General features: G+C 41.6%; 62 protein-coding genes. 28 read left to right on the top strand and 34 right to left on the bottom strand.

What is annotated here, in order from left to right; translation table 11 throughout:
* Window positions 1-204 precede the first annotated feature (204 nt).
* Window positions 205-1,092, top strand: coding sequence for a hypothetical protein (locus ACT3QP_RS03285; protein ID WP_444524460.1), 888 nt, complete (start codon window positions 205-207; stop codon window positions 1,090-1,092).
* Between the two features lie 355 nt (window positions 1,093-1,447).
* Here the strand turns inward: ACT3QP_RS03285 and ACT3QP_RS03280 are convergent, their stop codons facing one another.
* Window positions 1,448-4,351, bottom strand: a complete 2,904-nt coding sequence (locus ACT3QP_RS03280; protein WP_444524459.1) for a heavy metal translocating P-type ATPase — start codon at window positions 4,349-4,351, stop codon at window positions 1,448-1,450.
* A 431-nt stretch (window positions 4,352-4,782) separates the two neighbouring features.
* Between ACT3QP_RS03280 and mrcB the strand changes: the two genes are divergently transcribed.
* The 6 genes from mrcB (at window position 4,783) to purH (ending at window position 13,059) form a co-directional block, all read left to right on the top strand.
* Window positions 4,783-7,257, top strand: a complete 2,475-nt coding sequence (mrcB, locus tag ACT3QP_RS03275) for a penicillin-binding protein 1B (RefSeq protein ID WP_444524458.1) — start codon at window positions 4,783-4,785, stop codon at window positions 7,255-7,257.
* A gap of 32 nt (window positions 7,258-7,289) precedes the next feature.
* A complete protein-coding gene (locus tag ACT3QP_RS03270) occupies window positions 7,290-8,096 on the top strand; it encodes a tetratricopeptide repeat protein (protein WP_444524457.1) in 807 nt (268 codons plus the stop codon).
* Window positions 8,097-8,229: 133 nt separating this feature from the next.
* Complete coding sequence (gene prmA / locus ACT3QP_RS03265) at window positions 8,230-9,156, top strand: 50S ribosomal protein L11 methyltransferase (protein WP_444524456.1); 927 nt, start codon at window positions 8,230-8,232, stop codon at window positions 9,154-9,156.
* Window positions 9,157-9,337: 181 nt separating this feature from the next.
* Window positions 9,338-10,465 (top strand): DUF3426 domain-containing protein, encoded by a 1,128-nt coding sequence (locus tag ACT3QP_RS03260; RefSeq protein WP_444524455.1) that lies wholly within the window; start codon window positions 9,338-9,340, stop codon window positions 10,463-10,465.
* A gap of 494 nt (window positions 10,466-10,959) precedes the next feature.
* A complete protein-coding gene (locus tag ACT3QP_RS03255) occupies window positions 10,960-11,325 on the top strand; it encodes a helix-turn-helix domain-containing protein (RefSeq protein WP_444524454.1) in 366 nt (121 codons plus the stop codon).
* Between the two features lie 153 nt (window positions 11,326-11,478).
* The gene (gene purH / locus ACT3QP_RS03250; RefSeq protein WP_444524453.1) at window positions 11,479-13,059 is read left to right on the top strand and encodes a bifunctional phosphoribosylaminoimidazolecarboxamide formyltransferase/IMP cyclohydrolase; all 1,581 of its coding nucleotides are present in this window, start codon (window positions 11,479-11,481) and stop codon (window positions 13,057-13,059) included.
* 111 nt (window positions 13,060-13,170) lie between these two features.
* On the opposite strand, the gene ACT3QP_RS03245 is transcribed toward purH, so the two are convergent.
* Window positions 13,171-15,045: a SurA N-terminal domain-containing protein gene (locus ACT3QP_RS03245; RefSeq protein ID WP_444524452.1), complete on the bottom strand. Its 1,875-nt coding sequence runs from the start codon at window positions 15,043-15,045 to the stop codon at window positions 13,171-13,173.
* A gap of 377 nt (window positions 15,046-15,422) precedes the next feature.
* Complete coding sequence (locus ACT3QP_RS03240; protein WP_045445077.1) at window positions 15,423-15,695, bottom strand: HU family DNA-binding protein; 273 nt, start codon at window positions 15,693-15,695, stop codon at window positions 15,423-15,425.
* 539 nt (window positions 15,696-16,234) lie between these two features.
* On the opposite strand from ACT3QP_RS03240, the gene ACT3QP_RS03235 reads away from it, so the two are divergent.
* From ACT3QP_RS03235 to fdx, 8 genes are all read left to right on the top strand, one after another.
* Window positions 16,235-16,879 (top strand): hypothetical protein, encoded by a 645-nt coding sequence (locus ACT3QP_RS03235; RefSeq protein WP_444524451.1) that lies wholly within the window; start codon window positions 16,235-16,237, stop codon window positions 16,877-16,879.
* 576 nt (window positions 16,880-17,455) lie between these two features.
* Complete coding sequence (locus tag ACT3QP_RS03230; RefSeq protein ID WP_192518433.1) at window positions 17,456-17,965, top strand: Rrf2 family transcriptional regulator; 510 nt, start codon at window positions 17,456-17,458, stop codon at window positions 17,963-17,965.
* Entirely contained in the window at window positions 17,962-19,188 is a 1,227-nt protein-coding gene (locus ACT3QP_RS03225; protein ID WP_192518432.1) for an IscS subfamily cysteine desulfurase, read from the top strand. Before ACT3QP_RS03230 ends, ACT3QP_RS03225 begins: the two co-directional genes overlap by 4 nt.
* A 149-nt stretch (window positions 19,189-19,337) precedes the next feature.
* Window positions 19,338-19,748 (top strand): Fe-S cluster assembly scaffold IscU, encoded by a 411-nt coding sequence (gene iscU / locus ACT3QP_RS03220; RefSeq protein WP_192518431.1) that lies wholly within the window; start codon window positions 19,338-19,340, stop codon window positions 19,746-19,748.
* Window positions 19,749-19,983: 235 nt separating this feature from the next.
* Window positions 19,984-20,304, top strand: coding sequence for an iron-sulfur cluster assembly protein IscA (gene iscA / locus ACT3QP_RS03215; RefSeq protein WP_192518430.1), 321 nt, complete (start codon window positions 19,984-19,986; stop codon window positions 20,302-20,304).
* 120 nt (window positions 20,305-20,424) lie between these two features.
* Entirely contained in the window at window positions 20,425-21,006 is a 582-nt protein-coding gene (gene hscB / locus ACT3QP_RS03210) for a Fe-S protein assembly co-chaperone HscB (RefSeq protein ID WP_192518429.1), read from the top strand.
* A gap of 321 nt (window positions 21,007-21,327) precedes the next feature.
* Window positions 21,328-23,208, top strand: coding sequence for a Fe-S protein assembly chaperone HscA (gene hscA, locus ACT3QP_RS03205; RefSeq protein ID WP_444524450.1), 1,881 nt, complete (start codon window positions 21,328-21,330; stop codon window positions 23,206-23,208).
* A 111-nt stretch (window positions 23,209-23,319) separates the two neighbouring features.
* A complete protein-coding gene (gene fdx / locus ACT3QP_RS03200; RefSeq protein WP_192518427.1) occupies window positions 23,320-23,658 on the top strand; it encodes an ISC system 2Fe-2S type ferredoxin in 339 nt (112 codons plus the stop codon).
* Window positions 23,659-23,807: 149 nt separating this feature from the next.
* Here the strand turns inward: fdx and ACT3QP_RS03195 are convergent, their stop codons facing one another.
* From ACT3QP_RS03195 to ACT3QP_RS03175, 5 genes are all read right to left on the bottom strand, one after another.
* On the bottom strand, window positions 23,808-25,229 hold the full coding sequence (locus tag ACT3QP_RS03195; protein ID WP_444524449.1) for an adenylate/guanylate cyclase domain-containing protein: 1,422 nt from the start codon (window positions 25,227-25,229) through the stop codon (window positions 23,808-23,810).
* 368 nt (window positions 25,230-25,597) lie between these two features.
* On the bottom strand, window positions 25,598-26,029 hold the full coding sequence (locus ACT3QP_RS03190) for an HIT domain-containing protein (protein ID WP_192518425.1): 432 nt from the start codon (window positions 26,027-26,029) through the stop codon (window positions 25,598-25,600).
* Between the two features lie 123 nt (window positions 26,030-26,152).
* Window positions 26,153-29,800 (bottom strand): transcription-repair coupling factor, encoded by a 3,648-nt coding sequence (mfd, locus tag ACT3QP_RS03185; protein WP_192518424.1) that lies wholly within the window; start codon window positions 29,798-29,800, stop codon window positions 26,153-26,155.
* Window positions 29,801-29,933: 133 nt separating this feature from the next.
* Window positions 29,934-30,467 carry a ribonuclease E activity regulator RraA gene (rraA, locus tag ACT3QP_RS03180; RefSeq protein WP_192518446.1) on the bottom strand — a complete coding sequence of 178 codons (534 nt, stop codon included), beginning with the start codon at window positions 30,465-30,467 and terminating at the stop codon, window positions 29,934-29,936.
* 78 nt (window positions 30,468-30,545) lie between these two features.
* The gene (locus ACT3QP_RS03175) at window positions 30,546-31,247 is read right to left on the bottom strand and encodes an NAD-dependent epimerase/dehydratase family protein (RefSeq protein WP_192518423.1); all 702 of its coding nucleotides are present in this window, start codon (window positions 31,245-31,247) and stop codon (window positions 30,546-30,548) included.
* Window positions 31,248-31,786: 539 nt separating this feature from the next.
* Between ACT3QP_RS03175 and rpsT the strand changes: the two genes are divergently transcribed.
* Window positions 31,787-32,053 carry a 30S ribosomal protein S20 gene (gene rpsT / locus ACT3QP_RS03170; protein ID WP_192518422.1) on the top strand — a complete coding sequence of 89 codons (267 nt, stop codon included), beginning with the start codon at window positions 31,787-31,789 and terminating at the stop codon, window positions 32,051-32,053.
* A 194-nt stretch (window positions 32,054-32,247) separates the two neighbouring features.
* Here rpsT and ACT3QP_RS03165 read toward each other — a convergent pair whose 3' ends face one another.
* From ACT3QP_RS03165 to ACT3QP_RS03070, 20 genes are all read right to left on the bottom strand, one after another.
* A complete protein-coding gene (locus tag ACT3QP_RS03165; RefSeq protein WP_192518421.1) occupies window positions 32,248-33,084 on the bottom strand; it encodes a histidine phosphatase family protein in 837 nt (278 codons plus the stop codon).
* 132 nt (window positions 33,085-33,216) lie between these two features.
* Window positions 33,217-34,014: a metallophosphoesterase gene (locus tag ACT3QP_RS03160; protein WP_225739073.1), complete on the bottom strand. Its 798-nt coding sequence runs from the start codon at window positions 34,012-34,014 to the stop codon at window positions 33,217-33,219.
* A gap of 125 nt (window positions 34,015-34,139) precedes the next feature.
* On the bottom strand, window positions 34,140-34,838 hold the full coding sequence (gene pyrF, locus ACT3QP_RS03155; protein WP_192518419.1) for an orotidine-5'-phosphate decarboxylase: 699 nt from the start codon (window positions 34,836-34,838) through the stop codon (window positions 34,140-34,142).
* Window positions 34,839-34,903: 65 nt separating this feature from the next.
* Window positions 34,904-35,311, bottom strand: a complete 408-nt coding sequence (locus tag ACT3QP_RS03150; protein WP_192518418.1) for a lipopolysaccharide assembly protein LapA domain-containing protein — start codon at window positions 35,309-35,311, stop codon at window positions 34,904-34,906.
* Between the two features lie 107 nt (window positions 35,312-35,418).
* Window positions 35,419-35,724 carry an integration host factor subunit beta gene (locus tag ACT3QP_RS03145; RefSeq protein ID WP_192518417.1) on the bottom strand — a complete coding sequence of 102 codons (306 nt, stop codon included), beginning with the start codon at window positions 35,722-35,724 and terminating at the stop codon, window positions 35,419-35,421.
* 352 nt (window positions 35,725-36,076) lie between these two features.
* A complete protein-coding gene (gene rpsA / locus ACT3QP_RS03140) occupies window positions 36,077-37,768 on the bottom strand; it encodes a 30S ribosomal protein S1 (protein WP_442069650.1) in 1,692 nt (563 codons plus the stop codon).
* A gap of 303 nt (window positions 37,769-38,071) precedes the next feature.
* Window positions 38,072-38,854 carry a (d)CMP kinase gene (gene cmk / locus ACT3QP_RS03135; RefSeq protein WP_444524448.1) on the bottom strand — a complete coding sequence of 261 codons (783 nt, stop codon included), beginning with the start codon at window positions 38,852-38,854 and terminating at the stop codon, window positions 38,072-38,074.
* A gap of 168 nt (window positions 38,855-39,022) precedes the next feature.
* Entirely contained in the window at window positions 39,023-39,595 is a 573-nt protein-coding gene (gene tadA / locus ACT3QP_RS03130; protein WP_444524447.1) for a tRNA adenosine(34) deaminase TadA, read from the bottom strand.
* An 18-nt stretch (window positions 39,596-39,613) separates the two neighbouring features.
* Complete coding sequence (locus ACT3QP_RS03125; protein WP_444524446.1) at window positions 39,614-40,351, bottom strand: uracil-DNA glycosylase; 738 nt, start codon at window positions 40,349-40,351, stop codon at window positions 39,614-39,616.
* A gap of 196 nt (window positions 40,352-40,547) precedes the next feature.
* The gene (locus ACT3QP_RS03120) at window positions 40,548-43,085 is read right to left on the bottom strand and encodes an AAA family ATPase (RefSeq protein ID WP_444524445.1); all 2,538 of its coding nucleotides are present in this window, start codon (window positions 43,083-43,085) and stop codon (window positions 40,548-40,550) included.
* Between the two features lie 732 nt (window positions 43,086-43,817).
* Window positions 43,818-44,225 (bottom strand): ATP-dependent Clp protease adaptor ClpS, encoded by a 408-nt coding sequence (locus tag ACT3QP_RS03115; protein WP_226945084.1) that lies wholly within the window; start codon window positions 44,223-44,225, stop codon window positions 43,818-43,820.
* 75 nt (window positions 44,226-44,300) lie between these two features.
* Entirely contained in the window at window positions 44,301-44,747 is a 447-nt protein-coding gene (locus ACT3QP_RS03110; RefSeq protein WP_444524444.1) for a hypothetical protein, read from the bottom strand.
* Window positions 44,748-45,041, bottom strand: a complete 294-nt coding sequence (locus ACT3QP_RS03105; protein WP_444524443.1) for a hypothetical protein — start codon at window positions 45,039-45,041, stop codon at window positions 44,748-44,750.
* A gap of 227 nt (window positions 45,042-45,268) precedes the next feature.
* Window positions 45,269-46,336 (bottom strand): N-acetyl-gamma-glutamyl-phosphate reductase, encoded by a 1,068-nt coding sequence (argC, locus tag ACT3QP_RS03100; protein ID WP_444524442.1) that lies wholly within the window; start codon window positions 46,334-46,336, stop codon window positions 45,269-45,271.
* Between the two features lie 92 nt (window positions 46,337-46,428).
* Window positions 46,429-47,565, bottom strand: a complete 1,137-nt coding sequence (gene hemE / locus ACT3QP_RS03095) for a uroporphyrinogen decarboxylase (protein ID WP_192518409.1) — start codon at window positions 47,563-47,565, stop codon at window positions 46,429-46,431.
* Between the two features lie 362 nt (window positions 47,566-47,927).
* Window positions 47,928-49,100 (bottom strand): glutamate 5-kinase, encoded by a 1,173-nt coding sequence (proB, locus tag ACT3QP_RS03090; protein WP_192518408.1) that lies wholly within the window; start codon window positions 49,098-49,100, stop codon window positions 47,928-47,930.
* Between the two features lie 153 nt (window positions 49,101-49,253).
* On the bottom strand, window positions 49,254-50,462 hold the full coding sequence (cgtA, locus tag ACT3QP_RS03085) for an Obg family GTPase CgtA (protein WP_192519319.1): 1,209 nt from the start codon (window positions 50,460-50,462) through the stop codon (window positions 49,254-49,256).
* Window positions 50,463-50,738: 276 nt separating this feature from the next.
* Entirely contained in the window at window positions 50,739-52,181 is a 1,443-nt protein-coding gene (locus ACT3QP_RS03080) for a glyceraldehyde-3-phosphate dehydrogenase (protein WP_444524441.1), read from the bottom strand.
* Between the two features lie 311 nt (window positions 52,182-52,492).
* Entirely contained in the window at window positions 52,493-53,701 is a 1,209-nt protein-coding gene (locus ACT3QP_RS03075) for a lipocalin family protein (RefSeq protein WP_444524440.1), read from the bottom strand.
* A 333-nt stretch (window positions 53,702-54,034) separates the two neighbouring features.
* Window positions 54,035-55,147, bottom strand: coding sequence for an NUDIX domain-containing protein (locus tag ACT3QP_RS03070; RefSeq protein ID WP_444524439.1), 1,113 nt, complete (start codon window positions 55,145-55,147; stop codon window positions 54,035-54,037).
* Window positions 55,148-55,438: 291 nt separating this feature from the next.
* Between ACT3QP_RS03070 and hemP the strand changes: the two genes are divergently transcribed.
* A complete protein-coding gene (gene hemP / locus ACT3QP_RS03065) occupies window positions 55,439-55,597 on the top strand; it encodes a hemin uptake protein HemP (RefSeq protein ID WP_227672156.1) in 159 nt (52 codons plus the stop codon).
* 107 nt (window positions 55,598-55,704) lie between these two features.
* Here the strand turns inward: hemP and ACT3QP_RS03060 are convergent, their stop codons facing one another.
* Window positions 55,705-60,699 carry a translocation/assembly module TamB domain-containing protein gene (locus ACT3QP_RS03060; protein WP_444524438.1) on the bottom strand — a complete coding sequence of 1,665 codons (4,995 nt, stop codon included), beginning with the start codon at window positions 60,697-60,699 and terminating at the stop codon, window positions 55,705-55,707.
* A 79-nt stretch (window positions 60,700-60,778) separates the two neighbouring features.
* Window positions 60,779-64,045, bottom strand: coding sequence for an autotransporter assembly complex protein TamA (locus tag ACT3QP_RS03055; RefSeq protein WP_444524437.1), 3,267 nt, complete (start codon window positions 64,043-64,045; stop codon window positions 60,779-60,781).
* A 457-nt stretch (window positions 64,046-64,502) separates the two neighbouring features.
* Between ACT3QP_RS03055 and ACT3QP_RS03050 the strand changes: the two genes are divergently transcribed.
* The 7 genes from ACT3QP_RS03050 (at window position 64,503) to ACT3QP_RS03020 (ending at window position 73,962) form a co-directional block, all read left to right on the top strand.
* Complete coding sequence (locus tag ACT3QP_RS03050) at window positions 64,503-65,834, top strand: MFS transporter (RefSeq protein WP_444524436.1); 1,332 nt, start codon at window positions 64,503-64,505, stop codon at window positions 65,832-65,834.
* A 259-nt stretch (window positions 65,835-66,093) separates the two neighbouring features.
* Window positions 66,094-66,732 carry a 2-polyprenyl-3-methyl-6-methoxy-1,4-benzoquinone monooxygenase gene (gene coq7, locus ACT3QP_RS03045; protein WP_225739166.1) on the top strand — a complete coding sequence of 213 codons (639 nt, stop codon included), beginning with the start codon at window positions 66,094-66,096 and terminating at the stop codon, window positions 66,730-66,732.
* Window positions 66,733-66,976: 244 nt separating this feature from the next.
* Window positions 66,977-68,023 carry a tetratricopeptide repeat protein gene (locus tag ACT3QP_RS03040; protein WP_444524435.1) on the top strand — a complete coding sequence of 349 codons (1,047 nt, stop codon included), beginning with the start codon at window positions 66,977-66,979 and terminating at the stop codon, window positions 68,021-68,023.
* 358 nt (window positions 68,024-68,381) lie between these two features.
* The gene (locus ACT3QP_RS03035; protein ID WP_444524434.1) at window positions 68,382-70,850 is read left to right on the top strand and encodes an esterase/lipase family protein; all 2,469 of its coding nucleotides are present in this window, start codon (window positions 68,382-68,384) and stop codon (window positions 70,848-70,850) included.
* A gap of 382 nt (window positions 70,851-71,232) precedes the next feature.
* Window positions 71,233-72,729 (top strand): cytochrome ubiquinol oxidase subunit I, encoded by a 1,497-nt coding sequence (locus tag ACT3QP_RS03030; protein WP_192519310.1) that lies wholly within the window; start codon window positions 71,233-71,235, stop codon window positions 72,727-72,729.
* Window positions 72,729-73,745 carry a cytochrome d ubiquinol oxidase subunit II gene (gene cydB, locus ACT3QP_RS03025; protein ID WP_192991898.1) on the top strand — a complete coding sequence of 339 codons (1,017 nt, stop codon included), beginning with the start codon at window positions 72,729-72,731 and terminating at the stop codon, window positions 73,743-73,745. Before ACT3QP_RS03030 ends, cydB begins: the two co-directional genes overlap by 1 nt.
* Before the next feature lie 100 nt (window positions 73,746-73,845).
* Window positions 73,846-73,962, top strand: a complete 117-nt coding sequence (locus ACT3QP_RS03020) for a DUF2474 domain-containing protein (protein ID WP_413038451.1) — start codon at window positions 73,846-73,848, stop codon at window positions 73,960-73,962.
* A gap of 131 nt (window positions 73,963-74,093) precedes the next feature.
* Here ACT3QP_RS03020 and murU read toward each other — a convergent pair whose 3' ends face one another.
* Window positions 74,094-74,828, bottom strand: a complete 735-nt coding sequence (gene murU / locus ACT3QP_RS03015) for an N-acetylmuramate alpha-1-phosphate uridylyltransferase MurU (RefSeq protein WP_192520143.1) — start codon at window positions 74,826-74,828, stop codon at window positions 74,094-74,096.
* 59 nt (window positions 74,829-74,887) lie between these two features.
* Window positions 74,888-76,000 carry an aminoglycoside phosphotransferase family protein gene (locus tag ACT3QP_RS03010; RefSeq protein WP_226945066.1) on the bottom strand — a complete coding sequence of 371 codons (1,113 nt, stop codon included), beginning with the start codon at window positions 75,998-76,000 and terminating at the stop codon, window positions 74,888-74,890.
* A gap of 333 nt (window positions 76,001-76,333) precedes the next feature.
* Here ACT3QP_RS03010 and lptD point away from each other — a divergent pair, with 333 nt between their 5' ends.
* Window positions 76,334-79,351 (top strand): LPS-assembly protein LptD, encoded by a 3,018-nt coding sequence (gene lptD / locus ACT3QP_RS03005; protein WP_192520141.1) that lies wholly within the window; start codon window positions 76,334-76,336, stop codon window positions 79,349-79,351.
* A gap of 298 nt (window positions 79,352-79,649) precedes the next feature.
* Window positions 79,650-81,050, top strand: a complete 1,401-nt coding sequence (locus tag ACT3QP_RS03000) for a peptidylprolyl isomerase (RefSeq protein ID WP_192991900.1) — start codon at window positions 79,650-79,652, stop codon at window positions 81,048-81,050.
* Window positions 81,051-81,468: 418 nt separating this feature from the next.
* On the opposite strand, the gene ACT3QP_RS02995 is transcribed toward ACT3QP_RS03000, so the two are convergent.
* Window positions 81,469-82,599, bottom strand: coding sequence for an endonuclease/exonuclease/phosphatase family protein (locus tag ACT3QP_RS02995; protein ID WP_444524433.1), 1,131 nt, complete (start codon window positions 82,597-82,599; stop codon window positions 81,469-81,471).
* Between the two features lie 737 nt (window positions 82,600-83,336).
* Here ACT3QP_RS02995 and asd point away from each other — a divergent pair.
* Window positions 83,337-84,470, top strand: coding sequence for an aspartate-semialdehyde dehydrogenase (gene asd, locus ACT3QP_RS02990; protein WP_444524432.1), 1,134 nt, complete (start codon window positions 83,337-83,339; stop codon window positions 84,468-84,470).
* Window positions 84,471-84,619: 149 nt separating this feature from the next.
* Here the strand turns inward: asd and ACT3QP_RS02985 are convergent, their stop codons facing one another.
* Window positions 84,620-85,270 carry an SOUL family heme-binding protein gene (locus tag ACT3QP_RS02985; RefSeq protein ID WP_444524431.1) on the bottom strand — a complete coding sequence of 217 codons (651 nt, stop codon included), beginning with the start codon at window positions 85,268-85,270 and terminating at the stop codon, window positions 84,620-84,622.
* 255 nt (window positions 85,271-85,525) lie between these two features.
* Between ACT3QP_RS02985 and tgt the strand changes: the two genes are divergently transcribed.
* Complete coding sequence (tgt, locus tag ACT3QP_RS02980; RefSeq protein ID WP_192519359.1) at window positions 85,526-86,677, top strand: tRNA guanosine(34) transglycosylase Tgt; 1,152 nt, start codon at window positions 85,526-85,528, stop codon at window positions 86,675-86,677.
* Window positions 86,678-86,736: the final 59 nt, after the last annotated feature.

Here is an 86,736-nt window from a genome sequence, read left to right as displayed (position 1 = left end):
ACTGGCTTATGGAAAGAGAATGACTGGGTCTTTATTTATAGCGATGCTGATGTTGGTTTTATTCATTCAAGCAATTTAAGGTAATATTCTTCGCCAAGATGCAAACCTATTTTTACGTTTATCGACCACAAAGCGTTTTACTTTTTAAGACAATAAGCAAGCTAACGCCAATATATATTTTGATATCAATAAAGGTAAAACACCATGCGATTACTATCCTTTAAAGCAGTCACATTAGTGGTTATCGTGGCGATTGTTTTTATCTTGTTTCAATACATATCGCAAGAAAACAAATCTATATCCACACCACAAAACGTCACTCTTCACTTTGGTCAGCAAGGCGTTGAAGACTTTAACACTTATACTGGTGGCGATGTAGACATCCAACCTGCTGGAATGAGCTTTTTTGATTTGTTTTGGACGCCTCCTGATCTAGGGTCCGTCAATATTGCTCATGAGAATCATACCTTAAGGATAGACAACGCATTTTCTGTATTAGGAAGCTCTAAAAACAATAACGTCAGTAAAGGTATTGTAGGTATAGATATTGATTCTAGCTTAAACAAAGCAGAATTTGTGGAACCAAAAGAAGCTTACTCAGCCTATAAGGAGCTACTAACACAGATTAATCAACAAGGTTGGCGACAATACTATACGAACGCAGAACCTCGTATCTCAGAACTAGATAACTTAAAGTTCATTAATGAGCACCGCGAAGTTATTGACCCAAGTTATATCTTAACTTACGAGGAATGGGTGGACATATTTAAAAATGATGCTCATAAAGATCTAAATTTCAACTTATATCTTGATGGTATCATTTTATGGATATGGCTTAGAAAAGCAGATGAAAACGAAAAAAAAGAAGAGCAGTATATGTTGAGTTTTTCTTTCGAAACGGCTGGATATGTTGATCGCAACGTTTTAGAAAATGGCTTTGAGTTGAATGGATCTGCGCTAAAAACAGCTCACGAAAAAAATGTAGAGGAAGATTTAGGTATTAGATATACAATAGAGTCTGAATTAATTGAAGAAGGCTATCGTATTAACGAAAACTATCAAACCCCTAATTTTTGGGAGTATATGCAATAGCTTCAATCTATCTATTCACTTTAGATCAATAAATAAAGGCCCATGAGAGCCGATGACCGATCACAGAACCGAACAAATATACTCACAACTCAACGTTGGTGATGCTCAAGTTAGTTCAGCGATCACCCACTTAACTTGAGTTGCTACTGCAAGTAAACTATGAAAAACTTAATACTAATACTATCAGTGCTCTTGCTCGGTTGCGATACCACCGAATCTATAGATAAAAAACTGAATACCTATCATTGATTTAAATGTTGCCAAATTCCTAGTACTTAACCTCCTAACACCTAATCGCCTAGCACTCAATCTATTGGTACTTATCAATCACAGAGCACCTTGCTTCAAGTCATCCCTAAGCGCGCTTCAAACGCAATGCATTTAAGACCACAAACAATGAGCTGAGTGACATACCAATAGCAGCGAGCCATGGTGGCACGTAGCCCAAAGCGGCTGGTATGAGAACGATACTGTTATAAGCAATGGCCCAGCGGAAGTTTTGCTTGATGATACGCTCTGTTTTATCAGCGATACGTTTGGCCGCAGTAATCGCCTCAATGTGACCATTTAAAATAATACTATCACTAGATACTTGTGCTAAATCTGCCGCGCCAGCAATTGAGGTGGAGACATCTGCCGCTGCCAATACTGGTGCATCATTGATACCGTCACCGACCATCAGTACGACCGCGTCTTTAGATTGCAAGCTTTGAATATGATTGACTTTATCAGCTGGCGATAGACCATTATAAGCAGATTGCATACCCAAACCTTCAGCCATGACTAATGCTTGTGGACTTGGGTCACCGGTCAGCATCACAGACTCAATGCCTAGCGCTTTCAGTGCATCAATCATCGACTTAGCACTATCACGCACTTTATCATTAAAATAAAAGCATGCCAGCGCCTGCCAGTTTTCTGAATCATAATTTTGACAAGACAAAACTACCGCTGAACTAGCACGCTGTGCTACTAAATCAATAGTTATACTATTATTTACACTAGCATCATTGGTATTGTCTAAGGCAAAATCCACATGACCAATTCGATATGACATACCATCAATTGTCGCTTCTACCCCACCCGCTGGATAATGCTGTAATGCTTGCGTGGCTGGCAGGTGCAATTGATAAGCCGCCGTGAGCAATGCGTGGGCAATGGGATGGCGACTACCCACTTCTAGAGCAGCAGCGATGGCTAATATCTTATCTTTTTGATCAGATAATGCTAAACCTTCTGTCTCTTTTTGATTTAAAAAATCCGTTAACTCGATATTGAGTAAATTCGGCTTACCGTAAGTCAGCGTTCCTGTCTTGTCAAAAGCCACATGGGTTATTTCAGCAAGCGTTTGTAGTGTATGTCCACGTGTGGTCAAAAAACCATAGCTAGCGAGTCGATTGGTCGCTACCGTTAGCGCGATAGGCGTCGCTAAAGATAGCGCACAAGGACAAGTCGCGACCAATACGGCGACTGTCGCCCAAATGGCTTGGCTTGGATCAACGATATACCAACCGACAAACACTAAGACAGACAATACTAAAATCCGCGCCACGAACCAGCGTGCCAGCTTATCCGCTTGCTGCGCCAGTTTTGGTTTTTCACTCATGGCACGGTTCATAAGTCTGTCAATCAAGCCGATCTGACTGTCTTCTGGCAATGCGGTGACCAGCATCTCAAATGGCTGGCTGTCGTTTTGCGCACCGCCAACGATATAGTCGCCTTGAGATTTGATAATCAAGTCGCCCTCGCCTGTCAGCAAGCTTTGTGAAACTGTGGCAGTTGGACTGAGCAAAATACCATCACTGATAATCTCAGATCCAGCCTCTACCATGATAATGTCACCCACTTGCAAGCTGTGAGCGGTCACCATTTTTTTATCTTGTATACTATTTTTTTCTTCGACGCTGACGTCTGTTGTTGACTCTGGTTTTGATTCTAGCTTTGACTCTTTTTTTGATAAGGAGAAGCGTTGACTACGCGATTGCTGCCAATCTTCGGCGATACGTGCGGTTAGCTCATGAACATTATTATCTATGCGCTTCATAAAATTGGGCATAGCACTTGATAAATTCTGGTTACTTGCTACGTTACTTGTCATATTGATATTTAAATTATTGCCATTCAAATCAGTGCTATTAATAACAACACTTTCACTTTCGTTGCTAGCCGCTGTTTCATTGGGCAGGTTCTGCGAAATCTGTTGCAAGATACGCTCAGCCGCTTGCTTATCTTCCGCAATTTTTTGCACCAACACTGGTTCAACCACCACCAAATCATTGGCCATGGTCGCGGCTTTGAGGCGGGCATTATGCTCGATGTAACGCCCTGCCAATAAAAAGAAAATAAACATACTGACCGAATCATAATATGTCTCGCCTTGCCCAGTAATAGTGGCATAAAGACTGGCGCCAAAAGTCACAACCAGTGCGATACTGACGGGCACATCCATATTGACTTGACGGGCGCGAATCGCTGACCAAGCTGACGTAAAAAACGGTAATCCAGCATAAAAAAACACTGGCGTACTGACAAACAATGAGACCCAGCGCAAAAAATCACGCTGCAATATCAACATGTCGCTATATTCACCAAAATAAAGCGCCACCGCATACATCATCGCTTGCATCGAACCCAATGCAGCAATACCAAGGCGCAGCAGCATTTGATTGGTGTGCCGTGCCAGCATAGCCTCATGCGTGTCTTGACGATAAGGCTTAGCTTCATAGCCGATTTCATTGATAACCGCTAAAATACGACTAATTGGTAGCTTATCTTCGTTCCAAATCACCCGCATACGCTGATTGGTCAAATTGACCTGACATTTACTGATACCGTCCAACTCATCGAGACGTGACTCAATCAACCACGTACACGCTGCACAGCGCAGGTTGTTCACAGACAGCTCTGCCACCGACATGCCATCCTGCGCATACACAAACTGCTGCTTTATTTCATCATGATCATAAGCCTCAAGGCGTGTCATCTCTACTGGTAAGCTGGCCGTACGGCTGATCTCTGAGCGATCCAGATAATATTGCTCAAGCCCAGCCTCTACGATGCTCTGCGCTGCCAACTGACAGCCCATACAACACATCTCACGTGATTGACCCAATATATCGGCATAAAACGGCGGCTGCGGTACAGGATCACCGCAATGAAAACAATGGTCCTCGAGTGGTAGCACCAAACCTTCGGTAATCGAGCTATTTTCATGATGATGATTTTGGGTAGAGGCTGTTGATGCAGGGACACTAGACATAATCGCGCTTACTTCCTTTAGACAGGTTTGCTCGAACCATATTCACTTGCAGTAAATTCGCTTTTATATACATACTCATCATTAAAGATGCTCAAATCCTATGAAAGTATATAACAACAATAACAACTGATAATTCATAAAAAACACATCGTTGCAGCAATATTAAACTGCTATCGTAGATAACGATCTTATATGGCGCTCGTCATCTAAATTAAAAGCACTAAAAGCTTTAATACTAATATAAAGGTATCGATACGAAGATATTGATACAAGTGTTTTTATAGAGATTATACTACAAGCAAGTGCTGTGAGTGGCGTCACTACTCACAGTCTAATACTCATGAATGCCTGCTTCAGCGATGATAGATTGAAAAATTTGTCAATTTACGTCATTATGAAGCAGTTTTTTATACCAAAATGGTGCGACATCAGTGCAAAAATCAAATCCAAAGCTACCAAATACTAAATTATCACAGTCTTCTAAGGCTATGACAAATACGCTACCTTCAAAACAGCGTGGTTTAGTACTTAGTAGTCTCATATTAATTATTATTATCGTTGGTATGGTGCTGTTGGCACTATACTTGATTAAACTTGATCGCACCATTACCCAAAAATTTGAGGGTAAGCGCTGGGATATCCCTGCAAAAGTATACTCGCAGCCACTTGAATTATATCAAGGTGCAAATGTCGATACAGATACGATGAAGACGTGGCTAGAGCTGCTCAACTACCAGAGCAACAAAGCCTATGACCGTACTGGTACTTATCATAAAACTGGTAATACCTACTTTATCCATACGCGGGGCTTTACTTATAGCGCTAATGATGTGGATAAAGAGCAAGTCATCAAAATGACTATTAATGGTAATAAAATTGCATCTATCCAAAGCACGTTACCTGCCAAAAGTGGCATTATCCGCTTAGAGCCCGTTAATATCGGTGGTATTTACCCAGACAGCAATGAAGATCGTATGGTCGTCTCGTTAGAGGATGTGCCACAACCGCTTATCGATGCACTGATAGCCACTGAAGACCGTGCATTTTATGAGCACAAAGGTGTTTCTATACGTGGGATCGCACGTGCTGTCATAAACAACTTCTCTGGCGGCTCTCGTCAGGGCGGCTCAACGATTACTCAGCAGCTTATTAAAAACTTCTATCTCAATTCAGACCGTACGCTCAAACGCAAAGCCAACGAAGCGTTAATGGCTGTATTGCTTGAATTACATTATAGCAAAGACGAAATTCTACAAACCTATCTCAACGAGATTTACTTAGGTCAAAACGGTAAACGCTCTATTAATGGTTTTGGCTTGGCGTCACAGTTTTACTTTAACAAACCCCTTAAAGAGCTCAGCCTAGACCAACAAGCGCTGTTGGTAGGTATGGCAAAAGGCCCAAGTCTTTATAATCCACGCCGCAATCCAAACGACTCAAAAGAACGTCGTAATATTGTGCTTAACAACATGTTAACAGTGGGGTCACTGGCTCAAGAAGATTACGATGAAGCCATAGAGCAGCCGCTAGGTATCGCTGAAAAGGCAGTCGAAGGCAAGAGTCAATTCCCTGACTTTTTGGACATCGTTAAACGTGAGTTGAATGAAGTATACTATTCTGACGACCTCAAAAACGAAGGTCTGACGATCATCAGTACCTTGGATCCTATTGCCCAATTAGCAGCAGACAAAGCGGTGGATAAAAAACTGGGTGAGCTACGTGGTAAAAACAGTAAAACTAAAGACTTACAAGGTGCGCTCGTCAGTGCCAACCCTGAAACTGGTGAACTGGTATCTGTGGTAGGTAGTGGTAGTGAGTTTACTGGCTTTAACCGTGCTGTCGATGCCAAACGCCAAGTAGGCTCGATACTAAAACCTGTTATCTATATGACAGCACTCGAAAGTGGTCGCTATAACCTAGCAAGTCCAGTCGATGACTCCCCTATCACAGTCAACCTCGGTGATGGCTCTAAGTGGAATCCTAAAAACTACGACAACCGTGACCATGGCTATGTACCTCTGACAACAGCACTTTCACAATCATATAACCAAGCGGCGGTACATTTGGGTATGGAGTTCGGTGTCGATACCTTTGTCAAACAACTGCAGCGTATGGGCGTCAAAGAAGAAATCCCGCCTTACCCTTCGGCACTGCTAGGTTCTGTCAACCTTAGCCCAATGGATATGTTGGGTGTATACCAAGTCTTTGCCACAGGTGGCTTTCGTACACCTATTCATAGTATTCGTACTGTTATTGATGATCGCGGCAGTATCTTACAACGTACTGGTCTTAACACTCAGCGTAGCATTCCACCTGAAGCCAACTTCTTGACTAACTATGCATTACAGCAAGTGGTAGAAAGTGGTACGGCTAAACGCGCAAAATCGCTGGGTAGCAATTTACACTTAGCAGGCAAAACAGGTACCACAAACGACTTTCGTGATGCATGGTTTGCAGGCTACAGTGGTAACTATGTCAGCGTGGTCTGGGTGGGTCGTGATGATAACCAACCTATTGGTCTAAGCGGTGGTAGTGGCGCATTACCAGTTTGGATCGACTATATGGACCGTCTTAAGCTGACGCCTGTATCGCTACCAGAGCCTGAAGGGATTGAATGGTTATGGCTAGAGAACAACTCAGGAAAGCTGTCCAATGAACGCTGTGCTGATGCACGCTATTTACCAGTACTATCATCTCACTTGCCACAAGAAGCCAGTAGTTGTGCGATAGGCTTGTATCAACAAGATCGTGCGCGTGAACTGTCACAATGGCAAAACCAGCAAGGCGATAATGGCGGTTTTGGCAGCACCGAGGGTGAAGCTATTGATTCGGAAAACCAAGAAGGCAACGAGCAAGATGAAAACGATGCGGATACTTGGTTTGACCGTGCGGTTGAATGGTTCTAAAGTTGCTTTTACACATTACAGAAGGTCTCAACATGTTGTCAATTTCCAAACAAACTATGTCAGTTAAGCAAGCTGTTATTGGTTTTCCCAAAAAAACCACCCCAACCAATACAGTATTGATAACTGGTACGCTTATCAGCATGTTGAGCCTCAGCGCTTGTCAGACCGCACCCACGACGATGAATACCACACCGATTCAGACAGCGCCATCATCACAGATACCCGAGACACCTGCGGCAACTGTGACACCAACAACTGTCACTGAAGCGGATGACGATGGCCAATATGCCATTGAACCGGACATCTCATCTGAACAAACGAATCAGACAAACCCGTTGACGCAAGAAACTCCAATCTTCGTCCCATCCGATCCTATACCAACTCAACAACCTGACACCGTTATTATTATTCCTTCTCGTGAGGAATACGTCGTCCCTGAACCGTCTCTACCGTCACACAGCGAAATGTTGGAACGTGCTAGAAGTAACTCGCAGCAACGAGCGCAACAAGCTGCCTCTAATAATAGTAACCTACCAGCATTTCGGAGTTTAATGCAGACGGGGATCAGTCAGCTTAAAGCAAACCAGTTGACCAACGCTGAAAACAGCTTTACCCGTGCACAGCGCCTAGCACCCAAATCATCGGCTGTGTATTTCTATTTGGCACAAGTCGCATTGAAAAAAAACCAACCCCGTAAGGCAGAGGCTATGGCACGTCGTGGCCTTAGTGTGTCGCAAGACACCAGCCGTAGACGCGCACTATGGCAAATCATCTTGCAATCAGGACAAGCACAAGGCAATTCACGTGTGATTAGTGAGGCGAAACAAGCCTTGCGCTAATAACATAGTAGATCTAGCAGCATGTCTGAGTGAATAGGTTTCAAGTTTACAACCTATTCACTTTTTGTATTCTCTACATTCATAATTCATCCAAAATATATATTTATTTTTAATTTAGCTTAAGGTTATCGTTATGGCATGGCAACAACTACATTTACAATGTGAAAAAGCAAACGTCGATTTGGCTGAGGCATTGCTACTAGAAGCAGGTGCACTATCCATCGCCTTAGATGACGCTGGTGACCAACCTTTATTTGAACCATTACCAGGTGAGTCTCCATTATGGGATGAGGTCATACTTACAGGACTGTTTGATGCCACGACCGATGCTGGCAGTCGCCAAGCTGTCGAGAAATTAAGCCATGAAATCGCAGCACAAGTACAAGCCACTCGTATTTGGTTAAGTGCTGTCGATGACAAAGACTGGGAACGTGAATGGATGAACAACTATCATCCAATAGAATGTGCCAATAATCTATGGATTGTACCCAACTGGATAACACCACCCAATCCTGAAGCCACTAATATCATTATGGATCCAGGTTTGGCTTTTGGTACCGGCTATCATGCCACTACTCGCTTATGTCTAGATTGGTTAACGGAGCAAGAGATAAAAGATAAAGTGGTTATTGATTATGGCTGCGGCTCAGGGATTTTAGGTATCGCTGCTTTACTGTTAGGTGCACGTAAAGTTTATGCGGTTGATATCGACCCACAAGCGGTACTAGCTACCAATCAAAATGCAGCACGCAATCATGTCGATGATCGTTTGCAAGCTTTTTTACCAGAAGAGTTTACCGATTATTGCTCGCAAAATGATGTTATTCCAGTCGATATCATTGTAGCCAATATCTTAGCAAAACCCCTCATTGGCTTAGCACCTTACTTTGCTACTTTAATTGCACAAAAAGGTCGTATTGTTTTAGCAGGACTGATCGAGTCACAAACAGATGAAGTGACTGCTGCTTACCAACCTTACTTTGCGCTTGATGCAAAGCATGCTTTTACATCACAAGAAGACCAACATTGGCAACGTTTATCTGGTACATTTACAGGCTAGCAACATTTAATTACATCTGTTACGATAGAGGGCAGTCAGATATTATGTGTTTGATGCCACTCTATTCTTGCCCATGACTCGCAGCCTTTAAGAGCTTTTCAACAACTCTCTTAGCGTCATAGGCGACCTTTATTGAGTGGCGAATCGGTATTGATAACCATACTTTTTTGGATTCGACCCTATGACCACGCCCATAAAAACTCAGTGTCCTCATTGCAAAGCTTGCTTTAAAATACAACCAACCCAGTTAAATAAAGCAAACGCCACTGTAAGCTGCAATCAATGCCAACAGAGTTTTTTGGTAAACAAAAATCTTGTTGTGACGTCTGATACCACCACAGCACCTAATCAAGCAGACACCGTGAAAACTGATATTAATAATAAAAATGGCTCAAACGACTCTAAATCTTCACTCAATAAACAACGTCCAAAGAAACCTTCTTCTGATATATTAATCTATGACGACATGGATGCCTATGAGCCAGAAGAAACCCCTTTAGAGTATGATTCTTTAGAGAGTATGGATGCATGGCTAGATCAAATAAATAATGCATCTACCCCTTCGGCTAATGAACCCTCAAAGAGCGCATCTGACACTATCAATCAAAGCACCAGTTCAGTAGTATCAAATGATATTCATGCCAATGTTGATGAAAAGAACAACGACTTATGGCTCGAAAAACTGCTCAAAGACCAAAACAAACATGAAGACATGCCACAGGATGATACAGACCTGTCTCGACTATTGCTCGATATGGGTGTGCCTCTCAAAGATGAAGATAAAGCCCTTAACGAACGTAGAAGAAAAACACAGGAAAGCTTCATACCAACGCCGAAAAAACGTTCAGCAGCATCGCTATTGTGGATACTTGGATGCTTGGTATTGGCGCTACTACTTTTTGCACAGTATGTCATTTTCAACTTAGAAACCTTAGTAAAAAACCCTGCTTATGCTGAAAGGCTACAAGCAATATGTTCAGCAGCTGCTTGCAGTTTGCCGAATGCTGACATAAATGCTTGGACAATTACTAATACCACTCATAAATCCAGTCAAATAAAAAGGTCTGGAAAATTCAGCGATATTAGCGCTACATTAAGTAATCAAAGCGCAAATACACAGCTATATCCGAGTGTTAAAGTCAGTGTATATGGTGAAAATGAACTAATTGGTGAGTTTATCGCTGATCCAGGTGACTATTTATTAAGCAAACAAAGCCAACTGGCTGCAGAGAGTAGCCGCAATATACTTTTTACTGTGCCTGTTTCTAATGCAAAAATTCGTGACATTAGCGTAAGCCATGTATATTAGGGCCTATTTTTGGTTCAAACGATAGTCATCATCTAACTGGACTGAATGTGGCCAAAAATCGTCAAATAGTTGGTCGATATCTCGATATTACCTACGCTATCTTTCTCGTTTGATGACAGTTTTTTCCATTTTTGCAATGAGGACAAGCTCTATAGTCAGGGCAATTCAAAAGTAATACAGACAGCCAACTGTAGATTGTACGTTTAAGTATAGTCGATCCACTATAAAACAAACACAGCGATACTGGATGCATTTTGCGTCGCCTCTGTCTGCGCAGGCACAGCAAGCAAGGAAAATGTATGCCTATATCGCATGGTTACATTTGTATCTTTTTTATTTAGGACTGACTATAGGGTAACGCCATAATATTTTTATAGTGGCATGACTATACTGCAAAACTAACTGTCAATCTATCAGTGCCAAATGATATTAATTTGATATAATACCTCAATATCTTATGGTTTGATTCTCACCAATCCCAAGGACATTATCTTATGGCACCTCATGCACAGCATTATGCGCCTCATTTTGCTACAAGCTCTGAGCATCCTGCCGACTATAATAAAGAAAACCACCCTCATTATTCTCAGCACCGTCTTAGCAGCTCAGAAGATGGCTATGCGAACCATGCGCACGAGCCACTACGGGTGCATGTTGAACGCGTGGTACGGCAGTATTTTACGATGCTAGGCGATGAGATACCCACCGACTTATACGATCTAATCTTAAAACAAGTAGAAGAGCCACTGTTATCCGTTGTCCTTGAAAAAACTCGTGGCAATCAAACCAAATGTGCGCAAATCCTAGGTCTCAACCGCGGTACTTTACGCAAAAAACTCAAAACTTATGACTTAATGTAGCCCAAGCTCCATGAGTACACTTATCTTCACTGACCCTCATTATGCACGGCAATTTAATATTCGTGACATTATCTATCCTGATACTGTCTACAATAATTGTCTTGATCACCTTGCCAGACGTTTACGTCAGGCTTTTTTTATGGAAGTTTTTTTATGAGTACTACCCCACTTGCTCTATTATCGGTCTCCGATAAAACTAATATTGTTGAATTTGCTCAAGGCCTTATCAAAGCAGGTTTTGGCCTACTGTCTACTGGCGGGACTTATCGACTGCTCACAGAAAACAACGTCGCTGTCACCGAAGTCTCAGACTATACTGGTTTCCCTGAAATGATGGATGGTCGTGTAAAAACGCTACACCCTAAAATCCATGGTGGTATCTTAGGGCGCCGCGGTACAGACGATGCTGTCATGAGCGAACACGCCATTGAGCGCATTGATTTGGTGGTAGTAAATTTATATCCATTTGCTGAAACCATTGCTCGTGCTGATGTGACTATGAATGACGCTATCGAAAATATCGATATTGGCGGCCCTACTATGGTACGTTCGGCTGCAAAAAACCACGCCCATGTGGGTATCGTCACTGATCCAACAGATTACGATCGCATCCTGACTGCTTTAGGCGATAGCACCAAACTGACCTCTGCTCTACGCTATGACTTAGCAGTTAAAGCTTTCGAACATACAGCCCAATACGATGGCATGATTGCCAACTTCTTAGGTAGCCGTGTGAACGAAAACCAAGAACCAGAAAATTTCTCGCGTACATTCAATGTGCAGCTTGAGAAAGCACAAGACTTACGCTACGGCGAAAACCCACATCAAAACGCTGCTTTCTACATCGAAAACCAACCTCTAAAGAGCCAACAGGCTTCTATAGCGACTGCTAAGCAGCTACAAGGTAAAGCACTCTCTTATAACAATATCGCTGACACTGATGCAGCTCTTGAATGCGTTAAAGCTTTCAGCACTCCAGCTTGTGTCATCGTAAAACACGCCAACCCTTGTGGTGTCGCGGTTGACAATGACCAAGTAGTTGCCTATAACACTGCATTTAGCACCGATCCTGAGTCTTCATTTGGTGGTATTATCGCCTTCAACCGCCCATTAACACTTGCAGCGGCAAAAGCCATTATCGACAATCAATTTGTAGAAGTGATTATTGCGCCTAGTATCGAAGATGGTGTGCTCGAAGCAACTGCTGCTAAGAAAAACGTACGTGTATTGGTATGCGGTGAGCTACCAGCACCAAATCAACGTGACTCTCAACTTGACTATAAGCGCGTCAACGGCGGCTTACTAGTTCAAGAACAAGATCTTGGTTTAATTACGGCTAACGATTTAAAAATCGTCACAGACGTACAACCAACTGAAGCACAAATTGCTGATCTATTGTTCAGCTGGAATGTGGCCAAATACGTTAAATCTAACGCCATTGTCTATGCTAAAGGACAGCGCACGATCGGTGTGGGCGCAGGTCAGATGAGCCGCGTTAACTCAGCTCGTATCGCTGCTATAAAAGCAGAGCATGCTGGATTAGCGACTGAAGGCGCTGTGATGGCATCAGACGCTTTCTTCCCATTCCGTGATGGTATCGATAACGCTGCTGCAGTAGGCATCTCTGCTATCATCCAGCCAGGTGGCTCTATGCGTGACGACGAAACCATTGCTGCAGCAAATGAGCATGGTATCGCGATGGTCTTCACTGGTATGCGCCATTTCCGCCATTAAGAAACCAGAGTCCACGTCATACGCAATAAGACTGACGTGGATAGTACGAGCATAAAAAAGCCACTGTAGATATATCTACAGTGGCTTTTTTTGTACTTATCAATACTTAGCTTAACGCCCTTGCGCATTCGCTACATTGGCGTCATTGATCTCAACTTTATATACCAAACGTAGATAATCCAGATAATCTTGCAGTTGATCTTGACCCAAATTATCCCGAATAATAGTCGCCGTTTGCGCACGTTGGTCATCAGTCAATTGAGACTGCGGTTCTGTTTTAATACGATCACCAACCAGTAGAGTAGCACCTATTTCAGTCTCACTCGCGATAGCAACGACACCATTGTTAGCAGCTTGCTGACTAAACGCCAATCCGCGCTCTTTTTCTGTCAATAATGGTGTTTGACGATTTACTGTACCTAATGCCTGAAGTGCAACTGGTTGCTGACTAATATCAGCTGGAATCTTAATACCAGTGGCCAGTGCTTTGGCTTCTTTTAGTGCCAATGCTGTGGCTTTTTGCTGACGTAGTATCTGTGTCACTCTTGGCGTGGCAGCTTCTAAAGTCAGCGTCTTAGTAGGACGGTAGTTACTTGGTTGCACCCATACTGTTCCAGCACCTACTTCAATACCGGCAGTCACAGCCTGATCCTGAAGGGTAAATTCATCAAATGCTTGCTTAATCACTGCTGGTTGAGGCAATACTGAGCTATTATTCTCTTTACGATAATCTTTGATGCTTTTCAATGTCACGTTCTCTTGCTCAGCGATATCTTCGATACTAAATCCATCTGCTGCCATATCATTAATCGCTGTCACTTTATCCGCATACATCTCTTGACGCTTATACTCTGTCGCTTGAGCCGTTAACTCATCACGCATGCTTTCTAGCGTTGGTATGGCGCTACCATTATCTTCAGTAACCGTAAATATCTGATAACCAAAACTGGTCTTAACAGGAGTTGTCACATCGCCAACACTCAGTCCTTTTAAGGCATCTTCAACGGCTACTGCGTCATTACCAAATACCGAAGGGTTAAAGCGACCGATAGCACCACCTGTTTCTCCTGATGGGTCATCTGACTCTGATTTTGCTAAGGCGACAAAAGACTCTCCATTATCTAGACGAGTTTTAATCTGATCTGCTCTTGCTTTAGCATCATCACCGGTTAATAGAATTTGACTGATTTGACGCTCATCAACGATTGCTTGCTCTTGCTTGTAAGCCTCATATTGCTGCTGCAAATCTTCTGTCGTAATGTCAGTTACCTGAATAGTTTGAGGGCTGAGTTGCAGATAAGCCAAATCTACCATTGCCGCACTTTTGAGTGTCTCTTTATTGGCATCATAATAAGTTTGGATATCACCCTCACTTACGTTAACCTGATCCGTATAATCTTGCCAATTAAAACGGTACAACCAGATATTGCGCGACTCAAGCTGCAGGTCAATTAATTGACTGACCGCTTGCATGGGATATACTGCAGTACTAACGATACTGGCATTGAGCTGGTCCAGACTGAGCTGATTACGAAACTCAGCAAACAGTTGGTTCTTCGTCATATTGCGCTGACGCAAAAAGCTGGCAAATTGATCGTTAGAAAAGTTACCGTCAGCATCCTGAAAAACCTCTTCTTGACGCAATAAACGATTAATTGTGTCATCAGAGACGGTCATACCCAACTTGCCAGCTTGCTGCTCTAGTAGCGTACGATCAATCAGACCTTTTAATACCTGCTCATGCAACACATCTTCATTTAATAAGCTGGCATCATCAACTTGTTCTAATACCTCAGTACGACGGCTATTGACAGCAGACTGATATTGAGTCAGTCCTACGCTTGCATCACCTACCTGAGCAACTTGGTTAGGATCTACTCCGGCGCCCAAATAGCTTTCGATACCCAATAGAGCGAGCGGCGATAGGCATAAAATCAATAAAATGCGACCTGGCCAGGTTTTTAAAAAATCGCGCAACTTATCCATAGTTATCTCTGCTTTATTAACCTATATTGATGAAAAACCATTGTAATATTAATATGAAAATCAATGCTATTTAAACTGGCAATGGTAGGAACGCGTGCATTTGATATAAAAAACAAGGCGAATCAAAGTTACCTCATCTAAACAACGCATCTATCGCGCGCGCCCTATGATACGTGATTTTTGATGCAGACTCAAAATATTCACGCTGCATGCTACAAACTATCGCAATAAAAAAAGCACCTAGATATTAGGTGCTTTTTGACAATGTATATTATAGCTTAAAGCGATACGATACATCATCTATTATTTCACTATTTACAGACCTTACTTTGTCGTATATCACGTCATCATACAATGTCTGCTTATAATAAAACGGCTTAGTTCAAGCGCTCTTTTAAGTTTTTGCCAGCTTTGAAGCTTGGTACTTTGCTTGCTGGAATGCTAAGCTCTTCACCAGTCTTAGGGTTACGGCCAGTACGGGCTTTACGGTCTTTTACACTAAAAGTACCAAAACCAACTAATGAGATGCTATCGCCAGCTTCTAGCGCTTCACCAACACTTTCCATAACAGCATTCAATGCATCACCAGCTTGGGTTTTATTTAGACCACTTTTGTCTGCGATGCTATCGATTAATTCTGACTTATTCATAAAATTTCCTTCAAGTTTAAGGGGGATAATAAACGCTCACGCCAAGCATTTTAACGCTCTCATAGCATTTAAGCAATAAAAACCGCCTGATTAACGTACTAACAGGTCTCGCTTTGTTATCGTCTTTATATCAAGGCAGCATAAGGAGCGCAAGCGATTTTACATATTTTTGTCTACTGTACTACGTATTTGACACTCAATGTTACGCAAAGTATCTGCAATTGCTCTATCAATGCTTAATATTAGAGAGACTTGGTTGTCTTTGAAATAGCTGACTATATGCCGTCCTCTCGAGTCAAAGACTTAGCAGCTAATACTAATACATTATCAGTCATAAATACCAGTGTCTTTGTTGACTTGTAAATTGTAAAGTAATAACTTAAGCACTGACAGAAACTAGCGTTACTTTTTATTATAAAGACGTTACTATAGGCAAAATATCACTGCACATTGACAGTCGAACGATATATTTCAGATGTGTTGTGACGCTTGTTTATCTCTAATTTTTAATGCAATACATACAAAAACGGACTATCTACATGAAGCGTTCTACGTTGTCTCACTCTTTTTCTAATATCGTTCTGATGTTCACCGAGTCGGCGTTGACATTATTGTTACGTTTAGATCCTGAACTACGTAAAGCCGCTTATCCCCTTGCTAAGCAGGGTACTGTCGTCGCACTACGCTTATATTTACCTCATGCTGAAATTTTTGCTACTTTTAGTACCAAAGGCGTGTTATTAGATGCGCAGTTACCAGTGGGACGCAGTGAGCCTGATGTCGTCATCAATGCCTATAGTATCCAGGTCATCAATGCCATTACCACACACGACAGTGAAACCACTGAAAAATTACAAATGCGCGGGGAATCCGTGCAAGTACAGCTGGTTAAACAGTTCATTATGCAGCTCGGAGTTGCCAGCTTGATTCAAGGTTTGGTTAAGAAATTTAAAGGCGGCAAAGGTAAGTCTAAACCTACCGAAGCTGAAACCGAAGAAAAAAAGGAAAACTACAAATTACGTATTAAAGAACAACAAACCCAAATCAATACCCTAACCATGAAAAATCGTGAGCTTGAAACCACGACCAAAGAATTACAAAGCAAGCAAAAAACACTTATTATCGTAACCATCGCTGCACTTATTATCATGATTATCGCAATCACTGCATTATTGATTAGCTGATTTAGCTCACTTAACCCGACGCTATGGCTTTTTTATGAGTGAAACATGGTGCATATTCAGTCATCATATATTTGACTCACTATAAAAAAAATACAGCAACACTGGGTGCATTTTGCGTAGGCTTTGTTTCCGCAGTCATAGCAAGGAAGATGTATGCCAGTATCACATGGTTGTATGGGTGCCTCCTTTATTTAACATTGATAACAATGTTCAACCTACCTTTGATTCAGCCAATGGTCATTTAAATGGGTTGACCTTTACTACGCACAACCTGATTTCCACCCTCCTCTCCGACCATTGTTTTTATCAATCACCATTGTTTTTATCAATCATAGTAATAAGATTGATTAACCATTCAACCACATTTTAATCTTGACTAATTTACTCAGGATTAAGTATAATTACCTTAATCGTTGCACACATCGGGTTAACCATCTGTTGTTTAATAGCGATAAGACACAACTTAGCTATTCAGAATTTATATCAGCAACTTATACATTGATATAAGTTATGACAAATATCATTCCGCTAAGATCGTTGTTAAATAAAAATAATGTAAAAGTTTGGAGATAACACATGCGTTTGACTACTCGAGGCAGATATGCCGTTACTGCGTTACTAGATTTGGCATTACAAACTAGCCAACAAGAAAACGCAGTATCTTTATCTGATATCGCTCAACGGCAATCGATTTCTATCTCTTACCTTGAACAACTATTCTCCAAACTTCGCAAACGTGGACTTGTTACCAGTATTCGTGGTGCCGCAGGTGGTTACTATTTAGCCAAGCCATTACATGAAATAGATGTCATGAGCATCATATCAGCCGTCGATGAGTCAGTTAATGCGATGCAGTGTGAAGGACGCGGTGATTGTCAAGGTGGTACAATGTGCCTAACCCATGATTTGTGGTGTGCACTGTCCAATCATATCGAACAGTACTTGAATAATATAACATTAGCACAATTATTAGACATGGAAAATGTGCAGTCGGTCTCAGAACGCCAGCATAGCTCTACTAAAGAGATTTCCATAAAAGATATAAATACTATTACTCTATCGAACAGCGAGGCAAACCCAGCATGAGCCAACATAACAACCTTATATACTTAGATTATGCCGCCACTACACCAGTTGCTAAGTCAGTTGCTGCCAAAATGAGCGAGTATTTGACTGTAGATGGTGTCTTTGGCAACCCGGCCTCACGCTCGCATGGCTATGGCTGGCAAGCAGAAGAAGCAGTAGAAACGGCGCGTCAGCAAGTGGCTGAAGTTATCCATGCCGATCCACGCGAAATCGTTTTTACTTCAGGTGCAACTGAATCTGACAACCTAGCTATTAAAGGCGCTGCACACTTTTATCAGTCTCGTGGTAAGCACATCATCACCAGCAAAATTGAACATAAAGCAGTACTAGATACTTGCCGTGAGCTTGAGCAAGAAGGTTTTGAGATTACTTATCTTGAGCCACAGCCAAGCACTGGTCTTATTTTGCCAGAGCAAGTGAAAGCAGCATTACGCGATGATACCATTCTAGTGTCGTTGATGATGGTAAACAACGAGCTTGGTACAATTACTGATGTTGCCGCAATTGGTGAAATCACTCGTGAAGCTGGTGTCGTATTCCATGTCGATGGCGCACAATCTGTAGGCAAAATATCTGTTAATCTTGAAGAGATGAAAGTGGATTTAATGAGCTTTTCAGGCCATAAAGCATACGGCCCTAAAGGTATTGGCGCATTATTTGTTCGTCGCAAGCCACGTATTCGTTTGAAAGCAGAGCAACATGGTGGTGGTCATGAGCGTGGTATGCGTTCAGGTACTTTGCCAACGCATCAGATCGTTGGTTTAGGAGCAGCATTTGCTTTAGCCAATGAGCGCTATGAAGAAGACCATGCACACGCAGCTGAATTACGTCAACGACTTTGGGATGGCCTACAAGACATCGAAGAGATTTACTTGAATGGTGATCTTGAAAATAGCGTACCTAATATTGTAAATATCAGCTTCAACTTTGTTGAAGGTGAGTCGCTCATGATGTCACTTAAAGACCTCGCTGTATCTTCAGGATCAGCCTGTACATCAGCGACGCTTGAGCCATCATATGTACTACGTGCTATTGGTCGTCCAGACGAATTGGCACATAGCTCTATTCGCTTTAGCTTTGGCCGTTATACGACTGATGAAGACATCGATACTGTTATCAAACAGATGCACGAAGCCGTTGATAAATTACGTGCCTTATCACCACTTTGGGATATGTACCAAGAAGGTGTTGATTTAAATTCAGTGGAATGGGCTGAACACTAAAGCCACCGCAAACAACGATATGGTTATCTAATAATAACCATTAAACGATTGATCAGACAATTAAAATTAAGTGTTTGACCCCAATTACCAATGAGTGGAGCACCTTAAAGCAATTAGCACTGCTCATTATCTAACTAGGAGAAAACCCCATGGCCTATAGCGACCAAGTTATTGATCATTACGAAAATCCACGCAACGTTGGCAACCTTGACAAAAACGCTAAAAACGTTGGTACTGGTATGGTTGGTGCCCCAGCCTGTGGTGATGTAATGCGCTTACAAATTCAAGTCGATGATAACGGTATCATTGAAGATGCTCGCTTCAAAACTTACGGCTGCGGTTCAGCCATTGCTTCAAGCTCACTTGTTACCGAGTGGCTCAAAGGCAAAAGCCTGGATCAAGCTGGTGAAATCAAGAATAGTCACATTGCTGAAGAATTGGCACTACCACCAGTAAAAGTACATTGTTCTGTACTTGCAGAAGATGCTATTAAAGCCGCTATTAGCGACTATCAAGGTAAGCATGGCGCAGCAGTAGTAACCGAAGAAGCTACTATCTAAGCTGAACCTACTAGTCTGTATGTGGTGCTAGATTGGCCACGTACGGTAGCAGTAATACGTTAAAAACAGCTACTGACGCTAAAGAGGTGACAATGACACTTATGTAATTGTCACCTTTTATTTTCTACTTGAATTTCTTGATAGTCGCTAGCATATTACTTTGGCAAACTCATGATTTTGATTGCCAGTGTACACATATTTTGATATTTATGATTAATAGTCAATGGGAGTTGGCATGATAGAAATGACAGAACGCGCCGCTCAGCATGTTCGAGACTTTTTGGACAATCGCGGTAAAGGCGAAGGCATTCGAGTGGGTATTCGTACAGCAGGATGCTCTGGGTTGGCTTATGTCTTAGAATTTGTAGACACACCTGACGAAAATGACACACGCTATGAAAGCCGTGGTGTTAGCATCTTTATTGATCCTAAAAGCTTAGTATATTTAGATGGTTTGCTGATGGACTACGAAAAAGAAGGTCTTAACGAAGGCTTTAAATTCAGTAACCCTAACCAAAAAGGCGAATGTGGTTGTGGTGAATCGTTCACGGTCTAATGGTTTATATCTTCCAATATTGATGCCCAAATAACGGCAAACAGTTTACATCGTAAACTCAGTTATAAAACATCAGCCAAACAGACCTTTTTAAACAAATAAAAAAGCAAGGCGTATGATATGACAGACATTACACCAGAAACACAGTTTGATAACTTCTTTGCCTTATTTGAGCAGCCAGTACAGTTTGAAGTTAATCAAGACAGTCTCGATCAACATTTACGCCTGCTACAAAAACGTTATCACCCTGATAATGTCGCCAAAAATCAGACAAATATTATCCAAGCACAGCTAAAGTCTGAAAAATATTCAGCACTGATCAATCAAGCTTATCAAACACTAAGCTCACCTGATAGTCGTGCGAGTTATCTATTAGACATAGCAAATCAAGCTCAAAATCTAGAACATTCAATCGCAGACTTAGACTTCTTAGAAGACGCTATGGAAATGCGTATGGACTTAGATGAAGCCACCGAAGATAAAAATCGTCTAACTTTACAGCAGTTACATCCGCAAATTACAGAGCGCTTAGCTAACCAGTCGCAACGATTTAATGACGCTTACCAGACACAAAGCTGGAATACGGCGATTGATGCAACACAAAAACTAAAGTTCTTAGTAAAGCTAGATGCTGATGTCACTACTGCTCTTGATGAAGTAGCAACAGCAGAGCATCAAGACGATGATGACTTATATGTTTAGCTATCTGCAAGTTGCGCCTCTTATCCATAAACTAGAGTCGAATACCGATTTCTAAATATTTGGCTAAAATAGCAGTAGCAATCTCTTATCTCAGAACTGTGAGCCGTTACTCTTTTCTATTTGCAGAGTAGACTAACTATAGTCGAAGCAATGTAAGGTTGATACAAAACAACCAAACACAGAGGATATGGCTGTACAATAAATGAGATTGAAACCGTACCAAGTTACACATGCGTTGATTATAGTCATTGGACTACCCTAGTGCATACATACGCTGCACTGACTCCATTTCACTTATTCATTTTATCTCTGAGTTATTTTATGTCTTTATTGCAAATTGCTGAACCCAATCAAAGCGCCCAACCTCACCAGCATCGTTTTGGTATAGGTATCGATCTTGGTACCACACGATCATTGGTCGCTGTGGTACGTTCAGGTAAGGCACAAGTTTTAGAGGCAGGCGTAGCGACAGATACATTATTACCATCTGTTGTCTACTATCCAAGCACAGGTAAGCCATTAGTTGGCTATGATGCCCTAGCCCATTTAGCAGATGATCCAAAAAATACAATCGTCTCGGCTAAACGCTTTATGGGTCGTAGCCAAGCTGACATCAAATTTTCTCATCCTTATGAGTTAAGTGGCAGCACGGATGATATGCCTACATTTGTGACTGCTCAAGGCGAAGTATCTCCTGTGGAAGTATCAGCCCATATATTAGCCACTCTTGAACAACGTGCAGCGAGTGCATTGCCTGCAGATAGTATCGAAGGTGCTGTTATTACCGTACCTGCTTACTTTGATGAAGCCCAACGTCAAGCGACTAAAGATGCAGCTCAAGCAGCTGGCATCAAAGTTTTACGTTTATTAAACGAACCCACCGCTGCTGCCGTTGCTTATGGTCTTGATCAATCTGCAGAAGCAAGCGAAAAAGAAAGCTATTATTTAATTTACGATTTGGGTGGCGGTACGTTTGATGTTTCTATCTTAAAATTGACAGATGGTGTCTTTGAAGTATTGGCCACTGGTGGTAACAGTGCATTAGGCGGTGATGATATCGATCGTCTCATAACCAACTGGCTTATTAAGCAATTGAATATCGACCCTAAAAAGGTAAGTCTTCATGATAAGTCAATATTGGCGCAACAAGCCAAAGCTTATAAACAGGCACTGACGGATAGTGAACAAGTCGATATCGACATCACAGTCAATAATCAGTCTTATCAAGGTGTATTGAGCCGTGTAGATTTACTGACTATTATAGAGCCTGTTAGCCGCCGTACGTTAAGCGTTTGCGAGCAAGTACTGCGTGATGCCAAACTCTCTAATACTGATTTGGATGAAGTTATCTTAGTTGGCGGCTCTACTCGTATGCCCGCTATTCAGCAAGTCGTGACTGATTTTTTTGCCAAACAGCCCTTATGCCGTCTTAATCCAGATGAAGTAGTCGCCCTAGGCGCCGCACAAACTGCACACCAATTGGTTAATGGCGATGGTGACAACAACCTACTGTTGTTAGACGTGACACCTCTCTCGCTTGGTCTTGAAACCATGGGTGGCCTAGTGGAAGTACTGATACCCCGCAATACCCCTATTCCTGTTAAAAAACGTCAAGTATTTACCACGTATCAAGATGGTCAGACAGGTATGGTGATTCATATAGTACAGGGCGAGCGCGAAACCGTAGATAATTGCCGCTCACTTGGCCGATTTGAGCTGTATGGTATTCCAACAATGAAAGCTGGATTTGCTCGTATTGAAGTCACTTTTAGTATTGATGCAAATGGTCAGCTAACTGTCAGTGCACAAGAAACGACAACCAAAACAGAAAGTAAAATTGAGATTGTACCTTCTTATGGTTTATCAGACGAACAGAAAGAGCAGTTATTGATTGCTGGCTTTAAGTATGCCGAAGAAGATAAAAATGCACGCTCTTTAATTGAGACCAAAGTAGAAGCTGAACGCGAAGTACTTGCGCTAGAGTCTGCACTTCACGAGTTTGCAGCATTACTATCTCCTGAAGAACAAAATGCATTGTCTGAGAAAATACAAGTGTTAAAAACAGCGCTAGGCACTGATGATCTAGCTGTTATTGAAACACAACAGGCACAGCTTAAGCCTCATAGTGATAATTTTGCATCCCGTATCATGAATCAAAGCGTTAAAACCAGTATGGCTGGCACTAGTGCCCAAGATTGGTAGACAGATACACCCAGTAATACATATATTTAAAAATATAGCTGTTCAATGATACTAAACACAACTATTACACTTTTTATTTCTTTAAATTGATTAGCCTCGGAAAGACGATTTATGCCAAAAATTACTGTACTACCCCATCACGAAATTTGCCCTGACGGCGCCGAAGTCGAACTAGAGGCAGGAAGCAACCTGTGCAAAGCATTAGTAGAAAAAGGCATTAAAATTGAACATGCCTGTGAGATGTCAAAAGCCTGCACAACCTGTCATGTGGTCGTACGTAAAGGCTTTAATAGTCTAGAAGAGATGGATGATATCGAAGCGGATTTGTTAGACCGTGCTTGGGGATTAGAACCTGATTCACGCTTATCTTGTCAGGTAATACTCGATGATGAAGACTTAACCATCGAAGTACCTAAATATACGCTAAACCACGCTAAAGAAAACCATTAGGCACGCATTAATAATGCACTTCTTTACTATCAGATTAAAAAGCCAACTATCATCATGGTAGTTGGCTTTTTTGCACTTCGTTTGAAAGACTACTTACGTATCAGCCACTTAAATAATACTTTTGGCTTTGGCTACTATTTCCTAAAAGTCTAATGACGATTAATGTCATTGTGTTTGTCCTCTGCAACATTATCAGTGACCGCTTTTTCTTTCTCTTGTTCAATACGCTCTAATGCAAAGTTTAGTCGTGTTCTAATATCTTGATAATCGTTATAATCCATGTCTTTAAAATTTAAATGTAAATTAAATCCAGGTAGTGTGTAATCAACCCACTTTGACAGATGGACTTTATCAATATCAGGATCAAACACTCGCCATGCATGTACTTTACTATCAAATCCTTTTAGCTGAAATGCCCCTGCATGCTGACACTCATAATTATGACAAATATAGTCGTACGTACTTTCGCTGATCAATATCTCATCCTTCCCAGCACTCGACTCTAACCTTGCGGCCAGATTGGCTTCCTTACCGATTAAGGTATAGCTGAGCCGGTTCTTACTGCCAAAATTACCCACATGACAATACCCTGTGGTAATACCCATACGTATATACAAACCCTCAAAACCCATCAGACGCCACTTCTGTCTTAACGTTCGCATTTCACGACGCATGTCTATCGCCATGGCAATACAGTCCAAGGCATCTTGCCGCGCACCTTGGCTATTAGGCTCACCAAAAAAGCATACCATACCATCACCAATGAACTTATCAAGCACTGCTCCATGCTTATTGGCAATCATAGTCATACAATGCATATAAGTATTTAAAATATCAGCCAAATTATCAGAACTCAGACTGTCAGACAATTCCGTAAAACCAACGATATCTGAGAACATAATAGTCAGCTTAGCACGTTTATTAGAGACAGCCACGGGAACATCAGACTGTACAATCGGCTCCCAAATCTGCGGTGGAATAAAACGTGTTAGCTTATTAATGACTGAAACCATCGTAGTCGATCGTCCAGTTGCCTGATTAGCACGTACTTCATAATCAATATATCCTTGATAAATATGCCTGAACTGCCATAGAATAACAACCATACTCGCCAATAAGACCAAAGGCGACAGCCAGCCTTCTTTACAGTCTACACCTGTACCATTCAATGTCACGCTGACATAATAAAAAATGATGATGGCAGCTATCGCTATAATTATCAGCTTAAATCGGTTTTCACGGCCACTGAGAATAATACGTAAGATTATTAGTGCAATTAAGCTAATAGATATTACTGCACAAAACTGTATCGACCCAATAACTGAAGACAATAAAATAATAACAATATTAGACGTCCAAAAGCTGGCTTGGCGACGGTAGTTGTAAATCAAAATCAGTAAACTAGGCAGGACAACAACAACAACCAATGCCATTGCCGTGGCTCTGAAATCAAAATGCCAAGCAAGAAACACAACAGTCATTATCAAAACGAAGACTTCTGGATAGTCAAATCGATAGGCCACTTTATTTTTTAATGGACGATTCGGTGTTGGCGTATCTAGAAAAGGCATATTAAATATTCGCTTAAGAAGAACAGACGATCAGAAAGCCGAGAAGGCATGAGGATAATCGAGAGATAATGGAAATGCAGGACTCACCTTTATAGTTATTTGGATGTAAAAACACTTAGTCAACGTATTATTATACTTTTCAAATATGATAAAAACTATGTCATTGATGGCTAAAAGCCTACCACTTGTCACTCATCTTGCCTTAAAAGTCATATTAATAAAATTATAATATTCATTATCTATACTGACAATAGAAAAGCCAGATAATAAATATCTAGCTTTTTTATACTTAAATGATAATAAATATTCAGTGACGGACTAAAAGGGTCTGTGTAATTAGAAAGACCCTCATTTAAGAAATAACTGAACTACATTTGCCAATCAAACGGCATTTGGTGGTGGCCACGTAGTGCCATCATTAGAGTCTGCTGCATCTGCGCCAATACTTCTTTAGTATAAGGAACAGCGGGAACACCCCATACAGGATTGGGCCATTGCATATCATTTTGATAGCGAACGATATGATGAAAATGTAGCTGCGGCACTTGATTACCCAATGCTGCCACATTCATCTTATCTGCTTGAAAGGTCTTGGCAAGTTGGCTTGACAACCAGCTCGACTCACGTAAAAATTGCGCTTGGTCTGCTTCAGTTAGTTCATACAATTCTTTGATACCTGATACACGGGGGACCAATATCAACCAAGGAAACTGACAATCATTGATCAGACGACAAGTTGATAATGGAAAATCACCTACTAAAAAACTGTCAGCAGCAAGTTTATGATGAAGTTGGAACATAATAACGGTTCTCTTGTTATGAAGCTTAAATAAAAGCGTAGAAAGATTTAATCTTTCTATTTTATCAGTTATCTATCCGATAAAATAGCGCCATCACTCGCATACTGTTACGCATATACATAACTAGACAGGCTCTGCCACCATATGCTCGCTAAAATAGCGTAATAATTCTTGAATCACTGTCACACGCTGTTGTGGTGTTTCGAGTTTATCGGCATGTTGATAACGAATGCCAGACGCACCGTTCATTCGATAACGCTGACCATCTGTCTGAATTAATTTAATGATAGCTAAGGCATCAACGGGCGTATCAGGCGCAAACTCTAGTGTCATGCTATTGCTATTCGCATCAATTTTATTAATTTTCAGTGGTTCTGCTTGTAAACGCAGGCCATGAATGGCGAACAGTTGCTTGGTTTGATCTGGTAGCATACCAAAACGGTCAATCATTTCAGTCCGAATATCCGTCAGCGCCTCTTTATCATCGGCATTACTGATGCGTTTATAAAATAACAAACGTTGATGCACATCATGTAAGTATTCTTCTGGTATCAGTGCAGAGCTGTGTAGATTAATCTCACTGGTGAGTGATAATGGCGTACTCAAATCAGGCTCTTTGCCTGCTTTTATCGCCTTTGTCGCACGCTCTAGCATATCCATATATAAGCTAAAGCCAATCACTTGCATATTTCCACTTTGCTGCTTACCGAGTATCTCACCTGCCCCGCGAATCTCTAAATCCTCACTTGCCAGCATAAACCCTGCGCCCAATGTGTTGGCACGTTCAATCGCATGTAATCGGCGTTTAGCATCGCCTTTTAGACCTTTAATAGAAGGCACAAGTAAATAACAATAAGCCTGGTGATGACTACGACCAACACGGCCACGTAGCTGATGCAACTGAGCCAGACCAAATTTATCAGCACGCTCAATAATAATAGTATTAGAGTTGGGCACATCAATACCCGTTTCGATAATGGTCGAGCATACCAGCACATTAAATTTTTTGTGATAGAACTGCTGCATCACTTGTTCAAGTTGACGCTCTTGCATCTGTCCATGTGCAACACCTACTCGTGCTTCAGGAACCAACTCACGAATGGTCTCTGCCATGCGCTCAATGCTCGCTACATCATTATGTAATAGATAAACCTGTCCACCGCGCAACAACTCACGCAAGATAGCTTCTTTCATCAAGGCTTCTGTCTTTTGCATGACAAAGGTTTTAATCGCCAGACGGCGTGCTGGTGGTGTTGCGATAATCGACATATCACGCATGCCTGACAACGCCATATTAAGCGTTCTAGGGATAGGAGTTGCCGTCATAGACAAGCTATCGACATCGGTCTGAATGGCCTTAATACGCTCTTTATGACGCACACCAAAGCGATGTTCTTCATCGACAATCATGAGACCTAAATTAGAAAATTTTACATCAGGTTGCAATAACTTATGGGTACCAATAACGATATCAACTTTACCCTCTGCTAAATCCGCTAAAACCGTATCTTGATGCTTTTTGCCACCAAATCGTGATAGTGTTTCGATACGTATTGGCCAGTCCGCAAAGCGATCACGGAAATTGTCTTCATGTTGACCTGCCAGCAATGTAGTCGGCACCAATACAGCCACTTGATAGCCTGCACTCACCGCAATAAAAGCGGCGCGCATAGCAACTTCTGTTTTACCGAAACCAACATCGCCGCAGATAAGACGATCCATCGGCTGATTTTGTCTCATGTCTTCGATCACTGCATGGATAGCATTTGCTTGGTCAGGTGTTTCTTCAAACGCAAACTGACTGGCAAATAGATCATATTGTGAAGCATCTATTTTAAAATGAATACCCACTTTGGCTTCGCGCCTTGCTTGCATATTAAGCAATTCAGCTGCGACATCATGAATTTGCTCCAATGCTTTTTGCTTAGCTTTGTCCCATTTACCACTACCAATCTTATGCAGCGGTGCAAGTGCTGGATCGCCGCCGCTATAACGGCTAATCATTTGCAAGTTAGCCACTGGCACATAAATGCTGGCATCATCGTCATATTTAAGATGGATAAACTCTTGATCGCCATCACCCACATCTAACGTAATCAAGCCATTATAACGCCCAACGCCGTGTTCAATATGAACAACAGGACTGCCTGCTGTTATTTCGGTAACACTCTTTACTAAAAATTCTTCTGACACGCCGCTTTGACGACGGCGCCGGGTTTGCAGTACCTGACGACCAAATAGTTGCGTTTCACTAATCAGTACTAGGCGCTCAGGGACATAAACCCCACGTTCAATAGGCGCAACGGTTAGACCAACCTGTGGTAACTTTTTATGACCAGCACCACTCGTTTTGTCTGCTACTAGAAAAGCTTCAAAGCTATCATAGGCTTTAATATCGATTTTACCTTTGAACAGCTCAGTTAGAATCTCACGACGACCAGCTGTTTCGGCAACAATCAATACTGGCGTTGCCGTTTGTGCTTGTCTCTCTAAGAAACCTAACAGCTCAGTAAGCGGCTCAGCTTTTTGATGATTCACTGCTAGCTGCGGCGGTTCTTGGGCGGTTAGGGTGACCACACCTTGTTGTTTATTCGTCGCAACCTCGTCACGAGCACTTAAAATGACACGGGGGTAGTGATTAAGCTGCTCATTAAGGGTATTGGATAACAAGTATAGTAACTCAGGAGCAACGATTGGCTTATCAATATCATGGCGACGCTCTTCATAGCGGCGCTGGATTTGTGACCAATAATCTGCTTGTTTTTCAGTTATCAACTCATCGGTGATAAACAAGGCATCGTTTGGTAAATAAGAGAATAAGCTGCTTTCAGCTTCCCACTCTTTTATGTCAAAAAACAATGGTTGATAGTATTCAAGTCCACTACTAGCAATACCTGCCATCACATCTTTGTGTAGTTCAAACTTACGACTACTGCTATTAGGGAACATCGCGGCAAAATTGGTACGAAAAGTCTCACGCCCTTCATCGAGCGGGAACTCTTTTGCGGGTAATATTTGGAATTGCTGAAGGGGTTTTGAGATGTCTGGCAATTTATGTAGTAGTGATAGTGACTCTTTACCAATATTACTATCATTACCACTCATCATTGACTTGAGGTCATCGACGGTTAATGTACGCTGAGTCTGCGGGTTAAAAAATCGAATCGTCTCAATCTCATCATCGAATAAATCAAGACGCAACGGAAACGGCTGACCCATGGCAAAGATATCAATGATACTACCGCGCACAGCAAACTCACCTGGTTCAAAGACATTATCAACAGCTCGGTAGCCTGCCTTTGCCAATAATCCGCGCTGGGTACTGATATCAAACTGATCTCCCACACTCAAATCAAAATGTTGACCAATCAACCAGCTAGGTGGCGCCACTCGATGCATCAACGCTTGTACTGATATCAGCAATACACCTGATGTTGGCATATCGGTTAATAGGTTGATGCGCTCACTAACAATGTCTTGATGTGGTGACAACTCATCATAAGTCAGTGTCTCCCAATCAGGAAACACATAAGCATCTACCCCGCAAAATGCCAACTCAGTCTCTATCTGATTGAGCTGATTTTGGTCTCGCGTCACCACGACTTTTAGTCGGTCAGCAACATCCCCTATCGATGCCTGCATCAAACTTGCCAGCCATAAACTACTGACGGCTCCATGCACAGGCGCTAACCAACGGCGCTGGGCATTTTGGATAGGAAATAGCTGCTGGTTAATCGGGTCAAACGCGTCAGTCAAAGCAGTGATAGGCATAAAGGATAGGATCAAATTTAAGAGTCAGATAGCTATTATACGAATATTTGCGCAATTACCAAAACTTATGCCGTAACGGTTTGTCACTTCACATTTTACGCATCATTAAGACTCATGATAAAAGATATTTTTTCTAAATTAACGGCCTATCGCTAGCGATGATGCCGTTATTGTCTGCATAAACAAACATGCCTGAAGTTAAGGTTAAATCGCCAAAGCTAATTTCAATATCAGTCTGCCCTTCGTCACGACGGTTCGATTTACGCGGGATACAACCGAGTGCTTTTATCCCAATAGCCATATCCGCCATATCATCCACATCGCGCACACAGCCATATACAATGACACCTGCCCAGCCGTTATCGATTGCCGCCTGCGCAATCATGTCACCTAACAGTGCACAGCGCATCGAACCTCCACCATCGACGACCAATATTTTGCCATTGCCATCTTTATCTCTGCCATCACTATTTAACAATGATTTCACGCGACTGTTATCTTCAAAGCATTTAACAGTCACAATTTCACCGCAAAATTTGTCCTTGCCACCAAAACTATAAAATGACTTGCCTTCAATATTTGGCAAGCAGACCTGCGACTTAGGGTTGGCGTCTAATAAATCACATGTCACAAAATTACTTTTATTCACTGTTTGTGATTCTGGCATCATGTTTGGCATGGTTACACTCCTTGTTATTTGTAATTCAGTGCTACTTTTAAATATTTACTTCATTTTTTACTTAGGCTATTTATTAACGCTAGTCATCGCAAGCATCTGTTTATTTTCGATAATATCAGTCGTTTTGATCGTAGGGCCAGTACGATACTTACTACGTTCGTAGATATCATGCGCGCTCATTACTATTGCACTAGCAACACGTTTAGCGGAAATAGGATGTAGTGACAATGATTCTGAAACAAAAGGTGATATTAGCCTGAAAGCCTTTTGACCAATACTTTCAAGTGGCCGACCTTTATGCTTACCGAGCAGCAATGAAGGACGGAAAATTACGAGCTGTGTAAAACCCAATGATATAATAGACTGTTCAGTCTCAGCTTTGACTCGATTGTATAAAAAACGACTGCGAATATCAGCATTCATGGAGGACAATAAAAAGAAGTTTTCAACCCCTTTATCTTGGCACAATTGAGCAAATCTCACATTATAATCATGGTCAACTTTTCTAAAAGCTTCATCACTACCAGCCTCTTTTTTGGTAGTACCAAGACAACTAAACGCATCAGTCTTACGATCGGCACCAACGCTTGCAAATATTTCAGTTAAGTTGTCAAAATCGTTTACCTGATAAAAACGCATACGGGCATTGATATAGCGTGGTGGACGCCTTGCAATCACAATTAACGTGTCATAAAGCTCACTAAGTTGCTTAACCAGATACTGCCCTACCAGCCCTGTTGCACCAATTACAATTGCTTTTCGCTGCATACCCTATCCATTTATATAGTGTTAAAAATTTTATAGTGATGATAAATCTTGTATTTTATAAGTCCATCACTTTAAGCGGTGCCCCCATTTTAAAAGTAATACTCAGAGTGAGGACTTGCCTTAGTATCATACCTAAATTAATACATAACTGACGGTATTCTATAAAATATATTGTAAAAGTTGTTATCAACCGCCGGGAATTACGAGTCCACCTTAATATTTTTAGGCCTAAATGTGCTACAGAACCCTAATAGCCACTAGAGAAACCGATAATCCATATGCTAGCATAACTTCTTTTACTATTAATCATCAAACTTATTGTTCTAAGCGCAATAATTTGATAAGATAACCGGCTTTACACGTCAACGCTGTTTAATTATTCCAAACAGTTATGGCGATTGCGATGCACTATTAATATTAGATACTTTAATATTAGACATCGATATCATGTTTGACGAGAGGCTGCTCGTCACCGGTGATTGTTAAACTTTTTTACACCCAACATTCATATTTTATCTGTCTTTATCAAGGAGATACGCGTGGCTAATACTGCACAAGCTCGTAAACGCGCCCGTCAAAACACCAAACGTCGTCAGAACTCTGCGTCACAACGCTCTATGGTTCGTACTTACTTAAAACGTGTTGATGCGGCTATCACAGCTAAAGATTATGATGCGGCTACCGAAGCTTACAAAAAAGCGGTACCAGTTCTTGATCGTATGGCTGACAAAGGTATTATTCATAAGAATAAAGCTGCTCGTCGTAAGAGCCGCCTAAACAAAACAATCAAAAGCTTACAAGCTTAAGATTTGTCACGTTTAGACCCTATTACGCTGTAATAGCGTAATAAAAAAGACCTTATCCTAGTGATGAGGTTTTTTTATGCGTGTCTAAAAACTGATACCATTCACAACATTAGAGTTGTAGGGAAAACGGTTGTAAGGAAAACAAGTGCGAAGCCGCTAATCGTACTGTTTGGAATTGGTGTTATAAAGAGAAATTACTCCCATTTTGCTTCTGGTGGTAATAGCAATTTGCTTGGGTGATGTCCTGCTGCACAGTAGCCTTCTAATAGAGTGTGAATTGGACGAGTATAGAGCACACCGCGCCAAACAAAATGGGCACTTGCTTGCTCAAAAGGTTTGTCATCAAACCATAAGAACACCCCTTCCATCATCTTTGGCCAATCATTCCAATCAATTTCAATGACATCGAACATCACCGCTAAAAATGCAGACAGTAAGGTATCATGACTGACCGCAAGCATTAAATGCCCGTGCTGTGGTTGATTCTGATAAAACAGTGACAAAATATCAAGACCACCTTGATAAGCATTTTTAGTACCTTCTAGATTGCCTTTTAAGAATCGATTAATAAAGTTCAGCACACCCACTTCTTTAAATATGGGGTTGGCAATGTCAGGCTCTGTAACTAAACTACCAGGCTCTACCAATAATGACTGGTGCGAAATGTCACGTTTTAAACCAGCCCCTTCTTGCATCAACGCAGCAGTATCAACGCAGCGACCAATCGGGCTTGAGATACTATCGACATCGAGTGAGTATGGTAGATTCCCTCCTAACCAACGTCCCCAAGATTTTGCTAATACACGACCTTTCGGCGTCAGTGGTAACTGATAACTGGCAAAACCATTACCATCCGAACGCTCACGTAGAGAGTGTCTAGTAAAGAGAATCAAACGCTTGTTATCAGGCAATAAGCTGACTGAGGGAATCATACTGTCAGGCAGGTGCGAAGGCGCTGGCGCATTACGAGTGTGACTCATAAGCTTTTCAGCGGGGAGTTGCGAGAGTGTGCTATTCGTATTTTGGCTCATGGTAGCAAGCGTAGCAGATTTTTTGGTAGTAATGAACAAAATATCCGTACAATTGTAATATCCATAGCTTAGATGATATCTAAGGTCTTCACCTAATTACTTAATTACAAACTAGCACCTTATAAACATACGCTAATGGATATCAATGACTCTATCCCATGCAAACTCTAATGCCGTACTACTCACCTCGTTTGGATAAGCACGAGGATTAACAACGACCCGTGTTTTATCAATCTGGTAGTCAAAAGCCTCGTGTGTGTGGCCATGCACCCATAATTCAGGCGCCCATGGCTCTTGCATCCATGCCGAGAAATCACTAACAAAAGCCGCATTACTGGGTAAGGACGCATATTTTTCAGACACAGACAAAGGACTGATACTATGGTGACTCATTACCACTGCTCTTTTGCCCAATTGCTGTGCAGTTATGAGCGACTGTTTCAACCACTGACGTTGTTTTGCATGTAATTGCATGGAGATTTCAGGAGAAAATAATGCATCACCTGCATAAATTTGGGTGTAATCACGCATAAATTTCTTAACTGCTACCATGGTATCTTCATTGGCTTGATACTGGTAATCGGTCCAGAGAGTACAGCCTAAGATCCTGACATCCCCAATATCAACATACTGACACTGCAGTACGCGCAGGCCTTGAGCTAAAACTTCGTCATAGTTATCCCATGTTGCTATTTTTTTATCAAAACCCAGAACATCTTCACCAAAGTATTCATGATTGCCCGTAATAGTAATGAGTGGCACTTGTAAGCGTGCAGCTTGTTCTTGCAGCCATGGCATACCGCTATCGCTGTTTGCTGTATCTCCCGCCACTAATACTACATCTGCGTTCGTTTTAGGAATATGTCCTATCGGATGTGACTGACGAGCATAACTGTCAATATGTAAGTCACTCAAAATTTGTAATTTCATATATGCCAATATCATCAAGTAAACACAAATAGTTTAGCACCTTTTTACTTACCAACAAAAAGTAAAAAGACAGCGAGTTAGGCTGTCTTTTTTTATATCTTGGAGTTACTTTGTGCTATTCACCGTCAGATGCCTTTAAGTATCAACTGCAACTTAGCAGCAGGATTTTCTGCTTGAGTGATGGAGCGTCCAATAACAAGATAGTCTGAACCATCCGTTAATGCTTGTTTCGGTGTACAAATGCGTTTTTGATCATCCGCATTGTCTTCTAGCAAACGAATACCAGGAGTTATTAGTTTGAAGTCTGCTCCACATAAGGCTTTAAGGGCCTTGGCTTCTTGTGCTGAGCAAACCACACCATCAAGCCCAGCTTGCTTAGTCAGTTGTGCCAATCGACTCACTTGTGCATCTAAGCCATCAGTAATGCCTGTTTGCATCAATGCTTCGTTGTCCATAGAGGTCAAAACAGTCACTGCTATCAGTAATGTCTCGTAGCCACCATCTAGCAACCGCTGTTTTGCGAGTGACATGGCTTCAAGGCCTGCACTGGCATGGACGTTTACCATCCATACGCCAAGCTCAGCCGCTGCCAAAACGGCTTGTGCAGTAGTATTGGGAATATCATGAAATTTCAAGTCTAAAAACACATCAAAATTTCGCTGATGTAGTGATTTAACAATCTCAGGACCACAACGAGTAAATAGCTCTTTGCCGACTTTCAGGCGACACAATGCTGGATCCAATTGATCAGCCAGTGCTAAAGACGCCTCCATCGTCATATTATCTAGAGCAACGATGACTGGAGACTTAGTTATATCATTCATAGTTTTGCCATATCAGAGTTCTGAAAGAAGTGTAAATAGTTTAGCCGCAAACTTCTTGTTTATCGTTAATCACGCTTAGATTTAGCAAGCGTAGACCCTTCATCTGAATCATTGACCATGATATCGTCTGTATTCGTTGTCGCAAAGTCATAACCAGACTCATCTAGCGTGGCCGCGTTTGCTTGACGATCAATCACGATATTAGCTTGTTCGACTTGCTCTTTCAGATTCTTATTGAGTTTATGCAAACGAGAAATCTCCCATTTGTTCTGTAAGACACGGAAGATAAGCAATGCCAATAGAATACCAATCACAATACCAAGCATCAAACAAAGTATCAGTAGTAACCCTAAATTCATCGTAGGTGCTTGCGAAAATAATAGATTTACACCGACTTCAGTATTGTTTGTTAACACCAAACCAAGTGAATAAGCAAAGCTCAAAAACAGTAATACAAATAATATAAAACGCATGAGACAGTTACCTCAATTTGGTGTGTTATTTATACTTTTAGGATACAATTTCAAAAAAAGCACAGAGCAAAGCATTTCTTAGAAAATGCTTTGCTCAATGATTAGTATTAACCGTTTGCAACAGTATCATTAACTGCTTCACGTAGTGCTTTACCAGGCTTAAAGTGTGGAATAGCTTTAGCAGGTACTGGCACGCTCTCTCCTGTCTTAGGGTTACGTCCTAGACGGGCACGACGATGATGTAGACAAAAACTGCCAAACCCTCGAACCTCTACTCGACCATCATTGGCTAGAGTATGGGTCATCAAATTTAATATTTCACGCACTGCATCATCGACCACGGTATCAGCCATATTGTCACAGTTCGCACTCAAATTACTAATAAATTCAGACTTGTTAATTGCTTGCTGCATTATTACGCTTGCCTTGTTGATTAATGGATAAAATGATTGTGAGTCAAAAAATGATTCATTTGTCAGCTCGATAGTGACGTTCTGAGATATCGAGTCTTACCTTATACATTTATGAAGTATGAACAGAATAAAAACTGGACTATCCATACACTACTATCGATTTAAATAAGTGGCCACTCACATCTTGTTACTCAATGCTGCAAATGATAACGGATATCACGATAAATGAAAATAAGAGTTTGTCCATATTAGGCAAAAATCTTACTAACCAATCATAATATTAAACGTTATTCATAAAAAAAAGCGACCGGAGTCGCTTTTTTTATTACTTCTGTATCAATAGCTTAGCAGCTTACTGCATTTGCTCTTTGATCAAGTCACCAATAGTTTTTGGTTGTGCGTCAGTTCCTGGAGCAGCAGCAGTAGTGCTTGTGCTGCTTAGTTCTTTAATCGCTTGACGCTCTTCAGCTTCGTCTTTCGCTTTGATAGACAAGTTGATGTTGCGTGTTTTACGATCAACACTAATGATTTTAGCTTCAACGTCATCACCAACAGTTAGATGCTTAGTTGCATCTTCAACGCGGTCACGTTGGATCTCAGAGGCACGTAGATAAGCTTCTACTTCGTCAGCAAGTTCGATAGTAGCACCTTTAGCATCTACTTCTTTTACTTTACCATTAACGATAGCACCACGGTCATTGTTGACTAGGTATTCGTTGAATGGATCAGAGCTTAACTGCTTCACGCCTAGGCTGATACGGTTAGCTTCTGCATCTACTGACAATACCATTGCTTCAACGGTGTCGCCTTTATTGTAGTTACGGATAGCGTCTTCGCCAGTTTCGTTCCAAGAGATATCAGATAGATGAACAAGACCATCAATACCACCGTCTAGACCGATAAAGATACCGAAGTCAGTGATTGATTTGATCGTACCAGTGATTTTATCACCGCGCTCATGTTTCTTATCAAACTCATCCCATGGGTTAGCAAGAGTTTGTTTGATACCTAAGCTGATACGACGACGTTCTTCATCGATATCAAGAATCATTACTTCAACTTCATCGCCCACTTGAACAACTTTTGATGGGTGGATGTTTTTGTTGGTATGATCCATTTCTGATACGTGTACTAGACCTTCAATACCTTCAGAAATCTCAGCAAAACAACCATAATCAGTTAGGTTTGTTACGCGTGCTTTAACAACACTACCTACTGGATAAGTTCCGCCAACGTTATCCCAAGGATCAGTACCAAGTTGTTTTAGACCTAGGCTAACGCGATTGCGCTCACGGTCAAACTTCAATACTTTAACTTTTAGGTCTTGACCAACTTCAACAACTTCTGATGGGTGCTTAATACGGCGCCATGCCATATCAGTGATGTGCAATAGACCATCAATACCGCCAAGATCAACGAATGCGCCGTAATCAGTAAGGTTCTTAACGATACCTTCGATTTCGATGCCTTCTTCAAGCTTGTTCAATAGCTCTTCGCGCTCAGCTGAATTTTCAGCTTCCATAACTGCACGACGGCTAACTACAACGTTGTTACGTTTTTGATCAAGTTTGATAACTTTGAATTCTAGCTCTTTGCCTTCAAGATGCGTCGTATCACGGATAGGACGTACATCTACCAATGAACCTGGTAAGAATGCGCGTACTGAACCGATATCTACAGTGAAACCGCCTTTAACTTTGCTTGAAATGATACCTTTTACGATTTCATCATTATCAGCAATTTTTTCAAGGAAGTTCCAAGTTTCAACACGTTTGGCTTTTTCACGTGATAGCAAGGTTTGACCCATGCCATTATCAACTGCTTCAACCACGACATCAACGCTATCGCCAACTTCAACTTCAAGTTCGCCTTCTTCGCTTAAAAACTCTTCACGAGCGACAATACCTTCAGATTTCAGACCAGTATCAACAGTGATCCAGTCGCTATCGATGGCTACAACAGTACCGGTGATAACCGAGCCACGCTCAATATCCAGACCTGTTTCTTCGATGCTCGCTTCAAATAGTTCAGCAAATGATTCCATTATGTCTACCTTTGTATAGCCGTATCCTGTCCAGCACAGTACGGATCAAATTTATGATTGCATAAAACGAGAATACTGGTTTTATATCTCATGCAGTCATATATAAAAACGTTTGTTGTTAATAAGCGCATTATAGGACAAACTCATTAACAACAACAGTCTTACATTAAAAGACTTATATTTACAGTGCCAAACTCTATCTTTTTCAAGCTACCTAAAAACCCTATCAATTTTCGCAGGTACGATTTTATACCAAAACCCAACCTGATAGCAAAGCTTTTAATGCTTAATATATTGTTTTTATTAACTATTAAAAAATATACCTTTAATCTGACAGTGTTGCTTAACTTGCTCATAAACCGTATCAGCATCTAATGTTGAGCTGTCTAGTAGTAAGGCATCTGCTGCAGGCTTTGATGGTGCCGTTGTACGATTTTCATCACGATCATCACGGGCTTTAATCGTGGTTAAGATTGCGTCAAAATCTGCCGCTTGCCCCGCATTTTTTAGCTGTGCCACACGGCGTTCCGCACGCGCTTTAGCACTGGCCGTTAAAAACACTTTGACATCAGCATCTGGAAACACAACGGTCCCCATATCACGACCATCCGCTACCAATCCTGAGCGAGTTGCCATATCCTGTTGTAATTTTAGCAATGCCTCGCGAACTTTTGGAAATATAGCTATTTGTGATGCATAACCGCCAACGGTTTCATTACGCACTTGCTCACCAACAGCCTCACCATTGACAAGAATATCGATACGCCCTGACTGGTTATTAGGTAAAAATGCAATTTCTAAGCTCTGCGTCAGTTTTAATACAGCTGCCTCATCGATGGCTTGACTGGCATCTGCTGCAATTAATCCCGCTTCGAATGCTTTAAGTCCTACAATACGGTATAAAGCACCTGAGTCGAGCAGCTGATAATTCAATGCTTGGGCTAAACGCCATGTGACTGTACCTTTACCTGCACCACTCGGTCCATCAATACAGATGACTGGGTAACGTAGTGATTGCGCTTGGTCAGTATTATTGTCAGGGCTGACCTCATTAAGTGTAGAATTATCAGATGTAGAAACGGTCATAATGCTCACTTAAATAATAGACAATACTTATACAGCTTACTGTTAGTGATGGATCAATATTTACTTGTTTATCAAATACTTGATAGTAAATATATAATCACATTAACAAATAGGGCAATATTATAGCAAAGAAACCATAGCATCACTAGCAGCAAGACACTTATCTTGTTAATTACTTGTTTTCTCTTTGCTTTTTGCTAATTTTCGACGTTCGCGAAAAAAGGCTTTAAGCATCTGACTACTATGCTTACTACACAGTCCACTATGTACTCGAATATTATGATTATAAAAAGGCTGTATGGATAAATCCATCTGACTACCTACCATACCTGCCCGTGGTTCACTCGCTGCGTATATCAACCTATCAACACGCGCGTGAATCAGTGCCCCAATACACATTGTGCAAGGTTCTAAGGTAACATAGAGTGTTGTCTGTAATGGCAAGCGGTAATTCTGTAAACTCGTACAAGCATCTCGTAAAGCGATGATTTCAGCGTGTGCCGTCGAATCATGACGACCGATCGGCTCATTGAATCCTTGTCCAATAATCTCATCATCATGCACCAAAATCGCACCTACTGGCACCTCTCCGCATTCAGCACCTTGCTTAGCAAGCTGAAGGGCTTTGTGCATCCACTTAGCATCTTCAATAGACCAAAATATACTGGTTTTTATCTGATGTTCGGTTGGCAGAGTATTATTAGTAAGGTTATCAACTAACGAATAGGTATCTAAATTCATATGCTTAATACTTATCATTTACTGTGGCAGTTGCCAATCTATTGGCGTTTGACCATACTGCACTAAGTAATCATTGGTCTTAGAAAACGGTTTAGAACCAAAAAAACCACCACGGTTAGCAGCAAGTGGTGACGGATGCACAGCTGTTAAAACGAGATGTTTGTCAGTATTAATATACTTACCTTTTTTCTGTGCTTTACTACCCCATAATATAAATACAGTGTGTTCTGTTTGTTCATTGACCACATCAATCACTGCATCAGTGAACTGCTCCCAGCCCTGATTTTGATGGCTATTTGGCTCACCTTCTTTTACCGTCAGCGAACTGTTAAGTAGCAATACGCCTTGCTGTGCCCAGTAAGTTAAATCACCATGTACAGACGCACCAATACCAATGTCACTGGCCATCTCTTTCAGCACATTATTTAGTGATGGTGGCTTAGGAATCGCTTTAGGTACTGAAAATGACAGTCCCATGGCTTGTCCTGGGCGATGATAAGGATCTTGTCCTAGTATCACGACCTTAACACTAGATAAAGGTGTCAAATTAAAAGCATTAAACATTAGTGGTGCAGGCGGGTAAACACTATCCTCTGACTGATAAGCTTTTTTTAGAAATGCTCGCAGCTTATCCATATTTTCAGACGTTAATTCCTCTGCTAACGCAGTCTTCCAATCTATTGGCAATCGAACATTATCTAAAATTGCTTGTTTTTGCTCTGGGGTTTTGGTTACTTGCTCATCAAACAGTTCCATCATATATCCTTTTTTATTTGTTATAACCTTTTATGTATGTACCTTATGGCTCATGTGAAAATCAATACATATGACAATCAATATTAGATTGGCTCTATTGTGAATTATAGCAATAAAAAAAACGGCTACCGCAACAACATGGTAACCGTTCTTATCGTACTTGTTTAATATTTATAATGTATTGCTAAGACAATAATCAGCTTGCTACTGACTCAGAATATGGCTCGTGAGTCTCAACCACCGTCAAAGTGATGCGACTGTCTTCGGTGCCTTTATCTATAGACTTACCAAGCTTAACCGTATCGCTCTGTGTTTCGTTAATATCATTAGGTTCTAAGGTTAAGTGCACCACGCCGCCATTGACCAAATCACCAAACAAAATCATACTTGCTAGAGGTTTTTTGATCTCATCCTGTATCAGACGCTGCATTGGACGAGCACCCATCAGACGATCATAGCCTTTATCTGCCAGATAAGTGCGCACGTCATCATCAATCTCTAATGTCACTTGCTTATCATCAAGTTGTACTTGTAGCTCAACCAAGAACTTATCAACCACTGAAACCACTACTGAAGTATCCAATGGATTGAACTGGATAATAGCGTCCAGACGATTGCGGAATTCAGGGGTAAAGACACGCTTTAGAGATTCTGTATTGTCACGACTGTGGTCTTGTTCAGTAAAGCCCATAGACGAGCGACTAATACTGTCAGCACCAACGTTAGTGGTCATGATAACGATAACCTGTTTAAAGACGGCAACACGACCATTATTATCTGTCAATGTTCCATGATCCATAACCTGTAGTAACAAGTTAAAGACATCAGGATGCGCCTTTTCAATTTCGTCAAGCAACAACACACAATGTGGATGCTGGTTGATTTTTTCGGTAAGCAGACCACCTTGGTCGTAACCAACATAACCTGGAGGTGCACCAATCAGACGTGAAGCGGTATGCGCTTCCATATACTCTGACATATCAAAACGCACCAACTCGACACCAAGTAAATTGGCTAACTGACGAGAGACTTCCGTTTTACCAACCCCAGTTGGACCGGCAAACATAAATGATCCAATCGGCTTATCTGGTGCTTTTAGACCCGCACGAGACAGTTTTATGGCATCTGCTAAGGTTTCAATTGCTTCATCCTGACCGAATACAAGATGCTTAAGGTCACGGTCCAAGTGCTTGAGAACACTCTTATCATCACTAGATACAGACTTTGGTGGAATACGTGCCAGCTTGGCCACGATAGCCTCAATATCCGCCACATCGATTTTCATTGGTGGTTTCTTTTTGGTCTTAGCCGCTTTTGCTTCACTAGTTGATTGGAGATGATCATCAACTTTTGCAGTATTTGGTTGGTCCTGTATTTCACTATCGATCTCTTCATTCAGACCTTCTTCATCAGCGTCAATTTGCGCATCAAAGTCTTGCTCTATATCCGCAATAAAGCTTTCTTCTACATCGATATCATTGGCATCAGGAATCACACCTAAACGCTTATATGCACCCGCTTCATCGATCACATCAATGGCTTTATCTGGTAAAAAACGCTCGTGAATATGTTTGTCAGATAGCTGCACGGCTGTAATCAAGGCTTCATCAGTATATTCAACATTATGAAACTCTTCATAACGTGGTTTTAGGCCACGTAAAATATCGATACTGTCATCAACGCTAGGCTCTTTTACATCAATTTTTTGGAAACGACGAGAAAGCGCATGGTCTTTTTCAAATACTTGACGATACTCAGTAAATGTAGTCGAACCAATACAGCGCAACTCACCGTTAGCCAGTGCTGGCTTGATTAAGTTAGACACGTCCATATTGCTGCTCATTGACGACCCTGCGCCAATAATCATGTGAATCTCATCGATAAACAAAATAGCATTGGGCTTTTTCTTTAGTGCATCTAACAGTGATTTCATGCGTTTTTCAAAATCACCACGATATTTAGTGCCTGCAATTAATGAACCAATATCCAGACTGTAAATCACACAACCATTAAGTGGCTTCGGTGCTTTATCGTTGATAATCAACCATGCCAAGCCTTCTGCGATAGAAGTTTTACCAACACCAGGCTCACCGACTAACAACGGATTATTTTTGCGGCGACGACACAATACTTGCGCAGCGCGCTCAATCTCAGAGGTGCGTCCAATCAATGGATCTGTTTTACCTTCCGCAGCACGTTGATTTAAATTGGTCGCGAATTCAACCAATGGGTCTTTGCTAGTCTTCTCTGAGGCATTACGGCGCTCACCAGTCATCGAAGCACGCGGCTCAGATGGCTCTTCTTTATCTTGACCATGTGACAAGTATTGAGTCAGCTCAAGGCGACTGATGCCTTGCTTTTTGAGCAAATAAACAGCATACGTATCATGCTCTGAGAACATAGACACCAAAATATCCGAACCTTCTACCAAACGTCCACCACCGATAGATTGCACATGAAAAATAGCACGCTGCAGGATACGATCAAAGCTTTGGGTTGGCTGTGGTGACTGCTCTGTATCTGCATCTATCGTTGGCGTGTGCTTATTAATATAAGCTTCTAGCTCAGTACGCAGCGTTGAGACATTTGCATTGCAAGCAGTCAATGTATTAGCAGCATGTGTATTTTCTAACAATGCCAGTAGTAAGTGTTCAACAGTAAGATACTCATGCGATTTTTGACGCGCAAGTGTCATTGCTAAACGCAAAGAAACTTCAAGATGACGACTTAACATAACAACTTCCTACGGTTATACCTATCTTTATAATTGATAGCTTTATAAATGAGTTAGTAAGTAAATCAGGGCGATAGATGGATTGTTCAAGGGTAATGTTTGTATTATTAAGACATCTTACCAAATGGCATTGGTAAAACACTATATAAATAACGGTATTGCCTACCTATCATCAATTAAGGTTTTTGATAACGCATATTCGCTGTTCTTTATCTCAACACGATACTCAGCGAGAGTCAATCTATTAACATCGATTAAAATGTATCAAAGCATAGTCTATAGTCAGAGAACCACGCAATGGCTACAGCGTTACCCTCTCTAAATATACTATCTGGCACACTCTGAACTTAGCTGACTTGTAACTATTTTAGACTTTTTTGACTATACATCAATAGCGATAAAAATGTAGAGAATGACATAGATAAAAAAATGAGAAGATAATAAAAGAGGGTGATAGGATGTAAAAACATTACTTAGAGTTTATTAAAGCAGTCAGCTGATAACATCCAAAAAAAACATAGTGGAAAAAAGAGCATACGTACGATGTACAAGCTAAACGTGTTTGATATAGGTGCGTGTACTTTTTGAATTGATCATGAAGGATACGATATGTGGGGATGTAGGACATATACCAAACTCACTATAAAAGCGAGTTATTCATAATAGTTATGACAATTGAGAGCTTTGAGAAAGTTGCAAATACTAGCATTTTTTGAACATTGAAAAATATTTCTATTCGCCTTGATGTGGCTCTATCTGAGTCAATAATGGATATCCTTCACGATGTGCCAAACTATTTACTTTTTTGGCTTTAGTCTCAGCAATATCTTTTGGATAAATACCTGCAATACCTTTGCTGCTATTGTGGATTGTCAACATAATCTCAACGGCTGAATCCATGCTATGACGAAATTCTGACTGCAAAATATAAACAACGAATTCCATCGGTGTATAATTATCATTATACATCACAACTGCATACATGGGCGGTTTAGCCACTTCAGGCTCTGCTACTAGTACATCCGCTTGTGGTGAGGTATCATCGTCTGTATTACCATCTTGCGCACGAACATCTGGCATATGGGGAAAGTGCCAGTCAGCAACAAGTGGCATGGTCTGTAATATCATTTGTTTTATCATAATTAGAATGCAAATTAATAAGTATGTTTATAATAGAAATAAGAAAGATTAGCAGACATGATAATAAGCATACAGCTACGGCTCGATTGGACTATCATCGACTTCTGGTAACTCTAAAAGTGATAGCGGCATATTATTAACTCGAGCACCATTCTTCCAATCATAAAGCTGCTCTACCTCTTGTCCATCAGCTTCTAAACTGAGTTTAACTTGTAATGGTTTAAAGTTTGATGGCATGATAAAACGGCCACGAATACGGACAATACCTTCTATCATATCAACTGGATGATCCAGCGGCACCTCTACAAAGTTATCATCATTAAGCAATATCAGCGTTGGCGTCAAAAGTTTTGATCTGCCATCATTTGCCAGCATGCCAATATCGAACTTGTATTCAAAAGCATTTTCAGGCAATGGATTAATATTGGCGCCTAATACCTGTAATGGCATACCACCCTTACCACTTAAGGTCTCAGCATACACATCGTTGAGCTGTGAGAGCTTTTTATTTTCAGTCGTCAATTATTGCTTACTCTCACGCAACTTTTTTACATTAGCCAAGCTTATCGCGAGCTCTTGCTTGGCAGTCGCTGCTTGATTGAGTGCGATTTTATTGCTTAAACGCAAATCTTCAAGTTCTTGAATCGCCTCTTTACTGCTGGTTAATGCTTGTTGAGTTTCCTTATTCATAGAATGATAGCCTCGCTGATACCCTAAATTATGACCAAGTATCAGTCCAGCCATAGCAGTTACTAATACAACCACCACAAATAGCGCCAATATCAGCGTGGATGCACCTTGTTGAGTGCTACCCATACTTTTAATCAAGCTGTTTTTATTTTTAAGAAAAAGGAGTTCACACTCATCATTATGACAAATAGAATTTTTGCACAATAGACGTGCTAACTGTGAGTAAAAACGTAATACGAACTTGGCACGCATTTAAACAGTATCTCTTAATAATAAAGGCTTTTTATTATAACGGAATTTATAGGCAATACCTAGTAACATGAATGTGCGCCGTTTGGCGAGGACAAACTACATTAAGGAACAATAGGAGCAAAATTCAGCCCCATTGTCTCATCAAAGCCAAACATCACGTTCATGTTTTGTACCGCCTGACCTGCGGCTCCTTTGACCAAATTATCTTGCACCACGATAACCGTCAACTCAGCACGATCATTGTCTTGATGCACGGCAATGCGTAAGCGGTTACTAGCACGCACGCTACGTGTATCTGGATAAATACCTTTTGGCATCACATCAATAAATGTCTCTGATGCGTATACCGTCTCAAAAGCTTGCTGCCAATCAATAGCTGCACCAGCATCAGTAAGCTCTAGATGAATAGAACTCAGCATACCGCGTATCATTGGCACCAGATGTGGTAAAAAACGAATACGATGGGTAAATTGACTGTCTAATAACTGTGCAACACCCTGCTCAATCTCAGGCAGGTGACGATGCCCCTCGACACTATAAGCCTTAAAATTATCAGTCGACTCAGCATAGTTAAGCGCAAGCTTTGCTTGACGACCTGCGCCTGAAACGCCTGACTTTGCATCAATGACAATACGAGACTCAACCAGTCTTTCTGCTTGCTTATTTTGCGCTTCAATTATTGGTTTCAAACCTAAAATAGCCGTGGTTGGATAACAACCAGGATTACCTACTACCAAAGCATCAGCAAGCTTATCGCGATTGACTTCAGGTAAGCCATAAACAGCAGTCTTTAACAACTCAGGGCAAGCATGAGACTGTTTATACCAGTGCTCAAAGTCGTTCAATGACTGCAAACGAAAATCAGCAGCCAAATCAATAACCTTTACACCCGCTTGCGTCAATGCTTCCGCTTGCTTCATAGCAACGCCATGCGGCGTCGCAAAAAACACCACATCGCACTGCTGTAGCGTAGCAAGAGTCTTGTCACCTAAATCACTAAATACAATGTCAGATATACCACGTAAGCTTGGAAATATCTCATCAGCTCGTGTACCCGCTTCACTACGTGATGTTAGCAAATCGATAGATACTTTTGGATGGGCAGATAATAAGCGAATAAGCTCAATACCTGTATAGCCCGTACCACCAACAATCGCAGCTGAAATCATAAGATATCCTTTTTTCTTTTACTTAATAAATAGTAGATAAGTTTAGCGTCTGCTTTAAATATTCAACACTCAAAATTAATAAACAATTACTTTTAAAGCTTATAATCATGTACCGCATCGATAAACACTTTTGCGTTATCAGGGTTGACCCACTGAGTGATGCCATGACCTAAGTTTGCTATATAACCTGTTTTTTCGCCACTAGCATAAGCACTATCAAGCATCGCATTAACTTCAGAACGAATAGTCTCAGGTGATCCATAAAGCGTCGCTGGATCTAAATTTCCTTGAACGGCTTTGCTACGTTGTGGTTGATTGTACTGTTTGGTTAGCTCACGCTGACTATCCGTCAAAACTTGTCTAGCACGATCAATCGGCATCGTCCAATCCAGACCCAAAACATCCGCTTCACTATCCGCTTGAATATCTAGCCACAATCCACCACCTTTAGTGAATAATACTACTGGTACTTGTGGGTGGCGTACCTTTAGCTCAGCGATAATACGTTTATTATAAGCGTGAGAAAACTCGATAAATTGACGATGGCCAAGCGCCCCACCCCAACTATCAAATATCTGTAATATTTGAGCACCAGCAACCACCTGCGCGTCTAAATAATCGATAACAGACGTTGCCAATTTATCCAATAATTGATGCAAAAACTGAGGATTGCTGTATAAAAAGCCTTTGGTATAGCGGTAATCTTTTGAGCCGCCACCTTCTACCATATAAGTAGCCAGTGTCCAAGGACTACCAGAAAAACCAAATAGGGGCACTTGCCCATTCAAAGCTTTACGAATGCTCGTTACCGCACGCATAACATAGTCAAGAGAGTCATTGGGCTCTAACACTGGCAATCTATCAAGATCTGCCTGCTGACGGATAGGATGCTTGAACTTTGGACCTTCGCCAGCTTCAAAATATAGTCCCAATCCCATTGCATCAGGGATAGTCAAAATATCACTGAATAAGATAGCAGCGTCTAAATCATAACGACGTAATGGCTGTAAAGTCACTTCAGTAGCACGGTCAGTATCTCTGCATAGGCTCATGAAATCACCTGCATCGGCACGAGTCGCCTTATACTCTGGTAAATAACGGCCAGCTTGACGCATCATCCAAACGGGCGTGGTGTCGATCGTCTCAAATCGCAATGCTCGGAGCAATCTGTCATTTTTTAAGGGCGCAAAGTCTTGCTGAACTGAGTTACTGCTATCTGAAGCACTCATGTGCAAATCTCCAAAATATCACAGCTTTCATCATGATCAATGTAAGCTGTGATAAATACAATAAGTTGAATAAAAAGATATGAAATATTTACAATATATAAGTATGGATAGATAAGGATAACTATTATCCTATAGCCTGTATTTACCTTTATATGACTTGCATACTAGGGCGTGTCCTCATTTTAAAAATGGTGATAAAAATGAGATAAACTGCAGTCAAACAAGGAAAATAGCGCAGATAATATCGAGATATTAATCAGCTATTTGACGCCGTTTGGCAAGATTTAGCCATTTTTAACCCATTTAGATGATTATCGATTGAATTGAGGACACGCCCTAACGTTTGCCATACAATCCATAAACTATACTGTGAGTGCTAAATTATCACGGTGTACCATAACCACACGCTCTTCATTACTACCAAAAATCTTATCGAATTGCTCTGTACGCTCACGTGCTGCTCGATGCGCATCATCCGATGAAAAGTTTACTTGTCCAACGGCGATACGCTCGCCAGTATCCTGATGAATAATTTCAACCACATCACCTTCATCAAAACCACCACGCACTTCTACCACACCAACTGGCAATAGACTTTTATTAAGTTCAGTCAACGCCTTTGCTGCACCCGCATCGACCACCAAGCTGCCTGACATACGCAAGTGAGCTGCGAGCCATTGCTTACGAGCGATGATTTTATCTTCATCGTTGGTTGTCAACAGTGTACCAACCGCTTCACCTGACACCACACGAGTGATGACATCATCAATAGCACCGCTCACGATAACAGTTGGGCAACCACCCATTGCAGCCAAACGACCAGCACGGATTTTGGTCAACATACCACCACGTCCAAGTTTACCGCCATCCCCTGCTATATCAAACAAGTAATCAGCCATGGCACGCTCTTGGCGAATCATTTTAGCATTAGGGTTATCACGTGGATTATCAGTAAAAACACCTTTTTGATCCGTTAAGATAATGTACAAATCAGCATTAACCATTGCTGCTGCCATTGCCCCTAAAGTGTCGTTATCACCAAATTTAATTTCATCAATAGTAATGGTGTCATTTTCATTGATGACTGGTAGCACATGCCACTCTAGTAGTTGAGTCAACGCACCCGTCGTATTGAGATAACGGCTGCGGTTAGACAAATCATCATGAGTCAATAATAGTTGCGAGCTTTGGATACCATGCTGAATCAATGCTGACCACCAGGTTTCAATCAAACCCATTTGACCGATAGAAGCACAGGCCTGTAGTGCTGCTAATTTTTTAGGGCGTTCCTCAAGGTCCATACGTACCACACCTTCAGCAACTGCACCTGACGATACCAATAGTACTTCGATACCTTGCTTATGCAGTTTAGCAATCTGCTTTGCCCACTCATATATGGCAGTTCGATCGAGCCCTCGACCGTTATTGGTTAATAACGATGAGCCAATCTTGACAATAACGCGCTGAATGTCAAAGTTGCGAGTTTGTTTAACAAATCGTGCTTCTTCAACCGTGTTTTCTATGTCATCTGCCATATAAACTCCTGTTTATTTTGTGAATTGATTAGGGATTGATTTAAAAAATTCAGATATATTCACGTAAACTCATTAGCTTACGTGTTGTAGTTTCTTAATAATTTTAACTTCTTGATCATATTAACTTACGTAGGTGAACTCAAAAAAATTTATTTAAGGCACATAAACTACTTCGACGCCATCATCATCATCGAAATCATCATCGTCGCTTAAGTCCACCCCTTCACGCGCTGCTTTACGAGCTGCACGATACGCTTCACGCTGTGCTTCAGTGTTGAGACGTACTTCTGCTTCTAAACGTTCAAAACGATCTTTTTGGGCTTCAGCGAAGATAGGGTCTTCTATTTCACGCTCGCGCTCAAGCTCAATCTCATTCATCAAGTGATATTTAACAGCGTCAACACCTTCACCAGTCAATGTAGCGGTACGGAAGACAATACCTGTCCAGCCAAGCTCTGCCACGATATGTGTGCAAAGTGCATTCAAGTCTTCTTCATTGACCTGATCTATTTTATTCAATACTAGAATTTGTGGTAAGTTTGCCAGCTCAGGTGAAAAACGCTCAAGTTCGTTTAAGATAACACGGGCGTTGTCGACTGGGTCACTACCATCAACAGGATTGACATCAACTAGGTGTAACAGACGACGCGTACGCGCAACATGTTTTAGGAAGCGAATGCCAAGTCCGGCACCTTCTGACGCACCTTCAATCAAACCTGGGATATCGGCCATCACAAATGAGCGATGACGACCGATATCAACCACACCCAAGTTAGGTACAAGTGTGGTAAATGGATAGTCGGCCACTTTTGGTCTCGCCGCAGAAACTTGGCGAATAAAAGTGGATTTACCAGCATTAGGTAAGCCAATTAGACCAACGTCAGCTACTACTTTTAGCTCAAATTTAAGAACCTTTAACTCACCTTCAAAACCAGAGGTTGCTTTACGCGGTGCTTGGTTAGTAGAGCTTTTAAAATGAGTGTTACCTAAACCACCATCGCCACCTTTGGCAATCAGTAATGTCTGGCCGATTTCAAGCAAATCACCCAAGACTTCATCAGTCTCAGTATCAACCACAGTCGTACCGATAGGTACAGGTAGATAAAGGTCATCAGAGCCTTTGCCTGAACAGTTTCTACTGTGACCATTCTCAGCTCGCATAGCATCGTGACGACGAGTATAGCGATAGTCAACTAAGGTATTGGTGTTATCCTCTGCAATGACATAAACATCTCCGCCCTTGCCACCATCACCACCATCGGGGCCACCACGTGGGACATATTTTTCTCGGCGAAAACTGGCGATTCCGTTACCACCGTCACCTGCTTTTACCGTTACGACGGCTTCATCAATAAATCGCATTTTACGTTCCTTAATTTACAATCCAGTCAATATACTGGTTACAACCAACGGCTGTATTTTAGGTGTTTACTATATTGTCATGCCACAATGATTGCAGCAAGTATTTTGCTGTTGGCATTATAACAATAAAACCCGATAACCAATCAGACTATCGGGTGTTTGGGATACATCATTTAAAATTATGCCCAAATCTCTAGCTATAATACCAATTAGAGAGTTAGGTTTAATGATAATGGCAGTATCTTATGATTTTTAATGCTACGTAGGGTTGCCGTCTTATGCAGGAATCTGAGCGTAGCTGATGCCGGCCATTTGTGTCGCCAAACGCAATACCTGAGTACTATAACCTACTTCGTTATCATACCAAACATATACGATGGCTTGATTACCAGTCAAAATAGTCGCTTGAGCATCGATGATACCGACATGAGTCGTACCAACAAAATCCGTTGATACTGCTTCTGTAGAATCTGTATAAGCAATCTGCGACTGCCAAGTACTACTGTTGGCAATTTTGCGCAAGAATTCATTTAAGGCATCAGCACTTTCTGGTGCAGTCTTCAGATTCAAATTCAAAATCGCTAAGCTGACATTTGGCGTTGGTACGCGGATGGCATTACCTGTCAGTTTACCACTTAATTCTGGTAGTGCTTTGCCTACTGCTTTTGCGGCACCAGTACTAGTGATAACCATATTCATCACAGCACTACGACCACGGCGATCTGACTTGTGATAATTATCAACCAAGTTTTGATCATTGGTAAATGAATGAATGGTTTCTACGTGACCGTTTTCGATACCGTATTCATCATTTAGTACGTTTAGCGTTGGTGTGATAGCGTTGGTCGTACAGCTGGCAGCACTGACAATCGTATCATCACCAACAGTGTCATTATTCACACCATACACAACGTTTTTGATATCGCCACCAGCTGGTGCTGTTAGCAGTACTTTCTTCACACCTGTTGATTGTAAGTGCTTACCAAGACCTGCTTCGTCCTTCCAGATACCCGTGTTATCAATGACTAGCGCATCGTCGATACCATAAGCAGTATAATCGATAGTACTCGGATCGTTAGCATAGATAACTTGGACAAAACGGCCGTTAATAATCATGCCGTTATTGTCATCATCAATGCTGATACCACCCAAAAATCTACCGTGGATTGAATCACGCTCAAGCAATGAAATACGCTTGGCCAGATCGCCAGCTGCTGCTGGACGTACAACGATAGCTTTTAATTGCAAACCTTTTGCGCTTGATGCTTGTGACAGTAATAAGCGCGTTAAGATACGACCAATACGACCGAAACCATACAATACAACATCTGTTGCACCATTGACAGCACCAGCACTATTGATAGATTGTAATGCAGCTTGTACGTCAGTGTCGTTAGCAATCAGTTGACCAACATCGATGCGAGTAGCTTGGATGTCCTTGCTCTCTGCAATAACCTTTACCATGGCTAGCGTATCAGCGATATCGATAGGTTTGGCATTATTATCGCGTAGTGCTACTTTTTGATGTAGCGCTAATATCTGACCAACCGAGGTAGAGTCTAGCGTTTCGCCGAACAAGGTCACTTGTACGTCTTGCTTATTATAAAGCTTATTCAATAACCCCATAAGCTCAATTGCTTGTTGTTCTTGATTATTATAGTTGCTTAAATGGTCTTGATGTAATTGGCGTAAGGTATCAGCGTTGCTCACGAGAAACATCCTTATGGTCAGTAAAGTACAAAGAAATATGAATTATATGTTATCTAAGCAATCACCCTAATGTGGCCAGCAAACATTATTAGTCTACGTCATCGGCTACCGAGTAATTAGAACGCCTAGATTTTAGCCTAAAATGCCCAATTTTGCCAGTGATAACCGATTCACCATTGTCTATAAAGCATTTTATTAAATGATGCTGGTTATCATAAAAATAAAGGCAACGTATTATGCTACCTTTATTTTTGTTAATGCAAAGGTTGTTCGATCATAATGGTCCAAGAAATCAGATTAACCCAAGAAACCAAATTAATCTAAGGAACCAGATTAATAGTTTGGTTGGTTTGCGGCGTTAGCTTAAATTCTTTTAAGTCATAACCTTGCTGTTGAGCAATCTGGCGATACTTAGAATAGGTCTCTTGACTGATATTTGGCGAGCGGGCCAATAACCACAAATAGTCTTTATCAGGTGTACCAACCAGTGCTGTTTTGTAATCAGCATCACGTGCTAATACCCAGTAATCAGCTCGGCCAACTGGCAACCAACGAATCCACGATGGCAAGAACGTCACTTTCAACTTACTGCCTGTATCATCATCTGGTTTGGCAAGACCTTCAGCAACAATTTCAGCACCGTCTTCACCTACGCACTTATTGGTGACAGTAATACCTGAGCCATCCGTTTTCTCAGCATAATTGGCTGTGACGTCACTGGCACAATTGCGTTGAAAATACATTGGCAAACGCCCAATCTCATACCAGGTACCAGCATATTGTTTGAGATCAACGCTATCTACTGTGGTTGGTGTATTGGCAGACTTATGAATGATTGCACTTGGCTCGATTGCTAACGTTTCTGTCGTCGTTTTGCTAGACATTGCATCAGAGCTTATGTCCGGCGTGGCGGCATACGCTGAAAACGCTGCTAATGGTATGATAATCGCTAACGCGATACCTGTGTGCTTAATAAGTCCATTCATAAAGATACGCTCCGGTATGTCTTTATATGATGAGTGAGTAGCACCCAATAAGAAATCGTTTTTTTGTCCAAAACCTTTGTGTCCAAGCTCATCTCTTGAATGACTCGTTTGATGCTCTAAAGACGCCGACTTCAGCGCCGCTTCTTTGGTTAGAGCTTTTGACTGCTTAACGCTATCAATCTTATAAGCCTCCGTATTATCGTCATTAATACTATTAAGATTTTTAACATCGCTGCGCGTTGAAGCATTGCGCTCTACATCGTCACGATCTGTCCTATCGAGTTTTTTTACCTTTAATAGGCTGTTGTCGGCACTCTTATATCCAAAATATTTGGCTTGTGAAGACGTATCTCTCACCAAACGTTTCAAGTAATTATCATTCAAAATGTCATGTTTGTAACTGTCATCGTTACTCGCATAATCCGTCTGCCGTGCATTATCATTATTCAGATAATCGCCGCCCGACTGACTAACCTGCTGGAGTTGAGAACCGGATTCCTGCATATCAGACCGTACTGACTGAGGTAACTTATTGGTTTTCATAGCTATACCATATTTGTAGTGGCTGTTTATAAGGATGTTCAGAGAAGTTGTGATAAGCCATACACTTATCAAAAATCGCTTATACCATCCACGCAAATCAGAATAGCAAGGAACACATCTGCAAGTACTAGAACTAAGCAATTCTAATGTAGCCAATTATAATTTGGGGGTGCGGTATTAAGAACTCTGTAATCAGGTCAACTATATTAATAGCGACGCCACGACTAAAATAGTGTCACAATGTAGGAAAACGCAACGGTTTGTAAGTAATTATGAATTTATGCTGTAGAACAAACACATAGTTACTTATATGGTTATTTATATAGTTACTGATTAAGGCTTGTTAAAAAACTGACGAATACCTGCAACACTGATACCACCATGAATCAGTGCTTGATCGATCATCTCAGGAGATAAACCGCCCAAACCAATCACCGGCATATCCGCCAGCTGTGCCAATTCTGACCATGATTCCCAGCCCAGTGGCGTCGTATCTGGATGCGTTTGGGTGGTTAATACTGGCGATATAAAAATCGCAATAACGGGTGGCAACTGTTGCTGTATTCGATGATCAGCAAGCTCATTAGCCGCATGAATACTGGCGCTATCATGACAGCTGACGACTAGTGGCAGATTGCTTAATAGACTACGACGGTCAGGCAGCGCTCTAGTATTATCAGACCATTGCATCAATGCCGTGTGAGTTAAATGATAAGCAACGTTTTGACTAGTGACGCTTTTAGACGAAGGCGACTGTTCAGTGTGTAACGTATGGCTATTATAGTAGGGAACAATGGCTTGAATGTCTGGTCGCTTATCCATCAATTGCGCGGCTATGTTTTCTAAGCCATCTGCCTTTATTCGAATATAAACCCAAGACTTTGGCATTAAGTGTTCTTGATGATATTGCAACCATGCTGCCACTGGATCTACACACTCGCTAAATTGTACCAATGGATAAGTGATCGCTATGTTCTCTGGCACTTTTAACCACTCTAGAATGGTTTTATTGGCAGCGGGTAATTGGTACTCGCCTGCCAATAAACTAGATTTATTGACCCACGTTAGCGCCTGCCCTTCTAACCCATAGTCACAATGCTGATACTGCTCATATTGCTGTACGGTTAGCTCAATCTTGTAAACCTGTAGACTCACTTGCTTATCAGCATAATCATGATGCAAACGGCCAAGCTTGACGATAGTATTGCCATGAATAGCGATACCTGTTTCTTCGGCAACTTCTCGAATCAATGCCTGTTCGGCATTTTCATGAGTCTCGATTTTACCGCCTACAAACTCATAGCGATTGCCTTGATGCTGCTCAGCACTTCTAAACCCAAGTAAGTATTCATCTTTATAATAAATCACAGCAACCGCCACGTTTACGGCGCTTGTTTTTTTATTTGGAAATAGGCTGGCTGCTTGATTATTTACCTTTGTTGCCATAAGGCTATCCTTTATTACTGTCTTTATTTGAAAACTAACTACATTAAAATGCCGAATGAGTAAAAATAAACATAAGTAATTGATTATAAATAATTTATTTTTTAATTTTTTAATTTATCGACGTTTTATAACGGTTTCTTTAGATAAGTTTACATAATAACTGCATTTTATTTTATCAATTAGCTTGCAAAATCTTTCAATCTAAATGATAATTATTATCGTTAAGAACAACTGATTATTTATTGTTCTCATTACTCAGCCAATTTTTATCAAAAGGAATTTATTATGAGCATGGTTATCTCTCGTTATTTGAACTGCCGCGAAAACCGTCTACCTACTCTACAATCACAGCATCTGTTTGCTCTAACCAAAGAGGTACGTATTGAGCATGAAGGTGAAGAATATCGTCTACGCCTAACTCGTAATAATCGCTTGATCCTCACCAAATAAACCTGTGTTCACAGAACACAAGCCTACCTATAAAAAAACGCCTTCATTAAAAGGCGTTTTTTATTGGCTGAAAGCTAGGGCGTGACCTCAGTATTCGCATATATCATTTAGAACCGCCAGCTATAAACCACATCAATCGCGTTTTCTGTGGCTGAGCTTGCTTCGACATAGATACGGCGTGTCAGCTGATAGCGAGCCGATAGCGTACTCTCTGCATTAAACACACCTACTCCATAGCGGATATATAAGTCAGGGGTCACATAACCCGTGACATTGACATTGGTATCCTCGCTACTGCCTGATGCATCTACCGTAAGACCTTGCAAACCAAATGCTTGACCTATCTGATTGGTTAAGCTACGCGTGCCACTAAGCCCGAAACTGAGTCCAGCTGCTGCTAAATTATTGGTAACTTCTGATTTAAACCCTTGCTCACTAATTTGCGTCGCACCTGTACTAGTGAGACGACCTGTGACCAATGCATTCATTGCTTGCTGCTGAGTCAGCCCTGCATTATTAAAGACGATGATATTTGGTGTTTCGGCATCCCCTTTGACCCGTAGACCTACCGTTTTACTCTCAATGGTTTTCACGGCTTCAATACTTAAGCTCGGGTTCATAACATCGCCATCGAAACGCACTTGACCATAATTAAGCTCTAAACTTTGACCAAAGGCATTGATATCGGTTCGGCGTGACACCTGCACCACACCCTTGGCACGCATGACTCCTGTATCATTTTGAGTGATATTGATCGCGCCAGCCAAAGGAATAACCGCACCAAATCCACGGAAGTTGATATCCTCACCCAAATCAATACCAACATTGGCATTGATAGACCAAGGTTTTGAAATAGCCAATACTTCATCAACATTACCAATCAGACGACGATCGAGCACAACAGCATCTTCGGTTTGAGTAACAATGTCTTCACTGGCTGCTGGTGGACGAATGGTTGCTGACGGTACACTAATCGCACCTTTAATATCGACATAACTGTCCTCTGGGCGCACGATAATATCAATATCAGGATTAATTTCAGCCACTAATAAAGGTGGCTGCGTAATCACTAAACCCTCACCAACAATGCTCAGCTTGGCTTGTAGTTTTTGTTGCCAATCAATCGTTCCGGTCAAAGTTCCTGTACCTGTACCACTGTTAAACGTACCATCTAAGGTCGCTTGTGTACCACGAATTTTGGCATTAGTATTTACATTGGTTAAATTAATTGGCATATCCAACATTGCAATGCGACCATTCTCTAGTTTTACGTCACCATAGAACTGCGGCTTATCTAAAGTACCACCCAATCCACCTGCCATTGTGACATTTCCTTGTAGGGCTCGCATACCTGGAAAGAAAGGCTTAAGTATCGCTAGGTTAAGCTCGTTAAGCACTAAGGCACCAGATATTGGTTTCGTTGCTTTATAAGGGTCGACAATGACCTCGGCATAGCCACGAGCACCATGACCTGTATTGATATCTGTGCGCAGCTTAATGCCTTCTGGAACTGATAAAGCAATGAGAGAGACTCGCTTATAAGGCAGGGTGACAGAAGTACTACTACCATCCTGCACCAAGCCAATTTGGCCATTATCCGAGTATAAAGTGGTATTGATGGTTGGCGGACGTCCATTTTGCCAGCCAACAATGGCCTTACCATTAATCTTGGCCGACCAATCAATATCTTCGGGTAAGAATACTGACAATAATGACGTATCTAAATTCTGTAGGGCAACATCAACCTCGCCTGTATCCGCTGATGCGATTAGGTTTTTGCGTAAACACAGCTTGCCCGTTTGGTCAGCAGCTTGCCAGCAATGCGCAGCCATCTGTATCTTGAAATCATTACTGTTGCCATTCTGCTCATAAGGTAAATTAACAATCAATTGTGCTGGTTGCAGCTGGTTTAAAGTCGCATACTGAGACTGAAGACGGCCTTCACCAATGACGCCAGACCAACTCATTTTATCTCGATTAAAGCCACCTTTAACCCTTGCACCAATAGTAAGCTGTTCATTAGCAATATCAAGATCGACCACATGTGCTTTTTCAGTACCGTTAAATGAGGCCTTAACACTTTCAAAACTTTGCCCAGAAGCATCTAAGCCTTCAGCAGTTATGATAATCTGACTTGGACTATTTGCTAAATTGACCAGCTTTCCGCGAACACGACCTTCGCGTAAAACAAAACCAGGTAGCGCAATACGCTCACCTACCAAATCAATATAAATGGTTGGTAGTGCTTGACCTGCTGGCTGTGATAATGTCGCACCACCTGTTACTTTACCAGCCAACTGATCTGAGAGCTGGTCCAAACTGGTGATGTTTATTTTAGTTTGCAACTGCTTAGCATCACCATTAGCAGTGACGTAATTGTCACCCCAACGTAATACGAGGTTATCCGCATTTAAACTATCAATCAACGCATTTACTTTCTGATATTGCGCCTGAGCATTTTGTGCTTGCAGATTTTTAAAATAACTGGCTAAATCTGTTGGTAGGCGCATTTTTGCAGCCAAGCTGCCTTTAGCGCTCAAGGTTTGACCTTTTAACGTACCACTTAAATCAACTTGTTTAATATTAATAGTTTGCTGCGTGTCACTCCAACGCCCATCTGTATCTATACTACCCGTGATAACGCTTGGTGTGTCTTTTAGAAAATAACCCACATTGAAACGGTCCATCACTGCATTGATATCCCACGCAATGCCTTGACGTACATCAACGGTGCCTTTGGCGTCAATACTACCTGCTGCACCCACATGACGGAATTGCTTGATACGAATTAGCTGATCATCACCACTGGCATCAATCGTCAACTTACCTGCTGGCAGTTGCTCAGCATCTAGCACGCCATCAAAATCTACCGCAAAACGTTGTAGCTTACCTGCTGCATTTGCATTGTTAGAAGAGGCAGCTTGCCATTCACCACTGGTTTTTAGATCACCCGTCAAAATCGCTGGATTGTTGGGTAAAAAATAACCCAAGTTGAATTCATCAAAGCGACCCTCTATTGTCCAGCCCATATTTTTACGTAAATCAATAACACCTTTTGCTTTTACCGCACCAGCCTCGCCGTTATAATTTAGTTTACGGATGCTAATCAGATTTGGTGTTCCAGCAGCATCAATAGACAGTTGACCATTTGGTACATCTGCTGTATCCACCTTCCCATCAAAACGCGTATCAAATACAGACAACTCGCCATCGATGATGTCAATACTAGCATCACCACCACCAGTTATACCGATAGTACGGCTATCTTGCGTGGCGTCAAGTTGTGTCTGCAAATCAGTATTATTTAAGGTAATAATATGGCGCTGACCGCCAACACCATTTTTGGTGATATTTAATAAACGCCCACGTGCACTTATACTACCGGTTAGACGCTCAAGCGGTAACTCACTACTATATTTTTTCGGTAATAATTCTTTGGTACTGGCATCAACCTGCCATGTCAATGGACCATTTGCGTTCTCTAGCTTAATCTGTCCTGTGCCAGATAGATCGCCCACAATGCCATCATAGTTAAGGCGGTTGATATTAATAATATCACCTGATTTTCGCACACGCACATCATAACGGCCTTTGGGTGCGACACTGAGTTCATTAACCACTGTATTAGCATTCACTACTAGCTGTGAGTCACGAATAATGACATCTGCCTGTCCATTCGGACTATCAATATTACCGATATTAGGCACATCACGGCGAACCAGATTTTGCCATTTCGCATTGATATACCAAGGGGCCGACTGTGTGGACTTCGCTGATACCTTACCACTGGCTATCTTCGCATTGACATGCTCACCATCACGTTGGAGTAAGTCTGCATCAATTTGTGTATTGCCAGCATTGTTCTGCTGCTGATAATGTAACGACAGCCTACCATTAAGCGTTTGTGGTGCGTATGCTTTAAAGTCAGCATAATCATCAGGAATGGCACGGCGAATATCAAAATTACTACCCGTCGCTCGTATTGTAGCATCGAAGCTATTTTTCCAATCTAAAATACCCTGCAATACCAGGCGTCCAGCAGGTACATCAGCATCCAAACGATCAATGCGTAACTGACTATCAGCGATGACCGCACGGCCTTGGTAATGACCTGAAGGAATATCTTTAGCCGTCAAATCGGTATTGATGCGCAGACGTATCTCAGAGATCACACCTTCTGCGGTAGCTGTCCCACTTGTTAAGCGAATATCTTGCTCTTCAGCATAAGGAATTAAGATGTCATCCCATTGCAGTTTTGCCCGAAAAGGCGAATCACTATCCAACCCCTGCACGATAAAATCACCACTAACATCGCTGTCATTGTAGCGACTACGTATTTTACCTACCGTACGTTTCAACGTACCTGTTGCAGTAATATTTAGTGGGTCAATATAGGCTTGTTCGAGTGCACTCACTTCTGCAATAGCACTTAAATCTAGTGGATAATCACCTTGTAGATCAATCTCACCTTGTAAAGCGCTAATATTGACAATATCAGCATACTGTAAATCACCGCGAGCAATTTCCACCATGCTACCGACCCATGTCAAATCACGAGCAACGACATTGTGAATAACAATAGGATCTTGTGTGACTTGTTTATAGGTAATGTTTTTTATATTAGCGCGGTCAAAGCGTAAATTAACAGGTAATTGCAAGGTTTTATAATCAAATGGCTCACCCGTTGGTGGCTCATTATTGATAATTTCAATGGTTTGTATGTCTGTATCACGCAAATGTACTTCTTTAGCAAATACAGCACGCCAACCTATTTTCACATAGGCTTTATCCACCAATATCTGAAGATCATCAGTCGCTTTGATATCAATATCCGTAACCCAAAGACCTTCACGTAAATTACCTTGCCCATATTCAAAATCGATACCTGTCTCGGTACTGATTTTTTCTAGTATAAATTTAGTGCCCGAATCTGTACCAGCTGCATAAAAAAACACCGCAAACATAATCAAAAGTACAATTAAAATAAGTACCAGCAGCTTGAGTAGGAATGACAGCGGATACCAACGTCTGACAGCACGAGCATCTCGCTGTGCTGGATCTTCTTCTGGTAACTTGCTAGGCGGGGTATTTTTTGTCAGCATGACACTCAACTACGTTAAAGAATGATTACCAGCAATCGGCACGATGAATAATAAACAACACATAAAATCAATCAAATGACTATAAAGGTGAGCCAATAAAGAAATGTAGCCTGATTGGAATACTCTCCTCTGTCACGCCAGCCGCGACATCGACTCGTACCACGCCCACAGGTGATGCCCAGCGAATACCAACACCAACGCCAACCTTTGTCTCAGTGTCAAAATTTTCGTCATAAGCATTACCCACATCAGTGAAAAACGCCCCACGAATGCCTGGTTTAAACTCATAGTTATACTCAGCACTACCGACTGCGAGGACTTGTCCACCCGTTAGATAGCCGTTTTCTAATGGTGATAAGCTTTCATAATCATAACCACGAATACTCTGATCACCACCTGCAAAGAAACGTAATTTATAAGGCACTTCGTAAAAATCATCTGCCCAAATATAACCCGTATTTAAACTGCCCAATACCTGATGTTTGTCATCGTCACCGAAGCTATAGATACCGCTGACACTCGCACGAGCGATTGCCATATTGGTGTCACTAGCAACTGACTCACTGCCTGCTTCGATAGAGTAAGACTGACGTATGCCCTGAGTTGGGTTGGTATTATTATCCACATCAGTTTTACTAACACCATAACCAAACAACAGCGCTTGTTGAGTTGGATTAGAGGAGGTAAAACGTATAGGCAGATCTTCCAACTCGGTATCATCGACACCAGTTTCTAACTCATCTAAACGGTAACGCATAGAATAACTGCGATTCCAACCGCTATCACGACGAATATTACGTGCCAATCCTGTTTTTAATGTTCTGGTAGATAGGTCAAAATTACCCTCACCTTGATCGATCACCTCCTCTTCATAGGTGAGTGTTGCATCCAACTTATCATTGAGCGGATGTTTCCAAGGTCGACTGACATAGACACCTACATTTTTGGTAATACTCGACACTTCTGTTTCCGCACCAGCTTGATAGCCTTGACGATTAATAAGGTTATAGTCTATTTTACCAGTTGCGCGCACACCTGTATCTGTTCCATAACCGAGACCAACTTGAGCATCACGAGGTTGGTTAGACCCAACAAAAACATATAATGGTACTTTTTTACTCATAGCAACATCTTCGGGTGTCTTACGTCCTGCCAACGTTGGTGGGACAAAGTTTTCATCAGCAATAGCGCCTACTTCATCAGGCAATATTTTTTGCGCAACATTACTGATTGAATCGCTGATTTTACCTAACAAGTTGTCTGCCTCTTGAGGTTTTTCATCTAATACCCGATCATTCGGCAAACTGCTTAAACGGTCTGCTTTTTGTTCAATGGCTTGCAATTTATCAAGCGTGGCCTCATCAGCCTCAAACTCAATAGCGGCCATATCAGCTGCATCGACGACATTACTGCTATCATCAGTCACCGTGTCTTCATTATTTACACTGTCGCTCTCAGTACTAACACCTTCATCAATATCGCTCTCATTAGATACCACTAAATCATCACTACCATTATTGTCAGTCACATCCGAAAGACTGTCGTCAATAACAACGTCATCATTACTATCAACTGCATCATTATCAAAAGCCAAAGTACTGGCTTCACTACTATCCGTTGGCGGTAATATTGACTCAACATTGACCGTGTTGAAATAACGAGTCGATGATAAGTCATTGGTAAATTTAGTCACATCAGGCGCATAAAATGGCTCACCGGGTTTAAAGTCGAGTAATTGCTGCAATAGTGACAGCTCGACAGGCAGTTTATCAGGGTCTTGAGTCAACGTATTGGTTTCTCTATCATAGGTAAAAAACACAACTTCATCAAACTCGTAGCGATCGCCTGTGTCATAAACTAGAGAAACGTCTGCGGTGTTGTCTGGCAGGATGATATCAACAGATTTGTTTAGCCAATACTGGTCAAAATAACCATACGTGTTGCTTATCGACTCAAGTGCAGCTTTACTTTCTTTATAAACACGATGATTAAAGATATCATTTTCTTGTGGTGGTAACTCCTGTTCCAAAGCAATAAATTCTTCTTGCTCACTACCTTCTCCACGAACCTCAACAATACGGCTATCAACACGCACAGGCTCACCTAGCTTTTCAATCACAACATCCAAAGTATCTTGACTAGGCTGACGTAAACTCAAAGTAACGTCATAATAACCCACTGCTTTTGCAGCATCTAATGCCGTTTGACGTAAGCCTGGTGCAGCGGCAGTGAAATCAATAACAGATTGGACTGTAGTGTCGTCAAGTGCTGCCTTGATATTTTTCATGGGCTGGATATCATCATCCGCCTTAGTTTCTACTGGTTCACTATTATCCGAGTCTTCAGATGCAATTTCTTGTAGATAAATAGTCGTTTCAACATTAGGTAAAGTGATGGCACCGTCATTAAAAAAACGATTATAAAGACGTTTGACGATACTGCCTTTGTTTCGCTCCCGCGGCCTAGGACTACTAGTTTGTTCTATACTGTCATTGTCTACCTGAGTATCCGTTTGATAATCTGGCAAATAGTCATTTGGATCGATAATGTTTGATGCTGGCTTATCTTCATTGGTTAGATCGCTGGCACTGGCTACCATCTCGTTATTGCTATTGCCCTCTGCCTCCACACTTTCATCACTGACAGCGTCGTTGGTAGATTCGCTGATATTTATCGAACTCGTTACCGCTTCAGTCGTTTCATCGGTTGATTCGGTGGTTGATTCAGCAATTGTCTCGTTTTTACCCAATGTATCAAGGTTATTAGGTTCTGGCAGACTGGTGGCATCCAGATCCACATCTAGACCAATAGGTGATGTCGTGTCATCCAGCGTCGAAATTGGTGCCGTAAAATCGCTATCATTATTACTAACATTGGTATTACTTACAATGTCAATATCTTGGGTATTCTGTATATCGAGCGCAGCCAACTCACGATCAATCTGTTCAGGTGTCATCATCTGATAACCCTGCTCCTGTATCGCCGTTGCTTGTTGCAACAAGTCCTCATTGACACGATTAGAAGGATTGGTCGATAAATCATCTAAAACGGCAGTCTCTTGATTCGTCGCTATTTGGCTATCAGGCTGAACAATCATGGTTGTACTGTTGGCGGAATCAGCTAATGCTGTAGGAGCAACACCAAAACCAACCAAACTGGTCGCTAAAGCAGAAAAAAGTGCTGAGCGTGTAAAATTAATGCGTGGGGCATTGCAGCGAGAAGCAGTCATTGTGAGACGAGAGTGGGATTCAATACATTGAACCCCGATATCATGTGATGTGTTGTTATTAGCAGCACAGTTATTAATCGATGCAGTACGCGCTAGAGTTGAAGGCTGGTATGTCATTTTTATTTCCTATCAGCTCACGCGGTACACTGTGATTAACGATCGCTATCATTAAACCTTACCGGTGAATAAACTTATTAACAGTGCGCTTAAATTATGTTTTACTACCTAGCTTTTGATAATGACAGCCTATAGTCCATAGTGCAAACTTTCGGATGATATGCCGTCCTCATATCAACGTATGTATAGACGGTAGTAATAGCATGGCTTCATCAGCTCTAACACCGTATATATAACCATATAAAATTCACAAATCATAACGTAGATAATTCTGAAATCATAGCAGCAACTGCATGTATTTTTATCCAAGCCTTGCTATTATACGGCCTAACATTGATAAAACCTATGCTATATTTTGATATAGTTTTTAGCATCTTTTATAATTATTCTGTATTGAAAAACCGCACTCAACTTCTCTATTCTACCCATCAGCCGCGACCCACCTGTAGGAATTTTCATGGCAAATCAGTTTCAGTTATTTAAGCATCGTCGTTTTAGCGCTATGTTTTTCACTCAATTTTTGGGCGCATTTAATGACAATATTTTTAAGCAAGCACTCATACTGATTCTCACTTATACCGCTGCGAGTCAATTGGGTATGAAAGTTAGTGTTTTAAACAACTTAGCTGCGATGTTATTTATCTTACCCTACTTTTTATTTTCAGCACTGGCAGGACAGATTGCGGATAAGTTTGAAAAGTCAAAGCTGACTCAGTTCATCAAAATCCTTGAGCTGATTATTATGGCTATCGCTACCGTCGGCTTCGTATTTGAATGGTATTCACTGTTATTTGTGGCGTTGTTTTTGATGGGTACACATTCTACCTTTTTTGGACCAATTAAATATGCCTACTTGCCACAGGCAATGAAAAAAGACGAGTTGGTTGGTGCCAACGGCTTGTTTCAAATGGGTACCTCATTAGCAATTCTAATCGGGATGATTGTCGCAGGTCTTCTCACGCAGCTGTCACAATCACTCTATTGGATTAGTACAACAGTGCTGATGGTCGCAGTTTTGGGGTATTTAGCGGCGCGCTATATCCCGTCCATGCCAGCGATGCAGCCTAACCTAAAAATCAACTGGAATATCTTTATCACCAGCCTGACCACAGTACGCTACTTATATTCGCTGCCTTTTTTATTCTTTGTGATTCTTGGCAACAGCTGGTTTTGGTTCTATGGCGCAACGTTTTTGACTCAAACACCAGAGTTTAGCAAAATCATCTTGCATGGCGATGAGTCAGTCGTGATTTTCCTACTCACACTATTTTCTGTCGGCGTATCGATTGGTTCACTATTATGTAAATCACTGACCAAAAACCAAGTAAGCCTGCGTCTACTACCTTTTGGCATTGCTGGCTTGAGTATTTTTGCGATCGATTTGTATTTGTCGCTATCAGGACTAAATATCAATGTAAATAATGATGTGCTGTTTGGGATCAGTGACTTGTTTGGAGTAAAGGGTAGTTGGCGGGTCTTTGCTGATTTGTTCTTGTTGGGATTTAGTGGTGGGTTATATATCGTGCCTTTATATGCCTCTATGCAGGCTTATTCTCCTAAGAGTCACCGTGCCCGTATCATTGGTGCCAATAATATCTTTAACGCGATATTTATGGTCAGCTCGGCGATTTTTTGTATTGTTATGTTAAATACACTAGGGCTGAACCTACCACAGCTATTTTTGGTGACAGGTTTACTTAATATTGTCTTTGGTGCTTTTTTGTACATAAAACTTAATAGGCATATCAAAACAGCAGTGATTCAAACACATGATGAAGTAGCTCCATAAGTAACAAATACAAGCACTACGCATGATAAAATAAACAAGTTTGGCATGGCCAATCGTATTCCTACGATTTGAAAGACGATCGGCCGTACCCTAACGACTAATATGTTATCGAATCGATAATATTCATGCTGATAATTTAGATTGTTTGCTATAGTAATGCGCATCAAGTTATTACTATCTTAAACCAAGAAAAACAGACTGACAAAAAAACAAATGCTTTTTTGACTGTATCCAAAGCCATCAGGAGTGAATTATGACCCTGCGTCCCTTATCCAAAATCGACCAGCTATTAATCGGAGTCGATAAGGCATTACGAGCTATCGTACCACATTCAAACCCCAGTACCCGTCCGTTACCAGTCAGTAATGACGATATTCCTGAGCTAACCATCACTGAAGCAAGACATGTCGCAGGACTGATGCGTATCAATCATACTGGTGAGGTATGCGCGCAAGGGTTATATCACGGACAGGCATTTGCTGCCAAAGATGACGGCGTCAGACAAGCCATGCAGCAATCTGCTGAAGAAGAAGTAGATCATCTGGTTTGGTGTGAAACTCGTTTGGATGAGCTAGGTAGCCACGCCAGTGTCTTTACGCCACTATGGTACGGTATGTCTTTCGGTCTTGGCGCATTTGCAGGTGCTATCTCTAATGAATTTAGCTTGGGCTTCGTTGCAGAAACAGAAGCACAAGTCAGCGAACATTTACAAGAGCATATTCAACAGCTACCAAAACACGACCAACGCTCAAAAGAAATACTGGCACAAATGGATATCGAAGAACTGCACCATCGTGAGCTTGCATTACAGAGTGGCGGTGCCGCATTATCACCACCTGTACGTCATACCATGCGTTGGATGGCCAATCGTATGAAAGCCACTGCTTATCATTTGTAGTAGCAGACGAAGTCATGAAAACTTGTCATGGTAAACACTACCCATTGAACTAAAAGTAGCCTTCAATATCATAACAATACCGCGATTTATTTTTTATAATTTCGACCATTAACAATCCTACTATTGATAGCGTTAAGTTTAATTTGCTACGGTATGAAAAATTTGTACGATTTTGCAGCAAAGACATTACTCAATGACCCATCTATTGCTAAATAACGACTAAATAACTAAGGTAACCATCTTTATGAAAGCCACAAACCAATCGACTCTCCCTAGTAGTGTGTCTACTAAGCTGGCAACCTTGACTGCACTAGCCACAGCATGCGCCATGTTACTATCAACGCCTGTTAATGCTGCCGAAGCAGATGCTGCAGCCACATCAGCGCCTAGTGCCGTAGATTCGAGCAAACGTGTCATTCGTCTTGCTCAGCCTAAAGCGGCTACTACTTCATCTAACACAGAGTCAACCGCATCGCAGCCAAACCTTTTCCCCATGAGTTCTGCGCAGCCACAGACCGTTAGACCTGCTACTACACAGTCTAATTTCGCCGGAACTACTCGTGTCTATGAACCAGGCCCCATGACTGCTAATGGTATTGACCTAAGTACCAACCAGTTTGCTAATATTCCAACACCAAAAGTACAAGTGTCAGATATCAGTTTTGTACCGACAATATTAATTCCACAACAAAGTGGCTCGAATGGTGACCAACTAGACGTAAGCTTGCTAGATGATTTCATCGAAGATGTATCACCCAATGCACGACACTATCCACCAAACTTCCCCAATCGCTCACAGCGTTACTATACGCGTGAAAAAATAAAAGTATTGGCAGAGTGGATTGAACCTTATGCTCAGTCGCCTAATGCCTCTTATGACGTACTGCTACGTGCTGCTAAGCTTAACGGTATGGGACGTAACTTAGACTTGGGCTCAGACTATACGATACGTGGTGGTAAGTATGTGGACCGCGCCATCAAGCTGCAACCAGATAGCGGTGAAGCCAACTTTTTATACGGGATGATGCTGTCAGAAGGTGGTGGTTTTAAAGAAGGTAAAAAATATTTAGATAAAGCCGTATCTTTAGGATATACCGAAGCCGAGCAAAGCTTAGCACAGTCAGATTTATTGAGTGATCGCCGTGATAACGCGTTAGATCGCCTGCGTCGCTTAGCAAGCGAAAACCCTAACAACGCCATTATCCCTCAGCAAATCAAACTTGCTGAAGAAGGTAAATTCTATATTTGGGATATAGCAGCTCCTGACATCAACGTAAAACCAGGTGCTTAAACTTATTTAGAGTGTGTTTTATTAATTAAGGTGTATTGCAAAAATTTTCGATACAGAAAAGAGCATTATCAGTGCTAATACTAAAAATATGCTCATAAAGCGTCTTCGTTTTATATCGATATTATGTCAATATAAAATGAAGACGCTTTTTTGTGTCTGTTAATAAGATAATGAGTTATGTTTATTACACCTGTCCTCACAACAGGTGGCAGCTTTACTACAAGCAGATACAAACTTGCGCAACTTGAAATAAAACAGTTTCATCGTAAAAGTTGCGCTACACTCTTTTTTAGCCACACTCTTTCTTATTAATTATCGACTTGATCACCCTTACTTTTATGACTCACTGGACTGAAATATGACTTTCGTTAGCCCTATCAAAAATATGGTAACGTACGCTAATAAAAAAAACACATCCATCACTTCAGTGGCATTGATAACAATCATGGCGCTATTGCCTGCCTGTAATACAGTGTCAGTAAATAAGCAAGCCTCCGCAAAAACCATTAGTGCTCAACGTGGCAATATCGTCACTGATAATAAGCTCAGCAGTGATACTGCATCGGCACTACTATCAGCGGGACTCAATGAACAAGCGTGTATACAGCAGTTTGACTTATGTCTGACTCAGCTTGCTGATAGCATTCTAAATCAACACTACCGTCCTGCACTGGCCACTTTTTCTGAACTACACTATGCCAAAGCGCGCCAGCTTGCTGATTCTCAAGATTGCCGCAATGCCCTTGCCCGCCCACCTCTTAACCCTTATTATGCCAATGCACCTCTAAGTGAAAAAGAAGCCAAAACCCAACAAGAAAATACCAGTCGATGCTTAACTAACTATCAAGAACGGTTATTTGATGCCGTTAAGTACAGCTATACCTATTTATTCTATGACAGTTTGATACATGACTTTGACGGTGCCGATCAAGACCAAAGCCAAACCAGTACACAAAGCCGTATTCCAAATGATACCGACATTCAAACCCAAGATATCTACAACGCCGCTAGCAACGACGTCATCACTCAACTGTATAAATCATCTGATGGCTCAGACAAACTAATGGGTCATCCAAAAATAGTACATTTACCAATAGCCTCCACTGAGCGTGATAATAGTACCCAAGCCGCGATAGCTAACCGTGCGCCTCTAACAGGCAAGGCTACTGACCAAATCAAAGTCATGGAGATACAAATCGACGACTATGATCTTGGTATTTATTTGCCCAATGAAAACAGCTATCTACAAAATGCGCATAAGCAAACTTCTGCTCTAGCAGATTTGGTATCGACCTACGAATTACGCCTTTCGGGACTTAACTCAATCAGTAAGCGTCCAGGCTTAGGCATCAGTTTGGTCGCGTCATTAGATGACCGCTATACCACCACGATTCGCCAGTTATTGGAGTCATCACTATCAGACCAGAAAACTGATGAAACCGACGTTGCTATAGAAGATAGCAAGCCAAGCTCTAGAATTTATCCTACTGGACACTTGTTATTAACGGGTTTGATCAAACCCAGTGGCAATAGTGTGCTAGATGTACTAAGCAGTCGTAAGCTTGATATCCATCTATATAACCCGTATCAAAGTGACAGTGTCAACATCCTTAATAGTAGCTACCCGCTGGCTGCCAACTTCTCGGCTGGCTACGGCTTATGGCTGTCAGAAAACCAACTAGATGGTGTCGGCTATTTAAACTTAATTACTAGCCAACCAAAAGAAAGACTACCCAAGTTGTTTATGCTAGAGCCTTATGATCCCAATAAACGTGTACTAATTATGCTTCATGGCTTGGCTTCTAGCCCTGCTACTTGGGTAAACCTGACCAATGATATTCTCAATGATGATAAGTTACGTGATAACTATCAAGTTTGGCAGATATTTTATCCCACCAATCTGCCTATTTTAGAAAACCGCTATCAGATCCAACGTTTAATTGAAAACACTTACCAACAGACCGACCCTAAAGGCATCAATCGTGCCAGTAAAAACAGCGTCATTATCAGTCATAGCATGGGCGCCGTTATCGGCCGCATGATGCTATCTGATGAAAACTTGATCGATGATCTTGATAAAATAGAAGATGAAGACTCACTGTCCAATAATGAAAGAAGCAAAATCCTCGATGCACTCAAAACATCATTCGGTGATGAACAATTAAAAGAGCGCTTCAAACTACAGGCTCTGCCTCAGGTCGATACCGCGGTATTTTTATCAGCACCATTTCGTGGTACTGACTATGCCGATCGTTGGTTCACGCGTGCCTTACGCCGCATTGTTTACTTGCCAGTTGGTTTGGTAAAAACAGTCACTGAAAACTTGGCTATGATTACCACGCAAGGCGATTTAGCCGAAAACCCGTTAGGCGCTCTATATTTACAAAATGGCGCTAGCCAGCTCAGCGATAAGTCTTCCTTTATACAATTAACCAAGGACATCAATATCAATAACCGCATTACGTACCACTCCATCATTGCCAATAATGATGCCGACATCACTAGAGGGCTGGCACAAATGCAACCAGATGGGGCTAGAATTGATCTGTCTCAAGCGACAAAAACAAATGATCAGACTGTTGGTGCAAACAACATCTCCACGAGGTCCAAAAGTACAACTACGCCACTTGTTGCCGCTGTTACCATTGATGAAAACATTAGCCAAGCACTGACAGAGCGCTTATCTGATGGTATCGTACCTTACACCAGCGCCCACCTCGATGGCGCCGCCTCTGAGACTGTCATTAATGGTGGTCATAGTATTCAAGAAAGTCCTCAAACTATTCTGACATTAAGGCGTATACTGCATCGACAGCTCAAACAGTAGCATTGAGCACAACACAACCTACCTTTTTATATCTTATTACAAAACATATTCAAGTATCATAAATTGTTAACTTATTCTTACCAATTTACATTTAATAGTAAGTATAAGCTACATGGCATTACTTGTGACCATAAACATGCAAGCGTATAATAATGCAACAGCAATTGAACGAACTATTACTTCTTAATTTGTATGGATATAAATTATTTACTCAGTTGAATAATTCTAATAATTGAGTAGTTAGAATTCTTTAACTCGCTAACATTCACAGCTAAAAAAATCTGACTATTGGTCGCGATACTCTTTCAATATATTGCGGGCAGTTACTTGGGCGTATCATGGAAGCTTTCGCTACTTAGCTCACAAATAAAGGTAAGCGCTTATGTTCGCTGCATTTATGGTTGATCAAATGGACGCGCTGTTACTTGCGCGTATCCAATTCGCTTTTGTTGTTTCATTTCATATTGTATTTCCTGCATTTTCAATTGGACTTGCCAGCTTTTTGACGGTGCTTGAATTTCGTTGGTTGAAAACTGGCAATCCGGTATTTGCCGAAACTTATAAGCACTGGGTTAAAATATTTGCTGTTGTATTCGGTTTGGGTGTTGTATCAGGCGTAGTAATGTCTTATCAATTCGGTACTAACTGGGCTGTATTTGCTGATAGAGCTGGTAACGTCTTAGGGCCATTACTCGCCTATGAAGTGTTGACTGCATTTTTCTTAGAAGCTTCTTTCTTAGGGATTATGCTGTTCGGTTGGGGACGTGTCAGTAAACGCATGCATTTTGCTGCCACTGCAATTGTCGCCGTTGGCACATTAATATCAGCCACTTGGATCTTGTCGGCCAACAGTTTTATGCAAACGCCACAAGGTTTTATGATGGGGGCAGATGGTTTGCTATACCCAACCAACTGGCTTGAAATTATTTTCAATCCTTCATTCCCGTATCGTCTTGCACATATGGTAACGGCCGCCTTCTTAACGACTGCATTTGTTGTTGGTGGTATTGGTGCTTATTATCTGCAATCCAAAAAACATACCGAACATCGTAAACATGGTCGTGTCATGCTAGGTATGGCAATGATTATGGCTATCTTTGTCGCGCCAGCACAGGTATTGATTGGTGATGAACATGGTCTAAATACTTTAGAGCATCAACCAGCCAAAGTTGCTGCGATGGAAGGTATCTGGGAAGATGAACGCGGTGCCGCTCTACGTCTATTTGCGATACCAGACCAAGAGAACCAAACCAATAAATATGAAGTCAAAATTCCTTATGTTTCTGGTCTAATTCTCACCCATTCGTTAGATGGTGAAGTTAAAGGTCTCAAAAACTGGGAACCTGAAGACCAACCGCCAGTTATTGTCGTGTTTTGGGCATTCCGTGTCATGGTAGCTATTGGTATGTTAATGGTACTTGTCGGCTTATTCAGCCTATACAAGTACTTCAAAAAACAACAGTACGACTCTGACAGCGTCTGGTTCCACAGGGCGTGGATGATGATGACCCCACTTGGTTTTGTTGCCTTGCTGGCTGGTTGGTTTGTCACAGAAACTGGTCGTCAGCCATGGACGGTATATGGTGTGATTCGCACCGCCGAAAGTATGTCACCTCTTGCTGCACAGCAAGTCGCTACAACTTTGATTGGCTTTATCGTCTTATATACCTTAGTCTTTGGTGCAGGTAGTTTCTATATCTTACGCCTGATTGCTCAAGGACCGAAACCTTATGAAGATCCTGCTGAAGACAACTTTTATCAGCACACTATCACAGAAGGTCAAGGCCGTACGTTGACCGGCGACACGCATGCTAGTGAAAAGGCTGTAGAGGATTTGGATAAACCAGCAGATGACATCGATGAAGGAGGGTTACGCTAATGTTTAACTACGGTGATGTATTAGACTTACCTTTGATTTGGGGCGGACTCATCGCGCTTGCTGTCTTTATCTATGTCTTATTAGACGGTTTCGACTTAGGTTGTGGTATTTTATTCCCTTTCGCAGGTTCCGATAAAAACCGAAGCCGCATTATGAACTCTATCGCGCCATTTTGGGATGGTAATGAGACATGGTTGGTATTGGGTGGTGGTGGCTTATTCGCTGCTTTCCCAGTCGCTTATGGCATCATTATGACGGGCCTCTATTTACCTGTAACGGCGATGTTATTTGGTCTTATTCTTCGCGGTATAGCATTTGAATTTCGTTTCAAGTCTTCGGCGCGTCGTCATGTTTGGGACAACTCTTTTTTTATAGGGTCAGTTATCGCCAGCTTCTCTCAGGGAATTATGCTTGGCGCACTGGTTCAGGGATTGCAGGCAGATAATCGTCTGTACTCTGGAGGACCTTTTGATTGGTTGACACCTTTCTCTATTGTCTGCGGTTTTGCGATGATCATAGGCTATACTTTGTTAGGCTCTACATGGCTCATCATTAAAACGGAACACTCGCTACAGACTTGGGCGCGTAAAGTTTCTGGCTGGATGTTGACTGCGTTGATTATCGCGATGATTGTCGTTACCACTTTTATGTATTTTTCAGATATCGATGCACTCGACGGATGGTTCCACCTCCCAGGACTGCTGTCCTTGATTCCTATGCCTATTATAGTCGTGCTGCTATTCTTTATCATGCGTAAAGACTTAAATACAGAGCGTGAATATCGTCCGTTCTTATTAACGGTTGCATTATTCTTGATGGGTTATATCGGCGTGTGTTCTGCGATATTCCCTTATATTGTACCTTATCAAATGACGATTTATGAGGCGGCCGCAGCGGATACTTCTCTCTCGTTTATGTTAGTTGGTGCAACTATCATGCTGCCAATTATTTTGAGTTATACCGCTTTTGCCTACTATACTTTTAAGGGCAAAACAGATCATGAGCATATGTACTAGTGAATATGTAAATTGATAAAACGGTCACTAGCTACTGCCGTTATAAGTGGTAGCTATACTGCTTTTCAAAAGCGTATTAACAGGTAAGAAGGAGATGAACATGAAAAATCTCAGTAAGAAAAAATCACAATGGGCATGGTTTATTGGTTTATATATAGCTGGATTTTTGGTTGTATTTACCATTGCACAATTAATCAAACTCGCAATGGGTGTCTAATAAACCTTGCAATATGACACAAAAAAGCAGCGTTGATTATCGACGCTGCTTTTTTGTGTCTCTCTTTTTTTTATCTCTATAGAAAACTGTTTGGGTTTACCCTCATCTCAAAGGTGATGATCCCCCTTAGTTTATGCACCTAAATGACCAGTAGCACCATGACTTTCAATAAACTCATTGACCTGCGTCAAGCGCTCTGGTGTACCGACATCCACCCATTTATCGGCAATGATGTCAGCAGTAATTTGAAACTTGAGCATTGCTTGCTTAAGTAGTGGTGCTAACGCCGCAGGCTGACCTGATACCAATCCATCCACTAATCTGGGTGACATCACACTGATACCTGCAAAAGTATATTTACCTGCATCGCCCACTGCCTGTTCACTGGCAAGTCCGTTATTAATAGCAAAATCTCCGCCGCTGTTATGTGCTGGATTGTCAATCAGTAGTAAGTGTGCACATTGATCCGCGCCTAGTGTATAGTCTTGCAACTGAGTAAAATCATACGTCGTCCAAACATCAGAATTGACTAAAATAAACGGCTCATCTCGTAGTTTTGCTGTTTGCAACGCCTGAAAAATACCACCAGCTGTCTCGAGAGGTTCATCATCTTCAACTGACCAATGCAGCTTGACACCATACTGCGCACCATCGCCCAATGTCGACATTAGCTTATCAGCTAGCCATGAAGCATTGATAGTAATGTCAGTAATACCTGCCGCTTGTAATGCTTTGATATGCCAAACAATCAGTGGCTGGCCCGCGACTTCCACTAATGGCTTGGGCGTCTCAAGCGTTAACGGGCGCAAACGCGTACCCTTACCAGCGGCCAAAATCATTGCTTGTGTAATTCTAGACGTCGACATGCGCCTTCCTTGTAATTTTTGAGTTTAAAGCTCTTGAAATGCAAATAGGATAAATATTGTTAAATATACTGCTGTGCAAATTTTTGCTGATATGCTGGCAGCACAGCCTCTATCAACCAGTTATTAAATGGCACAAGTGCCTGTTGCAAATCCTCACTGCCATGCTTACTCAGCCACTCTAGCTCGAACATCAAATCACGCATAACTTTAGGAATATCTGCTAAATAACGGTCTTTACCGTCACGTTCAGACAAGCGGATAAAAATCCCTAATACTTTTAGATGACGCTGTACGCCCATCACATTGACATCATTTTCAAACTGTTGTGCGCTAGGGGCCGTTGCTAACCCTGCTTGTTGTTGCAACTGCCAAAAGTCACCAATCCAGCCAGATATCTGACTCTCTGGCCAGTCGACATAGGCATCGCGTACCAACGACACCAAGTCATAAGTATAAGAGCCAATGACCGAATCTTGAAAATCAATCACACCCAAACGTGCATCATCGGCTTGATCTTGCATGAGATTACGGCTGTGATAATCACGATGAACGATGACTTGTGGCTGCTGCAAAATCTCTTTTATCAATACTGATTTTACATCATTCCATAATGTCTGACTCAGCTCTACCCCAATGTAAGGTACGAACCATTCGCTAAATAGATTCATTTCACGATCTAATAACACCGTATCATAATCCGGCAGCTGGTGCTGAGATTTGGCCGTCTCAATAGATATCATTTGTAGTGCGACCAATGTCTGCATTGCCAATTGATAATACTCATCAACTTGTGTAGGAGTCGCCTCAGTAAGTAAATGCGCAAACTCCACCGCACCAAAATCTTGTAACACTAAAAAGCCTTTTGTCATATCTTGTGCGATAATCTCTGGCACATTAATAGCTGGCGTCATCAACTTAGTCACGTTAATAAACTGACGCATGGCATCTTGTTCATCAGCAGAATCCATGACAATATAACGCGATACTTCCTTGTTATTGTCTTTTAGTAATTGAATACGGTGATATTGACGCGCACTGGCATCGCCAGGTAGGCTTTCTAAGTTAAACGCTTGACCTACAAACACCTGCTGTAGCCATCTCGTTAATTGCTGTAGGCGACTATTGGTATTGGCTTCAGTCAGATTCGGCTCTAAAATAATTTTATCAGTCATAATGGACATCGCAGGTTGAATATAAATCGTAAACAATTAAAGTAGTGATAAGTCAGGCAAAACCTTGTTAAAATAGTGAAATCTTGAGCCATGATAATGGCTATCATTTAAAAAACAGCTGGGCTATATGATGAATTTTGGTAAATAGTGTAGCTGATTTGGTTTTTTTTGACTATGATTAGTCGTCATAATATGTAAAACATCCAATGTTTTGAGATTACATTATCCATGAATAATTTTTTGGTCGGTTATTAACGACGATATATCATTCAATAATGCGGCTGCTAAAATCAGTATCGCAATCCAATAGGCTCTGCAATCATAGGTGTGCCCTTGTTATATTCTCCGCTTTACCAAAGCATTCGTGTGATATTATTTGGTGCGTTAGGCTTATCTAGCCTAGCCGTTAATGCTGCACTTAGTGATGCTGACACACAAACTACTGCACCAACCCTCATTGATAGTAGTACACGTTATATCACTAAAGCAGCGCCTAACGCCAACAGCAGTATCAACCAAAATCCTGATTATAATAACATTCGTTATAAAAATGATAATCAAGAAACCGCCTCTCAAAGCAATGAGTATCAACAAGCAAGTACTACCACTCCACCTGCTAGCGAGCACACCACTTTAGCTAACCCTATTGCTAATAGTGATGCTGTAGAAAGTAGCTCTTTGAATCAAGATCCCTTGGATAGCAACCAAAGTACTCCTGCTACACCGGTCAATGAAACAAGCGCATCTGAAACCACCTCTGAGACTAATACGATTGATATGAGTGATGAGAGTATTCAAGATAGCCTAATGCGCTTGGCGGAGTTTTATGAGCTGACACCTGATACTGAAGTACCAATATCTAGCGATACTGATGATACGAAAAACGTCGAAACAGATGACCCTCAACTCATACTGACACCGACGCCAAGAACGATTCCAAAAGTAGGTCAAAACTTACAGCTACTCTCCCACACGGTTGATAGCGCGCAACGCTGTGAAGGCCAGTGGGTTTACCCAAAAAACAACCCTAACTATCAGCGTGCCGTAAGAGAATCTGGTGCCGCTAACGGTCTCACAAACAATCAAGCTCCGCTGTTTACTGAGTCTGACTATGGTTATTATGACAATGCTGATTATGCCGAACTATCAGGCAATGTTATTATTAATCAAGGCACCCAACAAATAGAAGCCGAAAAAATATCGCTAGATTTAAAGAATAGTGTGGCGGCAGCGCAAGGTAATGTCATGTTTACTGACCAAGCGACTGGACAAAGGAGAGTAGCCAATACTGCATCAAACAACCCCTTGAATAATACTCAAGCCAATTTCGGTGAAAAAGTATCACAAGGTGGCATTATTGGTGTAGCAGACAGTTTAAATTACAACACCGAAACGGGCCAATCAACCGCTGACAACGTTGCTTTTGCTAGTGTTGATATGCAAGCACACGGCTATGCAAAACGTTTAAACAGACCCAATGACAGTCAATACGAATTAGACGAGGTTATGTTCAGCACCTGCCCACCTATGAATCGCAAATGGCAGTTTGATGCCAAAAGCATTGATTTAGATACCGAAACAGGTCGCGGCAAAGCCTATGATACAACCTTCCGTGTCGCTGACGTACCAGTCTTTTATCTGCCTTATTTTAACTTTCCCATAGACAGCCGTCGCAGCAGTGGCTTTTTGGTACCAAGTGCTAGCTTTGACAGTGATAGTGGTCTTGAAGTTGAAGTCCCTTATTATTTGAACTTAGCACCCAATTATGATGCTACGCTCAATACTCATATTTATACTGATCGAAATCCAATGGTATCAGGTGAGTTTCGCTATTTGACCGAAAATTATGGCGGAGGTACTATAAATGCAGCATACCTGCCTAACGATAATGAATATAACGATGAAGACCGCAGCAGCGTGGTTTATGAGCATCTGTGGGAATCTAAGAGTATTCCGCGTCTGAGCGGTGACCTGACGTATAACTACGTATCAGATTCTGATTATTTAGATGATTTTGATACACTTGGTTTGTCCGATAGCACAGTCAACCTTCCAAGACGTGCACGGCTCAATTATTATAATGATTATGTCACTGGTGAGCTAAAAGCTGAAACCTTTCAAACACTTGATGCTTTCGACAGTGATGGTGATGAATTAGAAGACAAAGACAGACCGTACTCTCGCCTACCACAACTGACACTAAATTACCGTCTACCGACCAATAATAACTTTGAAATTACCGGCGTTAGTGACTCTGCTTACTTTAAAAAATCTATCAGTGACGGTTCTGAGACCGAAAAAAGCGGTACACGACTTTATAATAAAATTAGCGCCACGTATCCGATTGAATCTTCTTGGGGCTATATTAAGCCTGAGCTTAGCCTACAACATCTGTACACTGCATACGATGAAGACAGCCTAGAAGACAACTCTTTAAGTGCAGAGGATGGCAGTCAATCGGTATTTGTGCCACAAGCCAGTATTGATGCAGGATTAACTTTTTACCAAGCTGGCTCACCATTTGGAGCGTTTGACGATACGATGGGTGGCTATCAGCTTCTCAGCCCACGATTGAAATACACCTATGCACCATACGAAGACCAAAACGACATTCCCAACTTTAATACCAGTATTGCTTCAATCAGTTATCAGCAGTTATTTTCAGACAGTTGGTTTTTAGGGCATGATCGCTTGCAAGATTTGCATGCAGTGACGCCTGGTGTTAACTATCGTTACATCGATGCAACGGGTGTGACACGTTTTGATGGTAGTATTGCAGAGCAGTTTTACATCGACGATGGTCGTGTCACACTGGTCGACGACGAGCCTATTTTTACGACATCATCATCAGGCATGGTTTGGGATGCTAGTGTTCAGCCCTACAATAATGTTTGGGTCGATGTAAATGGTGCATTAACTAACAGTTATGATTTAAACTTTATCACAACCGAGCTACGCTATCAGCCAACTGAAAACAGCCTATTTAGTGCCGGTTTCGTAAAACGCCAACGTGATGGCAATACCAATCAGCAGCCATTATCAGCCGTTACTGCATCTGCCATATTTCCTATCAATAATAAATGGCGCGTATTGACACAAGGTCAATATGATTACCGTAATAGCAGAATGCTTGATACCCTTGTTGGTATTGATTATGAAGATTGCTGTTTTGGCTTTGCTGTTTATGGTCGTCGTTACTATAATGACTTAGATGTTACCGACGAGCCTACACAAGCAGTTATGGCAGAGATCAGACTTAGTGGTCTTGGCAGTGGTAATAGCAGCTTAACCAGCTTGCTTTCTGAGAAAATACTTGGTTTTGATACTGTTCAATCTGCATGGAAAAACTAGCGCGTGTCGTCATTTAGATTGCAAGGCTTGCAATAAAGAAAATTGCAGCCAAACAAGCAATGACTCGCCGCAAATATTAACATTATAAATGTGCTAATTAACGACACACCTTAGTGCTTTAGCCAAAAAAATTAAAAATAAGTGACCAAACAAAGTCGGCCTAACCCATTGTTCACGTAACAACAACATAGTTACGTGATATTATTTTGGACAAGATTATTCAGTATATGCTTATTAACATAAGCTGAATATGGTTGACCAACTACCATCCGATGCGATGACATTGATGAGGAGCATCATGAGATTTTTTTCTGTACGTCAAACCAGCCGTGCTGTATTTTTTTCTATGGGTACGAGCGTAGGTCTTCTGCTTAGTCTTAACACCCAAGCTGCAACAGTAGAGCCTGAAACAGCTAATACCACAGCTACTGCGGAACAAAGCGCCGTAGATCGTTTGACACCAGCCAATAGCACAGACGGTATCATTGCATTAGTCAATGAAAGTGCCATTTTAAAAAGTGATTTGATTGCCGCTATTACACAAGCTCAATCACGTGCTACAGCTGCTGGCGAGCCAATCACCAACTCAGCGAAGCTACAGTCTGACGTATTGAATGCGCTCATTTTGCGCGAGTTACAGCTATCTATGGTCAAGCGCGTCGGTCTAAATCCTGACGAAACAACTATCAATCAGCGCCTTAGCCAAATCGCACAGTCAGAAGGGCTCAATAGCATCTCGGAATTACAACAACGCTTAGATGCAGCGAGACCTGGTAGCTATGCTGCTCTGCGTGCTCAACTAATCGAAGATGCCGCCATTCAAGCTTTACAACAACGCCAAATCAGTGAACGTGTACGCATTAGCGAACAGGATATTGATGCGTTTTTAGCTTCACCGGAAGCCAAGCGCTTGAACCAAAGTGAATATCAAACCATTCATGTACGGGTTCCTTATATGGACGACTATAGCCGTCTATCAGAAGCACAGCGCGCAGAAGCGTTAAAAGTGGCAGAAACATTACGCGCTCGTCTACTCACACCGAATGTCAATGTTACCGAAGCCGTTGCCGCTAGCCAAGGAAGCTATCCCATTCCTTTACAAGGTGGCGATATGGGCTTTCACAAAGCGGCATCACTACCCACAGAGCTATCTAGTCAAATCACTCAACTAGATATTGGCGATGTCAGTGAGCCGTTAGTCACTCCTGAAGGTATCGACATTATTAAGCTGGCTGACAAAAAAGTCAGTGATACCATGCTAATTCCTCAGTGGAAGACTCGTCACATCTTGGTTAAAGTTGACGAACTCCAAACTGATGCACTTGCTGAACAAAAAATTAATGATTTATACGAACAATTACGCAATGGTGCTGACTTTGCTTCTTTAGCATCGACTTACTCAGACGATCCAGGCTCAGCTGGTCGTGGTGGTGATCTTGATTGGGTCAGTGAGAAAGACATGGTTGCGCCATTTGAAGCTGTCATGAAGAACACAGCAGTTGGTGACTACTCTGCTCCTTTTAAGACCCAGTTTGGCTGGCACATCTTAGAAATAGATGAAAAACGTCAGCAAGATGTCAGTGAGCAGTATCGTCGCAATATGGCACGCCAAGCTCTTTACCAACGCTTAGCGCCACAAGCCCAAGAAGACTGGTTACAAGAATTACGTGCTGATGCTTATATCCAAATACTTGGATAGTCTGTTTATATGTAAACAGCATGAATAACTTTTTAAAAAAGGGTACCTGTTTATACAGATACCCTTTTTTTTATTTATGTACGACAACAATCATAAGCTATGGTAACGCCCTCACAAAGAAAAGCCCCGAACCTAGGGCGATTGGTTCGAGGCTTTAACGCTTCATGTTGTTGTTATTATCTCTTCCATGTTGACTCATCCTAAGTCATAAAAAGCATCTTGCAAAATAACAGGTAACCTGCTCTTTTTATTGATACTTTCTCAACACTGTATCCTTACATATCCTTGTGTTGATGGCTGTATTGTAAGACAGTTGACTTGTTACGGCTAGAGGTTAAAGACCTTAATTAACGTAAGCATATGCTTACGTTTTTAAAGAAGCTCTGAAAACATTATGACTCAAAATTCTGACAGCCTATTAGCCTAAATTTGGCTGCTTTTCTGCATGCTCCTTTGAAACTTTTTCTCCTTCTTTTTTCCCTTCTTCTATCTTACTTTCTGTTTCTTTAATATCTTCTGCTTCGGCAGTCGGTGTATTTTGCGCTTGTTGACTGGTTTTTTCTGGTTCGTACTGTAGTGTTGTCATCACAGGAAAATGATCTGAGCCAATAGAAGGTAGTCGCTGAATATCTACGACGGTAAAGCAAGCACTATGAAAAATGTGATCTAATGCCCAACGTAAAAAGGGATAGTCAGCATGGAAGGTGTTGATAAAATGTCGACCAATACGTGGGTCAAGTAGCCCCGAGATACGTTGAAAACGACGCGTCGTCTTTGACCATGCTACATCATTGAGATCCCCTGCCAATATCGCCGTTTGATTATTTTCTTTGATGTGCTTGCCAACCATTAAGAGCTCTGCATCACGAGTGGTTGATTTGTCCGCTTCAGTCGGGCTTGGCGGCATAGGATGCAAGCAATACAACCAAATCACGCGACCATTTTGCAGGCGCAGCTGTGAATGAACAGAAGGTATGTCATCAATCATCAGATATTTGACGACAGGATCAATCAGTTCGAGCTTAGAATATAGATGCATACCATACAAATTATCCAATGGAACTTTTACCGTATAAGGGTAATCAGGCTCTATTTGATGTAAGGCTGTTTCCCACTTTTCATCACTTTCTAGTATGACCAAAACATCTGGTTCTTTTCGCTGTACCAAATTAACCAGTTTTTGTGTTTGATCGTTAGGTGTCAAAACATTTGAAATCATGATTTTTAACTGATGCGCCTCTCCTACTGGCGTCTCTTTTGCTTGTTGGACTTCCTTTTTCCATAATCTGGTATAGGGTAATATCATTCGCAGCTGAAATGCTAAGGCCATACTTAATACCATAAATAATAGCCACTGACCTAGCTGCCACTCGGACCAAAAGACCAACATACCCATCCAAGCAATGACACCAAGCACCATTATCTGAATGCGTGGAAACTCAACACAGCGCACCCACCAATTATCAAGGGGAATCCAGCCCCATATCGTCACCAAGGCGATAAACCCAGCTAGCCACTGTACGCTGTAATATAATAGTGAGAGATCCATAATATGTATTAACCGTCTAGTGGAATGGTGACTGAAGATAGCTATGTTTAACTTTTCATTAGATTATAGCTTAATACTGAGCCTTGGCTGTGCAATAACTGCCATAAAACATTTGGACTTTTACCATATCTAACAACACCTATATTGTATTCTGCAATACTGATATTGGCATCGTATTGATAAAAACGTAGTATTAATACTGGCATAGTATTGATACTGACTTAGCAACGCACTGTGTTATGAAGCCCATTGGCCATCTGTCATACCTGATTTAGACCGTTTTATTAGGGCGTGTTGAACATTCAAATGTGGTGCTGGCAGTGACTATTTTTTAGACAATATGCAGTGAAATTTTTGATACCTAGTCATTCTAGGTTAAACAATTTCGCCATATATTGGCAAAAAAGAGTACTGCCCCAAAGGGCTGATGCTAAAATCACCCCAAACGTTGTTGCAAGCCTAGCTAAGATCTCGATATTATCGGCGGCTTGCGCCTAGTTTAGTGCAATTTTAGCGATCAGCAGCCCTAATATTTGAATGTTCAACACGCCCTAATGAATACATTAAATCATTTATGGCTATCAAATATATACTAATAAATTAAAGTTATAATAGGCATAGTTAATAGTGTATAAAAAATGGCTAAAAATAGCTAAAACGCCTTGCTTTTTATAGCTATTCACGGCATTGTTACTGGTTAGCTATGCAACAAATAATTGTCAATAGGATTGGACTTCATGAGTAATTTAACAGTAGGCTTGGTGGGCTGGCGTGGTATGGTTGGCTCAGTATTGATACAACGTATGCAACAAGAAAATGACTTCAACGGTATTACGCCCGTGTTTTTTTCGACCAGCAATGCGGGCGGTGATGCGCCAAGTTTTGACGGTATTGAAACCAGCCAATTAAAAGATGCTCATGATATTACTGCCTTAGCGGCTTGTGATGTGGTTATTACCTGCCAAGGTGGTGACTATACATCACAAGTCCATCAACCATTACGTGATAGCGGTTGGAATGGCTACTGGATTGATGCAGCCAGTACGTTGCGAATGAAAGATGACAGTATCATCATTCTTGATCCGGTCAATCGCACTGTCATTGATAGCGCCTTAGCCAGTGGTAAAAAAGACTTTATCGGTGGTAACTGTACGGTGTCACTGATGCTAATGGCTATCGGTGAGTTGTTTAATAAGGGATGGGTTGAATGGGTCAGCGCCATGACTTACCAAGCCGCTAGTGGCTCTGGTGCAAACAACATGCGCGAGCTTATTAGTGGTATGGGCGTATTGCATGATGCGGTCAAAGATGAGCTGGCTGATCCTGCTAGCGCGATTCTTGAAATTGATAAAAAAATCGCGCAAACTCAACGCTCAGAGGACTTCCCTACCCAGTACTTTGGTGTGCCATTAGCTGGTAGCTTAATCCCATATATTGATGTTCAACTAGAGAACAAGCAGTCAAAAGAAGAATGGAAAGGCGGTGTTGAAACCAATAAAATCCTTGGTAATTCTGAAGCCGACAAGATTGCCATCGATGGTATGTGTGTCCGAGTTGGGGCGATGCGCTGTCATGCACAAGGGCTAACGATTAAGCTCAAAAAAGACATTCCGTTAGAAGAGATTGAAGCAGCTCTAAAAAACAGCGGTAACGAGTGGTTGGACTTGGTTGAAGACGATAAAGAAGCCACCATAGACCGTTTAACGCCAGTCGCCGTCACTGGTACATTGACTGTAGCGCTAGGTCGCTTGCGTAAGCTGAATATGGGTCCTGAATATCTAGGTGCGTTTACCGTGGGTGACCAATTATTATGGGGTGCTGCTGAGCCATTACGTCGTATGCTGAATATCATCCGTGAGCAAAACACTTAAGCTCAATATCCAAACAACATTCTTAAACATCAAGCAAAAAAAGACAGCAAACGCTGTCTTTTTTTATGGGCTTAACGTTCATGAACCTGAGAATAGTCAAAGCCGATAAATAACATATTCATAAAAACTGACGCTTATTTTGGTGGCTGCTATTTTAGCTGATAAGCAATCATCACTTCATTACGGCGCATAAATGGTAGTGTCCATGGCGGATTATAACGTGCCAACTCAGGCTCACCTGTTATCACTAAGTCTTGACCTTGCATCCATGTCCGTAACTCTTCAGTTTTTTCTGCAACCTTGTCTTCTCCTGCGAGCCAAGAGAATTTAATGACACCATAAGTCTGTGCAGGCACTTCAATAATCTCAACATTTGGATTATTAGGCTTAGGTAACGTTTGCATGGTGTATTGGCTTGGCATAGTGAACTGTACGCGCCATTTACCATCAGTCTGTTGCATACTCACTGGTGCCGTCATTGCAATTTTTTGTGACGCATTATCATTACTATTCGCTTGTGACTGCATCGTGACCGGTGCTGTCATACTAATCTTGCTACTCTCACCACTTGGCGCTGTATTATTGCCAAAGATGTAGTCAGCTAACGTCTTAAATCCTTCGCGACTAGCCGCACTTTGGTCACCTGTCACCCAAGTCTGGGCCACAAGCTGCTCATCGTAACGACGTAATTCAAAGTCATCCTCTTGCATTAATACGGTATAGTCCGGCTCTTCGGTAGCCATAGCTGCTCCTGATGTTAATAATAAACCACTTAATAGTAGGTAAGCTTTTTTAGTCATATTAGTTCTCCAATGTCCAAAACACCGAGTCTAATGATATTTTTTATATCATTGTTTTTTATATACTTTACCAACTACCCCATAATACTGTCTGTGTCTTTTGGTTATACCCTCATCATATCAAGTATGAAACTTGTTGAACTTATAGGGCTGAAACAACAGATATATCAATGACACATAAATATCCATGTCCAAAAAATCCACCAACAATGTTATAATTAGCGCCATTTTCATAGCTTAAATAGCGATTATCATATGCAATTTGTCTTACACAAAACGGCCAGCGGCGAAACACGTGCACGCCGTGGTACAGTTCATCTCAATCATGGCGACGTACAGACGCCTGCCTTTATGCCAGTCGGTACTTATGGCACGGTCAAAGGCATGTTGCCACGTGATATCGAAGCCATCGGTGCTGATATTGTATTAGGCAATACGTTCCATCTATGGCTACGTCCTGGTACCGAGGTTATCGACAAATTCGGTGGCCTACATAAATTCATGCATTGGGACAAGCCTATCCTCACTGATTCAGGTGGCTTTCAAGTATTTAGCCTTGGTGCCATGCGTAAAATTACTGAAGAAGGGGTTAACTTTAAATCTCCCATCGATGGTGCGAAGATTTTTCTATCACCAGAAAAATCTATGCAGATTCAATATAGCTTGAACTCAGACATCGTCATGCAGTTTGATGAGTGCACGCCATACCCAGCGACTCATGACGAAGCGCAAAAATCATTAGAGCTGTCATTACGTTGGGGACAACGCTGTGTGGATGAACACAAACGCTTAGGCAGCACCAATGCTCTGTTTGGTATCATCCAAGGCAGTATGTATGCTGATTTACGCCAAAAGTCGTTAGAAGGTCTGCTCAATATTGGTTTTGATGGTTATGCTATTGGTGGCTTGTCTGTTGGTGAGCCAAAAGACGAGATGATGAATGTCTTAGATTATATCCCAGATGCTATGCCCGCTGACAAGCCACGCTATTTGATGGGTGTTGGTAAGCCTGAAGACATCGTAGAAGCCGTTCGCCGCGGTGTCGACATGTTTGACTGTGTCATGCCAACTCGTAACGCGCGTAACGGTCATTACTTCGTCACAGGCGACACAGACAATGCTGGTGTGGTACGTATCCGCAATAGCCAGTATCGCAACGATGAAGGCCCATTAGACCCTGAATGCGATTGCTACACCTGTCAAAACTTTAGCCGTGCTTATCTGTATCACCTTAATAAATGCAAAGAGATGCTAGGTGCTCAACTAGCTACTATTCATAATTTACGCTATTACCAACGTTTGATGCAAAGTATTAGAGATGCGATTGAACAAGACAAGTTTGATGAGTTTGTCATCGAGTTTTATACCAAACGTGGTCAAACGGTTCCCGAATTAAACTTACGTTAATTCTGTTTAGTATTTACCATCGTTTATCTGTATCAGTTAAAATAAAAAAGGGCTTAAGA

The sequence above is a fragment of the Psychrobacter sp. AOP7-B1-24 genome (genome assembly GCF_052376215.1).
Taxonomy (GTDB): domain Bacteria; phylum Pseudomonadota; class Gammaproteobacteria; order Pseudomonadales; family Moraxellaceae; genus Psychrobacter.
The sequence above is the reverse complement of the archived record's forward strand: the minus strand, read 5'-3'. Positions and strand labels throughout refer to the sequence as shown.

Coding starts and splice junctions, on each gene's coding strand:
- ACT3QP_RS03050 (WP_444524436.1), top strand. CDS start 64,503: ATGGCAAATCAGTTTCAGTTATTTAAGCATCGTCGTTTTAGCGCTATG.
- ACT3QP_RS03245 (WP_444524452.1), bottom strand. CDS start 15,045: ATGGATAAGTTGCGCGATTTTTTAAAAACCTGGCCAGGTCGCATTTTA.
- ACT3QP_RS03235 (WP_444524451.1), top strand. CDS start 16,235: ATGAAGCGTTCTACGTTGTCTCACTCTTTTTCTAATATCGTTCTGATG.
- tadA (WP_444524447.1), bottom strand. CDS start 39,595: ATGAATTTAGATACCTATTCGTTAGTTGATAACCTTACTAATAATACT.
- prmA (WP_444524456.1), top strand. CDS start 8,230: ATGGCATGGCAACAACTACATTTACAATGTGAAAAAGCAAACGTCGAT.
- ACT3QP_RS03040 (WP_444524435.1), top strand. CDS start 66,977: ATGAAAGCCACAAACCAATCGACTCTCCCTAGTAGTGTGTCTACTAAG.
- hscA (WP_444524450.1), top strand. CDS start 21,328: ATGTCTTTATTGCAAATTGCTGAACCCAATCAAAGCGCCCAACCTCAC.
- ACT3QP_RS03105 (WP_444524443.1), bottom strand. CDS start 45,041: ATGGGTAGCACTCAACAAGGTGCATCCACGCTGATATTGGCGCTATTT.
- cydB (WP_192991898.1), top strand. CDS start 72,729: ATGTTTAACTACGGTGATGTATTAGACTTACCTTTGATTTGGGGCGGA.
- hscB (WP_192518429.1), top strand. CDS start 20,425: ATGACAGACATTACACCAGAAACACAGTTTGATAACTTCTTTGCCTTA.
- ACT3QP_RS03010 (WP_226945066.1), bottom strand. CDS start 76,000: ATGACTGATAAAATTATTTTAGAGCCGAATCTGACTGAAGCCAATACC.
- ACT3QP_RS03120 (WP_444524445.1), bottom strand. CDS start 43,085: ATGTTAAGTCGTCATCTTGAAGTTTCTTTGCGTTTAGCAATGACACTT.
- ACT3QP_RS03280 (WP_444524459.1), bottom strand. CDS start 4,351: ATGTCTAGTGTCCCTGCATCAACAGCCTCTACCCAAAATCATCATCAT.
- ACT3QP_RS03175 (WP_192518423.1), bottom strand. CDS start 31,247: ATGCAGCGAAAAGCAATTGTAATTGGTGCAACAGGGCTGGTAGGGCAG.
- ACT3QP_RS03055 (WP_444524437.1), bottom strand. CDS start 64,045: ATGACATACCAGCCTTCAACTCTAGCGCGTACTGCATCGATTAATAAC.
- ACT3QP_RS03285 (WP_444524460.1), top strand. CDS start 205: ATGCGATTACTATCCTTTAAAGCAGTCACATTAGTGGTTATCGTGGCG.
- asd (WP_444524432.1), top strand. CDS start 83,337: ATGAGTAATTTAACAGTAGGCTTGGTGGGCTGGCGTGGTATGGTTGGC.
- ACT3QP_RS03255 (WP_444524454.1), top strand. CDS start 10,960: ATGGCACCTCATGCACAGCATTATGCGCCTCATTTTGCTACAAGCTCT.
- hemE (WP_192518409.1), bottom strand. CDS start 47,565: ATGAGTGCTTCAGATAGCAGTAACTCAGTTCAGCAAGACTTTGCGCCC.
- ACT3QP_RS03145 (WP_192518417.1), bottom strand. CDS start 35,724: ATGCAGCAAGCAATTAACAAGTCTGAATTTATTAGTAATTTGAGTGCG.
- rraA (WP_192518446.1), bottom strand. CDS start 30,467: ATGCCAGAATCACAAACAGTGAATAAAAGTAATTTTGTGACATGTGAT.
- ACT3QP_RS03240 (WP_045445077.1), bottom strand. CDS start 15,695: ATGAATAAGTCAGAATTAATCGATAGCATCGCAGACAAAAGTGGTCTA.
- ACT3QP_RS03115 (WP_226945084.1), bottom strand. CDS start 44,225: ATGATAAAACAAATGATATTACAGACCATGCCACTTGTTGCTGACTGG.
- cgtA (WP_192519319.1), bottom strand. CDS start 50,462: ATGCGATTTATTGATGAAGCCGTCGTAACGGTAAAAGCAGGTGACGGT.
- ACT3QP_RS03165 (WP_192518421.1), bottom strand. CDS start 33,084: ATGAGCCAAAATACGAATAGCACACTCTCGCAACTCCCCGCTGAAAAG.
- murU (WP_192520143.1), bottom strand. CDS start 74,828: ATGTCGACGTCTAGAATTACACAAGCAATGATTTTGGCCGCTGGTAAG.
- fdx (WP_192518427.1), top strand. CDS start 23,320: ATGCCAAAAATTACTGTACTACCCCATCACGAAATTTGCCCTGACGGC.
- ACT3QP_RS03000 (WP_192991900.1), top strand. CDS start 79,650: ATGAGATTTTTTTCTGTACGTCAAACCAGCCGTGCTGTATTTTTTTCT.
- proB (WP_192518408.1), bottom strand. CDS start 49,100: ATGGCAGATGACATAGAAAACACGGTTGAAGAAGCACGATTTGTTAAA.
- ACT3QP_RS03225 (WP_192518432.1), top strand. CDS start 17,962: ATGAGCCAACATAACAACCTTATATACTTAGATTATGCCGCCACTACA.
- mfd (WP_192518424.1), bottom strand. CDS start 29,800: ATGCCTATCACTGCTTTGACTGACGCGTTTGACCCGATTAACCAGCAG.
- ACT3QP_RS03080 (WP_444524441.1), bottom strand. CDS start 52,181: ATGTTTCTCGTGAGCAACGCTGATACCTTACGCCAATTACATCAAGAC.
- ACT3QP_RS02995 (WP_444524433.1), bottom strand. CDS start 82,599: ATGGATCTCTCACTATTATATTACAGCGTACAGTGGCTAGCTGGGTTT.
- pyrF (WP_192518419.1), bottom strand. CDS start 34,838: ATGAATGATATAACTAAGTCTCCAGTCATCGTTGCTCTAGATAATATG.
- ACT3QP_RS03270 (WP_444524457.1), top strand. CDS start 7,290: ATGTTGTCAATTTCCAAACAAACTATGTCAGTTAAGCAAGCTGTTATT.
- hemP (WP_227672156.1), top strand. CDS start 55,439: ATGGTTATCTCTCGTTATTTGAACTGCCGCGAAAACCGTCTACCTACT.
- ACT3QP_RS02985 (WP_444524431.1), bottom strand. CDS start 85,270: ATGACTAAAAAAGCTTACCTACTATTAAGTGGTTTATTATTAACATCA.
- ACT3QP_RS03150 (WP_192518418.1), bottom strand. CDS start 35,311: ATGCGTTTTATATTATTTGTATTACTGTTTTTGAGCTTTGCTTATTCA.
- ACT3QP_RS03125 (WP_444524446.1), bottom strand. CDS start 40,351: ATGGAACTGTTTGATGAGCAAGTAACCAAAACCCCAGAGCAAAAACAA.
- purH (WP_444524453.1), top strand. CDS start 11,479: ATGAGTACTACCCCACTTGCTCTATTATCGGTCTCCGATAAAACTAAT.
- ACT3QP_RS03070 (WP_444524439.1), bottom strand. CDS start 55,147: ATGGCAACAAAGGTAAATAATCAAGCAGCCAGCCTATTTCCAAATAAA.
- iscA (WP_192518430.1), top strand. CDS start 19,984: ATGATAGAAATGACAGAACGCGCCGCTCAGCATGTTCGAGACTTTTTG.
- ACT3QP_RS03160 (WP_225739073.1), bottom strand. CDS start 34,014: ATGAAATTACAAATTTTGAGTGACTTACATATTGACAGTTATGCTCGT.
- cmk (WP_444524448.1), bottom strand. CDS start 38,854: ATGACCGTTTCTACATCTGATAATTCTACACTTAATGAGGTCAGCCCT.
- argC (WP_444524442.1), bottom strand. CDS start 46,336: ATGATTTCAGCTGCGATTGTTGGTGGTACGGGCTATACAGGTATTGAG.
- ACT3QP_RS03190 (WP_192518425.1), bottom strand. CDS start 26,029: ATGTTCCAACTTCATCATAAACTTGCTGCTGACAGTTTTTTAGTAGGT.
- ACT3QP_RS03020 (WP_413038451.1), top strand. CDS start 73,846: ATGAAAAATCTCAGTAAGAAAAAATCACAATGGGCATGGTTTATTGGT.
- ACT3QP_RS03030 (WP_192519310.1), top strand. CDS start 71,233: ATGTTCGCTGCATTTATGGTTGATCAAATGGACGCGCTGTTACTTGCG.
- tgt (WP_192519359.1), top strand. CDS start 85,526: ATGCAATTTGTCTTACACAAAACGGCCAGCGGCGAAACACGTGCACGC.
- ACT3QP_RS03035 (WP_444524434.1), top strand. CDS start 68,382: ATGACTTTCGTTAGCCCTATCAAAAATATGGTAACGTACGCTAATAAA.
- iscU (WP_192518431.1), top strand. CDS start 19,338: ATGGCCTATAGCGACCAAGTTATTGATCATTACGAAAATCCACGCAAC.
- ACT3QP_RS03195 (WP_444524449.1), bottom strand. CDS start 25,229: ATGCCTTTTCTAGATACGCCAACACCGAATCGTCCATTAAAAAATAAA.
- rpsA (WP_442069650.1), bottom strand. CDS start 37,768: ATGGAATCATTTGCTGAACTATTTGAAGCGAGCATCGAAGAAACAGGT.
- ACT3QP_RS03230 (WP_192518433.1), top strand. CDS start 17,456: ATGCGTTTGACTACTCGAGGCAGATATGCCGTTACTGCGTTACTAGAT.
- ACT3QP_RS03075 (WP_444524440.1), bottom strand. CDS start 53,701: ATGAAAACCAATAAGTTACCTCAGTCAGTACGGTCTGATATGCAGGAA.
- ACT3QP_RS03260 (WP_444524455.1), top strand. CDS start 9,338: ATGACCACGCCCATAAAAACTCAGTGTCCTCATTGCAAAGCTTGCTTT.
- ACT3QP_RS03060 (WP_444524438.1), bottom strand. CDS start 60,699: ATGCTGACAAAAAATACCCCGCCTAGCAAGTTACCAGAAGAAGATCCA.